102 protein-coding genes and 3 tRNA genes (1 of these 105 only partly in view) are annotated in these 115343 nt (G+C 71.2%); 45 read left to right on the top strand and 60 right to left on the bottom strand.

Annotation, left to right across the window (positions count from 1 at the left end; all coding sequences use genetic code 11):
• Positions 1 to 227, top strand: the 3' portion of a protein-coding gene (locus AMK29_RS11705) for a bestrophin-like domain (RefSeq protein WP_073811473.1). Its footprint begins 523 nt before the window's first position; the window shows 227 of its 750 coding nt (coding positions 524-750); its start codon lies off the left edge, out of view; the stop codon is at positions 225 to 227.
• A gap of 32 nt (positions 228 to 259) precedes the next feature.
• On the top strand, positions 260 to 754 hold the full coding sequence (locus tag AMK29_RS11710; RefSeq protein ID WP_073811476.1) for an LURP-one-related/scramblase family protein: 495 nt from the start codon (positions 260 to 262) through the stop codon (positions 752 to 754).
• An 85-nt stretch (positions 755 to 839) separates the two neighbouring features.
• Here AMK29_RS11710 and AMK29_RS11715 read toward each other — a convergent pair whose 3' ends face one another.
• A complete protein-coding gene (locus AMK29_RS11715; protein ID WP_073811479.1) occupies positions 840 to 2075 on the bottom strand; it encodes a trans-sulfuration enzyme family protein in 1236 nt (411 codons plus the stop codon).
• A gap of 64 nt (positions 2076 to 2139) precedes the next feature.
• On the opposite strand from AMK29_RS11715, the gene yczR reads away from it, so the two are divergent.
• Together yczR and AMK29_RS11725 are read left to right on the top strand one after the other, a co-directional pair.
• The gene (gene yczR / locus AMK29_RS11720) at positions 2140 to 3600 is read left to right on the top strand and encodes an aminotransferase-like domain-containing protein (RefSeq protein WP_073811481.1); all 1461 of its coding nucleotides are present in this window, start codon (positions 2140 to 2142) and stop codon (positions 3598 to 3600) included.
• A gap of 65 nt (positions 3601 to 3665) precedes the next feature.
• Entirely contained in the window at positions 3666 to 4274 is a 609-nt protein-coding gene (locus AMK29_RS11725) for a hypothetical protein (RefSeq protein ID WP_073811483.1), read from the top strand.
• Positions 4275 to 4369: 95 nt separating this feature from the next.
• Here AMK29_RS11725 and AMK29_RS11730 read toward each other — a convergent pair whose 3' ends face one another.
• Positions 4370 to 5167, bottom strand: a complete 798-nt coding sequence (locus tag AMK29_RS11730) for a carbon-nitrogen family hydrolase (protein WP_073811485.1) — start codon at positions 5165 to 5167, stop codon at positions 4370 to 4372.
• A gap of 155 nt (positions 5168 to 5322) precedes the next feature.
• Between AMK29_RS11730 and AMK29_RS11735 the strand changes: the two genes are divergently transcribed.
• Complete coding sequence (locus AMK29_RS11735) at positions 5323 to 6150, top strand: maleylpyruvate isomerase family mycothiol-dependent enzyme (protein ID WP_073811487.1); 828 nt, start codon at positions 5323 to 5325, stop codon at positions 6148 to 6150.
• Positions 6151 to 6174: 24 nt separating this feature from the next.
• Here the strand turns inward: AMK29_RS11735 and AMK29_RS11740 are convergent, their stop codons facing one another.
• From AMK29_RS11740 to pdhA (AMK29_RS11760), 5 genes are all read right to left on the bottom strand, one after another.
• Positions 6175 to 7497 (bottom strand): MFS transporter, encoded by a 1323-nt coding sequence (locus AMK29_RS11740; RefSeq protein ID WP_073811489.1) that lies wholly within the window; start codon positions 7495 to 7497, stop codon positions 6175 to 6177.
• Positions 7494 to 8135 (bottom strand): GntR family transcriptional regulator, encoded by a 642-nt coding sequence (locus tag AMK29_RS11745; protein ID WP_107422583.1) that lies wholly within the window; start codon positions 8133 to 8135, stop codon positions 7494 to 7496. The genes AMK29_RS11740 and AMK29_RS11745 overlap by 4 nt, the downstream gene beginning before the upstream one ends.
• A gap of 178 nt (positions 8136 to 8313) precedes the next feature.
• On the bottom strand, positions 8314 to 9744 hold the full coding sequence (locus AMK29_RS11750) for a dihydrolipoamide acetyltransferase family protein (protein WP_073812164.1): 1431 nt from the start codon (positions 9742 to 9744) through the stop codon (positions 8314 to 8316).
• 31 nt (positions 9745 to 9775) lie between these two features.
• A complete protein-coding gene (locus AMK29_RS11755; protein ID WP_073811492.1) occupies positions 9776 to 10756 on the bottom strand; it encodes an alpha-ketoacid dehydrogenase subunit beta in 981 nt (326 codons plus the stop codon).
• A gap of 2 nt (positions 10757 to 10758) precedes the next feature.
• The gene (pdhA, locus tag AMK29_RS11760; protein WP_073811494.1) at positions 10759 to 11949 is read right to left on the bottom strand and encodes a pyruvate dehydrogenase (acetyl-transferring) E1 component subunit alpha; all 1191 of its coding nucleotides are present in this window, start codon (positions 11947 to 11949) and stop codon (positions 10759 to 10761) included.
• Positions 11950 to 12288: 339 nt separating this feature from the next.
• On the opposite strand from pdhA (AMK29_RS11760), the gene AMK29_RS11765 reads away from it, so the two are divergent.
• The 3 genes from AMK29_RS11765 (at position 12289) to AMK29_RS11775 (ending at position 14566) form a co-directional block, all read left to right on the top strand.
• Positions 12289 to 12948 (top strand): response regulator, encoded by a 660-nt coding sequence (locus tag AMK29_RS11765; protein ID WP_073811496.1) that lies wholly within the window; start codon positions 12289 to 12291, stop codon positions 12946 to 12948.
• Between the two features lie 94 nt (positions 12949 to 13042).
• Positions 13043 to 13495 carry a pyridoxamine 5'-phosphate oxidase family protein gene (locus AMK29_RS11770; RefSeq protein WP_073811497.1) on the top strand — a complete coding sequence of 151 codons (453 nt, stop codon included), beginning with the start codon at positions 13043 to 13045 and terminating at the stop codon, positions 13493 to 13495.
• A gap of 15 nt (positions 13496 to 13510) precedes the next feature.
• Positions 13511 to 14566 carry a phosphotransferase gene (locus AMK29_RS11775; RefSeq protein ID WP_073811500.1) on the top strand — a complete coding sequence of 352 codons (1056 nt, stop codon included), beginning with the start codon at positions 13511 to 13513 and terminating at the stop codon, positions 14564 to 14566.
• 115 nt (positions 14567 to 14681) lie between these two features.
• On the opposite strand, the gene AMK29_RS11780 is transcribed toward AMK29_RS11775, so the two are convergent.
• Entirely contained in the window at positions 14682 to 16313 is a 1632-nt protein-coding gene (locus AMK29_RS11780; protein ID WP_073811502.1) for a protein kinase domain-containing protein, read from the bottom strand.
• Positions 16314 to 16575: 262 nt separating this feature from the next.
• On the opposite strand from AMK29_RS11780, the gene AMK29_RS11785 reads away from it, so the two are divergent.
• The 6 genes from AMK29_RS11785 to AMK29_RS11810 all read left to right on the top strand — a co-directional run bounded on the left by AMK29_RS11785 (position 16576) and on the right by AMK29_RS11810 (position 24276).
• On the top strand, positions 16576 to 18219 hold the full coding sequence (locus tag AMK29_RS11785) for a protein kinase domain-containing protein (RefSeq protein WP_073811505.1): 1644 nt from the start codon (positions 16576 to 16578) through the stop codon (positions 18217 to 18219).
• Between the two features lie 120 nt (positions 18220 to 18339).
• Positions 18340 to 19176: a hypothetical protein gene (locus AMK29_RS11790; RefSeq protein ID WP_143202892.1), complete on the top strand. Its 837-nt coding sequence runs from the start codon at positions 18340 to 18342 to the stop codon at positions 19174 to 19176.
• A 94-nt stretch (positions 19177 to 19270) separates the two neighbouring features.
• A complete protein-coding gene (locus AMK29_RS11795; RefSeq protein WP_073811510.1) occupies positions 19271 to 19930 on the top strand; it encodes a PadR family transcriptional regulator in 660 nt (219 codons plus the stop codon).
• 101 nt (positions 19931 to 20031) lie between these two features.
• A complete protein-coding gene (locus AMK29_RS11800) occupies positions 20032 to 20766 on the top strand; it encodes an ABC transporter ATP-binding protein (protein ID WP_073811513.1) in 735 nt (244 codons plus the stop codon).
• Positions 20763 to 23630, top strand: a complete 2868-nt coding sequence (locus AMK29_RS11805; protein WP_073811516.1) for an FtsX-like permease family protein — start codon at positions 20763 to 20765, stop codon at positions 23628 to 23630. The genes AMK29_RS11800 and AMK29_RS11805 overlap by 4 nt, the downstream gene beginning before the upstream one ends.
• 97 nt (positions 23631 to 23727) lie before the next feature.
• Positions 23728 to 24276, top strand: coding sequence for a bacterial proteasome activator family protein (locus AMK29_RS11810; protein ID WP_073811519.1), 549 nt, complete (start codon positions 23728 to 23730; stop codon positions 24274 to 24276).
• A gap of 61 nt (positions 24277 to 24337) precedes the next feature.
• Here the strand turns inward: AMK29_RS11810 and AMK29_RS11815 are convergent, their stop codons facing one another.
• The 7 genes from AMK29_RS11815 to pdhA (AMK29_RS11845) form a co-directional block, all read right to left on the bottom strand.
• Positions 24338 to 25324 (bottom strand): NAD(P)H-quinone oxidoreductase, encoded by a 987-nt coding sequence (locus AMK29_RS11815; protein WP_073811521.1) that lies wholly within the window; start codon positions 25322 to 25324, stop codon positions 24338 to 24340.
• Positions 25325 to 25375: 51 nt separating this feature from the next.
• Positions 25376 to 26461, bottom strand: a complete 1086-nt coding sequence (locus tag AMK29_RS11820; RefSeq protein ID WP_073811523.1) for a potassium channel family protein — start codon at positions 26459 to 26461, stop codon at positions 25376 to 25378.
• The gene (locus AMK29_RS11825) at positions 26458 to 27903 is read right to left on the bottom strand and encodes a molybdopterin molybdotransferase MoeA (protein ID WP_073811526.1); all 1446 of its coding nucleotides are present in this window, start codon (positions 27901 to 27903) and stop codon (positions 26458 to 26460) included. Before AMK29_RS11825 ends, AMK29_RS11820 begins: the two co-directional genes overlap by 4 nt.
• A complete protein-coding gene (locus AMK29_RS11830; RefSeq protein WP_079196841.1) occupies positions 27900 to 28754 on the bottom strand; it encodes an NTP transferase domain-containing protein in 855 nt (284 codons plus the stop codon). Before AMK29_RS11830 ends, AMK29_RS11825 begins: the two co-directional genes overlap by 4 nt.
• Before the next feature lie 99 nt (positions 28755 to 28853).
• Entirely contained in the window at positions 28854 to 30362 is a 1509-nt protein-coding gene (locus AMK29_RS11835; protein WP_073811531.1) for a dihydrolipoamide acetyltransferase family protein, read from the bottom strand.
• Positions 30362 to 31408: an alpha-ketoacid dehydrogenase subunit beta gene (locus tag AMK29_RS11840; RefSeq protein WP_073811534.1), complete on the bottom strand. Its 1047-nt coding sequence runs from the start codon at positions 31406 to 31408 to the stop codon at positions 30362 to 30364. The genes AMK29_RS11835 and AMK29_RS11840 overlap by 1 nt, the downstream gene beginning before the upstream one ends.
• The gene (pdhA, locus tag AMK29_RS11845; RefSeq protein ID WP_073811536.1) at positions 31408 to 32568 is read right to left on the bottom strand and encodes a pyruvate dehydrogenase (acetyl-transferring) E1 component subunit alpha; all 1161 of its coding nucleotides are present in this window, start codon (positions 32566 to 32568) and stop codon (positions 31408 to 31410) included. Before pdhA (AMK29_RS11845) ends, AMK29_RS11840 begins: the two co-directional genes overlap by 1 nt.
• A gap of 177 nt (positions 32569 to 32745) precedes the next feature.
• On the opposite strand from pdhA (AMK29_RS11845), the gene AMK29_RS11850 reads away from it, so the two are divergent.
• On the top strand, positions 32746 to 33360 hold the full coding sequence (locus AMK29_RS11850) for an Lrp/AsnC family transcriptional regulator (RefSeq protein WP_241845296.1): 615 nt from the start codon (positions 32746 to 32748) through the stop codon (positions 33358 to 33360).
• A gap of 125 nt (positions 33361 to 33485) precedes the next feature.
• Here AMK29_RS11850 and AMK29_RS11855 read toward each other — a convergent pair whose 3' ends face one another.
• A complete protein-coding gene (locus AMK29_RS11855) occupies positions 33486 to 34079 on the bottom strand; it encodes a TetR/AcrR family transcriptional regulator (RefSeq protein WP_073811539.1) in 594 nt (197 codons plus the stop codon).
• Positions 34076 to 35638 carry a 3-hydroxyacyl-CoA dehydrogenase gene (locus AMK29_RS11860; RefSeq protein ID WP_073811541.1) on the bottom strand — a complete coding sequence of 521 codons (1563 nt, stop codon included), beginning with the start codon at positions 35636 to 35638 and terminating at the stop codon, positions 34076 to 34078. The genes AMK29_RS11855 and AMK29_RS11860 overlap by 4 nt, the downstream gene beginning before the upstream one ends.
• Positions 35639 to 35762: 124 nt before the next feature.
• On the opposite strand from AMK29_RS11860, the gene paaN reads away from it, so the two are divergent.
• Positions 35763 to 37460: a phenylacetic acid degradation protein PaaN gene (gene paaN / locus AMK29_RS11865; protein WP_073811543.1), complete on the top strand. Its 1698-nt coding sequence runs from the start codon at positions 35763 to 35765 to the stop codon at positions 37458 to 37460.
• A gap of 81 nt (positions 37461 to 37541) precedes the next feature.
• Here paaN and AMK29_RS11870 read toward each other — a convergent pair whose 3' ends face one another.
• The 3 genes from AMK29_RS11870 to AMK29_RS11880 are packed head-to-tail and all read right to left on the bottom strand — an operon-like array spanning position 37542 to position 40389.
• Entirely contained in the window at positions 37542 to 38243 is a 702-nt protein-coding gene (locus tag AMK29_RS11870) for a TrmH family RNA methyltransferase (protein ID WP_073811546.1), read from the bottom strand.
• Positions 38240 to 39493, bottom strand: coding sequence for an HTTM domain-containing protein (locus AMK29_RS11875; RefSeq protein ID WP_073811548.1), 1254 nt, complete (start codon positions 39491 to 39493; stop codon positions 38240 to 38242). The genes AMK29_RS11870 and AMK29_RS11875 overlap by 4 nt, the downstream gene beginning before the upstream one ends.
• On the bottom strand, positions 39490 to 40389 hold the full coding sequence (locus AMK29_RS11880) for a DUF5819 family protein (RefSeq protein ID WP_241845298.1): 900 nt from the start codon (positions 40387 to 40389) through the stop codon (positions 39490 to 39492). Before AMK29_RS11880 ends, AMK29_RS11875 begins: the two co-directional genes overlap by 4 nt.
• A 112-nt stretch (positions 40390 to 40501) precedes the next feature.
• On the opposite strand from AMK29_RS11880, the gene paaA reads away from it, so the two are divergent.
• From paaA to AMK29_RS11910, 6 genes are all read left to right on the top strand, one after another.
• Positions 40502 to 41524, top strand: a complete 1023-nt coding sequence (gene paaA / locus AMK29_RS11885; protein ID WP_073811550.1) for a 1,2-phenylacetyl-CoA epoxidase subunit PaaA — start codon at positions 40502 to 40504, stop codon at positions 41522 to 41524.
• Positions 41521 to 41808: a 1,2-phenylacetyl-CoA epoxidase subunit PaaB gene (gene paaB / locus AMK29_RS11890; protein ID WP_015034815.1), complete on the top strand. Its 288-nt coding sequence runs from the start codon at positions 41521 to 41523 to the stop codon at positions 41806 to 41808. The genes paaA and paaB overlap by 4 nt, the downstream gene beginning before the upstream one ends.
• Positions 41805 to 42542, top strand: a complete 738-nt coding sequence (gene paaC, locus AMK29_RS11895; protein WP_073811552.1) for a 1,2-phenylacetyl-CoA epoxidase subunit PaaC — start codon at positions 41805 to 41807, stop codon at positions 42540 to 42542. Before paaB ends, paaC begins: the two co-directional genes overlap by 4 nt.
• Positions 42536 to 43033, top strand: a complete 498-nt coding sequence (gene paaD / locus AMK29_RS11900; RefSeq protein ID WP_073811555.1) for a 1,2-phenylacetyl-CoA epoxidase subunit PaaD — start codon at positions 42536 to 42538, stop codon at positions 43031 to 43033. The genes paaC and paaD overlap by 7 nt, the downstream gene beginning before the upstream one ends.
• Positions 43034 to 44125 (top strand): 2Fe-2S iron-sulfur cluster-binding protein, encoded by a 1092-nt coding sequence (locus tag AMK29_RS11905; RefSeq protein WP_073811558.1) that lies wholly within the window; start codon positions 43034 to 43036, stop codon positions 44123 to 44125.
• A 134-nt stretch (positions 44126 to 44259) separates the two neighbouring features.
• Positions 44260 to 45393, top strand: a complete 1134-nt coding sequence (locus AMK29_RS11910) for an acyl-CoA dehydrogenase family protein (RefSeq protein ID WP_073811562.1) — start codon at positions 44260 to 44262, stop codon at positions 45391 to 45393.
• A 25-nt stretch (positions 45394 to 45418) separates the two neighbouring features.
• Here the strand turns inward: AMK29_RS11910 and AMK29_RS11915 are convergent, their stop codons facing one another.
• From AMK29_RS11915 to AMK29_RS11930, 4 genes are all read right to left on the bottom strand, one after another.
• Positions 45419 to 45763, bottom strand: coding sequence for a rhodanese-like domain-containing protein (locus AMK29_RS11915; protein ID WP_073811565.1), 345 nt, complete (start codon positions 45761 to 45763; stop codon positions 45419 to 45421).
• Positions 45764 to 45819: 56 nt separating this feature from the next.
• On the bottom strand, positions 45820 to 46638 hold the full coding sequence (locus tag AMK29_RS11920; protein ID WP_073811568.1) for a hypothetical protein: 819 nt from the start codon (positions 46636 to 46638) through the stop codon (positions 45820 to 45822).
• A gap of 122 nt (positions 46639 to 46760) precedes the next feature.
• Positions 46761 to 48221 carry a DUF2252 domain-containing protein gene (locus tag AMK29_RS11925; RefSeq protein ID WP_073811570.1) on the bottom strand — a complete coding sequence of 487 codons (1461 nt, stop codon included), beginning with the start codon at positions 48219 to 48221 and terminating at the stop codon, positions 46761 to 46763.
• Between the two features lie 155 nt (positions 48222 to 48376).
• Entirely contained in the window at positions 48377 to 49483 is a 1107-nt protein-coding gene (locus AMK29_RS11930) for a hypothetical protein (protein WP_073811572.1), read from the bottom strand.
• A gap of 103 nt (positions 49484 to 49586) precedes the next feature.
• Between AMK29_RS11930 and AMK29_RS11935 the strand changes: the two genes are divergently transcribed.
• Positions 49587 to 50066 (top strand): MarR family winged helix-turn-helix transcriptional regulator, encoded by a 480-nt coding sequence (locus AMK29_RS11935; protein ID WP_073811575.1) that lies wholly within the window; start codon positions 49587 to 49589, stop codon positions 50064 to 50066.
• A 101-nt stretch (positions 50067 to 50167) separates the two neighbouring features.
• Here AMK29_RS11935 and AMK29_RS11940 read toward each other — a convergent pair whose 3' ends face one another.
• The 3 genes from AMK29_RS11940 to AMK29_RS11950 all read right to left on the bottom strand — a co-directional run bounded on the left by AMK29_RS11940 (position 50168) and on the right by AMK29_RS11950 (position 52902).
• Complete coding sequence (locus AMK29_RS11940) at positions 50168 to 50827, bottom strand: response regulator (RefSeq protein WP_073811577.1); 660 nt, start codon at positions 50825 to 50827, stop codon at positions 50168 to 50170.
• A 37-nt stretch (positions 50828 to 50864) separates the two neighbouring features.
• Positions 50865 to 52643, bottom strand: a complete 1779-nt coding sequence (locus AMK29_RS11945) for a sensor histidine kinase (RefSeq protein WP_073811580.1) — start codon at positions 52641 to 52643, stop codon at positions 50865 to 50867.
• A gap of 172 nt (positions 52644 to 52815) precedes the next feature.
• Positions 52816 to 52902, bottom strand: a tRNA-Leu gene (locus AMK29_RS11950).
• Positions 52903 to 53315: 413 nt separating this feature from the next.
• Between AMK29_RS11950 and AMK29_RS11955 the strand changes: the two genes are divergently transcribed.
• The 6 genes from AMK29_RS11955 to pknB all read left to right on the top strand — a co-directional run bounded on the left by AMK29_RS11955 (position 53316) and on the right by pknB (position 61529).
• On the top strand, positions 53316 to 54191 hold the full coding sequence (locus tag AMK29_RS11955) for an FhaA domain-containing protein (protein ID WP_073811583.1): 876 nt from the start codon (positions 53316 to 53318) through the stop codon (positions 54189 to 54191).
• 10 nt (positions 54192 to 54201) lie between these two features.
• Positions 54202 to 54726, top strand: coding sequence for an FHA domain-containing protein FhaB/FipA (locus tag AMK29_RS11960; protein ID WP_030549817.1), 525 nt, complete (start codon positions 54202 to 54204; stop codon positions 54724 to 54726).
• A gap of 179 nt (positions 54727 to 54905) precedes the next feature.
• Positions 54906 to 56396 (top strand): Stp1/IreP family PP2C-type Ser/Thr phosphatase, encoded by a 1491-nt coding sequence (locus AMK29_RS11965; RefSeq protein WP_073811586.1) that lies wholly within the window; start codon positions 54906 to 54908, stop codon positions 56394 to 56396.
• Positions 56397 to 56422: 26 nt separating this feature from the next.
• On the top strand, positions 56423 to 57865 hold the full coding sequence (locus AMK29_RS11970; RefSeq protein ID WP_073811588.1) for an FtsW/RodA/SpoVE family cell cycle protein: 1443 nt from the start codon (positions 56423 to 56425) through the stop codon (positions 57863 to 57865).
• Complete coding sequence (locus tag AMK29_RS11975) at positions 57862 to 59328, top strand: peptidoglycan D,D-transpeptidase FtsI family protein (RefSeq protein WP_073811590.1); 1467 nt, start codon at positions 57862 to 57864, stop codon at positions 59326 to 59328. Before AMK29_RS11970 ends, AMK29_RS11975 begins: the two co-directional genes overlap by 4 nt.
• A 155-nt stretch (positions 59329 to 59483) precedes the next feature.
• The gene (pknB, locus tag AMK29_RS11985) at positions 59484 to 61529 is read left to right on the top strand and encodes a Stk1 family PASTA domain-containing Ser/Thr kinase (protein WP_073811593.1); all 2046 of its coding nucleotides are present in this window, start codon (positions 59484 to 59486) and stop codon (positions 61527 to 61529) included.
• A gap of 101 nt (positions 61530 to 61630) precedes the next feature.
• On the opposite strand, the gene AMK29_RS11990 is transcribed toward pknB, so the two are convergent.
• The 6 genes from AMK29_RS11990 to AMK29_RS12010 all read right to left on the bottom strand — a co-directional run bounded on the left by AMK29_RS11990 (position 61631) and on the right by AMK29_RS12010 (position 66024).
• Positions 61631 to 62305 carry a class E sortase gene (locus tag AMK29_RS11990; RefSeq protein WP_073811596.1) on the bottom strand — a complete coding sequence of 225 codons (675 nt, stop codon included), beginning with the start codon at positions 62303 to 62305 and terminating at the stop codon, positions 61631 to 61633.
• A 37-nt stretch (positions 62306 to 62342) separates the two neighbouring features.
• On the bottom strand, positions 62343 to 63701 hold the full coding sequence (locus tag AMK29_RS11995; protein WP_073811598.1) for a class E sortase: 1359 nt from the start codon (positions 63699 to 63701) through the stop codon (positions 62343 to 62345).
• The gene (locus AMK29_RS12000) at positions 63698 to 64336 is read right to left on the bottom strand and encodes an aminodeoxychorismate/anthranilate synthase component II (RefSeq protein WP_073811601.1); all 639 of its coding nucleotides are present in this window, start codon (positions 64334 to 64336) and stop codon (positions 63698 to 63700) included. The genes AMK29_RS11995 and AMK29_RS12000 overlap by 4 nt, the downstream gene beginning before the upstream one ends.
• Positions 64333 to 64494: a hypothetical protein gene (locus AMK29_RS36670; RefSeq protein WP_024760376.1), complete on the bottom strand. Its 162-nt coding sequence runs from the start codon at positions 64492 to 64494 to the stop codon at positions 64333 to 64335. Before AMK29_RS36670 ends, AMK29_RS12000 begins: the two co-directional genes overlap by 4 nt.
• 64 nt (positions 64495 to 64558) lie before the next feature.
• The gene (locus tag AMK29_RS12005; RefSeq protein ID WP_073811604.1) at positions 64559 to 65224 is read right to left on the bottom strand and encodes a class E sortase; all 666 of its coding nucleotides are present in this window, start codon (positions 65222 to 65224) and stop codon (positions 64559 to 64561) included.
• A 32-nt stretch (positions 65225 to 65256) separates the two neighbouring features.
• The gene (locus AMK29_RS12010; RefSeq protein WP_073811607.1) at positions 65257 to 66024 is read right to left on the bottom strand and encodes a DUF881 domain-containing protein; all 768 of its coding nucleotides are present in this window, start codon (positions 66022 to 66024) and stop codon (positions 65257 to 65259) included.
• 140 nt (positions 66025 to 66164) lie between these two features.
• Between AMK29_RS12010 and crgA the strand changes: the two genes are divergently transcribed.
• Complete coding sequence (gene crgA / locus AMK29_RS12015) at positions 66165 to 66419, top strand: cell division protein CrgA (protein WP_030321260.1); 255 nt, start codon at positions 66165 to 66167, stop codon at positions 66417 to 66419.
• Between the two features lie 304 nt (positions 66420 to 66723).
• Here crgA and AMK29_RS12020 read toward each other — a convergent pair whose 3' ends face one another.
• A complete protein-coding gene (locus AMK29_RS12020; protein WP_073811609.1) occupies positions 66724 to 67605 on the bottom strand; it encodes a rhomboid family intramembrane serine protease in 882 nt (293 codons plus the stop codon).
• A gap of 22 nt (positions 67606 to 67627) precedes the next feature.
• Entirely contained in the window at positions 67628 to 68155 is a 528-nt protein-coding gene (locus AMK29_RS12025) for a peptidylprolyl isomerase (RefSeq protein ID WP_073811612.1), read from the bottom strand.
• A 172-nt stretch (positions 68156 to 68327) separates the two neighbouring features.
• On the opposite strand from AMK29_RS12025, the gene AMK29_RS12030 reads away from it, so the two are divergent.
• Complete coding sequence (locus AMK29_RS12030; RefSeq protein WP_073811615.1) at positions 68328 to 69038, top strand: DUF5324 family protein; 711 nt, start codon at positions 68328 to 68330, stop codon at positions 69036 to 69038.
• 381 nt (positions 69039 to 69419) lie between these two features.
• Here AMK29_RS12030 and AMK29_RS36675 read toward each other — a convergent pair whose 3' ends face one another.
• The 3 genes from AMK29_RS36675 to AMK29_RS12045 form a co-directional block, all read right to left on the bottom strand.
• Positions 69420 to 69797, bottom strand: a complete 378-nt coding sequence (locus AMK29_RS36675) for a DUF6344 domain-containing protein (protein ID WP_073811618.1) — start codon at positions 69795 to 69797, stop codon at positions 69420 to 69422.
• Positions 69798 to 69973: 176 nt separating this feature from the next.
• Positions 69974 to 71071 (bottom strand): acyltransferase family protein, encoded by a 1098-nt coding sequence (locus AMK29_RS12040; RefSeq protein WP_241845302.1) that lies wholly within the window; start codon positions 71069 to 71071, stop codon positions 69974 to 69976.
• A 204-nt stretch (positions 71072 to 71275) separates the two neighbouring features.
• Positions 71276 to 71348: transfer RNA gene (locus AMK29_RS12045), tRNA-Ala, on the bottom strand.
• A 129-nt stretch (positions 71349 to 71477) separates the two neighbouring features.
• Here AMK29_RS12045 and AMK29_RS12050 point away from each other — a divergent pair.
• Together AMK29_RS12050 and AMK29_RS12055 are read left to right on the top strand one after the other, a co-directional pair.
• Positions 71478 to 72026 (top strand): helix-turn-helix domain-containing protein, encoded by a 549-nt coding sequence (locus AMK29_RS12050; protein WP_073811621.1) that lies wholly within the window; start codon positions 71478 to 71480, stop codon positions 72024 to 72026.
• Positions 72027 to 72086: 60 nt separating this feature from the next.
• Positions 72087 to 73445 carry a serine/threonine-protein kinase gene (locus AMK29_RS12055; RefSeq protein WP_073811623.1) on the top strand — a complete coding sequence of 453 codons (1359 nt, stop codon included), beginning with the start codon at positions 72087 to 72089 and terminating at the stop codon, positions 73443 to 73445.
• Between the two features lie 36 nt (positions 73446 to 73481).
• Here AMK29_RS12055 and AMK29_RS12060 read toward each other — a convergent pair whose 3' ends face one another.
• The 11 genes from AMK29_RS12060 to dnaA form a co-directional block, all read right to left on the bottom strand.
• A complete protein-coding gene (locus AMK29_RS12060; protein WP_079196843.1) occupies positions 73482 to 74816 on the bottom strand; it encodes a hypothetical protein in 1335 nt (444 codons plus the stop codon).
• A 104-nt stretch (positions 74817 to 74920) separates the two neighbouring features.
• Positions 74921 to 75055 carry a DLW-39 family protein gene (locus AMK29_RS12065; protein ID WP_003958712.1) on the bottom strand — a complete coding sequence of 45 codons (135 nt, stop codon included), beginning with the start codon at positions 75053 to 75055 and terminating at the stop codon, positions 74921 to 74923.
• Between the two features lie 158 nt (positions 75056 to 75213).
• Positions 75214 to 75287: transfer RNA gene (locus AMK29_RS12070), tRNA-Ile, on the bottom strand.
• A gap of 98 nt (positions 75288 to 75385) precedes the next feature.
• A complete protein-coding gene (locus tag AMK29_RS12075) occupies positions 75386 to 76048 on the bottom strand; it encodes a DUF3566 domain-containing protein (protein ID WP_073811625.1) in 663 nt (220 codons plus the stop codon).
• A 4-nt stretch (positions 76049 to 76052) separates the two neighbouring features.
• Positions 76053 to 78689, bottom strand: a complete 2637-nt coding sequence (gene gyrA, locus AMK29_RS12080) for a DNA gyrase subunit A (protein WP_073811628.1) — start codon at positions 78687 to 78689, stop codon at positions 76053 to 76055.
• A gap of 41 nt (positions 78690 to 78730) precedes the next feature.
• Complete coding sequence (gyrB, locus tag AMK29_RS12085) at positions 78731 to 80758, bottom strand: DNA topoisomerase (ATP-hydrolyzing) subunit B (RefSeq protein WP_073811630.1); 2028 nt, start codon at positions 80756 to 80758, stop codon at positions 78731 to 78733.
• Between the two features lie 368 nt (positions 80759 to 81126).
• A complete protein-coding gene (locus AMK29_RS12090; protein WP_073811632.1) occupies positions 81127 to 81690 on the bottom strand; it encodes a DUF721 domain-containing protein in 564 nt (187 codons plus the stop codon).
• Positions 81687 to 82808, bottom strand: a complete 1122-nt coding sequence (gene recF, locus AMK29_RS12095) for a DNA replication/repair protein RecF (protein ID WP_073811635.1) — start codon at positions 82806 to 82808, stop codon at positions 81687 to 81689. The genes AMK29_RS12090 and recF overlap by 4 nt, the downstream gene beginning before the upstream one ends.
• A 57-nt stretch (positions 82809 to 82865) precedes the next feature.
• Positions 82866 to 83744, bottom strand: coding sequence for a phosphogluconate dehydrogenase (NAD(+)-dependent, decarboxylating) (gene gnd / locus AMK29_RS12100; protein WP_073811638.1), 879 nt, complete (start codon positions 83742 to 83744; stop codon positions 82866 to 82868).
• 184 nt (positions 83745 to 83928) lie between these two features.
• A complete protein-coding gene (gene dnaN, locus AMK29_RS12105; protein ID WP_073811641.1) occupies positions 83929 to 85059 on the bottom strand; it encodes a DNA polymerase III subunit beta in 1131 nt (376 codons plus the stop codon).
• Positions 85060 to 85972: 913 nt separating this feature from the next.
• Positions 85973 to 87733, bottom strand: a complete 1761-nt coding sequence (gene dnaA / locus AMK29_RS12115) for a chromosomal replication initiator protein DnaA (protein ID WP_073811643.1) — start codon at positions 87731 to 87733, stop codon at positions 85973 to 85975.
• A 395-nt stretch (positions 87734 to 88128) separates the two neighbouring features.
• Between dnaA and rpmH the strand changes: the two genes are divergently transcribed.
• The 9 genes from rpmH (at position 88129) to AMK29_RS12160 (ending at position 94869) form a co-directional block, all read left to right on the top strand.
• Positions 88129 to 88266 carry a 50S ribosomal protein L34 gene (gene rpmH, locus AMK29_RS12120; protein ID WP_007265229.1) on the top strand — a complete coding sequence of 46 codons (138 nt, stop codon included), beginning with the start codon at positions 88129 to 88131 and terminating at the stop codon, positions 88264 to 88266.
• Between the two features lie 21 nt (positions 88267 to 88287).
• Positions 88288 to 88659, top strand: coding sequence for a ribonuclease P protein component (gene rnpA, locus AMK29_RS12125; RefSeq protein WP_073811646.1), 372 nt, complete (start codon positions 88288 to 88290; stop codon positions 88657 to 88659).
• Positions 88656 to 88982 (top strand): membrane protein insertion efficiency factor YidD, encoded by a 327-nt coding sequence (gene yidD, locus AMK29_RS12130; RefSeq protein ID WP_015034858.1) that lies wholly within the window; start codon positions 88656 to 88658, stop codon positions 88980 to 88982. Before rnpA ends, yidD begins: the two co-directional genes overlap by 4 nt.
• A gap of 3 nt (positions 88983 to 88985) precedes the next feature.
• Complete coding sequence (gene yidC, locus AMK29_RS12135) at positions 88986 to 90302, top strand: membrane protein insertase YidC (protein ID WP_073811649.1); 1317 nt, start codon at positions 88986 to 88988, stop codon at positions 90300 to 90302.
• 29 nt (positions 90303 to 90331) lie between these two features.
• Entirely contained in the window at positions 90332 to 90844 is a 513-nt protein-coding gene (locus tag AMK29_RS12140; RefSeq protein ID WP_073811652.1) for a Jag family protein, read from the top strand.
• A gap of 117 nt (positions 90845 to 90961) precedes the next feature.
• The gene (gene rsmG, locus AMK29_RS12145; RefSeq protein ID WP_073811654.1) at positions 90962 to 91678 is read left to right on the top strand and encodes a 16S rRNA (guanine(527)-N(7))-methyltransferase RsmG; all 717 of its coding nucleotides are present in this window, start codon (positions 90962 to 90964) and stop codon (positions 91676 to 91678) included.
• A gap of 236 nt (positions 91679 to 91914) precedes the next feature.
• On the top strand, positions 91915 to 92991 hold the full coding sequence (locus AMK29_RS12150) for a ParA family protein (RefSeq protein WP_073811657.1): 1077 nt from the start codon (positions 91915 to 91917) through the stop codon (positions 92989 to 92991).
• Complete coding sequence (locus AMK29_RS12155) at positions 92988 to 94088, top strand: ParB/RepB/Spo0J family partition protein (protein WP_073811660.1); 1101 nt, start codon at positions 92988 to 92990, stop codon at positions 94086 to 94088. Before AMK29_RS12150 ends, AMK29_RS12155 begins: the two co-directional genes overlap by 4 nt.
• Before the next feature lie 163 nt (positions 94089 to 94251).
• Positions 94252 to 94869 (top strand): GNAT family N-acetyltransferase, encoded by a 618-nt coding sequence (locus tag AMK29_RS12160; protein WP_073811663.1) that lies wholly within the window; start codon positions 94252 to 94254, stop codon positions 94867 to 94869.
• Positions 94870 to 94981: 112 nt separating this feature from the next.
• On the opposite strand, the gene trxA is transcribed toward AMK29_RS12160, so the two are convergent.
• From trxA to AMK29_RS12195, 7 genes are all read right to left on the bottom strand, one after another.
• Positions 94982 to 95314 (bottom strand): thioredoxin, encoded by a 333-nt coding sequence (trxA, locus tag AMK29_RS12165; RefSeq protein ID WP_107422570.1) that lies wholly within the window; start codon positions 95312 to 95314, stop codon positions 94982 to 94984.
• A 46-nt stretch (positions 95315 to 95360) separates the two neighbouring features.
• The gene (gene trxB / locus AMK29_RS12170) at positions 95361 to 96326 is read right to left on the bottom strand and encodes a thioredoxin-disulfide reductase (protein ID WP_073811665.1); all 966 of its coding nucleotides are present in this window, start codon (positions 96324 to 96326) and stop codon (positions 95361 to 95363) included.
• A 139-nt stretch (positions 96327 to 96465) separates the two neighbouring features.
• Positions 96466 to 97407 (bottom strand): zf-HC2 domain-containing protein, encoded by a 942-nt coding sequence (locus AMK29_RS12175; protein WP_073811668.1) that lies wholly within the window; start codon positions 97405 to 97407, stop codon positions 96466 to 96468.
• Entirely contained in the window at positions 97404 to 98108 is a 705-nt protein-coding gene (sigM, locus tag AMK29_RS12180) for an RNA polymerase sigma factor SigM (RefSeq protein ID WP_073811671.1), read from the bottom strand. The genes AMK29_RS12175 and sigM overlap by 4 nt, the downstream gene beginning before the upstream one ends.
• A 26-nt stretch (positions 98109 to 98134) precedes the next feature.
• Complete coding sequence (locus AMK29_RS12185; RefSeq protein WP_073811675.1) at positions 98135 to 99820, bottom strand: protein kinase family protein; 1686 nt, start codon at positions 99818 to 99820, stop codon at positions 98135 to 98137.
• A 118-nt stretch (positions 99821 to 99938) separates the two neighbouring features.
• Positions 99939 to 102176, bottom strand: coding sequence for a murein biosynthesis integral membrane protein MurJ (gene murJ / locus AMK29_RS12190; protein WP_073811678.1), 2238 nt, complete (start codon positions 102174 to 102176; stop codon positions 99939 to 99941).
• A 45-nt stretch (positions 102177 to 102221) separates the two neighbouring features.
• Entirely contained in the window at positions 102222 to 104579 is a 2358-nt protein-coding gene (locus tag AMK29_RS12195) for a DUF6049 family protein (RefSeq protein ID WP_073811681.1), read from the bottom strand.
• 225 nt (positions 104580 to 104804) lie between these two features.
• On the opposite strand from AMK29_RS12195, the gene AMK29_RS12200 reads away from it, so the two are divergent.
• Complete coding sequence (locus AMK29_RS12200; protein ID WP_073811684.1) at positions 104805 to 106271, top strand: CCA tRNA nucleotidyltransferase; 1467 nt, start codon at positions 104805 to 104807, stop codon at positions 106269 to 106271.
• Between the two features lie 88 nt (positions 106272 to 106359).
• On the opposite strand, the gene AMK29_RS12205 is transcribed toward AMK29_RS12200, so the two are convergent.
• From AMK29_RS12205 to AMK29_RS12215, 3 genes are all read right to left on the bottom strand, one after another.
• Positions 106360 to 107619 carry an MFS transporter gene (locus AMK29_RS12205; protein ID WP_073811687.1) on the bottom strand — a complete coding sequence of 420 codons (1260 nt, stop codon included), beginning with the start codon at positions 107617 to 107619 and terminating at the stop codon, positions 106360 to 106362.
• Between the two features lie 75 nt (positions 107620 to 107694).
• Positions 107695 to 108777 carry an inositol-3-phosphate synthase gene (locus tag AMK29_RS12210; RefSeq protein WP_073811690.1) on the bottom strand — a complete coding sequence of 361 codons (1083 nt, stop codon included), beginning with the start codon at positions 108775 to 108777 and terminating at the stop codon, positions 107695 to 107697.
• Between the two features lie 48 nt (positions 108778 to 108825).
• On the bottom strand, positions 108826 to 109506 hold the full coding sequence (locus tag AMK29_RS12215) for a PadR family transcriptional regulator (protein ID WP_073811693.1): 681 nt from the start codon (positions 109504 to 109506) through the stop codon (positions 108826 to 108828).
• A gap of 369 nt (positions 109507 to 109875) precedes the next feature.
• Here AMK29_RS12215 and AMK29_RS12220 point away from each other — a divergent pair, with 369 nt between their 5' ends.
• On the top strand, positions 109876 to 112647 hold the full coding sequence (locus AMK29_RS12220) for a transglycosylase domain-containing protein (protein WP_079196845.1): 2772 nt from the start codon (positions 109876 to 109878) through the stop codon (positions 112645 to 112647).
• Positions 112648 to 112761: 114 nt separating this feature from the next.
• Positions 112762 to 114276, top strand: coding sequence for a glycosyltransferase family 87 protein (locus AMK29_RS12225; protein ID WP_073811698.1), 1515 nt, complete (start codon positions 112762 to 112764; stop codon positions 114274 to 114276).
• 15 nt (positions 114277 to 114291) lie between these two features.
• Here the strand turns inward: AMK29_RS12225 and AMK29_RS12230 are convergent, their stop codons facing one another.
• Positions 114292 to 115323: an alanine racemase gene (locus AMK29_RS12230; RefSeq protein WP_073811701.1), complete on the bottom strand. Its 1032-nt coding sequence runs from the start codon at positions 115321 to 115323 to the stop codon at positions 114292 to 114294.
• Between the last annotated feature and the right edge of the window lie 20 nt (positions 115324 to 115343).

Genomic DNA, 115343 nt, shown 5'->3' on the forward strand with positions numbered 1-115343 from the left:
AGGAGCGGCTCTCCCCGGTGCTCTGGGCGGGGCTGCTCATCGGAGGCACGCTGACGCTGGCGTTCATGTTCCTGTTCGGGATCAGGAGGAGCGCCACCCATGTGGTGATGGTGATGGGCCTGGCGGGCTTCATCGCGTTCACGGTGCTGCTGATCCACCAGCTCGACTCGCCGTTCGGCGCGACGCTCGGGGCGACCCCGGACGCGTTCACCCGCTACTTCGGGTGAGAACCGCCGCTCGTACGGGCAGGCATACCGGCGTGAAATATCTCGTACGGGACAAGATCTTCGCGATCGGTGACGACTACTGGATCGAGGACGAGCAGGGCCGCCACGCCTTCCTCGTCGACGGGAAGGCGCTGCGGCTGCGGGACACGCTGGAGCTGAAGGACCCCGACGGGCAGGTCCTGATCACGCTGCGGCAGAAGATGTTCAGCCTGCGGGACGCCATGACCGTCGAGCGGGACGAGCGGCCGCTCGCGACCATCCGCCGCAAACGGCTCTCGCTGCTGCGCAACCACTTCCGGGTGACGCTCGTCGAGGGCACCGAACTGGACGTCAGCGGCCGGATCCTGGACCGGGAGTTCATCGTCGAGTACGAGGGTGAACTCCTGGCCCACATCTCCCGGCAGTGGTTCCACGTCCGCGAGACGTACGCGGTGAACGTGGTCCGTGAGGACGCGGACGCCGCCCTGCTCGTCGCCGTGGCGGTGTGCGTGATCCGGATGGCCGAGCGCGAGCGGGGGGACGACTAGACGACCCTCCCCCAAGGCGGCCATCCGATACGCGGCCTTCAGCCACGCGGCCCTCCGCCAGGCGGCCTTCCCCACGCGGCCTCCGCTACGCGGCCTTCCGCAGGGCCTGCTCCAGGTCCGTCCACAGGTCCTCGACGTGTTCGATGCCGACCGAGATCCGGACCGTGCCGGGGCCGATCCCGGCAGCCGCCAGGGCCGCCGCGTCGAGCTGGTGGTGGGAGGTGGAGGCCGGGTGCATCACCAGGGTCTTCACGTCGCCGAGGGAGACGCTGAGGGAGGCGAGGCGCACCGCCTCGACGAAGGTACGGCCCGCCTCCCGGCCGCCCGCGAGGTCGACCGAGATCACCCCGCCGCCCCCGCCCGGCAGCAGACGGGCGGCGATCTCCCGGTCCGGGTGGCTCGCGAGGGCCGGGTGGCGTACGGCCGCGACGGCCGGGTGCGCGGCGAGCCGGGCCGCGAGGTCGGCGGCGCTCGCGCACTGCCGTTCCATGCGCAGCGACAGGGTCTGCATGCCACGCAGGGTCAGCCAGGCGGCGAACGGGTCGGTGGAGGCGCCCTGTTCGACGGCGTGGTGGCGGACCCTGCCGTACAGCTCCCGGTCCTTGAAGACGGCGACGCCGCCGAGGACGTCCGCGTGCCCGGCCAGGTACTTGGTGGCCGAGTGGACGACGATGTCGGCGCCGTGGTCGAGGGGGCGGCACAGGAGCGGCGAGGCGAAGGTGTTGTCGACGGCGACCGGGACACCCGCCCCGGCCGCGACGGCGGCGAGCGCGGGCAGGTCGGAGACGCGGGTGGTCGGGTTGGCGATGGTCTCCAGGTAGAGGAGCCGGGTCCGGGGGCGCAGGGCCGCCCGCACCTCCTCGGGGTCGGTCCCGGAGACGTACGTGACGTCGACGCCCCAGCGGGTGGCGAGGTCGGTGAGGACCGCGTACGTGCCGCCGTACAGGCAGCTCTGGGCGATGACGTGGTCGCCGCTGGACAGCAGGCCGAGCAGGACGGCGTTGACGGCGCCCATGCCGGAGGCGAAGGAGAGGCCGGCGGCTCCGCCTTCGAGGCGGGCGACGGCGTCCTCCAGGGTGCGGACGGTGGGGTTGCCGAGGCGGCTGTAGAGGAAGGCGTCCGCCGAGGTGAAGGCGGTGGCGAGGGCGTCGGCCGAGTCGAAGGCGAAGACGTGGCCCTGGTGCAGGGGGACGCCGAGGGGCCTGCTGCCCGTGATCTCCACGTGCGGCGGATGGACGGCGAGGGTCTCGGGGCGGACCGTGTCGGCGCCGGGCGGTACGGGGCGGAGGGGCGTGGCGGCGGAGTCGTCGGCGTGGCTCATGCGATCCAGTCTGTGGACCCGCCGCTTGCCTTCCCAGGGCCAATCCCGGCAGATTGGTCCGGCGATGGAGCCAATCGACGTCTCGCTGGACCTGGACCGTCTCGTCGCCCGCCTCGGCCGCTGGTCGGCCGGGCGCGGGCCGCTGTACCTGCTGCTCGCGGCCCGGCTGCGCCGGCTGATCGACGAGGCCGCGCTGCCGCCGGGCGCGCTCCTGCCGCCGGACCGGCGGCTCGCGAAGGCCCTGGCCGTGGGCCGTACGACGGTGGTCGCGGCCTACGACACGCTGCGGCAGGAGGGGCGGCTCGTGCGGCGGCAGGGCAGCGGGACCCGCGTCGCGCGCCCGGCGCTCGCCCCGGAGGCGCCCCGGGTCACCGAGACGTCGAACCCGCTCTTCCTGCACCTCCTGGAGGCGCCGGACGACGTGATCCTGCTGAGCTGCGCGGCCCCCTCGCAGCCGCCGCCCGAGCTGGCGGAGGCGTACCGCTCGCTCGTCCTGCCCGACGGTGACATCGGCTACCACCCGGCCGGTCTCGCGGCGCTGCGGACGGCGGTCGCCGGGCGGTACGCGGCGCGCGGGGTGCCGACGGACCCGGGGCAGATCCTGGTCACGACCGGGGCGCAGCAGGCGCTGTCGCTGCTGACCCGGCTGCTGCTCGCGCCGGGGGACGAGGTGCTGGTGGAGGCGCCGACGTATCCGGGGGCGCTCGACCTGTTCCGGGAGGCGGCCGCCGTACCGCTCCCGGTGGCGGTCGGGCCGGACGGGGTGGACGTGGCGGAGGCGGTCCGGCTGATGGAGCGTCACCGTCCGTCCCTGGCCTATGTGGTGGCACGGTTCCAGAACCCCACGGGCGCGGTGCTGCCGCCGCTCGCCGGACGCAGGCTGGTGGAGGCGGCGAACGCGCTGGGCGTGCCGCTCGTGGACGACGAGGTGCTGACGGACCTGGCGTTCGACACCGCGTCGCCGCCGGGGCCTCCGCTGTCCTCGTACGGCGAGGTGATCGCGGTCGGTTCGCTGAGCAAGGTGGTGTGGGGCGGGCTGCGCATCGGCTGGCTGCGCGGTCCGGCGCCGCTGGTCGCCCGCCTCGCCCGGCTCAAGGCCCTCCACGACCTCGGCAGCGACCTGCCGTCCCAACTCGCCGCGGTCCGCCTCCTCGACGGCTTCGGCCCGGTCCTCGCGGCCCGGCTGGCGTCGGTGCGCGCGGGCCACGACCACCTCAGGGCCGAGCTGGGCCGCCTCCTGCCCTCCTGGTCCTGCGCGCCGGCCACGGGCGGTCAGACGCTGTGGGTACGGCTCCCCCACGGCGACGGCGTCACGTTCGCCCAACTCGCCCTGCGCCACGGGGTGGCCGTCCTGCCGGGCGCGACGACCGACGCGCTCGGCGGCAGCCTCCGCCACCTCCGGCTCCACCACCTCGCGCCGCCCGGGATCCTGACGGAGGCGGTACGGAGACTGGCGGCGGCGTGGGCGGAGTACACCCCGGGCCCGGCGCCGGAACGGGCGTCCTTGCGGGGCATCACGCTCTGAGCGCCTCACCTGACCGTCGTACCGCGCCGTCGTACCCGCCGTCGTACCGAGAAGGAGTCCCCGGCATGCACACCGACGTCACCCCGTTCGCCCTCCAGGCGTGGAAGGAAGGGAACAGGCACCACTACAGCGCGGGCTGGAAGGGGGTCTCGCCGGAGTTCGGCGAGATCGTCCTGACCTGCCCCCTGCCCCGGACCACGCCCGAGTCGATCGTCTCGGAGCTGCGCGGCGGGCTGCTCCCGACCACCTCGTTCGAGGCGCGCGGGATACACGCGGAGGGGCTCACGCTGCCGACCCTCAACCGCTCCACGCTGCGGGTCGGCGACCGGATGGTGTACCTGGACCGGAACCGTTTCGGCGCCACCCTCGCGCAGCGGGCCGTGGCCATGCGGTACGCGGGCGACCGCTACCGGCTCGCGGCCCTCGACAAGCACGGGTACGTGCTGACCCGCGAGGCCGACGACGAGGACCCCGGGGTCACGATCACCGTCCGCGAGTCCGGGCGCGGCAGGAACCGCAGGCTCTCCGTGCAGGCCGCCGGGCGCGCCGAGGGCGGGGACCTGGCCCTCGGGCTGATCTTCGCGGGCGTCGACCGGTCCGCCCTGACGCGGATCGGCGCCGTGAGGGCGGGCATCTCCCGCGTGACCCACTTCTGGACCGAGTCCCAGTACTGACCCCCGCGGCCGCGGGTGCGGGCCTCAGTCCCGGTACCGACGCCCGGGGCCGCACCCCGCGGACCGAGTCCCGCCGCGACCGCGGGGTGCGGGCCTCAGTCCCGCCGCGGCGTGGCGAGCCCGAGCACCCGGTCCTTGAGGGCCGGGAACTGTTCGCGGGTCGTGGCGACCTTCGCCGGGTCGAGGTCGACCCGCAGGATCTCCTCGTCCGGGCCCGCCTCCGCGAGGACCTCGCCCCAGGGGTCGACGACGATCGAGTGGCCGGCCTGCTCGACGCCCGCGTGGGTGCCCGCCGTGCCGCAGGCCAGGACGTACGCCTGGTTCTCGACGGCACGGGCCTGGGCGAGGAGGGTCCAGTGGGCGCGGCGGCGGGCCGGCCAGCCGGCCGGGACGACGAAGGCCTGGGCCCCGGCGTCGACGAGCCCGCGGAAGAGCTCGGGGAAGCGCAGGTCGTAGCAGGTGCCGATGCCGACGGTGAGGTGCGGCAGGTCGACGGTGACGAGGTCCTCCCCCGCGGCCATCATCACCGCCTCGCCCTTGTCGAAGCCGAAGCGGTGGATCTTCCGGTAGGAGGCCGCGAGTTCGCCGTCGGGGGAGAGGACGAGCGAGGTGTTGTAGAGGGCGCCGCCCTCCGCCTCGACGAAGGACCCGGCGTGCAGCCAGACCCCGGCGTCGCGCGCGGCGGCCGCCATCGCCCGGTGCGTGGGGCCGTTCAGCGGCTCGGACTCGGCGGCGAACGACTCGTAGGCGAAGGCGCCCATGGGCCACAGTTCCGGCAGGACGACGAGGTCGGCGTGGCCGGATTCCTCGCGTACGAGACGGGCCACGCGGGCCCGCCTGGCGTCGACCGGTTCGTCCGGGTCTACCGCGATCTGGATCAGCGAGGCGCGCACACTACCACCGTCCTGGCATTCGAGCCGTCAACACCGGCCTACGATCGTCACACGAAAGCACTGCCGGGGTGCCTTCGGGCAGCGTAACTTAGCGTCCGAGCCTCCCACCCAGTCGTGTTTTCAGCCCGCGCACCGAAGAACCGCCGAGGGGTCCCGTGACCGTCCATCCCAGCCTCCAGAACTACGCCGACGCCTGGACCCATTCCATCGAGGCGATAGCCGAGCTGGTTCAGCCGCTCGTGGAGGGCGAGTGGAACCGGCCGACACCGTGCCCGGGCTGGTCGGTCCGGGACATCGTGTCCCATGTGATCGGCATGGAGACGGAGATGCTCGGCGACCCGCGGCCGATCCACTCCCTGCCCCGCGATCTCTACCACGTACGCAGCGACTTCGCGCGCTACATGGAGGTCCAGGTCGATGTGCGGCGCCACCACACGGCGCCGGAGATGACCTCGGAGCTGGAGTACATCCTCATCCGCCGGGCCCGGCAGCTCCGCAACGAGAACCGCTCCCCCGAGCACCTGATCCGCGCGCCCCTCGGCGCGGAGCAGTCCCTGGAACTGGCGTACCGCATGCGTGCCTTCGACGTGTGGGTGCACGAGCAGGACCTGCGGACGGCGCTCGGGGTGCCGGGCAACCTGGACTCGGCGGGCGCGCACGTGACGCGTGACGTGCTCCTGGAGGCGCTGCCGAAGGTGGTCGCCAAGGACGCGGGGGCGCCGGCGTCGTCGGCGGTGGTCGTGGACGTGAGCGGGCCGGTCGAGTTCCTGCGGACGGTCCGGGTCGACGCGGACGGCCGGGGATCGATCGACGGGGCGCCGTCGCTGGGTCCCGCGGTGACGCTCGCGACGGACTGGGAGACGTACGTACGCCTCGCCTGCGGCCGGGTCCGGCCCGCCGACGTGGCCGGCCGGGTCAAGGTGGAGGGCGACAAGGAGCTGGCTCGGGCGATCCTCGACAACTTCGCGGTGACGCCCCGGTAGCTCCCGCCGGCCGCCCGGTCCCCGTCAGACGGGGACGTGGACGGCCTCCACGCGGCTGGCGACCAGCCGTTCGCGTTCCCTGCGGTGGGTGCGGGCCTTGAGCCGCAGGATCTGGACGACCCCGAGGGCTTCGAGGACGAAGACGGACGAGAACGCGATCCGGTAGTTGTCGCCGGTCGCGTCGAGCAGCACGCCCACGGCGAGCAGGGTCGTCATCGAGGCCACGAAACCGCCCATGTTGACGATGCCGGACGCGGTGCCCTGGCGCTCGGGCGGGTTCGCCGGGCGGGCGAAGTCGAAGCCGATCATGGAGGCCGGCCCGCAGGCGCCGAGGACCAGGCAGAGGGTGACGAGCAGCCACATCGGCGCGTGGTCACCGGGGTACGCGAGGGTGGCGCCCCACATCAGGGCGGTGGCGGCGACCGTGCCGAGGGCGAGCGGGGCGCGGGCCGCGTGGTGACGGGCGATGATCTGCCCGTACGCGAGTCCGACGACCATGTTCGACAGGACGACGAGGGTGAGCAGCCCGCCGGCGGCCGACCGGGAGAGGCCCTGCGCCTCGACGAGGTAGGGCAGGCCCCAGAGGAGCAGGAAGACCATCGCGGGGAACTGGGTGGTGAAGTGCACCCACATGCCGAGGCGGGTGCCGGGCTCCCGCCAGGACGCGGCGATCTGGCGTCGGACGAAGGCGGCGCCCGCGTGGGGGGAAGGCTGGGGTTCGTACCCCTCGGGGTGGTCCTTGAGGAAGAGCAGCAGCAGGACGAGGACGAGGACACCCGCGAGGGAGCTGCCGACGAAGGTGGTCGTCCAGCCGAGGCCGTGCAGGGCGCGGGCGATGAAGACGGTGGAGACGAGGTTCCCGGCCATGCCGAAGAGGGCGGCGACCTGGCCGATGAGCGGGCCCCGGCGGGCGGGGAACCAGCGGGAGCCGAGCCGCAGGACGCTGATGAAGGTCATGGCGTCGCCGCAGCCCAGGAGGGCGCGGGAGGCGAGGGCGGTGCCGTACGAGGGGGAGAGCGCGAAGCCCAGCTGGCCGAGGGTGAACAGGACGACGCCGAGGACGAGGACCTTCTTGGTGCCGAGCCGGTCGACCATGAGGCCGACGGGTATCTGCATGCCCGCGTAGACGAGCAGCTGGAGTATGGAGAAGGTGGAGAGCTCGGAGGCGTTGACGCCGAAGCGGTCGGCGGCGTCGAGGCCGGCCACCCCGAGGGACGTGCGGAAGATGACGGCGACGAAGTAGACGGCGACACCGACGCCCCAGACGAGTGCGGCGCGGCGGCCGCCGGGCGGGTCTCCGGGGAGGGTGACGGAGGAGCCGTACCGGTTCTGGCCGTGGCGGCTCACCGGTCCTCACCCCGGACCAGGACCTTGACCCAGCTGAGGTGCTGACGGACGCAGAACGCGGCGCCCTCCACGTCGCCGGCCTTGATCCGGTCGAGGATCTCGGCGTGCTCGGTGATGTTCTTGGCGACGCGGTCGGGCTGGGACTGCATCACGGCGACGCCCATGCGCAACTGGCGGTCGCGGAGCTGGTCGTAGAGGCGGGACAGTATCTGGTTGCCGGCGTGGCGGACGATCTCGGCGTGGAAGCAGCGGTCGGTGACGGCGACCTCGGCGAGGTCCCCGGCCTCGGCACGCTGCTTCTGCTCCTCCAGGAGCTCTTCGAGCCGCTCGACGAGCGAGGCGGGCGCGGGCACGGCCCGGCGGACGGCGAACTCCTCGACGAGCAGACGGGTTTCCACGACGTCGGCGATCTCCTGGGCGGAGACGGCGAGGACGAGGGCGCCCTTCTTCGGATAGAGCTTGAGCAGCCCTTCCATCTCCAGCTTGAGGAGCGCCTCGCGGACCGGCGTACGGGACACCCCCACGGCGAGGGCGAGTTCCCCTTCGGTGAGTAGCGTGCCCCCCTCGTAGCGCCGGTCGAGTACGGCCTGCTTGACGTGCATGTAGACGCGGTCGGCTGCGGGGGGTGCGGATGCCATGAACACAGCATAGATACAACAGAGGTGCAACAGGCGGCCGCGTCCGAGATGTGGACGCGGTGGGGGCGCTCGACGGTGGGCGGGAGCGTCCGGCGGTGGACGGGGGCGGATGCGAAGACGTCCGGCGGTGGCCGAGGCCACCGCCGGACGTTTCACGTGAAACAGACGAACCCGATTACTACGCCCAGGTGATCAGACGCTTCGGCTGCTCCAGGATCGCGGCGACGTCCGCCAGGAACTTGGAGCCGAGCTCGCCGTCGACCAGCCGGTGGTCGAAGGAGAGGGCCAGCGTGGTGACCTGACGCGGCTTCACCTTGCCCTTGTGGACCCACGGCTGGAGCTTGATCGCACCGAACGCGAGGATCGCGGACTCGCCGGGGTTGAGGATCGGCGTACCGGTGTCGACGCCGAAGACGCCGACGTTGGTGATGGTGAAGGTGCCGCCCTGCATGGCCCCGGGGGTCGTCTTCCCGTCGCGTGCGGTGGAGACCAGTTCGCTCAGGGACGCCGAGAGCTGGGGCAGCGTCTGCGCGTGCGCGTCCTTGATGTTCGGCACGAGCAGACCGCGCGGGGTGGCCGCGGCGATGCCCAGGTTCACGTAGTGCTTGAGGACGATCTCCTGCGCCGCCTCGTCCCAGGCCGCGTTGATCTCCGGGTTGCGCTTGATCGCGACCAGGACGGCCCTGGCGACGAGGAGCAGCGGGTTGACCCTCAGGCCCGCCATGTCCTTGTCGGACTTGAGCTCCTCGACCAGCTTCATCGTGCGCGTGATGTCGAAGGTCACGAACTCGGTGACGTGCGGGGCGGTGAAGGCCGAACCGACCATCGCCGCCGCCGTGGCCTTCCGCACGCCCTTCACGGGCACGCGGGTCTCGCGGGCGTCGGTGGAGACGAGCGGAGCGGGCGCCTCGGCCGGGGCCGGGGCCGCGATCGGTGCCGGGGCCGGAGCCGCGACGGCCGGCGCGGGCGCCGGAGCGGCCGCCGCGTGCACGTCCTCACGGGTGATGACGCCGTCCGGGCCGGTCGGCGTGACCGTCGCGAGGTCGACGCCGAGGTCCTTCGCGAGCTTCCGGACCGGCGGCTTGGCCAGCGGCCGGGCGCCGGCCGGACCGTGCCCGTTGAGCTGCTCCGGTACGGAGACGGCGACGGGCGCCGCCTGGGCCGGTGCGACCGGAGCGGTACCGGCCGGGGCCTGGGCCGGGGCGACCGGAGCGGAACCGGCCGGGGCCTTGCGCGCCCGGCGCTTGGTGGAGCTGGCGGCCACGCCGTAGCCGACGAGGACGGGCTGACGGCCCTTGGGCTCCTCTTCCCCGGCCTCCGGGGCGGCGGGGGCCACCACCGCGGGAGCGGCCTCGGCCACCGGGGCCTCGGGCGCGGGCGCGGCCCCGCCGCCGACGTTCACCGAGATGATGACCTGGCCGACGTCGACCGTCGTCCCCTCGGGGAAGCACAGCTCGTGGACCGTGCCGTCGAAGGGGATCGGCAGCTCGACCGCGGCCTTGGCCGTCTCGACCTCGCACACGACCTGCCCGTCGGTGACGGTGTCACCGGGCTGGACGTACCACTTGAGGATCTCGGCCTCGGTCAGGCCCTCGCCCACGTCGGGCATCTTGAATTCGCGGATCGTCACGGTGCTCTCCTCAGTACGCCAGCGAGCGGTCGACGGCGTCGAGCACGCGATCGAGACCCGGCAGGTACTCCTCCTCCAGGCGCGCCGGCGGGTACGGCGCGTGGTAGCCGCCGACCCGCAGGACGGGGGCCTCCAGGTGGTAGAAGCAGCGCTCGGTGATCCGGGCGGCGATCTCCGCGCCGGAGCCGAAGAACACCGGCGCCTCGTGGACGACGACCAGGCGGCCGGTCTTCTCGACCGAGGCCTGGATCGTGTCGAAGTCGAGCGGGGAGATCGAGCGCAGGTCCACGACCTCGACCGACTTGCCCTCCTCGGCGGCGGCCTCGGCCGCCTCCAGGCAGGTCTTCACCATCGGGCCGTAGGCCAGCAGGGTGAGGTCCGTGCCCTGGCGGGCGACCCGGGCCTTGTGCAGCTCGCCGGGGATGGCCTCGGTGTCGACCTCGCCCTTGTCCCAGTAGCGGCGCTTGGGCTCGAAGAAGATGACCGGGTCGTCGCTCTGGATCGCCTGCTGGAGCATCCAGTAGGCGTCGTTGGAGTTCGCCGGGGTGACGACCTTGAGGCCCGCGACGTGCGCGAAGAGCGACTCGGGGGACTCGGAGTGGTGCTCGACCGCGCCGATGCCGCCGCCGTAGGGGATGCGGATGACGATCGGCATCTTCACCGTGCCGAGCGAACGGGCCCGCATCTTCGCCAGCTGGGACACGATCTGGTCGTACGCCGGGAAGACGAAGCCGTCGAACTGGATCTCCACGACCGGGCGGTAGCCGCGCAGGGCGAGACCGATCGCGGTGCCGACGATGCCGGACTCGGCGAGCGGGGTGTCGATGACCCGGTCCTCGCCGAAGTCCTTCTGCAGCCCGTCGGTGATCCGGAAGACGCCGCCGAGCTTGCCGACGTCCAGACCCATGATCAGGACCTTGGGGTCGGTCTCCAGGGCCTTGCGCAGTGACTCGTTGAGCGCCTTCGCGAGGGGAAGCTTCTGAACAGCCATGGTTACTCGGCCTCTCCGCCCTCGAAGGACGCCTGGTAGGCGGCGAACTGGGCCCGCTCCTCGTCGACGAGCGCGTGCCCGTCCGCGTACACGTTGTCGAAGATCGCCATGTGCTCCGGGACGGGCATGGCGCGGACGACCTCGCGGACGTGCTTGCCGAGCGCCTCGCTCTCGGCCTCCAGCTCCTCGAAGAAGGCCGCGTCGGCGTGGCCCTCGTTCTCCATGTACGTCTTGAGGCGCTGGATCGGGTCCTTGGCCTCCCACTCCTCGCGCTCCGCGTCCCGGCGGTAGCGGGTCGGGTCGTCGGAGGTGGTGTGGGCGGCCATGCGGTAGGTGTACGCCTCGATGAGCGTCGGGCCCTCGCCGCGGCGGGCGCGCTCCAGCGCCGAGCGGGTCACCGCCAGGCATGCGAGGACGTCGTTGCCGTCGACGCGGACACCGGGGAAGCCGAAGCCGGCGGCGCGCTGATAGAGCGGGACGCGCGTCTGCTTCTCGATGGGCTCGGAAATGGCCCACTGGTTGTTCTGGCAGAAGAACACGACCGGGGCGTTGTAGACCGCGGAGAAGACGAACGACTCGTTCACGTCGCCCTGGCTGGAGGCGCCGTCACCGAAGTACGCGATCACGGCGGAATCCGCGCCATCCTTGGTGATACCCATGGCATAGCCGGTGGCGTGCAGGGTCTGCGAGCCGAGAACGATCGTGTACAGGTGGAAATTGTTGGTGCTGGGATCCCAGCCACCGTTGTTCACACCGCGGAACATGCCGAGCAGGTTGGTGGGGTCGACCCCGCGGCACCAGGCGACGGCGTGCTCACGGTAGGTGGGGAAGACGTAGTCGTCGTCCCGCAGGGCCCGGCCGGAACCGATCTGGGCCGCCTCCTGGCCGAGCAGCGAGGCCCACAGGCCCAGCTCGCCCTGGCGCTGCAGCGAGGTGGCCTCGGCGTCGAAGCGACGGCTGAGCACCATGTCGCGGTAGAGACCGCGCAGCTCCTCGGCGCTCAGGTCGATGTCGTAATCGGGGTGCTGGACGCGCTCTCCCTCGGGCGTCAGCAGCTGTACGAGCTCGGGCTCCGTCGCTCCCGCGGCGCGCGCGCTCGTCTTCTTGGTGGTGCTCGTGCTCGCGCTTGCGGTGCGCTTGGTGCCGCTGCTGCGTCGCGTCGTCTTGCGCGCGGCAGTGCTCTCCACGGTCACGTGCGTGCTCCTCCGTCGGTCCGGCCTCCGGGTTCGCCGGGTGGGCCAGTGCGGCTCCGCCTTGTCCGTACCTTCGCACGGGGTGGGTGCGACGCGGTCGGGGTCAGGCGTGACAGGTGCCCCGACGAACGCCGTCATAGGCACGTTACCCACAGTGCGGCATTCCCGCGAAACCCCACCTGACCTGCGATTTTGCTTGGATTTCCAAGTAAATCGTGAAAAGCGGGGACTCCGCCCTGGTCAGGGCGTGGACAACGGCCCGACTCCCTCGTCGGAACAACCGGCACGTTATCCCGCGCACCCCGGGCGCGGGAAGAGCCAATATGTGAGACTGACTGCGTGCGCGAAGAAGGAAAAATCCGGGTATTTCTGCTGGACGACCACGAAGTGGTCCGGCGCGGCGTCCACGAATTGCTGTCCGTGGAGGACGACATCGAGGTCGTCGGAGAGGCCGGTACCGCGGCGGACGCCCTGGTCAGGATCCTGGCGACCCGCCCCGACGTGGCCGTGCTCGACGTGCGGCTGCCCGACGGCAGCGGGGTGGAGGTGTGCCGCGAGATCCGGTCGCGGGACGAGGGCATCAAGTGCCTGATGCTGACCTCCTACGCGGACGACGAGGCCCTCTTCGACGCGATCATGGCCGGAGCCTCGGGATACGTCCTGAAGGCCATCCGGGGGAACGAGCTGCTGAACGCGGTACGGGACGTCGCGGCCGGCAAGTCGCTGCTCGACCCGGTGGCGACCGCCCGCGTCCTGGAGCGGCTCCGCGACGGCAACAACCCGAAGAGGGACGACAAGCTCGCCCACCTGACGGAGCAGGAGCGCAAGATCCTGGACCTGATCGGCGAGGGCCTCACCAACCGGGTCATCGGCGAGCGGCTCCACCTCGCGGAGAAGACCATCAAGAACTACGTCTCCAGCCTGCTGTCGAAGCTGGGGATGGAACGGCGCTCGCAGGCCGCGGCCTACGTGGCGCGGCTCCAGGCGGAGCGCCACTGAGCCCCGGGGACCCGCGCCTCGGGACTTACGGCCCCTGAAGGGGGGCCAGGGGGCCCCTTCTCCGACACGGCGCCGGTGACGGAGAGTGGAGACCATGTCCACCGACGAGATCCGCGCCATCGAGATGCTCAACCGCGTGTCGTACGGCCGGGTGGCGACGAGCATGCGGGCGATGCCGTTCGTCGCCCCCGCCCGGCACCTCGTGGTCGACGGCCGCGTCCTGATCCGGATGCACCGGGCACTGGGCTATCACCGCGCCTGCAACGGCAGTGTCGTCGCGTACGGCGCGGACAACCTGAACTCCGGCTCCGAGAAGCTCTGGTCGGTGCAGTTCACCGGTACCGCGGAGATCGTCGAGCCGACCGCGGAGGAGCTCGCGGCCTTCGGCGCCGACCCCGAGCAGGTGGACGGGGAGACCTTCGACCCGGTCTACATGCGGATCGAACCGCAGTTCGTGACGGTGCACGCGCTCGACTACGCGAGCGAGACCCCGACGGCCCGTCCGGCCCCCGGCTCCGTACGGCGACACCTGCACCACGTAGCGTGATCTAACATCTGGCGGGTGCCGCGCTCATCTGAAACCCTCCCCTCGCCGGCCGCCCCGCCCGTCGGGGCCCTGCTGCGCCGCCACCGGCATGCCGGCGAACCCCTGTCCTGCGTGCCGGTCGCCGAGGGGCTCCTCAACCGGGGCTTCCGTCTTTCCACCACCCGCGGCACCTACTTCCTCAAGCAGCACCTGGACGCCCCCACCGCCGACCGCGCCACCATCGCCCGCCAGCACCGCGCCACCCAGCGGCTGCACGCCCTCGGCCTGCCCGTCGCCCCACCCCTGCCCGACGCCACCGGCCGCACGGTCGCCGTCATCGGCGGCCACTGCTACGCCCTGCACCCCTGGATCGACGGACGCCACCGCGACGGCACGCAGCTCACCGCCGGCTGCTCCCGGCGCCTCGGCACCCTCCTCGGGCAGGTCCACACCGCCCTCGACCGGGTGATGGAGCCCCCGGCCGGCGGACCGGCCGGGGCGCCCGGGGCCGCGGGCGACGGGTGCGCGAGCGCCGACCTCCAGGACACCTTCCGCGCCATCGACGAACTGATCCGCCTCGCCCGCGCGCACCGCCCCCGCGACAGCTTCGACGCGCTCGCCGAGCACCGGCTCAGGGAGCGGCGCCGGCTCCTCGCCCAGCACGCCCACCACCGCCCGCCGCCCGCCGAGGCCGCCGGCTGGGTGCACGGCGACTTCCACCCGCTGAACCTGCTCTACCGGGGCGCGGAGCCCGCCGCGATCGTCGACTGGGACCGGCTCGCGGTCCGGCCCAGGGCCGAGGAGGCGGTCAGGGCCGCCGCCATCTTCTTCGTACGGCCGGGCGGAGAGCTGGCCCTGGAGAAGGTGCGGGCGTACGCGCGCGCGTACCGCCGGGCGGCGGGCGCCGACCGGGCCGAGCTGGCGGCCGCGGCGCACCGGGTGTGGTGGGAGCGGCTCAACGACTTCTGGACCCTGCGCTGGCGCTACCAGCTGCACGACCGAAGGGCCGACCCGCAGTTTCCCGCGGTGTCGGCCCTGGCGGTCTGGTGGACGCGTGAGTACGCGGCGGTCCGGGACGCCTTCACGGCGTGACCGGACGCGCCGTCCTCGACCCCCGCTGACGCCGGTCGGCGTCGGTCAGGTGGTGCCGGTCGGTCAGCCGGTGCCGGTCAGCCGAGGCCACGTGGCGTCGGTCACGCGGCGTCGGTCAGCCGGCGTCCGGGTCCGCGCCCGGCGGGGTCGTGCCCGGGTTCCCGTTGTTGCCCCCGGTGGGCTCGCCGCCACCCGTCGTCTCGCCGCCGGTCGGCTCCCCGCCGCCGGTCGTCTCGCCGCCCGTCGGTTCGTCCGTCGGCGTCGGCGCGCCCGTGGTCGTGGTGGGCGGGGTGGTCGTCGGCTCCGTCGGCTCGTGCGACGGCGGCGTGGTCGTGGGGTCCGGCGGGTTGTACGTCGTCTCCGGCGGCCACGGGGCCTGCGTCTGGCCACCGTCCGACGTGCCCGGGTCCTGCGACTGCTGCTCGCTGGTCTCCTGCGAAGGAGTGGGTTCCTCGGAGACGGTCGACGGCGCCGTGCTGACGGTCGGCGTGATGACGCCCTTCTCGCCGCCCTTCTCGCCCGTCTTGTCGAGGGCGAAGACGACCCCGGCGACGACCGCGATCACCGCGAGCGCCGCGAACAGCCACATCTTGCCGCGGCCGCCGTTGCCGTGCTGGCCGTAGGACCCGTCCTGGCCGTAGCCGCCGGTGCCGCCCGTACCGCCGTCGTAACCGCCGTACCCGCCGTCCTCCGGGTTGACCGGCGGCAGGATCGCGCCCTGCGCGGTCTCGCCGTGCACCGGGTGCCCGAGGGCGGCCGTCGCGGCCATGCCGCCGACCGGGGTGTGCCCGCCGTCGTGCATCTCGACCGGTCCGGTGTTCCACGTGCCGGTGTGGCCGCCCTGCTGCTGGAGCATCTGCAGGCCGTACTGGATGAGGCCGCGCATCTCCTCGGCACTCTGGAACCGGTCGTCCGGCTCCTTCGCGAGCGAGCGCATCACCAGGCCGTCGAGCTCCGGCGGCGCGCCCTGGGCCACGTCGGACGGCGGGATCGGCGCGTCCTGGACGTGCTGGTACACCACGGACAGCGGGGTCTCGCCGGTGAAGGGGGGCCGCGCCGCGAGGAGTTCGTAGAGGAGGCAGCCCGTCGCGTACAGGTCGGAGCGGTGGTCGACGGCCTTGCCGAGGGCCTGCTCGGGCGACAGGTACTGCGGGGTGCCCATGACCATGCCGGTCTGGGTCATCGTCGACTGCGCGCCGTGCAGGGCGCGGGCGATGCCGAAGTCCATGACCTTGACGGCGCCGCCGTGGGTGATGATCACGTTCGCCGGCTTGATGTCGCGGTGCACGATGCCGTGCTGGTGCGAGTACGCCAGCGCCTCCAGCACTCCGGAGACGATGATGAGGGCCTGCTCGGGCCCGGGGGCCTCGGCGCTGAGCAGGAGGTCGCGGATGGTGCGGCCCTCGACCAGCTCCATCACGATGTACGGCACGGGCCGGCCGGCCACCAGGTCCTCGCCGGAGTCGTACACGGCGACGATCGCGTGGTGGTTGAGCCCGGCGACGGACTGCGCCTCGCGCGTGAAGCGGGCCTTGGAGACCGGGTCCTCGGCGAGGTCGGCGCGGAGGAGCTTCACCGCGACGGTGCGGCCGAGCCGCACGTCCTCGGCGGCGAACACCTCGGCCATGCCGCCGCGGCCCAGTCGGTGGGTCAGGCGGTAGCGCCCGTCGCCGACGACTCCGCCGACGCCCCAGGACTCCGCCGACGCGTCCGGCACACCGCCACCTGATCCGGATTCGGGTGCCATCAGTCCTCGCCGTCGTCTGTCGTGCCGTGTCCAGTCGTCACGCTACAGGCTCCGTACGACATCACGGTCCGAGATGGACCGGCCATCCAACCCCGTGGACGTACACCTGTGCAAATTCGGCGCTTTCCTCCGCCGCTTCGGAAACGGTTCCTGTGCGGAGGGTCACGGAACGGGCACCCGGCTTGACGTGTCACTGCCCTCGGGCAGACTTGGCCAGGAAAATCCGGATCGACGCCGCACGCGCGCGTAGGGGGAAGCACAGATGAGCCAGGACGGCGGACAGGGCCGCTATGCGGGCGGTTCGGTCGCGGGCGGCCGGTACCAGCTGCGCGACCTTCTCGGCGAGGGCGGCATGGCGTCGGTGTACCTGGCCTACGACAGCGCGCTCGACCGGCAGGTCGCCATCAAGACGCTGCACACCGAGCTGGGCCGGGAGCAGTCCTTCCGGGAGCGGTTCCGGCGCGAGGCGCAGGCGGTCGCGAAGCTGTCGCACACCAACATCGTCTCGGTCTTCGACACCGGCGAGGACACCCTCGACGGCGCCGTCATGCCGTACATCGTCATGGAGTACGTGGAGGGGCAGCCGCTCGGCTCGGTCCTCGCCTCGGACATCCGGCAGTACGGCGCGATGCCGGCCGACAAGGCGCTGCAGGTCACGGCCGACGTGCTCGCGGCCCTCGAGGTCAGCCACGAGATGGGCCTGGTCCACCGCGACATCAAGCCCGGCAACGTGATGACGACCAAGCGCGGCGTGGTCAAGGTCATGGACTTCGGCATCGCGCGGGCCATGCAGTCCGGCGTCACGTCGATGACGCAGACCGGCATGGTCGTCGGCACCCCGCAGTACCTCTCCCCCGAGCAGGCCCTCGGCCGCGCGGTGGACGCCCGCTCCGACCTCTACTCGGTCGGCATCATGCTCTTCCAGCTCCTCACCGGCCGTCTTCCCTTCGACGCCGACTCCCCGCTGGCCATCGCGTACGCGCACGTGCAGGAGGAGCCGGTCGCCCCGTCCACCGTCAACCGGGCGGTGACGCCGGCGATGGACGCGCTCGTCGCCCGCGCGCTGCGAAAGAACCCGAACGAGCGGTTCCCGAGCGCGGCGGCGATGCGCGACGAGTGCCTCCGGGTGCTCGGAGCCGGTCAGACCGGTGCCCCGGTGATCGTCCAGGGCGGCGGCCCGGTCAGCAGCGGCGCGGGCGTCGGCTCGGCGGTCTTCCCGCCCGTCGGCCAGACCCCGCCGCCGACCCCGCACGGCGTGCAGCAGCCCTACCAGCCCGGCCCGTACGGCCCGGCGACCCCCGCGCCCGCCCCTTCGTACGGCTACCCGCAGCAGGCGCCGACGCCCGCGCCGATGCAGTACCGGACCCCGTCCCCGGGCCCGGCGTCGTACCAGCCCTCCGGCCCCGCGACGTACGCCCCGCCGCACACGCCCGCGCCCTCGCGCGGCGGCTCCCGGCGGAGCACGCCGGTGCTCGTGGGCGCGGTCGTCGCGGCCCTGCTCGCGGTGGGCGGCCTGGTCGTGGCGTTCAACCAGAAGGACAAGGACCCGGGCACGGAGGCGGGCGGCACCGGCGGCACGGAGACGCAGCAGGGCCAGACCGTGGCCCCGGGCCACAAGGGTCCCGACCTGACCAAGACGATCGACCCGAAGAAGTGCTCCCAGCCGACGGAGTCGAACGACGACCCGGAGAAGTTCGAGGTCCCGAACTTCACCTACAAGAACATCCAGTCGGTGAAGGCCTGCGTCCAGGCGGCCGGGTGGAAGATCATGACCCAGACCCCGGTGGACGAGTCGACGTACGGCCAGGGCACGGTCCTGGAGCAGTACCCGCCGGCCGGTGAGGACATCACCGCAGGGGACGCCGAGTTCACCCTCAAGATCTCGACGGGCAACCCTCCGCAGTAGTCCCGCCGGCCGCCCGACCCCCCGTTACACCCACTGACCCCGTCCCGGATGCCGGAAACGTCCCGTCATGTGACGCTGAGTCGACGATCTCGGCTGCTCGGTACGGGAGGGGGTCACCCGGTGACTCCAGCACTCCGCAGGGCACGCGCGCGGGCTCTCGGCCCCGCGCTCACCTGCGTGTTCACCTGCGCGTGCATCCTGTACGCCGCGCCCCTCGGGTACGGACAGGGCCTGGCGTACCGGGTGGAGGCGCCCGGCGCGCCCGTGGGCACCACGGCTCCGCCGCCCGCGACCGGCACCAGTCCCGCACCGTCGGCGACCTCGGCCTCCCCTCCGGCCTCGGCGTCGAGCTCCTCCGCCGCCGCGCCGTCCACGACCGCCACACCCACCCGCCCCTCCGGCGGGACCGGGTCCGCCACGGGACCCGGCTGGGGCTCCGGTCCCGGTCCGGGTTCGGGTCCCCGCCCCGGCTCCGGGTCGGGCTCCGCCTCCGTCGCGCCCGGGCGGCCCGGGAGCGCCGGTACGCCTCCGCCCCCCGCGCCCGCGCCGACCGGCACCGGGGCGCCCCGCCCGTCCGCGTCCAGCGCCGAGCCCAGCGACGCCCCCGCCCCCAGCGGCTCCGCCTCCCTGGCGGGCCGGCCCGCCGGCGAGGGGCGGCCCCGGCCCGGGCGCTCCGTGCCGCCCAGCACCCCGGAGCCGGACGACTCCCGTACCGAAACGGCAACAGACCCGGACGCCGCCGAGGCCGAGGAGGGGGAGGCCGAAGCGGTACGTGAGGAGGACCCCCTCCTGACGGAGGTGGCGCCCGCGAGCCGGCCCGCCGCCGCGCCGCGCGGGGCCTCCGAAGCCGCCCCCGCCCTCGTCGACCAGCGGATTCCCGTCCTCACGCTGGGCGTCGGGCTGGCCCTGATGGGGCTCGGCATCGGCTTTCTCGGGGTGCGGATGCGCCGCCGCTGAGCCTCCCCGACGGCCCCGTCCCCCTTGAGGCGGACCGACCGCTTCCATCTCAGGTCGGTTGTCCGCGACGGCATACCCGGTATACATACTGAGTATGTCGATCCGTCACGGGCTTCTCGCCCTCCTCGAACGCGGCCCTCGGTACGGCTCCCAGCTCCGTACGGAGTTCGAGTCGCGCACCGGCTCCACCTGGCCGCTCAACGTCGGCCAGGTCTACACGACCCTCAGCCGGCTGGAGCGCGACGGCATGGTCGCCCAGGGCGGCGAGGACGCGGCCGGACACACGCTCTACACGATCACCGACAGCGGCCGCGCCGAGCTCAGGACCTGGTTCGAGAACCCGGTGGACCGCACCAGCCCCGCCCGGGACGAGCTGGCCATCAAGCTCGCCATGGCCGTGGGCGCCCCCGGCGTCGACATCCGCGACGTCATCCAGTCCCAGCGCCGGCACACCGTGAAGGCGATGCAGGACTACACCCGCCTCAAGGCCCAGGCCCTCGCCGCCGTCGAGAGCAGCGCCGCCCGCGAGCGGGACGACGTGGCCTGGCTGCTCGTCCTGGAGCAGCTGATCTTCCAGACCGAGGCCGAGGCGCGCTGGCTGGACCACTGCGAGTCCCGGCTGATCCGTCTGTCGGCGACGGCCGCGAACGCTCCTGCCGCACCCGCCGCCCGGCCGGGCACCGAAGAAGCCGCACCCGCCGCCCGGCCGGCCGCGCCCGCTCCGGACGCGCCGCCCGTGGCCGGGGCGCGCTGACCGGAGACCCGCGCCCCACCCCGTAGCACCGACGCACGACCTTTCCACCGCTCGTTCCCGTACCCCGCCGATCGCCGGGTACGTCCAAGGGGGGACCCCTCATGTCCGCACAGCAGCCCGTGCTGCAACTCCAGAACCTGACCCGCGTCCATGGCGCGGGCGCCACCGAGGTGCATGCCCTGCGCGGCATCGACCTCGCCGTGTACCCCGGCGAACTCGTCGCCGTCATGGGCCCGTCCGGCTCCGGCAAGTCCACGCTCCTGACCATCGCGGGCGGCCTCGACACCGCCACCTCGGGCCGCGTGATCGTCGAGGACACCGACATCACCACCGCCGGCGTCAAGGAACTGGCGGCCCTGCGCCGCCGCAGCATCGGCTACGTCTTCCAGGACTACAACCTCATCCCGGCGCTCACCGCCGCCGAGAACGTGGCCCTGCCCCGCGAGTTGGACGGGACCTCCGCCCGCAAGGCGCGCGTCGAGGCCCTCAGCGCGCTGGAGGAGATGGGGCTCGGTCACCTCGCCGACCGCTTCCCCGACGAGATGTCCGGCGGCCAGCAGCAGCGTGTCGCCATCGCCCGCGCCCTCGTCGGCGACCGCCGGCTCGTCCTCGCCGACGAGCCGACCGGTGCCCTCGACTCCGAGACCGGCGAGTCCGTGCTCGCCCTCCTCCGCAGCCGCTGCGACGCGGGAGCCGCCGGCGTCCTCGTCACCCACGAGCCGCGGTTCGCCGCCTGGGCCGACCGCGTCGTGTTCCTCCGGGACGGCGCCATCGTCGACCAGACCGTGCGCAGCGAGGCCGACTCCCTGCTGTCGGGACAGGTGGCCGAGGCGTGAAGACCTGGTTCCACTCCTGGCGGGCCGCGATCCGCATCGCCCGTCGCGACGCCTGGCGTTCCAAGGGCCGCAGCGCCCTCGTCCTGGCCATGATCGCCCTGCCGATCCTGGGCGTCAGCGCCCTCGATCTGACCTACCGCAGTTCCGAACTGTCCCCCGCCGAACAGGCCTCGCGGTCGATGGGCACGGCCGACGCGATATTCCGGGACGCCCAGGTCGAGGGGGTCCCGATCTACCAGGACCCGACCGGCGAGATGCACACGCCGGTCAAGGAGTACAAGGACCAGCCGTGGCCGAACGGTCCGACCGATGTCACCAAGACCTTCCCGGCGGGTTCCACGGTCCTCACGGACAGCTCCGGCTCGGCCAAGCTGACCACGTCGCACGGTCTGCTCACGGCCGACGTGCGTGAGCTGAAGGCGTCCGATCCGATGGCCCGGGGCATCACGACCCTCCTGTCGGGGCGCTTCCCGGAGAAGAGCGACGAGGTCATGGCGACCTCGCACTTCCTGGAGAGCAGCGGTCTGTCGGTCGGCTCGACCCTTTCCGCCCGCAACTTCGACCGTCCGTATCGGATCGTCGGCTCCTACGAACTTCCGGACACGCTCGCCGCGGACCAGGTCACCGCGCTGCCCGGGGCCTTCCTCGCCCCGTACGGCAAGGCGGTCGAGAAGGCCGGACTGAGCGCCCCCGAGCTCGTCACCACCTATCTGGTGGGCAAGCCCGGTGGTTTCACGTGGAACATGGTCAAGGAGATCAACGCCAAGGGCGTGGCCGTCACCTCGCGCGCCGTCCTCCTCGCCCCGCCCGCCCGTGCCGACGTGCCGCTCTACCAGAAGGACAGCTGGGGCCCGTACGAGTCGAGCCCGGCGGCCGACGCCGCCGAACTCGCCGCCATCGGCACCGTCGTCGGCCTGGCGATGCTGGAGATCTGCCTGCTCGCGGGACCGGCCTTCGCGGTCGGCGCACGCCGCTCCCGCCGCCAGCTCGGTCTCGTCGGGGCGAACGGCGGTGCCCGCAGCCACATCCGGGCCATCGTCCTCAGCGGCGGCCTGGTCATCGGTGTCGCCGCGGCCGTCGTCGGCACCGTCCTCGCCGTGATCCTCACCCTCGCGCTCCAGCCGGTCCTCGAAGACACCATGAACCAGCGGTTCGGCGCCTTCGACATCCGGCCGCTCGAACTCCTCGGTATCGCGCTGCTCGCCGTTCTGACCGGTCTGCTCGCAGCGATCGTGCCGGCCGTCACCGCTTCCCGGCAGACCGTCCTCGCCTCGCTCACCGGCCGTCGCGGCGTCCGCCGCAGCAGCCGGGTGCTGCCGGTGATCGGCCTCGTGGCCGTCCTGCTCGGCGGCGCGATCGCCCTGTTCGGCTCCATGGTCTCCGAGCAGTTCATCGTCGTGGCGGCCGGCTCGGCGCTCGCCGAGCTGGGTGTCGTCGCCCTGACCCCGGCCCTGGTGGGCCTGTTCGGGCGGACCGGGCGGTGGCTGCCGCTGTCGCCGCGGCTCGCGCTGCGGGACGCCGTCCGCAACCGGGGGCGCACGGCTCCCGCCGTCGCCGCCGTCCTCGCCGCCGTCGCGGGCACGGTCGCCGTCTCCACCTTCATGGCCAGCACCGAGGCCCAGAAGAGGGCCGGCTACGAGGCCCGGCTGCCGCACGGCGCGGTCTCCGCCTTCGTCCTGGAAGAAGGCGGCCGGGACGTCCCGGCGGTCCGCGAGGCCGTCCAGCGCTACCTGCCGGTGGACGTCCGGGCCGACGTCGAGCGGGTCTCGGTCGGCAAGCCCGGCTGTTCCCCCTGGGGCGGCGGAGCGGGCTGCGGCCGCTACGAGGTCGTGATCCCCCCGGCGAACGAGTGCCCGCTGTACGCCGCGCTCCCCGACGGCAGCGACCCCAGCGAGAAGTACACCCCCGATCAGCGCCGCAAGATGATCACCGAGGACTGGCGGTGCGGCACCTACGACGGCGGCGGCTGGGTCTCGGTGGACGGCGGGCTCCTCGTCGGTGACGCCAAGGTCCTCCAGGTCCTCGGTGTCGACGACCCGGGCGCCGTGAAGGCCCTCGCCGACGGCAAGATCGTCAGCTTCTCCCGTACGGAGATCGACAGGAACGGCACCATCGGGATCAAGCAGATCACCGACCTCGCCGCCGCCGACAGGGCCTCCGAGCAGGGCCGTCCCGCGCCCGGGAAGATCAGCTCCGTCCCCGCCTACCTGGTGCCGAAGGGCCAGAAGTCCTACGGCGTCCACGCGCTGATGACCCCGGCCACCGCCAAGGCCGCCGGACTCACCACCCTGCCCGCGGGCTCGTACTTCAGCACCGAGCGGATGCCGGACAGCGAGCAGCGCCAGAAGCTCGACGCCGAACTCGCCAAGCTCGGCAGCGACGTCGACCTGCACGTGGAGGAAGGTTTCGTCAACAACGACAGCCTCTTCCTGCTCGCCCTGGCGATCTTCGCCGGCCTCGTCACCATCGGTGCCGCCGGCATCGCCACCGGCCTCGCCCAGGCCGACGCCGAGGCCGACCTGAAGACGCTCGCCGCCGTCGGCGCCCCGCCCCGGGTCCGCCGCACGCTCAGCGGCTTCCAGTGCGGAGTCGTCGCCGCGATGGGTGTGATCCTCGGATCGGCCGCCGGACTCCTCCCGGCGCTGGGCCTCCGCCTCACCGAGGAACGCGAACAGCTCCGCTACTACGAGGAAGCGCTCCGCCAGGGCTGGGACAACGGCATGGCGGGCCCGCCGTCCGTGCCGATCGTCATCCCCTGGGAGACCCTCGCCGGCCTGCTCGTCGCCGTACCCCTGGGTGCCGCGCTGCTCGCCGCCCTGGTGACCCGCTCGCGCGGCGCACTGGCCCGGCGCGAGGCGACCTGACGGTCTTCGTCACCGTCCTGTGCCCCTGTACGAGGGTGGATCACCCTCGTACAGGGGCACACCTCGTGGTGACGCATGTGTACGAGAGAATGGCGGCATGGAGATGCCGAGGAATGACAGGTCGCAGGAGAGCCCCCAGGTCCTCATCGTGGGACAGGACGGGATGGCGCTCGGCGGCACTCAGGGCGACGACGAACCCCGCGAGGTCCCGGTGACGGAAATGGTCGAGCAGCCTGCGAAGGTCATGCGGATCGGCAGCATGATCAAGCAGCTCCTGGAGGAAGTACGCGCGGCACCTCTCGACGAGGCCAGCCGGGTGAGGCTCAAGGACATCCACGCCAGCTCCGTGAAGGAGCTGGAGGACGGACTCGCGCCGGAGCTGGTCGAGGAACTGGAGCGCCTCTCCCTGCCGTTCACGGACGAGGCGATCCCCTCCGAGGCGGAGCTGCGCATCGCGCAGGCCCAGCTCGTGGGCTGGCTGGAGGGCCTCTTCCACGGCATCCAGACCGCGCTGTTCGCCCAGCAGATGGCGGCCCGCGCGCAGCTGGAGCAGATGCGCAGGGCGCTGCCCCCGGGCGCCTCGCACGACGAGGACGACGACGACCGTGGCCCCGGCCACGCGGTCCGCTCGGGGCCGTACCTGTAGGACGTCCGGCACGACGGGAGGGCCCGGCACACGGCGTGCCGGGCCCTCCCGCGTGCGCGTGTCAGGACCGGGGCGCGAGGAGCAGCACCTTGCCGACGTGACCGCCGGACTCCAGCGCCCGGTGCCCCTCGGCGGCGTCCGTCAGCGGCACCGTACGGTCGACGACCGGCCGGACCGTACCGGCGCCGATCAGCGGCCAGACGTGCTCACGCACGGCGGCGACGATCGCCGCCTTCTCCTGCACCGGACGGGAACGCAGCGTCGTCGCCATCACGGCGGCGCGCTTCGCGAGCAGCGCCCCGAGGTTCAGCTCGCCCTTCACCCCGCCCTGGAGCCCGATGACGACGAGACGGCCGTTCACCGCCAGCGCCTTCACGTTCCGCTCCAGGTACTTGGCGCCGACGATGTCCAGGATGACGTCCGCGCCCGCTCCGTCGGTGGCCTTGTGCAGTTCCTCGACGAAGTCCTGCTCGCGGTAGTCGATCAGGATGTCCGCGCCCAGCTCGGCGCAGCGTGCCAGCTTCTCGGGTCCTCCCGCGGTGACCGCGACCCGCGCCCCGACCGCCTTGGCCAGCTGGACGGCCATCGTGCCGATCCCGCTCGCGCCACCGTGCACGAGCAGCGTCTCGCCCGGCCGAAGGTGGGCGATCATGAAGATGTTGGACCAGACGGTGCAGGCGACCTCCGGGAGCGCGGCGGCCGTGGTCAGGTCGACGCCCTCGGGGACGGGGAGCAGCTGCCCGGCCGGGACGACGACCTTCTCCGCGTAACCTCCGCCGGCGAGCAGCGCGCACACCTCGTCCCCGACCGCCCAGCCGGACACCCCCGGTCCGAGGGCGGCGATCCGGCCCGAGCACTCCAGACCGGGATACGGGGAGCTGTCCGGCGGCGGGTCGTAGAAGCCCTGGCGCTGGAGCAGATCGGCGCGGTTGACGGCGCTCGCCACCACCTCGACGAGCACCTCGCCCTCGCCGGGTACGGGATCGGGCACCTCGGCCCAGACGAGGGCCTCGGGGCCGCCGGGTTCCGGAATCGTGATCGCATACATGGCGGCGAGGCTACTCCCGCCACCGTGTCGGGGGCGGGGGTTGCTCCTGGCTCAGTCGTGCGGCGGTGTGCTGAGCGGGGTGACCGGTACGGCGCGCACGATGGTGATCAACCGGTCGGTGAGCTGGAGCGGGTTGGCGGCGGGGTCGTCGTAACCGAGCAGCCGGTGGCCGCGGAGCACGCTCACCACCAGGTCGCCGGTCTCCCGCGGGCTCTTGCCGGCCTCGCTCTTGGTCACCGGGCGTTCCACCAGGTCGAGGCCCGAGCCCTGCTGGATCAGGTCCTCCATCACCGTGCCCGCGCTGGGGCTCAGCACGGACAGGCCGAGCAGACGCCCGGCGGCGCTGGCGCTGGTGATGACCGCGTCCGCGCCGGACTGGCGCAGCAGCGGCGCGTTCTCCTCCTCGCGGACCGCGGCGACGATCTTCGCGCCCCGGTTGAGCTGGCGGGCCGTGAGGGTGACCAGGACGGCCGTGTCGTCGCGCTGGGTGGCGATGACGATCTGCCGGGCCCGCTGCACCTCGGCACGGAGCAGCACGTCGCTACGGGTCGCGTCACCGATGACGCCGACGAACCCGTCCGCGTTCGCCGTCTCGATCACCTTGCTGGAAGGGTCGACGATGACGATCTGTTCCTTGCTCAGACCGGTCGCGCAGAGGGTCTGGATCGCGGACCGCCCCTTCGTACCGAAGCCGACGATGACGGTGTGGTCGCGCAAGGTGGACCTCCAGCGGTTCAGCCGGAACTCCTCGCGGGTCCGCTCGGTGAGGACCTCGAGAGTGGTGCCGACCAGGATGATCAGGAACAGCACGCGCAGGGGCGTGACCAGCAGGATGTTGGCGAGGCGGGCCGCGTCGCTGTACGGGACGATGTCGCCGTAGCCGGTGGTGGAGAGCGTCACGGTCGCGTAGTAGACGCAGTCGAGGAAGTCGAGCGTCTCGTTGGCGTTGTCGTGGTAGCCCTCACGGTCGACGTAGACGATGAGGACCGTCAGGGCCAGCACGCCGAGCGCCATGAGCAGCCGCTTGCCGACCTGCCGCAGCGGCCGCTCGACCTCGCGGCGGGGCAGGGTGACCCGCGGGCCGGAGAGTTTCTCCTCCGCCTGGCGGGCCATCACGTCACGACTGGGAAGTTTCACGTGAAACACGCTCCTTGGGCCGGCACGGCCCCCGCGTCGGTCGGCCAGGGAAGATCGAGGATGTCCAGCTCCTGGCCGGACCGCGCGCCGCCGGGTGGCACCACGGCCAGGCCGTCCGCGGCGGCGATGCCCCGGAGCATGGCCGGTCCGTTGTAGCGCAGGGGTACGGCCCGCCCGCCACGGCGGACGACCGGGACGAGCCGCGTGTCGTACGGGTGCCCCTGCACCTCGTCCTGGACGGCGGCGCGGGGCGGCGACGACGCAGCGGGGTCCGTTCCCCCTGCGGGAGCCGCGAGCGCCGTGAGCAGCGGCTCGGCGAGGGTGAGGAGTCCGGAGACGGCCGCCAGCGGATTGCCGGGGAGGCCGACGAGGTGGCGGACGGGCCGGCCGGGCGCGGATGCGGCGTCCAGGCGGGCCAGCAGCATCGGATGGCCCGGCCGGACCTTCACCCCGTCGACCAGAAGGGTGGCGCCCGCCTTGTCGAGCACCCCGTGGACGTGGTCCACGGGCCCGGCGGCGGTCCCGCCGGTGGTGACGACCAGATCGGCGGGGGAGCCGGTCACGGCGGCGTACAGCTCCTCGGCGTCGTCCCCGATACGGCGGGTGGCGAGCACGTCGGCACCGAGCGCCGTCAGCCAGGGGCCGAGCATCGGGCCGAGGGCGTCACGGATCAGCCCCTCGTGGGGGAGGCCCGCCGTGAGCAGCTCGTCGCCGAGGACCAGGATCTCCACCCGGGGGCGGGACGGCACGGGCAGCTCGTCGTAGCCGGCGGCGGCGGCGAGGCCCAGCACGGCGGGGGTCACGGTGGTGCCCGCGGGGAGCAGTTCGTCGCCCGAGCGGCACTCCTGGCCCCGGGGCCGGATGTCCTGCCCCGGCACCACGTCGCGCAGCGCGTGCAGCAGGACGTGGGCGGCGCCGGCCCGGGGGCGTCCGGTACCGGCCGCCTCTTCGGCTCCGGCCTCTTCGGTTCTGTCACGGGCGTCTTCGGCGCGGGCGCCCTCGGTGCGGGCGTCCTCGGTGCGGGCGTCCTCGGTGCGCGAGTGTTCGGTACGGAGGACGGCGGTGGTGCCGGTCGGGACGCGGGCGCCGGTGGCGATCCGTACGGCCTCACCGGCGGCCGACAGGTTCGCGGACACCTGACCGGCGAGCACGGCGCCGTCCTCGCGCACGGTCCAGGGGCCGGGGCCCGCGACCGCCCAGCCGTCCATGGCCGAGGTGTCGAAGGGCGGCAGATCGGTGAGGGCCAGGAGCGGTTCGGCCAGGACCTGGCCGAGGGCCCGCGCGAGCGGGACGCCCAGCGGTGCCCGGCCGGCCCGTGCGGAGGCCCCGGCGCGTACGGCGGCGGCACGCGCCTCGGGCCAGGCGGTGGCCCGGTGCGGCTGCCCGGCCGGGGCGTCGGTGGCGGCGCCCGGGGTCACCGGGGCGGGCTCTCTCGGACTCACTCGGCCTCGTCCTGCTCGGCGGCCCAGCGCTGAGCCAGCGCGGCGGCCTTGCGGGCGGCCTCAGCGACCGCCTCAGGACCACCCTCGGCACCCGCGCGCGCCGCCGCGTAGCCGACCAGGAAGGTGGTCAGCGGCGCGGCGGGGCGGGCCACTCCATGGGCGGCGTCGCGGGCCAGGTCGAGCAGCAGGCCGGTGTCGACGTCCAGCTCGATACCCAGTTCGTCCTTGACTGCGGTGATCCATTCATCCAGCACGGTCCCATGCTCCCTGATGCGGGCCCGGGCCGTGGCGATGTCCTCCCAGGTGTCGCAGTCGAAGGAGGCGAGGGGGCCCGCGGTGACCCGGGCGGTACGGAGGGCCCCGGTGAGCGCGCGCAGCGGACCGCCGGCGAGAGTGCCGCGCTCCGCGGCGATCCGTGCCAGTTCCCGCCGGAGCGGAACGCTGCGGTACACGGCGACGAGCGGCTGGTCCCGCCCGTCGGGGTCGGTGAGGAGCACGGCGTCGGCGTCGAGGGTGTCGGTGAGCGCCCCGAGCAGTCGCCGCACGGTGTCCTCGTCGAGGAAGGGCAGGTCCGCGGAGAGGACGAGCAGGACGTCGGCCCGGGTCTGCCTCACCCCCGCGTCGAGGGCGGCGAGCGGCCCTCCGCCGGGCGGGTCCTCCCTGGTCCAGCGGACGGGACGGGTGGTCGGGCGGGGGTCCCCGACGACCACGGTCAGGTCCGCGCCACGGCATGCGGTGAGGACACGGTCGAGGAGCGCCCGGCCTCCGATCCGTACGCCGGGCTTGTCGGCGCCGCCGAGACGCTCGGCGGCGCCTCCGGCGAGCACGACGGCGTCATGTGCGGTGGTCACCCCAGCAGTATGGGCTGCCACCGGCCGCCGCCGTCGGGCGCGTCTCCCTTCGTGAGACGGACCTGACGGCGGCGACCGCGCGAGGGACCCCGGCCGGGGTCAGAGCGTGCGGAGCAGGACCGCGGGCTGTTCGACGCAGTCCGCCACGTACCGCAGGAAACCGCCCGCCGTGCCGCCGTCGCAGACGCGGTGGTCGAAGGTGAGCGAGAGCTGCACCACCTGACGCACGGCCAGTTCGCCCTGGTACACCCATGGCTTGGGGATGATCCGGCCGACGCCGAGCATGGCGGCCTCGGGGTGGTTGATGATCGGCGTGGATCCGTCGACCCCGAACACCCCGTAGTTGTTCAGGGTGAACGTGCCGCCCGTCAGATCGGCCGGGGTGAGCGCGGACTGCCGGGCGACCTCCGTCAGCCGGGCGAACTCGGCCGTCAGCGACTCGGCCGTCCGGGACCCCGCGTCCTTGACCACGGGGACGACGAGGCCGCGCGGGGTCTGGGCGGCGAAGCCGAGATGCACGGCCGGCAGCCGCACGATCTCCCTGGCCGCGGTGTCGACGGTGGAGTTGAGCTCGGGGAACCGGGACAGGGCGTGGACGCAGATCCGGGCGAGGAGCGCGAGCAGCGAGATCTTCGGGCCTCCCGCGGCGTTCATCGCCGTCCGTGCGGCCATCAGCTCGGTGGCGTCGGCGTCGACCCAGCAGGTCGCGTCCGGGATCTCCGTCCGGCTGCGCGACAGCTTGTCCGCCACGGCGCCACGGACTCCGCGCAGCGGAACCCGCTCACCGGCCGACGCGACGACGGCCGGGGTGGCGGCAGCCGGAGCGACGGCGGCCGGGGTGGCGGCGACGGCGGGCGCGGGCGCCTGCGCGGTGCCCGCGCGGTCCAGGGCGGCGAGGGCCAGCTCCACATCGGCGCGCAGGATCAACCCCTCGGGCCCGGATCCGCGCACCTCCCGCAGGTCGAGCCCCCGGTCCCTGGCGAGCTTCCGTACGAGCGGCGAGATGACCGGCACCGGACCCTCATGGCCCTGGACACCCCCGACGACCGGCGCCGCGGCCTGGACGACGGGCGCGGGAGCCGAAACGGCGGGAGCCGAGGCCTGAGCGGCAGGCACCGCAGCGGGAGCCGAGACCTGAGCGGCGGCCGCCGTGGCCGGGCCGGTGGCGGGCTCGGCCGTCCGCGCCACGGCCGGGCTCTCGTGCCGGACGCGACGGCGCCGCGCGGCGGGCTCCGCGGTGCCGTACCCGACGAGCACGTTGCCCGAGTACTCGGACGAGACGGCGGAGGCGGCGTGCTCCTCCGAGGAGGCGGAGGCCGTGGGGGCGGAGGCGTCGGAGGCACCGGCCGCGTCCGCACCGGTACCGCCCACCGCGACCGTCAGGAGCGGGGCGCCGACGGGCAGTTCGGTGCCCTCCTCGCCGAACCGGGCGGTGACCACACCGCCGTACGGGCAGGGCACCTCGACCATGGCCTTGGCCGTCTCGACCTCGACGACCGGCTGGTCGATGGCGACGACGTCTCCGACGCCGACCAGCCAGCGGACGATCTCGGCCTCGGTGAGGCCCTCACCGAGGTCGGGCAGCTTGAACTCGAGCACCTGGGCCATCAGCTTCCCGCCTCCCACTGCAGCCGCGCCACCGCGTCGAGAACCCGGTCCACGCCGGGCAGATGGTGCCGCTCCAACATGGGCGGCGGGTAGGGGATGTCGAAGCCCGCGACCCGCAGCACCGGCGCCTCCAGGTGGTGGAAGCAGCGCTCGGTCACCCGCGCGGCGATCTCCGCGCCGGGTCCGCCGAATCCGGTGGACTCGTGGACCACGACCGCGCGGCCGGTGCGCCGCACGGAGGCGCAGACGGTCTCGTCGTCGAAGGGCACGAGCGAGCGGAGGTCGACGACCTCCAGGTCCCAGCCCTCGGCCTGGGCGGCCTCGGCGGCCTCCAGGCAGACCGGCACCGAAGGGCCGTAGGTGATCAGGGTGGCCCCGGTGCCCCGCCGCCGTACGACGGCCTTGCCGATCGGCTCCACGGGCGCGGGGGCCTCGGGGGACCAGTCCGACTTGGACCAGTAGAGCCGCTTGGGCTCCAGGAAGACCACGGGGTCGTCGGAGGCGATGGCCGCGCGCAGCAGCCCGTAGGCGTCCTCGACGGTGGCCGGGGCGACGACGTGGAGGCCGGGGGTGGCGGTGTAGTAGGCCTCGGAGGAGTCGCTGTGGTGCTCGACGCCGCCGATCCCGCCGCCGTAGGGCACGCGGATGACGATCGGCATCGGCATCGCGCCGCGGGTGCGGTTCCGCATCCGCGCCACATGGGAGATCAGCTGCTCGAACGCCGGGTAGGCGAACGCGTCGAACTGCATCTCGACGACGGGCCGCAGGCCGTACATGGCCATGCCGACGGCCGCGCCGAGGATGCCGGCCTCCGCGAGCGGGGTGTCCGTGCAGCGGTCCTCGCCGAACTCCTTGGCGAGCCCGTCGGTGACCCGGAAGACACCGCCGAGCGTGCCGACGTCCTCACCCATCACATGGACGGTCGGGTCCTCGGCCATCGCGTCGCGCATGGCGCGCTGGAGCGCCTGCGCCATCGTGGCCGGCTTGGGCTTCCCGGCGTTTCCGGCGGTCCTGCCCGCCGTGGGTCCGGTCGTCGCCGTCGTCATCACGCCTCACCCTCGGCTTCGAGCTCGGCGCGCAGCTGCGCCGCCTGTTCGCGCAGCTGTGTGGTCTGCTCCGCGTAGACATGGGCGAAGAGGTCCATCGGGTCGAGCACCGGGTCGGCGTTCATCCGTTCGCGCAGCTCCGCGGCCATCGTCTCGGCGGCCTCGGCCGCCGCGCGCCTGCCGTCCTCGTCGAGCAGGCCTCGCTCCGTCAGTTCCCGTTCGAGGATGAGGATCGGGTCGTGCGCCCGCCAGGTCTCGACCTCGCCGGCCGCGCGGTAGCGGGTGGCGTCGTCGGCGTTGGTGTGGGCGTCGATCCGGTAGGTGACGGCCTCGACGAGGGTGGGGCCGCCACCGCGCCGCGCGCGGGCCACGGCCTCGGTGAGCACCTGGTGGACGGCGACCGCGTCGTTGCCGTCGACGAGCCGGCCGGGCATCCCGTATCCGACGGCCTTGTGGGCGAGGGAGGGGGCGGCGGTCTGCTTGGCGAGCGGTACGGAGATCGCGAAGCCGTTGTTCTGCACGAAGAAGACCACGGGGGCCTGCCAGACGGCGGCGAAGTTCAGCGCCTCGTGGAAGTCGCCCTCGCTGGTGCCGCCGTCGCCGACCATGGCGAGCGCGACCACGTCGTCGCCCTTGAGCCGGGCCGCGTGGGCCAGGCCGACCGCGTGCGGGAGCTGGGTGGCGAGCGGGGTGCAGAGCGGTGCGATGCGGTGCTCGTGCGGGTCGTAGCCGGTGTGCCAGTCGCCGCGCAGCAGGGTCAGGGCCTGCACGGGGTCGAGGCCCCGGGCGACGGCCGCGAGGGTGTCGCGGTACGAGGGGAAGAGCCAGTCCCGGTCCTCGAGGGCGAGGGCGGCGGCGATCTCGCACGCCTCCTGGCCGGTGGTGGACGGGTACACGGCGAGGCGGCCCTGCTTGGTGAGGGCGGTGGCCTGCGTGTTGTACCGGCGGCCGCGGACCAGCTCCGCGTAGAGCCGGAGCAGCAGCGCGGGGTCGGCATCGGCCACGGCGTCCGTGCCGAGCACGCGCAGCGGCTCGGTGTCGGGCAGCAGCGGGGCGGGGTCGGTGCGCGGCTGCCACGCCGGCGGCGGCGTGGGCCGGTAGGCGGAGACGGCGGCGGGCGGCTCTTGGACTGTCGAACTGCGCTGTTGCAACGAGTCCACCTCCTCGTGGGAGCGGGCATAAGACCCGAAGGCGGGTGGCGCGAGTGTGGCGCGCCTCACCTACCGATTGTTCGGTCGTGGAGGCATTTTGGCTACAGGCACCACCAGCCTGTGGACAAACGGTTCTCCACAGCCTGGGATAAGAGCAGGTCGTCCATCGGAGAGAGGCGGGGGCACATGGCGGATGAACAAATGGCCGTGGACCGGAGCGGCGCTCCGGGCGACAGCACGGGCAGGGACCTGGGCGACGACGCGGCCGGTGCTCTCGGCGGGGCCGATGCGGAGGTGCCCGGCGAGGTCCTGAGCGCCCCGATCGGCACGCCGACGGGCGCGCCGCCGGCCCGCCCGCTGGACGCGATCGACCGGGACATCCTGCGGTTGCTGCAGACGGACGGTCGCGCCTCGGTACGGTCCGTCGCCGAGCGGGTCCACGTCTCCCGCGCCAACGCCTACGCGCGCATCAACCGGCTCATCGACGACGGGGTCATCCGGGGCTTCAGCGCCCGCGTCAACCACGAGCGGGCCGGGCACGGCGCCTCCGCCTACATCACGCTCAAGATCGTCCAGAACTCCTGGCGCACGGTCCGCGAGCAGCTCAAGACCCTGCCGGGCGCCACGCACATCGCGCTGGTCAGCGGCGATTTCGACGTGCTGCTCCTGGTGCACACGCCGGACAACCGGACCCTGCGCGAGCTGGTGCTCACCCGGCTCCAGGCGATCCCCGAGGTGCTGTCCACACGCACCCTGCTGGTCTTCGAGGAGACGGACCTCAACACCGACCCGCGCGCCTGAGCCGACGGGAACCGGGCTCTCAGCCGGCTGTCCTCGCCCAGCCCCCGGGCCCCCAGCCCGGCCGCCCCCGCCCTTGCCCCCGGGTCCTCCCGGAGGCCCGGCCCGCCCGGGCCCTCCGCCGTCCCTCAGCGGGCCGTCCGCAGCCCGTCGAAGGCCAGGCGGGCGACGGTCTCCGCGAGCTGCTCCCGCTCCGCCGTCGCGTCCGGATGCGGCCGGTACCACTCCACCAGCGAGTTGATCATGCCGAACAGGAGCCGGGTCGCGAGCCGGATGTCCACGTCGGCCCTGAGGTCGCCCTCCTCGGCGGCGGCCTTGAGCAGGTCGGCCACCCGGTGGTCGAACTCGCGCCGCCGCTCCATGGCCCACCGCTCGGTGCCCGTGTTGCCGCGCACCCGCAGGAGCAGCGTCACGTACGGCAGCTCCGCGATCAGCACCTCGACCGTCCGCCGCGTGACGTACTCGACCCGCTCGACGGCCCGGCCGCGCCCGGCGCCCGGCTCGTCGAGGATCGCGAAGAGCCCGTCGAGCGCCCGGCTGACCGCCCGCCGCAGCAGCTCCTCCTTGCCGGACACGTGGTGGTAGATCGAGGACTTGGAGATCCCGGCCGCCTTGGACAGGTGCTCCATGGAGGTGCCGTCGTAGCCGCGCTCGTTGAAGATCCGGACGGCCACCGAGAGCAGCGTCTCGGGTGTGTAGGTGTCGCGCTTCACGGTGGTCATCGGGAGTCCTTCGCGTACTCGGCGTACCCCCGGCGTACGAGGCCGAGGCTCGGCGCGTACCGCCCCGTCGGGTACCGCTCGTGCAGCTCTCCCAGGAGGCCCGACAGCCGCTGGTGTCCCACCTTCGCGGCCCACTCCAGCGGGCCGGCCGGGTAGTTGACCCCGAGCCGCATCGCCGTGTCCACGTCCTCTGCGGTCGCGACGCCCCGGTCGACCGCGTCGGCCGCGAGGTCGGCCAGCATGGCGACCGTACGGGCCACGATCATGCCGGGCACGTCGCCGATCACGGAGACCTGCTTGCCGAGGGCCTGGAAGAGGCCCACTGCCTCGCCCAGGGTCTCGGGCGCCGTGCCCTCCCTGGTGGAGAGGACGATCCGGCTCGCGCGCGCGTAGTCCAGCGCGAGGTCGAAGTAGACGATCTCCTCACGGTGGTACTCGAAGGAGGTCTCCCCGTCCGCGAGCATGAGCTCGCCCCGGCCGGGCAGCTGGATGAACCCGGCGCCCCTCTTGCGCCGGACCTCGATCCCCGCCTCCTCGAAGAGCCCCACCAGCGGCTCCGCGGGTCCCAGGTCACCCCGGACGACGATCTTCGCCGGGGCCTTCGCCGGCGCCGCCGTGTGCGGTTCGGGCCGCTCCGCCCCGTCCGCGTACGAGAACCAGCCCTGGCCCGTCTTGCGGCCGAGCCGCCCCGACTCCACGAGCCGCCGCTGCGCGAGCGACGGCGTGAACTTCGGGTCCTGGTGGAAGGACTCCCACACCGACCGGGTGACGGCCTCGTTCACGTCCTGGCCGATCAGGTCGGTCAGCTCGAAAGGGCCCATCCGGAAGCCGCCGCAGTCACGCAGGGCCGCGTCGATCGTCGCCGGGTCGGCCACGCCCTCCTCGTAGAGCCGCAGCGCCTCCGCGTAGAAGGGGCGCGCGACCCGGTTCACGATGAAGCCGGGGGTGTCCGCGCAGCGCACCGGCGTCTTGCCCCAGCCCTTCACCGTCGCGTACGCGCGCGTGGCGACGTCCGCGTCGGTCGCGAAGCCGCTGACGACCTCGACGAGCGGGAGCAGCGGCGCCGGGTTGAAGAAGTGCAGTCCGACGAACCGGCCGGGCAGCCGCAGGCCCCCGGCGATGGCGGTGACGGAGAGGGAGGAGGTGTTGGTGGCGAGCACGGTGTCGTCGCCGACGACCTTCTCCAGGTCGGCGAAGAGCTGCTGCTTGACGGGGAGCAGCTCGACGATCGCCTCGATGACCAGGGCCGCGTCCGCGAGCTCGTCGAGCTCCTCGGCCGCGTGCAGCCGCCCGACGGCCGCCTCGCGCGCGGTGGCGTCCAGGCGGCCCTTCTCGACGAGCCGGTCCAGGCGGGCGGTGAGGGCGGCGACGGCCTCCACGGCACGGCCCCGGGCGCTGTCGTAGAGGCGTACGGGATGGCCGGCGACCAGGGCGACCTGGGCGATCCCCTGGCCCATGGTCCCCGTGCCGACGACGGCGACGGTGCGGTCATGCGCGAGGGCGGTGGGCTCGTTGGCGGTCACGTCGTCGCTCCCCCTGACGGTCACGTTGGCGCTCATAGGGGTGATCCTCCCCGATGGGTTCTCCACAGGATCGACGGACCCCCTTGTCCCGACCGATCGTTCGGTTACTCTAACTCCGTACGCGTCTCCCTGCCCAGCTCGACGAGGAGTTGGTCCATCCATGGCCACCGCTCAGCTGACCACCGACCGTCTGGCCGAGAAGCACCGGTCCACGCTCGACCAGGCGCTCGCCACCATCCGGACCCGTGCCTACTGGTCGCCGTACCCCGAGCACCCGAAGGCGTACGGGGCGGACGGCTCCCTGGACGCGGCGGCGGGCCTCGCCGCCCACCAGGCCCTGCTGAACACCCGCTTCGAGCTCGACCAGCCCGGCACGGACGGCTGGACCGGCGGCGAGACCTCGCCGTACGGCCCGTCCCTCGGCATCGAGTACCCGCACGCCGACATCGACGTCCTGCTGCCCGCGATGCGCGCGGGGACGGGCGCCTGGCGCGACGCCGGCGCCGAGACCCGCGCCCTGGTCTGCCTGGAGATCCTCGCCCGGATCTCGGCCCGCACCCATGAGTTCGCCCACGCCGTGATGCACACCAGCGGGCAGGCGTTCATGATGGCGTTCCAGGCCGGCGGCCCGCACGCGCAGGACCGTGGCCTCGAAGCCGTGGCGTACGCGTTCGCGGAGCAGACGCGCACCCCCGCGGGGCGGGCCGAGTGGTCCAAGCCCCAGGGCAAGCGCGACCCCCTGGAGCTGAGCAAGGAGTTCACCCCGGTCGGCCGCGGTGTCGCCCTGGTGATCGGCTGCAACACGTTCCCCACGTGGAACGGCTACCCGGGCCTGTTCGCCTCCCTCGCCACCGGCAACCCGGTCCTGGTCAAGCCGCACCCGCGCGCGGTCCTGCCGCTCGCGCTCACCGTCCGCGTCGCCCGTGAGGTGCTCGCCGAGGCCGGTTTCGACCCGAACCTGATCGCGCTCGCCGTCGAGCGGCCGGGCGAGGGCATCGCCAAGACCCTGGCCGTGCGCCCCGAGATCCGGATCATCGACTACACGGGCTCCACCGAGTTCGGCGACTGGCTGGAGGCCAACGCCCGCCAGGCGCAGGTCTACACCGAGAAGGCCGGCGTCAACACGGTGGTGGTCGACTCCACCGACGACTACAAGGGCATGCTCGCCAACCTGGCGTTCTCCCTGTCCCTGTACAGCGGCCAGATGTGCACCACCCCGCAGAACCTCCTGATCCCCCGCGACGGCATCGCCACCGACCAGGGCCCCAAGTCGTACGACGAGGTCGTCGCCGACCTCGCGGCGTCCGTCGACGGTCTCCTCGGCGACGACGCCCGGGCGAACGGTCTCCTCGGCGCCCTGGTCAACCCGGACGTGAAGGCGCGCCTGGAGGCCGCCTCGGGCCTGGGCGAGGTGGCGCTCGCCTCCCGTGAGGTGGCCAACCCGGAGTACCCGGACGCCGTGGTCCGTACGCCGGTCATCGTGAAGCTGGACGGCTCCAAGCCGGACGCCCAGGCCGCGTACTTCTCGGAGTGCTTCGGCCCGGTCTCCTTCGCCGTCTCGGTGGACTCCACCGACGACGCCCTGGAGCTGCTGCGGCGCACGGTCCGGGAGAAGGGCGCCATGACGGTCGGCGCCTACACGACCTCGGCGGAGACCGAGCGCGCGGTCGAGGAGGTCTGCCTGGAGGAGTCGGCCCAGCTCTCGCTGAACCTCACGGGCGGGGTGTACGTCAACCAGACCGCGGCGTTCTCCGACTTCCACGGCTCCGGCGGCAACCCGGCGGCGAACGCGGCCCTGTGCGACGGCGCCTTCGTCTCCAACCGCTTCCGGGTGGTGGAGGTCCGCCGCCAGGCCTGAGGCACGCGCGCGTGGAGGCTTCTCCGGAGGCCTCCGCGTCCGTCGGCGCGCGCCTCGCCGCCCTACCGGCGGGACGGCGCCCTACGGGCTCTCGATCTCCGCGTAGCGCTGCACCCACGCGTGCATGGCGATGGCGGCGGCGGCCCCGGCGTTGATCGAGCGGGTCGAGCCGAACTGGGCGATCGAGCAGACCATCTCGACATGGGCGCGGGCCTCCTCGGTGAGCCCCGGGCCCTCCTGTCCGAAGAGCAGCACGCAGCGGCGCGGCAGCACCGTCCGCTCCAGCGGTACGGCGCCCGGCAGGTTGTCGATGCCGATGACCGGGATGCCCTCGGCCGCCGCCCAGGAGGTCAGCGACGCGGTGTCCGGGTGGTGCCGGACGTGCTGGTAGCGGTCGGTGACCATGGCACCCCGGCGGTTCCAGCGCCGGCGGCCCACGATGTGGACCTCCTTCGCCAGGAAGGCGTTGGCCGTCCGTACCACCGAACCGATGTTGAAGTCGTGGCCCCAGTTCTCCACGGCCACGTGGAAGTCGTGGCGCCGGGTGTCCAGGTCGGCGACGACCGCCTCCCGCGTCCAGTACCGGTAGCGGTCCACGACGTTGCGCCGGTCGCCGTCGGCGAGCAGCTCGGGGTCGTACCGCTCGCCCTCGGGCCAGGGCCGCGGGTGCGGCCCGACGCCGACCTCGGAGCCGAAGCCCTCGTCGTACTGGACCGGCTCGACGGCCTCGGAGGCGCGCGCGACGGCGGTCTCGGCTGCGGGCTTCTCTTCGGTGGTGCTCACCCGACGAGGGTACGGGGACCGTGTCCCTCACCCGCACGGAGCTGCTCGGGCGGCGCCCCGGCGGGCGACCCCCGCAGCAGCCGGTCCCTGCCGCGTACGACCCACGCGCCGAGCGCCATCAGGAAGGGCGTCGGCAGGAACACGGCGTCGGCGGAGATCATCGCGAGGGAGAAGACCGGCAGCCCGAGGAGCACCGCGATCCCCGCGTGCTCCAGCATCATCGCGACCAGCAGGACGTTCTTGACCCTGCGGTGGAAGAGCGTGAAGGGGAAGGCGACCTGGATGATCACCGTGCCGTAGGTCAGCAGCATCACCATGATCCCACTGGTCCCGAGCAGCTCGGAGAGGGCCGGCCAGGGCGTGAAGTAGTCGAGGTTGAGCGGGTAGAACAGCGCGGTGCCGTCCTGCCAGCGCGAGCCCTGGACCTTGTACCACCCGGCCGTGGCGTAGATGAGACAGACCTCCGCCATGATCACGAAGAGGGCGGCGTTGTGCGCGAGGTGGGCGAGGGCGTCGAGCAGGGCGCGCGGTTCCTCCGGCGCGTACCGGCTGACCAGCCACCACAGGCCGTTCCCGAGCCACAGGACCCACAGCAGCACGGGCAGCCACCACTCGCCGGTGACGTCGCTGAACCAGGTCGTGGCGAGGAGGAAGCCGCCGAGGACCGTCCACAGCAGCGGGCCGACGCGATCGGGGCGCGGTGGCACGCCCAATTCGGCGGCGCGGGCGTCCCGGGCCGCCCGGCGGGCGTCGAGGGACCACACCTGGGCGCAGCGGGTCAGCACGAGGTAGATCGCGGCGAGGTGGAGGACGTTGTCGCCGCCGTCACCCACGAAGACGGAGCGGTTCTGCAGCGAGAGCACCCCGACCATGAAGACCACCGAGACGGCCCGGGTGCGCCAGCCGACCAGGAGGAGCACGCCGGAGAGCACGGCGAGCCCGTAGACGACCTCGAACCAGATCCGGCCGTCCGACCACATGAGCACGGTGAACGACCGGTTGTCGGCGATCAGGCGGCGGGCCATCTCCCACGACCAGGGGCCGTCGGGGCCGTACAGCTCGTGCCGGTGCGGCAGCTCGCGCAGCAGGAAGAACAGCCAGGTCAGCGAGAAGCCGATCCGCACGACGGCGGTCTGGTAGCGGCCGAGGGAGCGGCCCGTGACGGTCTGGACGGCGCGGGCGAGCCGGCGGTCGAGAGGCTCCCGGGTACGCGCGCGCGTGGAAGGGAGCGTCGGGGTCGGCGTGCTCATCGGCTCGCCTCCGTGCGGCTTCGATCGGCGTCCGTGCGGCTCCGGTCGGCGTCCGTGCGGCTCCGGTCGGCGTCCGCGCGGCTCCGGTCGGCGTCCGCGCGGCTCCGGTCGGCTCCGGCGAGGAGGTCGGCCCCGGCGGGCAGGTCGGCGGCGGTGACGGGCCACCACGGGAGGTCGCGGTAGGAGGGGGCCGTGTCGGTCTTCTCCGTGCTCCACCGGGGGGCTTCGACGGCCCGGGTGACGACCCGGAGCTGGACGCGCCGCACGTCACCGGCGACCGGCCGCCCGTCGGGGCCCGCGAGGGCGGGGAGGGCGTCGAGACGGAGCATCGCGATCCGGCGCATGTACTCCTCCGAGAGCCGGCCGCGCGAGCCGTGGGGGCGGTCGTCGTCGGAGTGCGCGTTCAGGTAGAAGTCCACGGCCCGGCGGAGCTCGTTCTGCTGGGTGTGGCTCGGCATCGGGTTGTGGCGGATCGCCTCGGCGTCCTGGGCGGTGAGGTCGATCCAGTCGGTGGTGCGCAGGGCGTCGTCGGCGGCGAGCTCGGCGCGGACCTCGACGGAGATGTTCTGCTGGAGCGGGTTGGGCGCGAAGAGCTTCCAGTTCTGTTCGAACTCCGGATAGACCCAGTCGTCGACCGCCTGGCCGTGCCGTTTGGTCAGCGTGTTGGACGGCGCCACGTGCAGGAACACCATCGCGAGGTGGACGCAGGCGAACACCCCGGCGACGGCCAGCGCCACGGCGAGCACGACCTGGTAGGGCAGGGAGAGCGCCATGATCCCGGTGGTCGCCCGGTCCGCCGCGGGAGTGGTGTCCGGGGCGCCGTCGAGGGGGTCCGCGGGGGCCGTGGGACGGTCGTCGTGCACGTCAGCCGCGTCCCTCTCGACGTCCGCGTCCATTCCGCCCCGATCCCGATCGGCCCACCCCGGTTATCCACAGGGTTGACACCATACGGGCCGTCGACTCACCATTGAAGTCATTCAACCGAACGATCGGTCGGTAGGGGGTCCGATGACCGCAGTGACGGCAGGGACGGCAGGGACCACGGGCGTGCCCGGCGTGTCGGACACGGCCGTGGCGGCGGAGCAGGCCGCTTACGAGGCCGTGTTCGACGCCGCCGTGGCCGCCGACGAGAGGATCGAGCCGCGCGACTGGATGCCCGAGGCCTACCGGGCCTCGCTCGTCCGGCAGATCGCGCAGCACGCCCACTCCGAGATCATCGGCATGCAGCCGGAGGCCAACTGGATCACCCGCGCGCCCTCGCTACGGCGCAAGGCGATCCTCATGGCCAAGGTCCAGGACGAGGCCGGCCACGGCCTGTACCTGTACAGCGCGGCCGAGACCCTCGGCACCAGCCGCGACGAGCTGCTCGACAAGCTCCACTCGGGCCGCCAGAAGTACTCCTCGATCTTCAACTACCCCACGCTGACCTGGGCCGACGTCGGCGCGATCGGCTGGCTGGTGGACGGGGCCGCGATCACCAACCAGGTCCCGCTCTGCCGCTGCTCGTACGGGCCGTACGCCCGCGCGATGGTCCGCGTCTGCAAGGAGGAGTCCTTCCACCAGCGCCAGGGGTACGAGGCCCTGCTCGCCCTCTCCCGGGGCACCGAGGCCCAGCACGCCATGGCGCAGGACGCGGTGGACCGCTGGTGGTGGCCCTCCCTGATGATGTTCGGCCCCCCGGACGACGAGTCGGCGCACTCCGCCCAGTCGATGGCCTGGAAGATCAAGCGCCACTCCAACGACGAGCTGCGGCAGCGCTTCGTCGACATCGCCGTCCCGCAGGCCGAGGCCCTCGGACTCACCCTCCCCGACCCCGACCTCCGGTGGAACGAGGAGCGCGGGCACTACGACTTCGGCCCGATCGACTGGGCCGAGTTCCGGGACGTCCTCAAGGGCAACGGCCCCTGCAACGACCAGCGGCTGAGCAAGCGGCGCCAGGCCCACGAGGACGGCGCCTGGGTCAGGGCAGCGGCCGCCGCCCACGCGGAGAAGCACAAGCACACCGGCAAGGACGGGGAGGCACAGGCATGACGAGCGACGGTTGGCCGCTGTGGGAGGTGTTCGTGCGCTCCCGCCGCGGACTGTCCCACACCCACGCGGGCAGTCTCCACGCGCCCGACGCGGAGATGGCCCTGCGCAACGCCCGCGACCTGTACACCCGCAGGAGCGAAGGCGTGTCGATCTGGGTCGTCCCCTCCACGGAGATCACCGCCTCCTCGCCCGACGAGAAGGACCCCTTCTTCGAGCCGGCCGCGGACAAGCCCTACCGCCACCCGACGTTCTACGAGATCCCGGAGGGGGTGAAGCACCTGTGAGCACCCCCGACACGCGCGAGGCCACCGCGATCACCGCAGCGGCCCTCGCCCTCGGCGACGACGCCCTCGTCCTCTCGCACCGCCTGGGGGAGTGGGCGGGCTCCGCCCCCGTCCTGGAGGAGGAGGTCGCCCTGGCGAACATCGCGCTCGACCTCCTCGGCCAGGCCCGGATCCTGCTCTCCCTCGTCGGCGACGAGGACGAACTGGCCTACCTCCGCGAGGAGCGTTCCTTCCGGAACGTCCAGCTGGTCGAACAGCCGAACGGCGACTTCGCCCACACCATCGCCCGACAGCTCTACTTCTCCACCTACCAGCACCTCCTCTACGGGCAGCTGGCGGCCGGCGACGGGCCCCTCGCCGGCCTCGCGGCCAAAGCCGTCAAGGAGGTCGCCTACCACCGGGACCACGCCGAGCAGTGGACCCTGCGGCTCGGCGACGGCACCCCCGAGAGCCACGAGCGGATGCACCAGGCCTGCGAAGCCCTCTGGCGGTACACCGGCGAGCTGTTCCAGCCCGTCGAAGGCCTCGACGTGGACCACGCGGCGATGGAGAGCGCCTGGCTGGAATCGGTGACCGACGTCCTCGGCCGAGCCACGCTCACCGTCCCCTCCGGCCCGCGCACCGGAGCCTGGCGCGCCGGAGCCGGCCGGCAGGGACTCCACACCGAGCCCTTCGGCCGGATGCTCGCCGAGATGCAGCACCTCCACCGCAGCCACCCGGGGGCGACATGGTGACCATGACCGCCCTGGAAGAGGAACTCAGCCGCGTCGCCGGCGCCGTCCTCGACCCCGAGCTGCCCGTCCTCACCCTGGCGGAGCTCGGAGTCCTGCGCGGCGTCCACGTCACCGGCCCCGGCCGCGTCGAGGTCGCCCTCACCCCGACGTACACGGGCTGCCCCGCCGTCGAGACCATGTCCTCGGACATCGAGCGCGCCCTCCACGAGCACGGAGTGCCCGAGGTCTCCGTCGTCACGGTCCTCGCCCCCGCCTGGTCCACCGACGACATCAGCGAGGAAGGACGCCGCAAGCTCGCCGAGTTCGGCGTCGCCCCACCCCGCCCCCAGGGCCCGGCCGGAGGACCCGTGCCACTGACCCTGGCGATCCGCTGCCCCCACTGCGGCTCCACCGACACCGAGCTCCTGAGCCGCTTCTCCTCGACCGCGTGCAAGGCACTGCGCCGCTGCACCGCCTGCCGCGAACCGTTCGACCACTTCAAGGAGCTGTAGATGGCGACCTCAGGCGCCGCCGGCCGGGCCGGGTTCCATCCGCTCCGGGTGAGCGAGGTCGAGCGGCTCACGGACGACTCCGTGGCCGTCACCTTCGCGGTCCCGCCCGAGCTCCACGAGGCGTACCGGCACCTCCCCGGCCAGCACCTCGCCCTCCGCCGCACCGGCGAAGGAGGAGAGGAGATCCGCCGCACCTACTCGATCAGCGCACCCGCCTCCCCGCCCGGCGAACCCCCCGTCCTGCGCGTCGGCATCCGACTCGTCGACGGCGGCTCGTTCTCGACGTACGCGCTCAAGGAACTGATGGTCGGTGACCTCGTCGAGGTCATGGAGCCCATGGGCCGCTTCTCGCTCACCCCCCGCCCCGGCCACTTCGCCGCCGTCGTCGGCGGCAGCGGCATCACCCCGGTCCTGTCGATCGCGGCCACCCTGCTCGCCCGCGAGCCGGAAGCCCGGTTCTGTCTGGTCCGGAGCGACCACACCGCCGCCTCCACGATGTTCCTCGACGAGGTCGCCGACCTGAAGGACCGCCACCCCGAGCGCTTCCAACTGGTCACCGTGCTCTCCCGGGAGGAACAGCAGGCGGGACTCCCCTCCGGCCGTCTCGACCGCGAGCGGCTCGCCCAGCTGCTCCCGGCACTGCTGCCGGTCGACTCGATCGACGGCTGGTTCCTCTGCGGTCCCTTCGGGCTGGTGCAAGGCGCCGAGCAGGCACTGCGCGGCCTCGGCGTCGACCGCGGACGGATCCACCAGGAGATCTTCCACGTCGACGACGGCTCCGCGCCCGCCACGGCCACCGTCGCCGACGCCCCCGCGCACGCGAACCTCACCGCGACCCTGCACGGCCGTTCCGGCACCTGGCCCGTGGATCGCGGCGAGACCCTCCTCGACACGGTCCTCCGCGCCCGCGCGGACGCCCCGTACGCCTGCAAGGGCGGGGTGTGCGGCACCTGCCGCGCCTTCCTCGTCGGCGGAGAGGTGCGCATGGACCGCAACTTCGCACTCGAACCGGAGGAGACCGACGCCGGATACGTCCTGGCCTGTCAGTCCCACCCGGTCACCCCCGAAGTGGAGCTGGACTTCGACCGCTGACGAACCCCGGCGCCGCTCCGGCCCCGCGCCGGACCCCGGACACCACCACCGCCACAGCCATTCCCTTCCACTAGAACCTGTTCTATCTTGACGGCCCGTCAGTAGAACAGGGGCAGCAACGGGAGGGCAGGGCAGTGGACTTCACCTTCACCGAAGAGCAGCAAGCGGCCGTCGAGGCGGCCAAGGCGGTCTTCTCGGGCGTCACCCCCGACGCGGTACCGAGCCCCGCCCTCACCCCCGGAGCCGTCTCCGAGGACCTGGACCGACCACTCTGGGCCCGCCTCGCCACCGCCGACCTGCTCGGCCTGACGGTGTCCCCGCGGCACGGCGGCGCCGGGCTCGACCCCGTCGCCCTCTGCCTCGTCCTGCGCGAGTCGGCACGCGTCCTCGCCCGCGTCCCCCTCCTGGAGACCAGCGCCGTCGCCACGACCGTCGAGCGATACGCCCCCGAGGCCACCGCCGCCGAACTGCTCCCCCGCGTCTGCCGCGGCGAACTCGTCCTCACCGCCGCCTCCCAGGGACGCACCGGCCACGACCCCGCCGAACGCGCCGTCACCGCCCGCCGCGACGGCACCACCTGGATCCTCGACGGCCTCCAGACCGCCGTCCCCTGGGCCCACGGCGCCGACCTCATCGCCGTCCCCGCGCACACCGCCGACGGACACACCGTGCTCGCCCTGCTACCCCGCACCCACGCCGGCCTCGACCTCGGCGCCCAGTACTCCACCCACGGCGAACTCCTCGCCGAACTGCGCCTCGACTCCGTACGCCTCGACGACACCCACGTCATCACCGCCGAAGGAGCCTGGGAACAGCTCCGCGCGACCCTCACCACCGGCACCTGCGCGCTCGCCCTCGGTCTCGGCGAAGCCGTGCTCACCATGACGAGCCAGTACACCGGGAAACGGGAGCAGTTCGGCCACCCCGTGGCCACGTTCCAGGCCGTCGCCGTCCAGGCCGCCGACCGCTACATCGACCTGCGCGCCATGGAAGCCACCCTCTGGCAGGCCGCCTGGCGCCTCTCCAGCACGTCCCCGGGAGCGCTGCCCGCCGACGGGGACGTCGCCGTCGCGAAGATCTGGGCCTCCGAAGGGGTACGGCGCGTGGTGCAGACCGCTCAGCACCTGCACGGCGGCTTCGGCGCGGACACCGACTACCCCCTGCACCGCTACCACGCCTGGGCCAAGCACCTGGAACTGTCCCTCGGCCCCGCCGCGGCCCACGAGGAGGCCCTGGGCGACCTGCTGGCCGCCCACCCCCTCGGCTAAGCGGCCGCAGCCCATCGGACGAGCGTCAGAGGACGAAGGCCGGGCTGCCGTTCCCCGTCACCATCGGACGCCCGGCACCGTCCCAGGCGAGCATCCCGCCGTCGACGTTCACCGCGTCGAAGCCCTGCTGCACCAGATACTGCGTGACCTGCGCCGACCGGCCACCGACCCGGCACATCACATACGCGCGCCCACGCTCGGCCACGGCCTCCGTCACCTCACCGAAGCGAGCCACGAAGTCACTCATCGGCACGTGCAGCGCACCCTCGACGTGACCGGCCGCCCACTCGTCGTCCTCCCTGACGTCCAGCACCAGGGCATCCGCCGGCACGGAAGCCGCGTCCACCGAGGGCAACGGGGAGAAATTCATGGGACCGGCCTTCTCTCGTCAGTACCGCCCGAAGGGACTCGGGCGCACGGAAAAACCTACTGCACCAGCTCGGACAGCTCGGTCTCCCGCTCGGAGACCTGTGCGAGCAGCTGCTCCGCGATCTCCTCCAGGAGCCGGTCCGGGTCGTCGGGCGCCATCCGCAGCATCGCGCCGATCGCGCTCTCCTCCAGCTCGCGCGCCAGCGCCGACAGCATGTCCTTGCGCTGCGCCAGCCACTCCAGACGCGCGTACAGCTCCTCGCTCTCGCTGAGCCGCTCCTCGGCCGGTACGGGACCGGCCTCCCACTCCGCGGAGAGCTCACGGAGGAGGGCCTCGTCGCCGCGGGCGTAGGCGGCGTTCACCCGCGTGATGAACTCCTCGCGCCGCTTCCGCTCGTCCTCCTCGCGGGCCAGGTCGGGGTGGGCCTTACGAGCCAGCTCCCGGTAGAGCCTGCGGATCTCCTCGCTCGGGCGGACCCGCTTCGGCGGCTGCACCGGTCGGTCGGTGAGCATGGCCTCGGCCTCGGGGGAGAGGCCGTCGGAGTCGATCCAGTCGTGGAACAGCTCGTCCACCCCGGGCATCGGCATGACCGCGGCCCGCGCCTCCTGCGCCTTCCGCAGGTCCTCCGGGTCGCCGGTGCGCGCCGCCCGTGCCTCCGCGATCCGGGCGTCGAGCTCATCGAGCCGCGCGTACATCGGGCCGAGCTTCTGGTGGTGCAGCCGCGAGAAGTTGTCCACCTCGACCCGGAAGGTCTCGACGGCGATCTCGAACTCGATCAGGGCCTGCTCGGCCACCCGCACGGCCCGCTCGAGCCGCGCCTCGGGCCGCTCGTCCCCGGGCCCCTCGTTGACACCCTGGTCCACGCTCACGTCCACGCCCGCCCAGTCCTCGTTCCGCCTCGTCCCCCCAGCCTACGGGCCTCGGGGGGGCCTCCCCCCTCCCTCCCCTTCCCCCTCTCCTGCCCCCGCCCCGGCGCCCCTCGCTCTCGCGACGCGCGTCAGACGCCCAGTTCCGCCGCTATGCGGCCCGCGCGGACGGCCGAGAGCAGGTCGGCGTGGTCGGCGGTGGTGCGGTCCGCGTACGAGACGGCGAAGGAGGCGACGGCCTCGTCGAACTCCTCGTTCTTGCCGCAGTACCCGGCTATCAGACGCGGGTCGGCGCTGTGGGCGTGGGCGCGGGCGAGCAGCGCCCCGGTCATCCGGCCGTAGTCGTCGACCTGCTCGACGGTGAGCGCGGCGGGGTCGACGCTGCCCTTACGGTTGCGGAACTGGCGCACCTGGAAGGGGCGCCCTTCGACCGTGGTCCAGCCGAGCAGGCTGTCGCTGACGACCTGCATCCGCTTCTGTCCGAGCACCACCCGGCGCCCCTCGTGGCCGGGCTCCGGCACGGTGAAGCCCGCGGTCGGCAGGTGCGGCAGCAGCGCGGACGGCCGGGCCTCCTTCACCTGGAGCACCAGCGCCTCGCCCCGGTGGTCGAGGAGCAGGACGACATAGGAGCGGGTGCCGACGCTGCCGGTGCCGACCACCCGGAAGGCCACGTCGTGGACGGCGTACCGGGCGAGCAGCGGCAGCCGGTCCTCGGACACCGTCTCCAGGTACGGGCCGAGGGAGACGGCGACCGCGGCGGCCTCGGCGTCCGGGACCCTGCGCAGCACCGGGGCGGCGTCCACGAACCTGCGACCGCCACCGTCCACGTCGCTCACGGTCTCGGTCGACCGGGCGGCGAACCGGGCGCTCGTGTTGTTGCGGGCCTTGGCGGAGACCCGCTCCAGGGTGCCGAGGAGATCGCGGGCGTCGGTGTGGGAGACGAGCTCCTCGTCGGCAATCGCGTTCCAGGCGTCGAGCGCGGAGAGCCGGGAGAGGAGGCGCATGGTGCGCCGGTACGCGCCGACGGTGTCGAAGGCGGCGGCCCGGCACATCTCCTCGCTCGCGCCCACCTCTCGGCCCGCGAGGACCAGGGATGTGGCGAGCCGCTTGAGGTCCCACTCCCAGGGGCCGACGATGGTCTCGTCGAAGTCGTTGAGGTCCATGACGAGCCGGCCGCGGGCGTCGCCGTACAGACCGAAGTTGGCGGCGTGGGCGTCACCGCACAGCTGGGCGGCTATCCCGGTGACGGGGGTGCCGGCGAGGTCGTGGGCCATCAGCCCGGCGGATCCGCGGAGGAAGGCGAAGGGGCTCGCGGCCATCCTGCCGATCCTTATCGGCGTGAGCTCGGGGACGCGGTCGCGGCTCGACTCCTCGACGGCCCGGACCGCGTCCGGCCGGTCGTCGGCGAGCGCCGGCTGACGGTGCGCGGAGCGCGGGACCACGTCCCTGAGTTTCTTGCCCTGCTCCTTGTGGAGGGTCTTGCCGCCGAGGGCGGCGCGCCGCGCGAACCCAGGTACGTCCGGAACGCGCCCGCCATCCGGCTGCGGGTCCGAATCGCGCTGTTCCTGTACTCCGGCCTGGATCTCGTCCATGGCACGCTCCCCCGATGCGAAGGTCCAACATCATCCGAGGCTGACGGTACCGCCGTACCCGAGCGGGCGTCTTCCCCTGTGGACAACGCTTGCGCGCACCCTGTGGACAAGCCGTGTGGGCAGGGCGCCCGCGGCGGACGGGCCCGGCGGCGGCCTCAGACCGCCACCGCCTCCTCCATCTCCTCCTCGGCCGTCGCCCGCTCGGCCGTCGCCTCGGCGGCCCTCTCCTTCTCCGCCGCCCCTTCCCCAGCCCTGGTCTCGACGTCAGAGCCCTGCCCCCGCCCGGCCGCGCGGTGACGCCGCGCCTCCGTGACCGCGGCGGTGGCGACGAGGACGGCTCCGGCGAGGAACCAGAGGGCGAGGACGAGGACGTGTCCGCCGAGCGCGTGCCCGTCGAAGTACACGTGGCCGCGGACGCCCTCGACGAAGCCGGCGCCGTTCCAGAAGGCGTGCAGCGCGCCGAAGAAGCCGGGCTGGAGTTCGGGCCGGTAGATGCCGCCGGAGCTGGTGAAGTTGAGCATCACGAAGAGCACCATCACGCCGAGCGTGGTCCAGCGGCGCAGGAACGTGTGGAGGCCGACGCCGACGAGCAGGATGCCCGCCGCGTACAGCCAGGAGAGCGCCCACACCCCGCCGAGCCCTTGGTCGACCAGGTGGAAGACCGGTCCGGCGAAGAGCGTCCCGATGAGGCTGACGACGAGGGACATCCCCGCGGCGAGGAGGACCCGGACGCGCATGGGCAGGACGGCGCCGGCTCCGCCGATGACCGCGACCGAGGCGTACGCCCCGATGCTGAGGGCGACGAGCAGGAAGAAGACGCCCTGCCCGGTGGGGTCGCCGGGGGCGACGGGCGCCACGTCGGTGACCTTGAGCGGGGCGTCCTGCCTGGCGGCGACCTTGGTGAACACCTTCTCGACGGCCATGGCGGTGGTGTCGGAGGAGGCCGAGGCGACGAGCAGCTCGGGCTTCTCGCCGGGGAGGTAGGCGCCGAAGCTGTCCTGCTCGCGCAGGGCGGTGACGGCGGTGTCCCGGTCGGCGACGGTACGGACGTCGAGGGCACCGGCGCCCTTGTCCTGCAGGGTCTGGGCGAGGATCTGGGCGGTCGGCCCCGAGCCGACGACGTCGACGCGCAGGTCGTGGGGTGCGGGTGCGTGGAAGGCGCCGAGGTAGGCGAGTCCCATGCCGACGCACATCAGCAGCGGGGTGAGCAGATGTCCGAGGACGTGCCGCAACGCCCCCGTGGTGTTCGGTCCTGCGGACACCGAGACCTCCATGGTTGGCTTTTACAACTAAAGAACCGTTGTACTATACAACTGGAAGGCGATGGTGGGCGAACGAAGCCCGCCGCATGACGAGGGAGCCCCCATGACCAGCGCCCCAGTGCCCCCACGCGAGGCATCCCTGGACGTCATCCAGCGGGAGCTGACGGCCTTCGCCCGTCGGGCCAGCGCCGCCGCCGCCCGGGTCCACCCCGAGCTCCCGCTCGTCTCGTACACGCTCCTCGCCCACATCGAGGAACGGAGCGGCTGCCGCGCGACCGATCTCGCGGCCCACTACCTGCTGGACAAGTCGACGGTCAGCCGCCAGATCGCGGGCCTGGAGAAGCTCGGCTTCGTCGAGCGCCGCCCCGCGCCGGAGGACCACCGCGTGCACGTCCTGCATCCCACCGAGGCGGGCACCAAGGTGCTGGCCTCGGCCCGGACGAGCCGGCGCGCGGCCTACCAGGAGCGCCTCGAGGACTGGCAGGCCGAGGACCTCGCCCGCTTCGCCACCTACCTGCTCCGCTACAACGCCGCCGGCCCCAGCGGCCTCCCGACCGACCTCCCCGACAGCCCACCCCGCTGACCCGGACCCCCGCCCCCGGAAACCCGACCCGGGCCCAGGCCCTACACCCCCCGGACCCCGACCCCGGGCCCCCAGGGGCCTACAAGCCCGCCCCCCAGCCCCTACAACCCCGCGTCCCGGGCCAGCAGCGCCGCCTGGACCCGGTTCTCGCAGTCCAGTTTGGCGAGGATCCGGCTCACGTACGTCTTCACCGTGGCCTCGCTCATGTGCAGCCGCCTCCCCGCGTCCGCGTTGGAGAGACCCTCCCCGAGCAGCGACAGCACGTCCCGCTCCTTCTCGCTCAGCCCGGCGACCCGCCCCCGCGCCTGCTCCGCGCGGACCGCCTCCCGGCCGGTGGCGAGCCGCTCCACCACATGACGGGTCGCCGTCGGCGACAGATACGCGTCGCCCGCCGCGGCCGCCCGAACGGCCCGGATCAGCTCGGCGGGCGCGGTGTCCTTGAGCAGGAACCCGGCTCCGCCGTGCTCGAGCGCCCGGAGGACGTTCTCCCGCTCGCCGAAGGTCGTCAGGACGATCACCCGGGCCCTCGGCGCCGCCCGGCGCAGCTCCGGCAGGGCCGAGAGGCCGTCGAGCACCGGCATCTGGATGTCGAGGAGCACCACGTCGGCGGCGTGCGTGCGGGCCGCCTCGACGGCCGCCCGACCGTCGGCGGCCTCGCCCACGACCTCGATCTCCGGGTCCGAGGTGAGGATCATGCGGATCCCGGCCCGGATCAGAGGCTCGTCATCGGCGATCACGACCCGGATCGACTGCCCTGCCACTGCTGTTCCCCCACGCCTTCGGTACGGGCGGACAGCGCTACCGCGCCTCGACCTCGTACGACTTCTTCTCGATCAGCTTGCCGTCCTTGAAACAGAACCGGAAGACGGGCTCCGTCTCGAAGGTCTCACTCATCTCCGAGGACATCAGCACCAGACAGTCGGCGCCCTCCGGTCTGGCGGGCCCCTTGCCGCTGAGACCCGCGGTGGCGATCGTGTCGCCCGAAGGGAGCTGGTCACGGACCTCCTTCTCGGACGTCCCCACCTTCACCGCGTCGTACTGCGCGGGTTCGATCATGCCCTCCTTCAGCGACCCCATCAGGAAGTAGAGGCCGAATCCCGCCGCCACCAGTAGCAGTACGAGCGCCGCGAACGCGATCCCGCAGCCCAGTGCGATCGAACCGCCCGTGCTTCTGCCCCTGCCCCCACGCATCGCCATCGCGAGCTCCCGCTCCGTGAACGTCCAGTCGGCCGGTCCGACCGCGACCGGACGACCATCGCCCACCAGCGGCTTCGTGGTCTGCTGCCGGAAGTCGTCGGCCACATCGACCAAAGGCGCCGGCTCCGCGACGGGCGCCGCCCCGTACGGCAGCATCCCGGCCACCCGGAACCCCCCGCCGTCGGCCGGACCCGCGTGGCACATGCCGCCCACCAGACGGGCCCGCTCGGCCAGTCCGTCCAGTCCCTGCCCGCCGCTGACCACGTCCTTCGAGGGCCCGTCCGTCGGACGCTCGTTGAGGACCTCCACCACGAAGGTGTCGGGCTCGTAGCGCAGTTCGACGCCGATCGGCGCGCCCGGAGCGTACTTGTAGGCGTTGGTCAGCGCCTCCTGCACGATCCGGTACGCGGCGTGGTCGGCGGCCGGTGCCAGCGTCCGCTCGTCCCCCGACCGTCTCAGCCCCACCGAGGTGCCGGACGCCCGCGCCGCCTCCACGAGCCCCTCGATGCCCGCGATGCCCCGCGCGGCCCTCCCCGTCTCGTCCCCGGCCCGCCCGGGTGCCAGGGGTGTCCCGTCGACGGCCTCGACGCCGTCGCGGAGTATCCCGACGACCTCCCGCAGCTCGTGCATGGCGGTCACCGACGCGTTCCGCAGGACCCCGACCACCTCGCGCTGCCGCTCGCTCAGCTCCCGGTCCACCTCCAGGGCGCCCGTGTGCACGGCGATGAGGGCCAGTTGGTGCCCGAGACTGTCGTGCATGTCCTGGGCGATGCGCTGCCGCTCCCGCAGCCGCGCCTGCCAGGCCACCATCGTGCGCTCCCGCAGCAGCTGCGCGTTGCGCTCCTGGAGCGCGTGCAGGAGGGTCCTTCGCTGCGTCCAGTAGCGGTGGGCGAGGCCCGGGGCCAGGGTGGTGCCCAGGTAGTAGAGGGTCGCCGTGAGGGCGATGGCGAGCAGCCGCTGGCGGTCCCAGGGCCCGACGAGGCTCCCCCCGACGTTCAGGACGAAGGCGGCGATGTACGCGGCGAGCGCCTGCCCGGCGCCCGCGATGTACCGCCCGGACGACCAGCCGACGACGAGCAGCAGGGGCCCGAAGCCGGGCACGAAGGGCGTCAGCCCGGCGGTCAGGACGAGCACGCTCGCCGGAAGTCTGCGCCGCACCAACGACAGCACGGCGGAACCGGCGGCCACCGCGGCCAGCCTCCAGCCCTCACCGCCCAGCAGGTCCTCGGTGCCGGCGCCGAGCAGCGCGACGACGGCGGCGAGCGCCAGCTCGCCGGTGGTCCTGCGCCCCGACCACTGCCCCGGTACCGCGAACCAGGCCCACCCGGCGGCGAGCAGGGCCCCCGGCCCGTACGAACTCCGGGCCCCCGACTTCGACATATCGTCCACGCTCGCACCGTAGGCCGGGGCCCGGTCGCCGGGCGTCTCTCTTTCGTCTCGTCCGCCGACGACCAAAGTCGCGGCCGGCCGCCCCGCCCTCACGTGGGAAGGCTCACACGGACGCCGGACAACGCGGAAGCCCCGTAGGTCGATGACCTACGGGGCTTCCGTCTGGTGCGCGAGGGGGGAGTTGAACCCCCACGCCCTTTCGGGCACTGGAACCTGAATCCAGCGCGTCTGCCTATTCCGCCACCCGCGCATTGGGTGTGCTCCGGGCTCTCTCACTTTTCGGTGCGAGCGCCTGGCGACATCAGAAGATTAGCACGTCGCAGACCGTGGATTCACATCCGTTGTTTCGGCTCCGCTCGGGGAGACCAAGGTGAGGAAGGGACAGGAGCACGGAAGCGGGGAGGAGGTGAGAGGGGAGCAGAGGGGTAGGAGAGGGGAAGGAGAGGGAGGAAGGGGACGGACCGCCCCCGGACCCCGGACCGAGCCCCCCTTCGCACAGCCGGGTGCGGGACACTGTCCACAGGCCGCCTCTACGATCCGTGGGGAAAGCTTGTGAGAGGTGACACTCGTCCACAGGGCAGAGAAGGGGAACCAGCCGATTTCCCGACGCGTGGATACGATCAGTAAGCAGTACCAGGACGACAACGACGGAGGAGGTGCCCCATGGGAGTCCTGAAGCGTTTCGAGCAGCGTCTCGAAGGTCTGGTCAACGGCACCTTCGCCAAGGTCTTCAAGTCCGAGGTCCAGCCGGTCGAGATCGCCGGCGCGCTCCAGCGCGAGTGCGACAACAACGCGCAGATCTGGAACCGCGAGCGGACCGTCGTCCCCAACGACTTCATCGTGGAGCTGAGCGCCCCGGACTACGAGCGCCTCAGCCCCTACTCGGGTCAGCTCGGCGACGAGCTCGCCGGCCTGGTCAGGGACTACGCGAAGCAGCAGCGGTACACCTTCATGGGCCCGATCAAGGTCCACCTGGAGAAGGCCGAGGACCTCGACACCGGCCTGTACCGCGTCCGCAGCCGCACGCTGGCGTCGAGTACGTCACAGTCGCAGGCGCCCGCGGGCGGACAGCCCCACCATCAGCAGAGCCCGGCCCAGGGCGGCCGCGGCGGCTACGGGTACCCCCCGGCCGGCGCCCCGCCCATGCCCGCCGCTCCGCCTCCGGGCGCCCCCGGCCAGCGGCCGGGCGCCGCCGCGGGACGCCCCGCGGCCGGACCCGGTGCCATGCCGGGCCCCGGCACCCACGGCGGAGCGGGCACCCCGCGCCGCTGGATCGAGATCAACGGCACCCGCCATCAGATCTCCCGCCCGACCCTGGTCCTCGGCCGCAGCACCGACGCGGACGTGAGGATCGACGATCCCGGCGTCTCCCGCCGGCACTGCGAGATCCGGACCGGAACGCCCTCGACGATCCAGGATCTGGGATCCACCAACGGCATCGTGGTGGACGGGCAGCACACCACCCGCGCTACGCTCCGCGACGGCTCGCGGATCGTCGTGGGCAGCACCACCATCGTTTACCGGCAAGCCGAAGGGTGAAGCGGGGGCAATGTCAGAGCTGACCCTTACGGTCATGCGGTTGGGTTTCCTGGCCGTTCTGTGGCTGTTCGTCATCGTGGCCGTCCAGGTCATCCGTAGCGACCTCTTCGGTACGCGGGTGACCCAGCGCGGTTCACGGCGCCAGGAGGCGCGACCTCAGCAGCAGCAGGCGCGGCAGGCCGCCGCGCCACCGCAGCAGCGCGGCCAGCAGAGCGCGGGCGGTGGGCGGCAGCGCCGTGGCGCCCCGACCAAGCTGGTCGTCTCCGAGGGCACCCTCACCGGCACGACCGTCGCCCTCCAGGGCCAGACGATCACGCTGGGCCGGGCGCACGATTCGACGATCGTGCTGGACGACGACTACGCGTCCAGCCGGCACGCCAGGATCTACCCGGACCGGGACGGCCAGTGGATCGTCGAGGATCTCGGGTCCACGAACGGCACGTATCTCGACCGGACCCGCCTCACCACCGCCACACCGATTCCGCTGGGCGCGCCGATCCGCATCGGCAAGACCGTCATCGAGCTGCGGAAGTAGTGCGACATCATGAATAGGCGCGAGCGGAGCGAGCACGTCGGGACGGTCCCCGCCACAGGCCGTGCCGCGCTCCCGACCGGAGCGAGCGAGGCGACCGGCGTGACCGGAGCGACCGGAGGGTGGGCAGTGTGGGTCGAGACCGGCTGTACCCCGATGCAGCGGCGACAGGGCAGGTGCGCATGACTCTGTCCCTGCGATTCGCCGCGGGCTCGCACAAGGGCATGATCCGCGAGGGCAACGAGGACTCGGGCTACGCCGGTCCCCGGCTGCTCGCCATCGCCGACGGCATGGGCGGCCAGGCCGCCGGCGAGGTCGCCTCCTCGGAGGTGATCTCCACCCTCGTCACGCTCGACGACGACGTCCCTGGCTCCGACATCCTCACCTCGCTCGGTACGGCGGTGCAGCGCGCCAACGACCAGCTCCGGATGATGGTCGAGGAGGACCCGCAGCTGGAGGGCATGGGCACCACGCTCACCGCCCTCCTGTGGACCGGCCAGCGGCTCGGTCTCGTGCACGTCGGTGACTCGCGTGCCTACCTGCTCCGCGACGGCGTCCTCACCCAGATCACCCAGGACCACACCTGGGTCCAGCGCCTCGTCGACGAGGGCCGGATCACCGAGGAAGAGGCCACCACGCACCCGCAGCGTTCGCTGCTGATGCGCGCGCTCGGCAGCGGTGACCACGTCGAGCCCGATCTCTCCATCCGTGAGGTCCGGGCCGGCGACCGCTACCTGATCTGCTCCGACGGCCTGTCCGGCGTGGTCTCGCACCAGACGCTCGAGGACACCCTCGCCAGCTACCAGGGTCCGCAGGAGACCGTGCAGGAGCTGATCCAGCTCGCGCTGCGCGGCGGCGGCCCCGACAACATCACGGTGATCGTCGCCGACGTCCTCGACGTCGACGGCGGCGACACCCTCGCCGGTCACCTCAGCGACACCCCGGTCATCGTGGGCGCGGTCGCGGAGAACCAGGCCCAGCTGAACGACGGCGGGGCGATGCAGACCCCGGCCGGCCGGGCCTCCGGTCTCGGTCGCGCGGCCTCGCACCAGCAGCCGCCCGCCGGCGGTTTCGGTCCGCCCGGCAGCGGCGACGGCCAGGGCTACGGCGGCATGCCGCCGCAGGGCTCGTTCGAGTCGTACACGGAAGACGACTTCGTGAAGCCGCGCACCGGCCGGAAGTGGCTCAAGCGTTCGTTCCTGCTCGTCCTCGCCCTTGCGGTCGTCGGCGGCGGGCTCTACGGCGGCTGGCGCTGGACGCAGACGCAGTACTTCGTCGGTTCCAAGGACCAGCACGTGGCGCTGTACCAGGGCATCAGCCAGGACCTGGCGTGGGTGTCACTGTCGAAGGTCGAGAAGGACCACCCCGAGATCGAACTCAAGTACCTCCCCGCCTACCAGCGGAAGCAGGTCGAGGACACGATCGCGGGCGGCAGCCTCGGCAAGGCCCGGACGAAGATCGCCGAGCTGGCGGCGCAGGCCTCGGCCTGCAAGAAGTCCGAGCAGCGCCGCGAGGCCGCCGAGAAGGCGGCCGACCAGGCGAGCAAGCCGCCGACCGAGAAGCCCGGCGACACCGCCACACCTGACCCCAAGCCCACCACAGCCGCTCCGTCCCCGGGTCCCACCCTCACCGCGGAGGAGCAGAAGCTGGCCTCGAACTGCGGCAAGCAGTAAGCACCCGTAGGGGGCCTTTCACCACCATGAGCGTTGTCACCAACACGACCACCATCGGCGCGATCGAGGCGCCGAGCCGCCGCAACACCGAGCTGGCGCTGCTCGCGTTCGCCGTCGCCATCCCGGTGTTCGCGTACCTCAACGTGGGCCTGGCCATCGACGGCAAGGTCCCGGCCGGCATGCTCGGCTACGGGCTCGGGCTCGCCCTGCTCGCGGGCGTCGCCCACCTCGTGGTGCGGAAGTGGGCCCCGTACTCGGATCCGCTGCTGCTGCCCCTGGCGACCCTGCTCAACGGCATGGGCCTGGTGCTGATCTGGCGTCTCGACCAGTCCCCGCGTCTGATCGCGACGTCGATGCGGCTGTACAAGTCCTTCAGCCCCGACGCCCCCAGCCAGATGATGTACTCGGCGATCGGCATCGCCATGTTCGTGGGCGTCCTGCTGCTGCTGAAGGACCACCGCGTCCTCCAGCGCTACACGTACATCTCGATGGTGCTGTCCCTGATCCTGCTGCTGCTGCCGCTCGTCCCGGGCCTGGGCACGGACAGCTTCGGCGCCAAGATCTGGATCCGCGTCGGCGGTTTCTCGATCCAGCCCGGTGAGTTCGCCAAGCTGGTCCTGGCGGTCTTCTTCTCCGGCTACCTGATGGTGAAGCGGGACGCCCTGGCTCTGGCCAGCCGCCGCTTCATGGGGCTCTACCTGCCCCGTGGCCGCGACCTCGGCCCGATCCTGACGATCTGGGCGGTCAGCCTTCTCATCCTGGTCTTCGAGAACGACCTCGGCACCTCGCTGCTGTTCTTCGGCATGTTCGTGATCATGCTGTACGTGGCGACCGAGCGGACCAGCTGGATCGTCATGGGTCTGCTGATGGCCGCCGTCGGAGCGGTGGCCGTGAGCTCCTTCGCCAGCCACGTCCAGTCCCGTGTGGCGGCCTGGCTCGACCCGTTCGAGTGCCTGAAGACGGCGCCCCCGAACAGCAACATGGCGTACGCGTGTGACCAGATGACCGAAGTCCTGATGTCCTTCGGTTCCGGTGGCATCCTCGGCACGGGCCTCGGTCAGGGCAACTCCGACCTGATCAGCTTCGCGGCCAACTCGGACTTCATCTTCGCCACCGTCGGCGAGGAGCTCGGCCTCGCCGGTGTGATGGTCTTCCTGCTCCTCTACGGGCTGATCATCGAGCGCGGTGTCCGCACCGCCCTCGCCGCCCGTGACCCCTTCGGCAAGCTGCTCGCGATGGGGCTCTCCGGCGCCTTCGCGCTGCAGATCTTCGTCGTCGCCGGCGGCGTGATGGGCCTCATCCCGCTCACCGGTATGACCATGCCGTTCCTCGCGTACGGCGGATCCTCCGTGATCGCCAACTGGGCTCTGATCGGCATCCTGATCCGGATCAGCGACACCGCGCGCCGTCCCGCGCCCGCGCCCGCCCCGTCCCCCGATGCCGAGATGACCCAGGTGGTCCGTCCGTGAACAAGCCGCTGCGCCGGGTCGCGATCTTCTGCGGCCTGCTCATCCTCGCCCTGCTCCTGCGGGACAACTGGCTCCAGTTCGTTCGCGCCGACGAGTTGAACGCCCACCCCGACAACACCCGCGTCCGGATCGAGCGGTACGCGAACCAGCGGGGCAACATCATCGTCGACGGCAAGCCGATCACCGGCTCCGTCGACTCCAAGGACCCGTACTACAAGTACAAGCGGACCTACACCGACGGCCCCATGTGGGCCCCGGTCACCGGCTACGCCTCGCAGGCCTACGACGCCAACCAGATCGAGAAGATCGAGGACGGCATCCTCACCGGCAACGACGACCGGCTGTTCTTCGACCGGACCCTCGCCATGTTCACCGGCGAGAAGAAGAAGGGCGGCGACGTCGTCACCACCCTCAGCGGTGCCGCCCAGAAGGCCGCCTTCGAGGGACTCGGCGACAAGACCGGTGCCGTCGTCGCCATCGAGCCGAAGACCGGCAAGATCCTGGCGATGGCCTCCACCCCCTCGTACGACCCCTCCTCCTTCGCCGGCTACTCCGGCAAGGACGAGAAGGCCTGGGTGGCGCTGGAGAAGGACAAGAACAAGCCGAAGCAGAACCGCGCGCTCCGCGAGATCTACCCGCCCGGTTCCGTCTTCAAGGTCGTCACCGCCGCCGCGGCGCTGGAGAACGGCAAGGTCACCGACATCAACGCGGCGACCGACACCCCCGACGGCTGGAAGATCCCGCTCTCCACCAAGGAGATGGTCAACCACGCCAGCGGCTGCGCCAACGCCAGCCTGAAGCGTGCCCTCGACATCTCCTGCAACTCGGTCTTCGCGAAGCTCGGCGACGACGTCGGCCGGGACAAGATGGTGGAGATGGCCGAGAAGTTCGGCTTCAACGCCGAGCAGTTCACCCCGGTCCGCTCCTCCGCCTCCGTCTACGACAAGAAGGCCGACCGCGGCGGCAACGCGCTCTCGTCCATCGGCCAGTTCAACACCGCGACCACCCCGCTCCAGATGGCGATGGTCACGGCGGCGATCGCCAACGACGGCAAGCTGATGAAGCCGTACATGATCGACCAGCTGCGCGCCCCGAACGTCGACATCATCAAGCAGAACGAGCCGGAGGAGATGAGCCAGCCGGTCTCCCCGAAGAACGCCCAGCTCCTCCAGCAGATGATGGAGAGCGTCGTCGCCAACGGCACCGGCGGCAAGGCCGACCTCAACATGGAGGGCGTGAAGGTCGGCGGCAAGACGGGTACGGCGCAGCACGGCGACAAGAACGCCAAGCGCCCGTACGCCTGGTTCATCTCCTACGCGAAGACCGCCGAGGGCTCCCCGGTCGCGGTCGCCGTCATCGTCGAGGACTCGGCGGGCACCGACCGCGAGGACATCAGCGGTGGCGGTCTCGCCGCCCCGATCGCGAAGGCCGTCATGAAGGCGGTCATGAAGAGCCGCGGCTGACGTCTCGGCCCCGTACGAGCCAGGTACCGGTCAGGTATCAGCTACCGGCCCCGGGCGGAAGGTCCTCCCGGGGCCGGTAGCGTATGCGCGAACAGCACACACCGCCGGACCACCCATGGGTGCGGTCGGGACAGACGGAGAGGGCTGGATTAGCTATGGAAGAGCCGCGTCGCCTCGGCGGCCGGTACGAGCTGGGCTCGGTGCTCGGCCGTGGTGGCATGGCCGAGGTGTACATCGCCCAGGACACCCGGCTCGGCCGCACCGTCGCCGTGAAGACGCTGCGGGCCGACCTGGCCCGCGACCCGTCCTTCCAGGCCCGGTTCCGCCGCGAGGCACAGTCCGCCGCCTCGCTGAACCACCCGGCGATCGTCGCGGTCTACGACACCGGCGAGGACTACGTCGACGGGGTGTCCATCCCGTACATCGTGATGGAGTACGTCGACGGTTCGACCCTGCGTGAGCTGCTGCACTCGGGGCGCAAGCTGCTGCCCGAGCGCACCCTCGAGATGACGGTCGGCATCCTCCAGGCACTGGAGTACTCGCACCGCGCCGGCATCGTGCACCGTGACATCAAGCCGGCGAACGTCATGCTGACGCGTACCGGCCAGGTCAAGGTCATGGACTTCGGCATCGCGCGCGCCATGGGCGACGCGGGCATGACCATGACGCAGACCGCCGCGGTGATCGGCACGGCCCAGTACCTCTCCCCCGAGCAGGCCAAGGGCGAGCAGGTCGACGCCCGCTCCGACCTGTACTCCACCGGCTGCCTGCTGTACGAGCTCCTCACCGTGCGGCCCCCCTTCATCGGTGACTCGCCGGTGGCGGTCGCGTACCAACACGTCCGCGAGGAGCCGCAGGCGCCAAGCAACTTCGACGCCGAGATCACGCCCGAGATGGACGCCATCGTCCTGAAGGCGCTGGTCAAGGACCCCGACTACCGCTACCAGTCCGCCGACGAGATGCGCGCGGACATCGAGGCGTGCCTCGACGGCCAGCCGGTCGCCGCCGCCGCGGCGATGGGCATGGGGATGGGCATGGCGGGCGCCCCGGCGTACGGCGGGGGCTACGGCTATCCGCCGGAGGACCAGCCGACGACGGCGCTGCGCCAGGCCGACCCGGCCGGCCAGACGTCGATGATGCCCCCGGTCAACCACGACGACGGCGGCTACGGCTACGACGACCGCCCCGACCGCCGTCGCGGCGGTCAGAAGAAGTCGAACACCTCGACGATCCTGCTGGTCCTCGCGGGCATCCTGGTGCTCGTCGGCGCGATCTTCATCGGCGTCTCCCTCTTCGACAAGAAGGAGGGCACCCGGCAGGTCTCCGTGCCGCAGCTGGTCGGTCAGACGGTGGACGCGGCGACCGGTCTCGCGGCCAACGCCAGCGTGAAGATGCAGCAGGCCGGCACCGAGCGCTGTGACCAGCCCAAGGGCTCCATCTGCCGCCAGACCCCGGCCGCCGACGGCTCCACGAAGATGGAGACCGGCGGCACGATCCAGGTGTACGTCTCCGAGGGCGCCCCGCTCACCGAGGTCCCGGACGTCGTCGAGCAGTCCCAGGAGCGCGCCGAGGAGTCACTGAAGGACAAGGGCTTCAAGGTCAAGGTCGAGCAGGAGGAGTCCGACGAGGACCCCGGCACGGTCCTGCGCCAGAACCCGCAGGGCGGGACGAAGGCGGAGAAGAACTCCGAGATCACGATCACCGTCGCGAAGCAGAAGCTGAAGACGGTTCCCCCGGTCGTCGGCAACCAGTTCGCCCAGGCCGAGCAGCAGCTGAAGGCGCTCGGGTTCGTCGTGGTCACCGAGTACGTGGACTCCGACAAGCCCAAGGACGAGGTCCTGGAGCAGACCCCGAACGGCAACGCGTCCGCGGCGGAGGGCGCCGAGGTCAAGCTGCGCATCTCGAAGGGCCCGCAGCAGCCGGCCCAGGTGCAGATCCCGGCCGACATCGCCACCAAGCCGTTCAAGGACGTCAAGGCGCAGCTGGAGGCCCTGGGCCTGGTGGTCCAGCAGCAGGGGTCCGACAAGGAGGACGCCATGGTGGTCGGCTCGAACCCGCAGGCGGGTTCGATGATCAACGCCGGCGAGACCGTCACCGTCTACACGGTCGGCGGCGGGGGCAACCCCGGCAACTCCGGTGACAACGGAAACAACGGGGACAACGACGGGAACTCCGACGGCGTCGGCGGCATCTTCGGCTGAGCCCCGCACGGTTGAGCCCGCTCGGCCGATCCCGCACCCATGGGAAGAGCCCCGGTATCCAGTGGATGCCGGGGCTCTTCCCATGGCCGGACGAGAAGCGCTCAGCCGAGTTCCGCCGGAGGCGTCCGGGCGCGGTCGACCTTCTCGGTGCGCTCCAGCTCGCCCCAGACGATGTACCGGTAGTCGGAGGTGTACATCGGGGTGCAGGTGGTCAGGGTGATGAAGCGGCCGGGCTTGGTCCGGCCGGATTCCTTCGGCACGGGCTGGAGGACGTCCACGTTGTACTTCGTGGTCTGCGGCAGGGACTTGTAGACCTTGTAGACGTACCAGGTGTCCTTCGACTCGAAGACGATCGCGTCCCCGGTCTTCAGCTTGTGGATGTTGTGGAACTTGGCCCCGTGCCCGTCCCGGTGCGCGGCGAGCGTGAAGTTGCCCTGCTTGTCCTGCGGGAGCGCGGACTTGATCGGGTCGGTGTAGTAGCCGGCGACACCGTTGTTGAGGATGGCGCTGGTGGTGCCCTGCTTGACGAGGATCTCGTCGTCGCCCATGGCGGGGACGTGCAGGAAGCCGATGCCGTCCTTGGTGTCGAGCGCTCCGGGGCCGTCGGCCCAGCGGTCGCGGACCTGGGCGCCGTCCTGGTCGGCGGCGCGGTCGGCGAGGACGTTCGTCCACCACAGGGAGTAGACGACGAAGAGGCCGAGGACCACGCCCGCCGTGATGAGGAGTTCACCGAAGAGGCTGATGATCCCGGCGATCCGATTACGCACGCGTGCCACTAGGTCGTCCCGTCGTCCCGTCCGGAGGTGTGGGGTCTCAGCCTACGAGCGCCGCCGGCTTTCCCTTGCTGCGCGGTCGTTCCTCGACCAGCCTGCCCCAGACGATCATCCGGTACGTGCTGGTGAACTCGGGCGTGCAGGTGGTCAGCGTGATGTACCGGCCGGGCTCGGTGAAGCCCGATCCCTTCGGCACGGGGTCGATCACGGAGACGTTCGAGGGCGTCGTCTGCGGCAGGATGCTCGCCATCTCGTAGGTGTAGTACGCGTTCTGGGTCTCGACGACGATCGGGTCGCCGGGCTTCAGGCGGTTGATGTACCGGAACGGTTCGCCGTGGGTGTTGCGGTGGCCGGCGACCGCGAAGTTGCCCTGCTTGTCGGACGGCATGGCCGTCTTGAGCTTGCCCTCGGCGTAGTGGCCGGCCATGCCCTTGTCGAGGACCTTGGTCTTGTCGATGCCCTCGGCGACGGGGACGACGACGTCGAGCTTGGGGATGTACATGATGGCGAAACCCTCGCCCGGCTCGAAGGCTTCCGGCTTGGTCTCGCCCTTGGCCCAGGTGTCCTCGATCTGTTCCTTCGCCTGGTCGGTCTCCTGGCCTGCCAGGACGTTCGTCCACCACAGCTGGTAGGTGACGAAGAGCAGCATGACGACGCCGAAGGTGATGAAGAGTTCGCCGACGGCCCGGCTGGCGATGACGCCGAAGCTGTCCTTGGCGGCGCGCGCGGCGCGGCGGGCCTCGACGCGGGAGAGCGGAGCGGGGGCCGGGGCGGCGGGAGAGGGGCCGGGCGGGCCGCCACGGCCCTTGCCGCGGCCGCCCTTGGCGGCGCGGCGCCGTGCGGCCCTGCCGGGGCCGGGAAGGGGCTCCACGGCCTGTAGGGGCCTCGTCTCGTCCGCGGAGCTCTCCGGGGCCTTCTCGGTCTCCTGCGGCTCGTACGAGGGCGCGTAGGGGTCTTCGTAGGGGGTCGGGGGGTCGGGGCGGGGGCGGGCCTGCTCGGGCGCCGCCGCATGCCCGTGACCGGGGGACTGCTGGTACGCGGTGGGGGCCTGCTCGTAGGCCGGGTCCTGTCCGTAGGCGGAACTCTCGCCGTACGCGGGGCCGCCCTGCCCGTAGGCGGGGCCCTGCCCGTAGGCGGTGGGGGTCTGCTCGTACGCGGGGCCCTGCCCGTAGGCGGTGGGGGGCTGGCCGTACGCCGGGCCCTGGCCGTAGGCGGTCGGGCCCTGTCCGTCCGCGGCGTTCGCCCCGTACGCGGGCGCCTCCCCGTACTGCTGCGTGGCTTCCTGCCGTGCGGCCGGTTCACCGTACGGGGGCGGCGACGGAACCCCGTACGGGTCAGCGGGTATCGGCTCGGGTCCCGGCTCGTCCGTCTCCCGGAACCACGGAGAGCCCGCCGTCACGCGACGGCCTTGCCCACCACCGGCGCGAGCCCCGCCGACCGTCCGACCGCCCCCCTGTCGCCGCACTGCTCCAGCCAGTTGGCGAGCATCAGGTGGCCGTGCTCGGTGAGGACCGACTCGGGGTGGAACTGGACGCCCTCGACGGGCAGTTCCCGGTGGCGCAGGCCCATGATGATGCCGTCCTCGGTCCGCGCGGTGACCTCCAGCTCGGCCGGCAGGGCGGCGGGCTCGGCGGCCAGCGAGTGGTAGCGGGTGGCGGTGAACGGCGACGGCAGACCGGCGAAGACGCCCTTGCCCTCGTGCGTGACGGGGGAGGTCTTGCCGTGCAGCAGCTCGGGGGCCCGGTCGACCACGCCGCCGTACGCGACCGCCATCGACTGCATGCCGAGGCAGACGCCGAAGACGGGCACGCCCGTGTCCGCGCAGTGCCGGACCATGTCGATGCAGACGCCGGCCTGCTCGGGCGTCCCGGGTCCAGGTGAGAGCAGGACGCCGTCGAAGCCGTCCTGGGCGTGGCTCAGCTCGACCTCGTCGTTGCGGAGGACTTCGCACTCGGCGCCGAGCTGGTAGAGGTACTGAACGAGGTTGAAGACGAAGCTGTCGTAGTTGTCGACGACGAGAATTCGCGCGCTCACTGGCCGTCCACCGTCACATCGTTGAACGGAAGCAGAGGCTCCGCCCAGGGGAACACGTACTGGAAGAGGGCGTAGACGACCGCGAGGACCAGCACGATCGAGATCAGCGCCCGCACCCACGCGTTGCCCGGCAGATGCCGCCAGATCCAGCCGTACATGACGTCGACCGCCCCTTCCGTTCGTTACGGGGACCAGAGTACGGGTCGAGGGGGCCGTGGGGGGTCAGCCGGCCAAAGCCTGTGGATAACCGTCGGCGACCGGTGAGGTGGCGTCGAGGTGCGCCCAGACGACGAGTCGGTGGCTGCTGCCCCACTCGGGTTCGCAGGTGGTGAGGGTGAGATAGCGGCCCGGGCCGTCGAAGCCCGATTTCACCGGCGTCGGGTCGACGACCCCGACGTCCGTCGGCACGGTCCGGTAGGGGCCGCGGGCGATGCGGTACGTGAACCAGGTCGTCCCGTCGGTCAGGACGACCGCGTCGCCGGCGCGCAGCCTCGGGAAGTCCCGGAAGGGGTCCCCGTGGGTGCGGCGGTGGCCGGCGACGGCGAAGTTGCCGGTGCCGCCGAGGCGGGCGGTGGCCGCGTAGTGCCCGAGGCCCTTCTTCAGGACGTCCGCGCCGGTGCCTTCGAGGACCGGCCATGCCCAGTCCCTGCCGAGCCGGGGGACGTACATGACGGCGATCCCCCTGCCCGGGGCGTACGGCAGGGCCCCGGGGGCGGGGGTGGCCGCGACCGGGGTGTTCGTCCACTGCCGCTGGAGGGCGTCGATCTGGCCGGCGCTCGCGCTCGTGGCCTGGACACCGGTCCAGTACAGGACGTACACGACGAAGAGGACGATCAGGGCGCCGACGGTGAGGCAGAGTTCGCTGAGGGTCCTCACGACGAGACGCAAGCGCCCCTCCCGCGGTCGACGATCCGAGGCCGTCAGCTCACCGGCTTCGCCTGGCGGAGGTCCACTGTGCCCGAGTACCCGGGCAGAGTCACCGCCTTGTGCTCGTCGACTTTCCAGCCGAGCCCGTACGCCTTCACGTACAGCTGGTAGTTCTGGATCGCCGGGGAGCCCGCGAGCGCCCTGCTCAGCTTCCCCCGGTCACCGACGGCCGTGATCTTGTACGGGGGCGAGTAGACGCGGCCCTGGAGGATCAGGGTGTTGCCGACGCAGCGCACGGCGCTGGTCGAGATGAGCCGCTGGTCCATGACCCGGATGCCCTCGGCGCCGCCCTGCCACAGGGCGTTGACGACGGCCTGGAGGTCCTGCTGGTGGATGACGAGGTCGTTGGCCTGCGGCTCGGGGTAGCCGGGGGCGGGCTGGGCGTTCGGCGGGGCGTCGTCGAGGGTGACGGTGAGGCCGGAGCCGGAGACCTCGGTGGTGCCGGCCGCCGCCTCGAGCGCGTCGAGTCTCGCGTCCTCCGCTCGGGTGGATCCGTCGTCCCGTGCCGCGAGAGAATCGACCTGGGAGCGGAGGGCGGCGGTGGACTCGTCGAGGCCGGCGTTCTTGTGGCTGCGCTCCTCGATCAGGTCGGAAAGCCGCAGCAGGGAGGCGTCCGTGCGGATATTGGTGCCCTTGGCGGTGTTGAAGCTGGTGACGAAGATCAGTCCGGCGAGGGCGAAAACGGCAAGGGTGAGGACCCGGACGGGGCGCCACCTCGCGGTGCGGCCCGCTCCTTCGGGAGTCCCGGCGGAATTGCTCAACGTACCCTGATCCCCTTCGGTGCCGCGGAACCACTACGCTAACGGACGCCTGGGGGACGCAGTCGTCCTCCTTCGTCACATCCCGGCGCCAGCCACAGTTCCCTGCGCGGTCACGCAGCGCATCGACAGGAGAGTCCCTCGTGCCGAAGTCACGGATCCGCAAGAAGGCCGACTTCACGCCTCCGCCCGCCAAGCAGGCCACCAGTATCAAGCTGACCAACCGCAGCTGGGTGGCGCCTGTGATGCTGGCACTGTTCGCCATCGGTCTGGTGTGGATCGTGGTCTTCTACGTCACCGACGGCTCGATGCCGATCGAGTCGATCCGGAACTGGAACATCGTGGTGGGCTTCGGCTTCATCGCGGCCGGATTCGGTGTCTCGACGCAGTGGAAGTAGCGGCGGTCGCGCCTCACCGGAGGCCGCTCGTCAAGCTCTGCCCTGAACTTATCCACAGCGTTGTGCACAGCACTGGATAACTTACGAAGATCTGTGGATAACTCACGCGAGGTTGACGCTGGTATGACCGGAATCACCCTCGCGCGAGTCCCGTACGCCCCTCGTCTCCCTGGAGAAACACCAGGTCAGAGACGGGGGGCGCGGTCTTTCCCCACAGAGCGACCCCACTTCGCCACGCACTGTGGATAACTCTGGGGAAAGCTCACAGAAAAGCAGAGGTGAGCTCTTCCACAGCCCTGTGCGCTCAGGTGAGCGCCGCCGAGCGGGCCAGCACGATCCCCAGGTCGAGCAGGAGCACCAGACCACAGGCGCCGTACTGCACCAGGTCCCGCCGGGCCCGGGGAGCGTGCACCAGCGCGTACGTCACCAGGGCTCCCGCGACGAGACCACCGACGTGGGCCTCCCAGGAGATCCCCGGACGGGTGAACGTCATGAGCAGCGACAGGGCCACGAAGAGGACCACCGGCCGCATGTCGTGGCGGCGCCGGCGGGCGAGCACCACCCAGGCGCCGATCAGTCCGTAGACGACACCGGAGGCACCCAGCGACGGCTGGTTCGGCGCGGCGACGAGATAGGCCAGCACGGAGCCGGAGAGACCGGAGAGCAGGCAGAGTGCCGCGTACCGGATCCGGCCCAGCTCGGGTTCGACGATCCCGCCGATCACCCACAGGCCCAGCACGTTGAAGAGGATGTGCCAGATCTCCTGGTGGAGGACGGTCGACGTCACCAGCCGGTACCACTCGCCGTCCGCGACGCCGACGACCTCGCCGAGCCCCGGGCTGAAGGCGTAGCCGATGAGCACGAGCTCGTCGACGAACCGGTCCCCGGCGGCCAGGACCGCGAGGAAGACCGCGAGGTTGATCCCGATGAGGATCTTGGTGACGAGTCGGTCGTCGGACGCCACCTTGCCGCCCGCGAGGGTCCTCGGCTGGTTGGCGTCGGCGGCGTGGCCGGTCCCCGAGCCGTCGCGAACGCAGTCGGGGCACTGGAAGCCGACGGAGGCGGAGATCATGCACCGCGTGCAGATCGGCTTGTCGCAGCGGGTGCAGCGGATGCCGGTCTCGGCCTCCGGGTGGCGGTAGCAGCGGGGCGGACCGGAGGGGTCCGAGGAGGGTCGCGGGTCCATGGAGGTTCCGTCCCTTCCCTTCTCAGCGCTTCTCGATCACCACGGACTCGATGACCACGTCCTGCAGCGGTCGCTCGGTGTGCGGGTCGGTCGCGGTGGTCGCGATGGCGTCCACGACCTTCCTGCTCTCCTTGTCCACGACCTCGCCGAAGATCGTGTGCTTGCGGTTCAGCCAGGTCGCGGGGCCGACGGTGACGAAGAACTGCGAGCCGTTGGTCCCCGGCCCCGCGTTGGCCATGGCCAGCAGGTAGGGGCGGTCGAAGAAGAGCTCCGGGTGGAACTCGTCGGCGAACTCGTAGCCCGGGCCGCCCGTACCGTTCCCCAGCGGATCGCCGCCCTGGATCATGAAGCCCTTGATGACCCGGTGGAAGACCGTGCCGTCGTAGAGCGGGTCCGAGGAGACCGTGCCGGTCGCGGGGTGCGTCCACTCGCGCTCGCCGCCGGCGAGTTCGACGAAGTTGCGGACGGTCTTCGGGGCGTGGAACGGCATCAGCCGCACCTCGATGTCACCCAGGCTGGTCTTGAGGATCGCGTACAGCTGCTCGGCCACGGTCGCCTTCCGTCCACGTCGTGTCGCGTCATGCCACGTCTGTCCCTGGCGCTCCGATCCTCGCATGCCCCCGTATGCCCGTCCCACATGCCGGACCTGATCCTGAGGGGCATGATTCGGAAAAGGATGGAAAGGTGAAAAAACGACACCGCCACCGAGGAGGAGGAATCCTGTGACCCGCATGGACAGCGTGCGCGCCGCGACAGATTCGGCGAAGGAGAGCGTCTTGCACGCCGCGGAAGTGGTGGCGCCGTACGCCGAGACGGCCAAGGACCAGTGCTCGCAGTACGCGCACGAGGCACGCGTGCTGCTCGCGCCGAAGGTCTCGAAGGCCGCGCACCAGGCCCGAGCGCAGGCTCGTGCGCAGTACGACGTGTACGTCGCACCGCGTGTTCCGCCGCGGGTCGACGCGGCCGCACACCGTGCGGCGGTCAAGACCCGCAGGGCCGCCCGTCAGGCGGCCGACTACACCGTCCCGCGTGTCGAGAACGCGGTCGCCGCGACCGGTCCCGTCCTTGAGGAGGCCGGGTCGCGTTCCACTGCCGCCTGGGCCGCGCTGCGCGGTCAGGTCACGCCGAGGGAAATCCAGAAGATCGTGAAGAAGCACGAGCGTCGGGCCAGGGCCGGACGCCTCGCCAAGGGCCTCGTGGTCCTGGGCGTTCTCGCCGGCGGCGCGTTCGCCGCCTGGAAGTGGTGGGACAAGCAGGCCAATCCCGACTGGCTGGTCGAACCGCCCGCTCCCACCGAGGTGGACGAGGATCCCGTACTGGCGTCGGTCGACGACAGCGAGGCTCCGCTCGACCCTGAGGTGGAGGCCAAGGAGACCGAGGCCGAAGCCGCGGCCGCAGCCGAGAAGGCCGCCGAACGCGACAAGCGCCGCTGATCGACCGGCTCACAACTGGGTCCTGCCGGGGTCTGTCGGGGTTTCCGTCAGGGCCCTCTGCCAGGTTCCGACGGGTTCCTGCCGGAGTCGTCGGTCCGGGTTCCGCCGGACCGTCGTGGTCCAGTCGGGTCCTGCCGGGGTCGTGCTGGGGTTCTGCCGGGGTCCTGCTGGGGTTCTGCCGGGGTCCTGCTGGTCAGCGGGGCCCTTCCGGGTCCTGCCGGACGCCGGGTGCCGCTGGGTCCTGCGAGGAGGTGCCGGGCTCTGCCGAATCCTGCGAAGAGGTGCGGGCTCTGCCGGGTCCTCCGGAGAGGAACGGGGCTCTGGCGAGTCCCGCGAAGAGGTGCGGCGGCGGGGAGTACGCGTTCGTCGTCTCCCCGCGCCCTACGCCGCCGAGGCGAGCGCCAGCTCCGTCAGCGCGGCCGGCTCGTCCGACTCGGCCGTGGCGGCCGAGGAGCGGTGCCGGGAGGACGGGGACGATCCGTGCGCCTCGGCGGCGATGCGCTGCTTGATCGTGGGCGGCAGGGAGCGGTCCCCGGCGACGGGCCACCGGTGGGCGCGCTGTGCCGGTACGGAGGCGAGCGCGGCTCGCTCCTTCACGACGGGCGCGGTGGCGGAGACGGGGGTGGCCGGCTCCTCGGGCTGCTGGACGGCGGGCTGCTGCGTCGCGGCGGCGGGGCCCGCGAGGCCGACGGAGGCGAGCAGGGCGAAGAGGACGGAGATGAAGGCGGTCCAGAACTGCTTGACCTTGGCGGTGGCCATGGCCCCTCACTTTCGTGACGTTCCCGGATGGATCATTTCGGTTTGCGCGCTTTACGTACTTTCCTCATGATGTGGATGCGCGCCCGAAATCCGCGGAACGTCGCCGTTGCCGCGCAGTTCTTCCGATGAACACCACCCGTCCGGACCAGTGCGGCCCGGACGGAGTCCGTGACGGGCTAGGCGAGACGCCGCTTGAGATACCGGCTGAGCGGCTTCTCGACCATCTTGTGCACCAGGTACGAGAGCACCAGCATTCCGGCGATCAGCGAGCCGAGGAGCACCCACGGGTCGACGCCACGCGGTGCGAAGTAGCTGATGAACTCCCAGCCGATGACCTGGTGCAGGAGGTACAGCGGGTACGTCAGTGCGCCCGCGATCGGCAGCCACCGCCACTGGATGCCCGAGAGCTTCCCGGTCGCGATCAGCGCCATGATTCCGAAGAATCCGCCGAGCAGCACGATCACGGGCCAGGCGGCCCGGTCACCGAGGAAGGTGAGGCGCTTGAACTCCTCGATGGTGGGCGCGAGGGAAGCGCAGAAGGAGATGCCGACGATGCCGAAGAGCAGCAGGTTCGGGCGGAAGCGGTACATCAGGTAGAACGCCATGCCGACGATGAAGAACCAGCTGTACTCGGGGATCAGCAGCAGCCGCAGCGGTCCCGGAGGGGCCTTCGCGACGAGGAGCGTCGCCGCGCCCCAGACGCAGCAGAACGCGATCACGCGCTGGTAGGTGAGTCCGAACCAGGCCAGCGCCGCGAAGAGGAGATAGAAGCGGAGCTCCGTGAAGAGCGTCCAGTAGACGGGGTCGACGTGCTCGACCCGGAGCGGCTGCTGGAGCATCGTCAGGTTGGTGAGGATGTCGTTCCACGCGAGGTGGCGCCGCCCGCCGGGGATCACCATGACGGTGACCGTGGTCGCGATCACCGCGAACCAGTACGCCGGGTAGAGCCGCACGACGCGGGAGACGAAGAAGGCCTTCACCGGCCGGCCCCAGGCGCTCATGCAGATGACGAAGCCGCTGATCACGAAGAACAGCTGGACGCCGAGGTAGCCGTACGCCGATATTCGGAAGACGTCGGGGAATATCTCCCTGACCGGGGTGGGCCAGCCGCCGCCACGGGCCGTGAAGTGGTACACGACCACCATGAGCGCGGCTGCCAGACGAAGGCCGTCGAGCGCGTACAGACGGCCGGGGCGCCTGACCCCGAGGTTCGGCGCGACCACGGTCTCTGGCCGTATTCGCGGCGCGGGCAGCGCGGATTGCAGCTGGTTCAACACTCGGAGATCCCCACCTAGGTCTGCGGCCGGAGAGCGACCCTGGGTCGTACGGGGCGTCAGCTCGGCGCAGTGAGCATAGGTGGCTCACAGATTCCGTACAACATTTGATATGCGTGATATGCCACTCAGCGCGTCGGGCCCGCGACGCACGACAGCCCCCCGTTCCCGCGTTTCCGCGGTTCAGGGGGGCTGCGCGAGGAGTGGAGCCTAGGGGAGTCGAACCCCTGACATCTGCCATGCAAAGACAGCGCTCTACCAACTGAGCTAAGGCCCCGGAACGAGAACAGCGTACCGGGTCACCCCCCATGTCCGGCAAAAGGATTGGGACTCCCGGTCCGCGACCACTCTCCGTAAGATGCTGACCGAGGTTCGCAGTGGCGAACCGCAGGGATGGGGAGAAGTCATGGACGCAGCGCAGCAGGAAGCCACGGCCAGAGCCAGAGAGCTTCAGCGCAGTTGGTACGGGGAGCCGTTGGGGGCGCTCTTCCGTCGGCTGATCGACGATCTCGGGCTCAACCAGGCCAGGCTCGCGGCGGTGCTCGGGCTCTCCGCGCCCATGCTCTCCCAGCTGATGAGCGGCCAGCGCGCCAAGATCGGCAACCCGGCCGTCGTCCAGCGCGTCCAGGCGCTCCAGGAGCTCGCCGTGCAGGTCGCCGACGGCAGCGTCAGCGCCGCCGAGGCCACCGACCGCATGGACGAGGTCAAGAAGTCGCAGGGCGGCTCCGTCCTCACCAGCACCGGTCAGACCACCACCGGCCCCGGCGCTCCGACCGTGCGCCGCGTGGTGCGCGAGATCCAGTCGCTGCTGCGCTCCGTCGCGGCGGCGGGCGACATCATCGACGCGGCGGACTCCCTCGCCCCGGCCCATCCGGAACTGGCAGAGTTCCTCAGGGTGTACGGCGCCGGGCGCACCGCGGACGCGGTCGCCCACTACGAGGCCCACCAGAACTGACGCGGGCGGCAGCCGGCGGGCACCGCCGAGGGACGAGGCAACGGGGAGCGGAGCGGCACGATGGGTGAGGTCTTCGCCGGCCGGTACGAGCTGGTCGACCCGATCGGGCGGGGCGGTGCGGGCGCGGTGTGGCGCGCCTGGGACCACCGTCGGCGCCGCTATGTGGCGGCCAAGGTGCTGCTGCAGAGCGACGCGCACACCCTGCTCCGCTTCGTCCGCGAGCAGGCGCTGCGGATCGATCACCCGCATGTCCTCGCCCCGGCCAGCTGGGCCGCCGACGACGACAAGGTCCTGTTCACCATGGACCTGGTCGCCGGCGGCTCCCTGGCCCACGTCATCGGCGACTACGGCCCGCTGCCTCCCCGGTTCGTCTGCGTCCTGCTCGACCAGCTGCTGTCGGGCCTGGCCACGGTGCACGCCGAGGGGGTCGTGCACCGGGACATCAAGCCCGCCAACATCCTCATGGACGTCACCGGCACCGGCCGGCCGCATCTGCGGCTCTCCGACTTCGGCATCTCCATGCGCAAGGGCGAACCTCGCCTCACCGAGACCGACTACGTCGTGGGCACGCCCGGCTACTTCGCGCCCGAGCAGCTCCTCGGCGCCGATCCGGACTTCACCGCCGACCTCTTCGCCGTCGGCCTGGTCGCCCTCTATCTGCTCCAGGGCCGCAGGCCGGACTCCCGGGCCCTGGTCGAGCATTTCCTCACGCACGGCACCCCCAGCGCCCCCGAGGGCATCCCCGAGCCCCTGTGGCAGGTGCTCGCCGGGCTGCTCCAGCCCGATCCGCAGGCTCGCTTCCGGACGGCCACGGGCGCGCGCAAGGCGCTGTCCGCCGCCGTGGAGATGCTTCCCGAGCCGCCCGCCGACGAGCAGCCGGTCGAGATCTTCGACCAGCTCGGCCCCCTGCCGTCCGGATTCGGCCCGCAGGGCCCCACGGGCCCCTCCGCCGCGTCCGCGGCCTCGCAGGCCCCCCAGGGCCCGGCCGGGGCCGCCGCGCCCGGTGCCGTGCCGGCGGGGCCCGCCCTCACGCCCGTACCGCCCCAGCAGCCCCCACAGCCGCAGTACCAGCCCCGGCACCCGGCCGCTCCCCACGCCGCCCCGGTCGTCGGGGCCGCGCCGCTGCCCGGTCCCTCCGAGACGGGCAGCTTCCATCTGCCCCCACCGGTCACGCACCCGACCCCCTCCTTCGAACGGACACCCACCGCGGCGGTGCCGTACGGACAAGCCCCTACTCATCCATACACCGCTCGCCCCGATCAGGTTCCCGCCCAGCACACGCCGCCCGCGCAGCACACCCTGTCCGTGCCGCCTGCCCCCGTACGCCGACCGGGACCGCCCCCGAAGGTGACGATCCCGGTCCTGCTGCTCGCGCTCGTGTGCTTCGCGGTCGGCTTCTGGGCCCTCACCCAGACCTGAGCGGCATGCTCCCGGCGCCCACCGGGAGCACAGGCCTCACGCCGCCCGCCGCCGCGCCACCAGCGTCCATGCGCCGAGACCGAGCAGCAGCGCCGTGCCGCTGCCGATGCCGGCCACCGCGACGACCTGCATGGAGCCGTTCGGCTCGGCCGCCCGCGCCGCGCTGGCGCCGTTCGCGGCGGCCTCCTTGTCGTCGGCGGTCACCGTGAACGGCCCCGGGTCACCGTCGTACCCCGGCCCCGGCTTCGCGTCGCCCCGCACGGAGACCCGCAGGGTCAGCGGCACCGGCTTGTCCCCGTACTCCTCGGCGACCGCCGGGTTGAGCGTGGCCGACAGGTAGTACCAGCCGGCGAACCGCATGCCGCTGGTGGCGTCCTGGTACGAGGTGCGGTTCTCGTGGGCCACCGGCCGCAGCGCGTCCAGCGCCAGGGTCGAGGGCTTCCCGTTGTAGCTGGCGGTGTTCTCGTCGACGTGTCCGAGCGCCGGGTTCTCCAGGGAGAGGATCAGGGCGCTGCCGATGTACTCGTCACCGCTGGCGCTGCTGCCGAGTTCGGCGCTGGCGAAGAGCTGCTGCCCCCAGTCGACCGGCACCCGGTAGAAGAGCGTCTGTCCCGGCCGGATGTCGGACCGCCACTCGCCCTGGGTCAGCGAGGTGGCGTCGTGGATCCCGGAGCCGCCCTGCCGCGGCGTGGGGCCGCCCGTGGGCGGCGCGGGGGTGCCGGAGGCCCACACCTCGGGGAGCTTGGCCGGCCCCGCCTTCTTCAGGCCCGGCTCGGTCACGTACCGGATCTCGAGTTCCCAGTCGTCGGGGCTCGAGGTCGCCTTCGACTCGCGCTCGACGAGGACGTAGTAGGCGCCCGCGTCCTGACAGCTGGAGCTGTCCGCGTTCACGGTGCGGCGGGCGTAGGCGGCGAGCGGTCGCGTGTACTCGGCGGAGGTGAAGTTCACCTGCTGGTAGCCGCACTCGGTGCCGGAGGTGTCCTGCATGCTGACCTTGAAGCCGTCGCCGTACTCGACCTTGCCGCCGGTCTTCGGGACGGCGACCACGGAGACGTACGCGTTCCGCTTGTCGTCGAGGTCGACCCGGTAGTAGACCTTGCCGTCCTTCTTGAGCGTGTCGCGGTAGGTCTGCCCGGTCCGCAGCCGGGCGGCGTCCGCGCTCGAAGCGGCCCCCCGGACCGGCTGTGCCGCGCTGTCGAAGGCGTACGGCGGAAGCCCGCCTCCGTCGGCCGCCGCCCGGCCGGGGACCGCCACCGGCGACTGCCCCGGGGCCGCCGCCGCCTGACCGGGCAGGGTCGCCACCGCTCCCATCGCCGCGGCCGCGGTGATCAGGGCCCCCGCCCTCCGGCCGAAGCCGGCCTGCGTCCTCACCCGTGTCTCCTCTTCACTCCAGCAAGTCGACGGTTAGCTCAGGCAAAGCAAAGCCCCGGCCCGCTCACGCGCGGCCGGGGCTTCACCCACAGACGGTCTTCGTCTCAGACACCCGAACCTGCGGGCACGGAGTCGGTCGCCTCCGTCCACAGATCCTGCTCGGCGCGATCCGCCTGGATCTGGCGGTACACGAGGAGCCCGCCGATGGCGGCCAGTGCGACCAGGAGCAGCTTCTTCACCGCGCGACCTCGTCTTTCGTTGACGTAGGAGACTTCTGACGCCCACTCTACACATCGACCGATACCAATCGGTGATCTGTACGAGCTTCAAACCTCCCGTGGTCCCCGGAGAAACAGATCGACCCGGACGGAGTAACCGTCCGGGTCGATCGATGCTGTGGGGCTAACAGGATTTGAACCTGTGGCCTCATCCTTATCAGGGATGCGCTCTAACCAACTGAGCTATAGCCCCGCCGCGCTCTGCGGTGTGTGTCCCGCGCGCTGACTCCTGAAGATTAGCGCACGTGGGGGCCAGTCCCAAAATCCGTTCCCGGACCGGCCCCGCGCGTCCTACTCGTCCTCGGCGAGCGTCAGCTCCACACCGCCGACGAAGCCGGCCGACAGGTTGTAGATGAACGCGCCCAGGGTCGCCAGGGCGGTCATCAGGACCACGTCGATCACGGCGATCACCGAGGTGAACATCAGCACCCGCGGCAGCGACAGGAACGACTGCAGGTCGAAGCCGTTGGACTCGTTCGAGCCCGTGGCCTCGCTGATCGTGCCGCCGACCGTCGAGAAGACGCCCATGGCGTCCATGACCATCCACAGCACCGCCGCCGCGACGACCGTGCAGATGCCCAGTGCGATGGAGAGCAGGAAGCTCACCTTCATCACCGACCACGGATCGGCCTTGGCCACCCGCAGCCGCGCCTTGCGCGTCCGGGGCGTCGTACGCGCCCCCGTACGCGGCCGGCGCACGGCCCCGGTGCCCGCCTGGCCGCCCGGCGCCGGAGCGCCGTACGCCTGCGGCGGGTGGTAGGGCCCGCCCGGCTGCTGCGCTCCCGCGCGCTCGCCGGGCAGCGGCCCGTTGTAGCTCTCGTACGAGGGCTGCTGCCCCCGAGTGTCCGTCACCGCAACCCCCTGGGAGTCCGTGGCGGAGCCACGGGCGCCGTTCGCTCCAGCACCAGCAGAAGCTCCGGCGGCCGCCGATCCGGCGCCCGTGGCTCCACTCACGCTCTTACTCCTCGTGCTCCCCGGCCGAGGGCTCCGTGCCCTCGGCTGCCTCGGTCTCGACCACCACGGTCTCGACCACCGCGGCCTCCGACGCCTCCACGGCGCCCTCGGCGTCGATGGCTTCGTCGGCGTCCTCGACGTCTTCGTCGCTGCCGGCCTCGGCGTTACGTGCGATGCCGACGACGGCATCGCGCTTGCCCAGGTTGATCAGCTGGACGCCCATGGTGTCACGGCCGGTCTCCCTGACTTCGTTGACTCGCGTACGAATCACACCGCCGGACAGCGTGATGGCGAGGATCTCGTCCGTCTCCTCGACCACCAGCGCGCCCACGAGCGAACCACGGTCCTCCACGATCTTGGCGGCCTTGATACCGAGGCCGCCGCGGCCCTGGACGCGGTACTCGTCGACGGGGGTGCGCTTCGCGTACCCGCCGTCGGTCGCGGTGAAGACGAACGTACCGGGCCGGACGACATTCATCGAGAGCAGCTCGTCGTCCGCGCGGAAACTCATCCCCTTGACGCCCGAGGTGGCGCGTCCCATCGGACGCAGCGCCTCGTCCGTGGCGGTGAAGCGGATCGACTGCGCCTTCTTGCTGATGAGCAGCAGATCGTCCTCGGCCGAGACCAGTTCGGCCCCGATCAGCTCGTCGTCGCCGCCGTCCTCCGTCTCCCGGAGGTTGATCGCGATGACACCGCCCGAGCGCGGCGAGTCGTAGTCCTTCAGCGCGGTCTTCTTGACCAGACCGGCCTTGGTGGCGAGCACCAGGTACGGCGCGGCCTCGTAGTCGCGGATCGCCAGGATCTGGGCGATCTGCTCGTCCGGCTGGAAGGCGAGCAGGTTGGCCACGTGCTGGCCGCGCGCGTCCCGGCCGGCGTCCGGCAGCTCGTACGCCTTGACCCGGTAGACACGGCCCTTGTTGGTGAAGAAGAGCAGCCAGTGGTGGGTCGTGGAGACGAAGAAGTGGTCGACGATGTCGTCCTGCTTCAGCTTCGTGCCGCGCACGCCCTTGCCGCCGCGCTTCTGCGAGCGGTAGTCCTCGGTCTTCGTCCGCTTCACGTAGCCACCGCGCGAGATGGTGACGACGATGTCCTCCTCGGCGATCAGGTCCTCGATGGACATGTCACCGTCGAAGGGCACCAGCTTGGAGCGGCGGTCGTCGCCGAACTTCTCGACGAGCGCGGCCAGTTCCTCGCTGACGATCGCGCGCTGGCGCTCCGGGGAGGCCAGGATCGCGTTGTACTCGTTGATCTTCGCCTGGAGTTCGTCGTGCTCGGCGACGATCTTCTGGCGCTCCAGGGCGGCGAGCCGGCGGAGCTGCATCTCCAGGATCGCGTTGGCCTGGATCTCGTCGATCTGGAGCAGGTCCATCAGGCCGCCGCGCGCGACCTCGACGGTGTCGCTGCGCCGGATGAGCGCGATGACCTCGTCGATGGCGTCGAGGGCCTTGAGCAGACCGCGCAGGATGTGGGCGCGCTCCTCGGCCTTGCGCAGCCGGAACTTCGTCCGGCGGACGATGACCTCGATCTGGTGCGTCACCCAGTGGCGGATGAACGCGTCGAGCGAGAGGGTGCGCGGCACGCCGTCGACGAGCGCCAGCATGTTGGCGCCGAAGTTCGTCTGGAGGTCGGTGTGCTTGTACAGGTTGTTGAGGACGACCTTGGCGACGGCGTCGCGCTTGAGCACGATGACCAGGCGCTGGCCGGTCCGGGACGAGGTCTCGTCACGGACGTCGGCGATGCCGCCGATCTTGCCGTCCTTCACCAGGTCGGCGATCTTCTGCGCGAGGTTGTCGGGGTTGGTCTGGTACGGCAGCTCCGTGACCACCAGGCACTGGCGGTTCTGGATCTCCTCGACCTCGACGACCGCGCGCATCGTGATCGAGCCACGGCCGGTGCGGTACGCCTCCTCGATGCCCTTGCGGCCGACGACGAGCGCGCCGGTGGGGAAGTCCGGTCCCTTGATGCGCTCGATCAGCGCGTCGAGGAGCTCCTCGTGGGTGGCGTCGGGGTGTTCGAGCGCCCACTGGGCACCGGCCGCGACCTCGCGCAGGTTGTGCGGCGGGATGTTGGTCGCCATGCCGACCGCGATGCCGGCGCTGCCGTTGATCAGCAGGTTCGGGAAGCGGGACGGCAGGACCGTCGGCTCCTGGTTGCGGCCGTCGTAGTTGTCCTGGAAGTCGACGGTCTCCTCGTCGATGTCCCGGAGCATCTCCATCGACAGCGTCATGAGCTTGCACTCGGTGTACCGCATGGCGGCGGCCGGGTCGTTGCCCGGGGAGCCGAAGTTGCCGTTCGAGTCGACGAGCGGCATGCGCATCGACCAGGGCTGGGCGAGGCGGACGAGCGCGTCGTAGATCGAGGAGTCGCCGTGCGGGTGGTACGTACCCATGACGTCGCCGACGACGCGGGCGCACTTGTAGAAGCCCTTCTCGGGCCGGTAGCCGCCGTCGTACATCGCGTACAGCACGCGCCGGTGGACGGGCTTGAGGCCGTCCCGTACGTCGGGCAGCGCGCGGGACACGATGACGGACATCGCGTAGTCGAGGTACGAGCGCTGCATCTCGGTCTCGAGCCCGACGGGCTCGATCCGCAGCACGGGCTCCTGCTCTTCGGTGGTGCCGGGAGTGTTTTCGTCGGCCATTGCTGGTCGTCAGTCCTTTCGTACGGTCAGCTGAGACCGACTCAGATGTCGAGGAAGCGAACGTCCTTGGCGTTGCGCTGGATGAACGAGCGGCGTGCCTCGACGTCCTCGCCCATCAGCACCGAGAACAGGTCGTCGGCCTGCGCGGCGTCGTCCAGGGTGACCTGGCCGAGCACGCGGTGCTCGACGTCCATGGTGGTGACGCGCAGCTCCTCGGCGTTCATCTCGCCGAGGCCCTTGAAGCGCTGGATCGAGTCTTCCCTGATCCGCTTGCCGCTCTGCTTGCCCAGCTCGACGAGCGCGTCCCGCTCCCGGTCCGAGTACGCGTACTCGAAGTCGTCCCGGCCCCACTTGATCTTGTAGAGCGGCGGACGGGAGAGGTAGACGTGACCGGCCTCGACCAGCGGCCGCATGAAGCGGAAGAGGAAGGTCAGCAGCAGGGTGTTGATGTGCTGGCCGTCGACGTCGGCGTCCGCCATAAGAATGATCTTGTGATAGCGGAGCTTCTCGATGTCGAAGTCCTCGTGGACCCCGGTGCCGAAGGCCGAGATCAGCGCCTGGACCTCGGTGTTCTGCAGGATCTTGTCGATCCTGGCCTTCTCGACGTTCAGGATCTTGCCGCGGATCGGCAGGATGGCCTGGTACATCGGGTTGCGGCCGGACTTGGCCGAGCCGCCGGCGGAGTCACCCTCGACGATGAAGATCTCGCACTTGGAGGGGTCGTTCGACTGGCAGTCGGAGAGCTTGCCCGGCAGCGACGCCGACTCCAGGAGGCCCTTGCGACGGGTCAGGTCGCGCGCCTTGCGGGCGGCCACACGCGCGGTGGCGGCCTGGATCGACTTGCGGACGATGTCCGCGGCCTCGATCGGGTTGCGGTCCAGCCAGTCGTTGAGGTGCTCGTAGACCGCCCTCTGGACGAAGGTCTTCACCTCGGTGTTGCCCAGCTTGGTCTTGGTCTGGCCCTCGAACTGCGGCTCGCTCAGCTTGACCGAGATGATCGCGGTCAGACCCTCGCGGATGTCGTCACCCGTGAGGTTGTCGTCCTTCTCGCGGAGGTGCTTCTTGTCGCGCGCGTACTTGTTGATCAGCGAGGTCAGCGCCGCCCGGAAGCCCTCCTCGTGCGTGCCGCCCTCGTGGGTGTGGATGATGTTGGCGAAGGAGTACACGCCCTCGGTGTAGCCGCTGTTCCACTGCATCGCGACCTCGAGGGACAGGCTCTTCTCCTTGTCCTCCGCCTCCAGGTCGATCACGGTGGGGTGGATCAGCTCGCCCTTGCGCGAGTTGAGGTACTTCACGAAGTCGACGATGCCGCCCTCGTAGTGGTACTTCACCGTGCGCGCGGTGGGCTCGGCGGCCTCGGCCTCCGGGTCGTCGGCGCCGACCGTGGCCTTGGCCGACTCGCGCTCGTCCGTGAGCGTCAGGGTGAGGCCCTTGTTGAGGAAGGCCATCTCCTGGAAGCGGCGCGCGAGCGTCTCGAAGGAGTACTCGGTGGTCTCGAAGATGTCCGGGTCGGCCCAGAAGGTGACCGAGGTGCCGGTCTCGTCGGTCGCCTCGTGCTGGGCGAGCGGGGCGGTCGGGACGCCCATCTTGTAGTCCTGCGTCCAGCGGTGACCGTCCGTCTTGATCTCGACGGAGATCTTGGTGGACAGGGCGTTCACGACGGACACACCGACACCGTGCAGACCGCCGGAGACGGCGTAGCCGCCGCCGCCGAACTTGCCGCCCGCGTGCAGGACGGTCAGGACGACCTCGACGGCGGGCTTGCCCTCGGAGGCGACGATGCCCACCGGGATGCCGCGGCCGTTGTCGATGACGCGTACGCCGCCGTCGGGCAGGATCGTCACGTCGATGGTGTCGGCGTGGCCGGCCAGGGCTTCGTCGACCGAGTTGTCGACGACCTCCTGCACCATGTGGTGCAGACCGCGCTCTCCGGTCGAGCCGATGTACATGCCAGGGCGCTTGCGCACGGCATCCAGGCCTTCGAGGACCTGGATATTGCTGGCGGTGTACTGGTTGTTCTCGTTGGGGTTGCCGGAATCGGCCACGAAGCGCCCTTTCTGGCACAGCACAAGCCGTTCTCCGGGCATACGGGAGCGGCTGCGTCGTTCGACATGTTCCGCAGGGTGGCGGGATTGTCTCCCAGTCTACCGGTAGCGCTGACACTCATGGGGGTTTGCCGGTCCCTGAGTCCGCATGTGCCGCCCTGAGCGGGAGCGAGACGACTCCCCATATCCGGACAGGGGCTCCAGAGCCCCCTGACGGCCACCCAGCGCTTCGGGTCGTAGCGCGTAGTGGGCGTCGGGTCCGCCCGCGTCACGACCGCCGGGTGCACCGCCTCGCGGGCACGCGTTCCGCCGGGGCGGAACGGGCGGGCACGACGGCGTCGCGCGGCGTCCTCGGCTCGGACCCGCGGCCTCGGGGACCCGCCCCGCGGAAGTTACCCGTACGTATCCCCAGGTCCCACGGACCCGGGCGCCCGCAGCGGCCCGTAGCCCCGACGCGGAGCCCCCGGACCCAGCACCTTGATCACCCGCACCGTGCCGTGACCGAGGTCCTCGTTGAGCCGGGCCACGAGCCGGGGCGCGAGGAGGCGCAGCTGCGTCGCCCAGGCCGTCGAGTCGCACTGCACGGTGAGCACACGCGCGTCAGGCTCGTCGTCGTACTTCAGCGGTACGCAGTGCTTCGCCAGGTCCTCGCCGACGATCTGCGGCCAGCGGCCCATCACTCCACCGACGGCCGCCGGCGTCTCCCAGCCCCGCTCGGTGATCAGCCGGTTGATCGCCGCGCCGAGCGCCATGGGGTCGCGTCCGTCGGCGCGCGCGCCGGAGCGCAGGCCGCCGCCGCGCCGGGCCTGCTTCTTCTGCTGGGCCGCCGCGCCCTTGGCCTTCGCCTGTTCCTTGGCCGCGCGCAGCGCGACCCGCGCGAGATCGACGCCGGAGGCCTCGGGGACGGCGGGAGCCGAAGGCGTGTCCACAGGCTGTGGAAGCTTTTCGTCGCTCATGCCCGCTCCACCGTCCCGTCGGCCACCGTGTACCGCGTCCCCGCGAGGACCCCCGGCACGTCGTCGTCCACGGCCGCCGTCACGAGGACCTGCTCGCCGCCCGCCACCAGCTCCGCGAGCCGCTCGCGGCGGCGCGCGTCCAGCTCGGCGAAGACGTCGTCGAGGACGAGGACCGGCTCGTTGCCCTCGGAGCGCAGCAGGTCGTACGAGGCGAGCCGCAGCGCCAGCGCGTACGACCAGGACTCGCCATGGCTGGCGTACCCCTTCGCGGGCAGCTCGCCGAGCTTGAGGAGCAGTTCGTCCCGGTGCGGCCCGACCAGGGTGACGCCCCGCTCGATCTCCTGCTTGCGCACCTCGGCGAGCGCGGCGATCAGTTGTTCGTAGAGTTCCTCGCGCGTGTGTCCCGCGCCGGGCGCCGAGGGCCGGTACTCCAGCAGAATCGGTCCGCCGCCGGGCGCCAGCTGGTCGTACGCCTTGTCCGCGAGCGGCTGCAGGACGGCGATCAGATCGAGCCGCTGCGCGAGCAGCTCCGCGCCGGCCCGCGCCAGGTGCTGGTCCCAGACGTCCAGGGTGGACAGGTCCATGCCGCGTCCGCCGTGCCGCCGGGCCATCGCCGCGGACTTCAGGAGCGTGTTGCGCTGCTTGAGCACGCGGTCGTAGTCGGAGCGCACGCCGGCCATGCGGGGCGTGCGCGCCGTGATCAGCTCGTCGAGGAAGCGCCGGCGCTCGCCGGGGTCGCCCTTCACCAGGGAGAGGTCCTCCGGCGCGAACAGCACGGTCCGTACGATGCCGAGCACGTCACGCGGCCTGACCTGCGAGGACCTGTTGATACGGGCACGGTTGGCCCGGCCGGGGTTGAGTTCCAGCTCGATCAGCTGGGAGCGCTCGCCCTGGGTGACGGCGGCACGGATCACCGCGCGCTCCGCGCCCATCCGGACGAGCGGGGCGTCGGTGGAGACGCGATGGCTGGAGAGGGTCGCGAGATAGCCGACGGCCTCGACCAGATTGGTCTTGCCCTGGCCGTTGGCGCCCACGAAAGCGGTGACGCCCGGGTCGAGCGGGACCTCGACCCGGGCGTAGGAGCGAAAGTCGGCCAGCGACAGATGCGTGACGTGCATGGTGGTGCGCCGACCTTCCCCCGGCTGCTGTGCACCGCCGGGTGCACAGCCTGTGGATTACTTCTTGGACTCGACCGCGTGGCCACCGAACTGGTTGCGCAGCGCGGCGATCATCTTCATCTGCGGGGAGTCGTCCTGCCGCGAGGCGAACCGCGCGAACAGCGACGCGGTGATCGCCGGCAGCGGTACGGCGTTGTCGATGGCGGCCTCGACGGTCCACCGGCCCTCGCCGGAGTCCTGGGCGAAGCCGCGGAGCTGCTCCAGGTGCTCGTCCTCGTCCAGCGCGTTCACCGCGAGGTCGAGCAGCCAGGAACGGATGACCGTGCCCTCCTGCCAGGAGCGGAAGACCTCGCGCACGTCGGTGACGGAGTCGACCTTCTCCAGGAGCTCCCAGCCCTCGGCGTAGGCCTGCATCATCGCGTACTCGATGCCGTTGTGGACCATCTTCGCGAAGTGGCCGGCGCCGACCTTGCCCGCGTGGACGGAGCCGAACTCGCCCTCGGGCTTGAGCGCGTCGAAGATCGGCTGGACCCGCGCCACGTTCTCGGCGTCGCCGCCGTACATCAGCGCGTAGCCGTTCTCCAGGCCCCAGACGCCGCCGGAGACGCCGCAGTCGACGAAGCCGATGCCCTTGGCCGCCAGCTCCTCGGCGTGCTTCTCGTCGTCCGTCCAGCGCGAGTTCCCGCCGTCCACGACGATGTCGCCGGGGGAGAGCAGGGCACCGAGCTCGTCGATGGTGGACTGGGTCGCGGCACCGGCCGGGACCATGACCCACACGACGCGGGGCCCCTTGAGCTTGCCCACAAGCTCTTCGAGGCTGTGGACATCGGCGAGGTCCGGGTTGCGGTCGTATCCGATGACGGTGTGGCCTGCGCGGCGGATGCGCTCACGCATGTTGCCGCCCATCTTGCCGAGACCGACGAGACCGAGCTCCATCAGAGATTCCTTAAGCGTCGTGTGCGGTTTACCCGGGTCCGAGCCTACGCCGGGACCCGGGTGCACACCTGTGGGGTCAGCCGCTCAGTCGACGGCCGCCCCGAAGGCTCATCCGGGGAGCCGGACCGGCATCCTGTGCCCTCCCGGAGGACGACCCCCGGACCCCCGGCAGGAACCGCGGGCGTCAGCCGCTCAGCCGCACCGGCATGATCAGGTACTTGTAGGCCTCGTCCGCCTCGGCGTCCACGCCCGGCTTGCCGCTCAGCAGCGCCGGCTTCGTGGAGGTCGTGAAGGAGAGCTGGGCGACCGGGGAGTCGATCGCGCTCAGGCCGTCCAGGAGGAAGGTCGGGTTGAAGGCGATCGAGATGTCGTCGCCCTCCAGCTGCGCGTCGACCCGCTCCACAGCCTGTGCGTCGTCGCTGGAGCCCGCCTCCAGGATCAGCACGCCCTGCTCGAAGCTCAGCCGGACCGGGGTGTTGCGCTCGGCCACCAGGGCCACGCGCTTGACGGCCTCGACGAACGGAGCGGTCTCGATCACCGCGACCGAGTTGAACTCGGTGGGGAAGAGCGTCCGGTACTTCGGCAGGTCGCCTTCGAGCAGCCGGGTGGTGGTGCGGCGGCCCGCGCCCTCGAAGCCGATGAGGCCCTCGCCCTTGCCGGAGCCCGAGAGCGCCAGGGTGACGGTGTCGCCGCTGGTGAGCGCCTTGGCGGTGTCCAGGAGCGTCTTCGCGGGCACCAGGGCGACCGCGGAGGCGTCCGGGGACTCCGGCTTCCACAGGAACTCGCGGACCGCGAAGCGGTAGCGGTCGGTGGAGGCCAGGGTGACCGTGTCGCCCTCGATCTCGATGCGCACACCGGTGAGGACGGGCAGCGTGTCGTCACGGCCGGCGGCGATCGCCACCTGCGCGGCGGCGGAGGCGAAGACCTCACCGGGGACGGTGCCGGTCGCGGTGGGCATCTCCGGCAGCGCCGGGTACTCCTCCACCGGCAGGGTGTGGAGGGTGAAGCGGGAGGAGCCGCAGACCACGGTCGCCCGTACACCGTCTGTGGAGATCTCCACGGGACGGTTGGGGAGGGCGCGGCAGATGTCGGCGAGCAGGCGGCCGGAGACCAGGACGGTGCCGTCCTCCTCGACCTCCGCCTCGACGGAGACGCGGGCCGAGACCTCGTAGTCGAAGCTCGAGAAGCTCAGGGCGCCGTCCTCGGCCTTCAGCAGAAGGCCCGCGAGCACGGGCGCCGGCGGACGGGCCGGAAGGCTGCGGGCCACCCAGGCCACCGCCTCCGCGAGTACATCGCGCTCCACCCGGATCTTCACCGGAACCGCCTCCTGCTGTTGCTGGCTCTTCGTCGACTGCGGGAACCAGTCTGACGTACGCCGCCGACACTCGTCGCTGCTCGGGGTCAAGTCGCGACGAGAGGGCGTCGGAGCTCCGGCGCCGAGTTGTGCACAGGTCCCACTTCGAAGCGGATTCCGGGCTAACTCTATGTGGGAGTAGTAGTAGGGCCTGTGGAAACGGTGGATAACGCCATCTGCGCAGGTCAGACCCGTTTTTTTGTCCACCGCGCCTGTGGGTGGAGCCGGTGGACAACTGGGGTTCTCTGTGGACACCCGAAAGTTCTGCACACCCGGTACACAGGCCATGGGGAGTTCTCCCCAGCGCTGTCCCCAGCTTTACCCACGTTCCCCACAGCCCAACCGTCCTCCTTGGTGTGACCGCTTTCACTCGACGCGGTGAGAGGGGGTGATTCGTTGCCGAACAGTGGACAGGGGTGTGGAGAAGCTGTGGGCAACGGACCCGGCCCTGTGGGCAGCCAGTGGACAACCGTCGGCGCCTCCTGTGGACGAAACTTTCATCCACAGCCTGTGGAGATCTTTTACCAACAATTCCACAAGTGCCTGACCTGGGGTGATGATCTGTCACCAAGCCTGCCTGTGGACACGATCCGGATAACTCGACAGTCCCCACCCTGTGGACGGGAGATCATCCCCCAATCTGTGGAGAACCCGCCACCGGAACGGAGTAATCGAACAGCCCGGCTGCCGCGCCGACCCCGTACACAGCTGTGCACAGTCCCGCGGGAGGGCTCCGGAGACGCCGAAGGGGCGCTCCGGGAGGTGTCCCGGAGCGCCCTTCGGAGGCCGCTGAGGCCGTGCGTCAGCCGTGCGCCGACCGTTCGCCGGCTGTGCGTCGGTCGCTGGTTGCCGGCCGTGGCTCGTCGCTGTGGGGTCAGCCGTTCTTGATGCGGTTGGTGAGTTCGGTGACCTGGTTGTAGATGGAGCGCCGCTCGGCCATCAGCGCGCGGATCTTCCGGTCCGCGTGCATCACCGTCGTATGGTCACGGCCGCCGAACTGCGCGCCGATCTTCGGCAGCGACAGGTCCGTGAGCTCGCGGCACAGGTACATGGCGATCTGCCGGGCCGTCACCAGGACTCGGCTGCGCGAGGATCCGCAGAGGTCCTCCACCGTGAGGCCGAAGTAGTCCGCCGTGGCCGCCATGATCGCCGGGGCCGTGATCTCCGGTGACGAGTCCTCGCCGCCCGGGATGAGGTCCTTGAGGACGATCTCGGTGAGTCCCAGGTCCACCGGCTGCCGGTTGAGGCTGGCGAAGGCCGTCACCCGGATCAGCGCGCCCTCCAGCTCACGGATGTTCCGCGAGATCCGGGAGGCGATGAACTCCAGCACCTCCGGCGGGGCGTTGAGCTGCTCCTGCACCGCCTTCTTGCGGAGGATCGCGATGCGCGTCTCCAGCTCGGGCGGCTGCACATCGGTGGTGAGGCCCCACTCGAAGCGGTTGCGCAGGCGGTCCTCCAGGGTCACCAGCTGCTTGGGCGGCCGGTCCGAGGAGAGCACGATCTGCTTGTTCGCGTTGTGCAGGGTGTTGAAGGTGTGGAAGAACTCCTCCTGCGTCGACTCCTTGCTCGCGAGGAACTGGATGTCGTCGACGAGAAGGATGTCCACATCGCGGTAGCGCTTGCGGAAGGCGTCGCCCTTGCCGTCGCGGATCGAGTTGATGAACTCGTTCGTGAACTCCTCGGAACTCACGTACCGCACGCGCGTGCCGGGGTAGAGGCTCCGCGCGTAGTGTCCGATCGCGTGCAGCAGGTGGGTCTTGCCGAGACCCGACTCGCCGTAGATGAAGAGCGGGTTGTACGCCTTCGCCGGCGCCTCGGCGACCGCGACGGCGGCCGCGTGCGCGAAGCGGTTCGAGGAACCGATGACGAAGGTGTCGAAGAGGTACTTGGGGTTCAGCCGCGCGTGCTGCTCGCCGGGAGCGCCGGAGCCCTGCGCGGAGGACGGGGAACCGTGGCCGCCGCCCGGCACACCCCCGGGGCCGCCGGGGCGGGGACCGGGACGGCCCCCGTGGTTCTGCGGCTCGGGCAGCTCGCCGCGCTCGGGCCGCTGCGACTCGTAACCCCGGGGCGGCTCGTCGTAACGCGACTGCCGGGGCTGCTCGGGACCGGTGTACGGAGCCCGCTCCTGGTAGCCGCCCATCCGGGGCTGCTGCCAGGACAGGTCCTCCTGGGTACGCGGCCAGGCGCCGGGGTCGGGCCGCTGCTGCGTGTAGTCGGGGTACGCGGGGCGCGCGGTGGGCAGTCCGTCGTCGGGCATCGGCCGGTGGCCGTACCCCTCGTACTTCTCGTACGGCTCGGGCTGCGCGCGCTCGTCGTACCGGGACTGCTGCTGGACGGGGGGCGCCGGCGGCGTCGGCTCGCCGACGGAGTCGTCCACGGTGATCGCGATCCGGATCGGACGGCCGCACTCACGGCTCAGCGTCTCGCTGATCAACGGAGCGAGCCGGCCTTCGAGGACGCGCTTGCCCCACTCGTTGGGCACGGCGAGCAGCGCGGTGTCCGCGACCAGGGCCAGGGGCTGGCAGCGCTCGATCCACTGCTTGTCCTTCGGCTCGATCCCCTGCTGACCCTCGGCGAGGAGGTGCTCGAGGACGCGTGGCCAGACTGCGGCAAGATCGGCAGGAACGTCAGCCACAGGGCACGCTTTCTCGCAGGTCCCACGATGGTGTGGTTCTCGGGGGACGGTGGGTCGGTGTCCGTGAGGACGGGTCCAGGAGGACAGGTGGGACAGAACGGAAAAGAATGTGGAGTCCGTCCACGGTAGTCGCGGCGGCTGACGTGGTTCAAGTTGTTGTCCACAGCCTGTGCACAATGGGGGGCGGCGACAGGTCGGTTTGACCGGATGGCGTAGCCGCGCGTACCGTAACCAGGTCGAGTTGTCGATGGCTGCTGCCGCCTGCCTCCGATGGGCAAAGATCACGGTCTGTGATCGTGAAGCGGTGCACTCGGGCGTATTGCGAGCTACTCGTGGGCGCACGGTGACAGCCAGGCGATGTCCCGCCATCTACGAATCATTTCTGGAGCCCCCGAGTGAGCAAGCGCACCTTCCAGCCGAACAACCGTCGTCGCGCCAAGACCCACGGCTTCCGCCTGCGGATGCGGACGCGTGCCGGTCGCGCCATCCTTGCGAACCGCCGTTCCAAGGGTCGCTCGGCGCTGTCCGCCTGATCCGCTTAAACAGGTCATGACGTGCTGCCTACCGAGAATCGGCTGAGGCGGCGCGAGGACTTCGCAACCGCGGTACGCCGAGGTCGCCGGGCCGGTCGCCCGCTCCTCGTCGTCCACCTACGCAGCGGTGCAACGAACCCGCACGCGCCTGGGGAGAGCGCTTCCCCGGCACGTGCGGGTTTCGTCGTGAGCAAGGCCGTGGGCGGCGCGGTCGTGCGCAACCAGGTCAAGCGTCGCCTCCGCCATCTCGTCCGCGACCGGCTCTCCGAGCTGCCCCCCGGTAGCCTGGTGGTCGTACGGGCGTTGCCCGGAGCCGGCGACGCCGACCACGCACAGCTGGCCCGAGACCTGGACGCCGCTCTCCAGCGGCTGCTGGGAGGGGGCACGCGATGAAGTACCCGCTGCTGGCTCTCATCAAGCTGTACCAGTGGACGATCAGCCCACTCCTGGGCCCCGTCTGCCGGTACTACCCGTCGTGTTCCCACTACGGATTCACGGCCATCGACCGGCATGGCGCGATCAAGGGCACGGCCCTGACCGCCTGGCGCATCCTGCGGTGCAATCCGTGGTCGCCCGGTGGTGTGGACCACGTCCCCCCGCGTAAGCGCCCCCGCTGGCACGAAATGCTGAGGAACGCGCTGCGCGGCGACAAGGGCGGGTCCACCGCCGAGACGAGCCCGGCCGCAGAGACCTCGCCCAATGCTCAAGGAGCCTGATTAGTGGACACGATTGCCAGTCTGTTCAGCTTCATCACCACACCTGTCTCATGGGTGATCGTCCAGTTCCATAAACTGTTCGGGGCGATCTTCGGTCCTGACACGGGCTGGGCCTGGGGCCTGTCGATCATGTGCCTGGTGGTGCTGATCCGTATCTGTCTGATTCCGCTGTTCGTCAAGCAGATCAAGTCGACGCGGAACATGCAGGCGCTCCAGCCGAAGATGAAGGCGATCCAGGAGCGCTACAAGAGCGACAAGCAGCGTCAGTCCGAAGAGATGATGAAGCTGTACAAGGAGACGGGTACCAACCCGCTCTCCTCGTGCCTGCCCATCCTTGCGCAGTCGCCCTTCTTCTTCGCGCTGTACCACGTGCTCTCCAACATCGCCGAGGGCGACACCGTCGGTGTCATCAACCAGTCGCTGCTCGACAGCGCGCGGCAGGCGCACATCTTCGGCGCCCCGCTGGCCTCGAAGTTCACGGACAGCGCCGCCGATGTCGCCGCTCTCGACGCTTCGATCACCTCGGTCCGCATCGTCACCGCGATCATGATCATCATGATGTCGGCCTCGCAGTTCTTCACCCAGCGCCAGCTGATGATGAAGAACGTCGACCTCTCGGTGAAGACCCCGTACATGCAGCAGCAGAAGATGCTCATGTACATCTTCCCGGTGATCTTCGCCGTCATGGGCATCAACTTCCCCGTCGGTGTCCTCGTCTACTGGCTGACCACCAACGTGTGGACCATGGGCCAGCAGATGTACGTGATCAACCAGAACCCGACGCCGGGCAGCAAGGCGCAGGACTCCTACCTCCAGCGCCTGCTGAAGAGCATCACCACCCACGGCGAGGTCCGCGGTCGTCGCCGCAAGGCCATCGTCAAGGTGATCGTCGCCAAGGGCAGCGACCGCAACGAGAACGAGCGCCGCTTCTTCACGGGTCTCGCCAAGGCGGGCTTCGCCCCCCAGGCCGACGGCACCGTGATCAAGAGCGACACCATCGCCGCCGAGGCCGAGGGCGGAGCCGCCGCCAGGCGTCAGCAGCCCAAGCGCCAGACCAAGGCCCAGCGTCAGGCCGCCGCGGCCCAGGCCGCGGTCAAGGACACCGAGGAAATCTCCGAGCCGGCCGCCGTCGAGGCGACCACCTCGCTCGAGAAGAAGCCCCAGGGTCCGGCCAAGACCGCCGCGAAGGGCGAGCCGAAGGACGAGGCGGGAGACAAGCCCGCGCGTCCGAGCCGTGCCAACTCCGGAGGCTCCCGTCAGGGCAAGTCCGGTCAGCGCAAGGGCCAGCAGCGGCCCAAGCACCCGTCCTCCAAGAAGTAAGCCTCGCCGAAGCAAGAAGGAGTCCATCCGTGACGGAAGGCACCACCTCCGCCGCCGCCGAGGGTGGCGACACCCTGACCCGCCTTGAGCAGGAGGGTGAGATCGCGGCCGACTACCTCGAGGGTCTGCTCGACATCGCCGACCTCGACGGCGACATCGACATGGACGTCGAGGCGGACCGGGCCGCGGTCTCGATCATCAGCGACTCCAGCAGCCGTGAGCTGCAGAAGCTCGTGGGCCGCGACGGCGAGGTCCTGGAGGCCCTCCAGGAGCTGACGCGCCTGGCCGTGCACCGGGAGACCGGTGACCGCAGCCGTCTGATGCTCGACATCGCCGGTTTCCGTGCCCAGAAGCGCACCGAGCTCGCCGAGCTGGGCGCCAAGGCCGCGATCGAGGTGAAGTCCACCGGCCAGCCGGTCAAGCTGGACCCGATGACGCCGTTCGAGCGCAAGGTCGTCCACGACGCGATCGCCGCCGCCGGTCTGCGCAGCGAGTCCGAGGGCGAGGAGCCGCAGCGCTTCGTCGTCGTGCTCCCGGCCTGAACCCTCACGTAGTGTCGGCCCCGTCTGTTCGCAGGCGGGGCCGATCTTTGTCAGCCTGATAGTCAGCCACCACAGTGCGCTCGCACGCGAAGCGTGCGGTACGGAAGGACGGTTCCCGTGACGGAGGCAGCGGAGCTCCCCGAGGCTCCGGAGCAGGCGCGGACAGTCTTCGGTGAGTACTTCCCGGAGGCCGTGCGGTATGCCGAGCTCCTCGCTGACGCGGGTGTGAAGCGGGGTCTGATCGGCCCCCGCGAGGTCCCGCGGCTCTGGGAGCGCCACCTGCTGAACTGTGCTGTCCTCTCGGAGGTCGTCCCCGAGGGCGTCACCGTCTGCGACGTGGGCTCGGGCGCCGGCCTTCCTGGTATCCCCCTGGCACTGGTCCGGCCCGACCTGAAGATCACGCTCCTGGAGCCGCTTCTCCGTCGGACGAACTTCCTCCAGGAGGTCGTCGAGCTGCTCGGACTCCATCATGTGACCGTGGTCCGGGGACGTGCGGAGGAGATGCTCGGCAAGATCACGCCCGTGCACGTGGTGACCGCTCGCGCGGTGGCGCCGCTGGACCGGCTGGCCGGCTGGGGCGTCCCCCTGCTGCGTCCGTACGGGGAGATGCTGGCGCTCAAGGGCGATACCGCGGAGGAGGAGATCGTGGGTGCTCGTGCCGCGCTCTCCCGCCTCGGTGTGGTGGAGACCTCGGTGCTTCACGTGGGTGAGGGGATCGTCGATCCGCTGTCCACCGTCGTCCGGGTAGAGGTCGGCGAGAGCCCGGGTGGTGTGCGGTTCGCGGCGAAGCGGGCCAAGGCCGCCCGGACGAGCAAGACCCGCCGACGCCGCTGACTGTCGCATACGTACCATTTCGGAGTGTCGAACGGCCCCGGGCGGGCAGCAGGGGCATGGTGTTTCACGTGAAACGTCGCTCACTGCTGCAGGGGATCATCAGCCGCGGTCGCGCGGCCGCCACGCCCCGGGACCGTCGACCCCGTGTGAAGCCACCCGCGCGGGTTACGGAGATGTCCACAGAGGTGGATTCACCCACAGAACCACCGGCCTCGCTGGTTCGCGACCCCGAAAGCATGGCAGGCTCTCCCCATCGCGAGCCTGAAGCCGAGGAGAGTGAATCCTTGCGGTCCGACGCCAACATCGCGGGACCGATGACCGATCCGGTCCCCGGTCCCCGAACCGAATCGGTGGGGGAGGATGTTTCACGTGAAACACCGCCCCCGATGGACGACACCCCCATTGGTCGTGCTGCCCAGCTGGCAGTAGAAGCCTTGGGTCGTGCCGGTGAGGGACTTCCCCGCCCGGCGCAGACTCGCGTGATGGTGGTCGCCAATCAGAAGGGCGGCGTGGGCAAGACGACCACGACGGTCAACCTTGCCGCGTCCCTGGCCCTCCACGGTGCCCGGGTCCTGGTCATCGACCTGGACCCGCAGGGCAACGCCTCCACGGCACTGGGTATCGACCACCACGCCGAGGTCCCCTCGATCTACGACGTCCTCGTCGACAGCAAACCGCTCTCCGATGTGGTGCAGCCGGTCATGGACGTCGAGGGCCTCTTCTGTGCCCCCGCCACCATCGACCTCGCTGGCGCGGAGATCGAGCTGGTGTCGCTGGTGGCGCGAGAGAGCCGGCTGCAGCGGGCGATCCAGGCCTACGAGCAGCCGCTGGACTACATCCTGATCGACTGCCCGCCGTCGCTCGGTCTGCTCACGGTCAACGCCATGGTGGCCGGAGCCGAGGTACTGATCCCGATCCAGTGCGAGTACTACGCGCTGGAGGGGCTCGGACAGCTCCTGAGGAACGTCGACCTGGTCCGGGGGCACCTCAACCCGGCGCTCCATGTGTCGACGATCCTGCTCACCATGTACGACGGCCGGACGAGGCTCGCCTCCCAGGTCGCCGACGAGGTCCGCACCCACTTCGCCGAGGAGGTGCTGCGGACCAGCATTCCGAGGTCCGTCCGTATCTCGGAGGCCCCGAGCTATGGGCAGACGGTGCTCACCTACGACCCGGGCTCCAGCGGTGCCCTGTCGTATCTCGAAGCGGCTCGTGAGATCGCCCTGCGGGGGGCCGCCGTGCACTACGACCCGCAGCACGCCCATGTAGGGCACCAGAACAACCAGCGCAGCATGTCGGAGGGGATCCAGTGAGTGAGCGACGTAGGGGATTGGGGCGTGGGCTCGGTGCGCTGATTCCCGCTGCTCCCCAGGAACGACAGACGCCGACCGCCGGCGTCGGAGCGGGTGTGGCCTCCCCCGGCGTGGCCCCCGCCCCGCCCTCGGGCCGAGGGGTCGCGGCGGCGAAGCTGGCGACGCTGCCGCAGAGCGCGCAGTCGCCGGAGTCCACGCCCTCGTGGAACGCAGTCGAGGCGGTGTCGCGGCCGGAACCTCCGGCCGGTGCCTACTTCACTGAGCTTCCGCTCGACGCCATCGTTCCCAACCGGCACCAGCCGCGTGAGGTCTTCGACGAGGACGCTCTGGCGGAGCTCGTCATCTCCGTCAAGGAGGTGGGCCTGCTCCAGCCGGTGGTCGTGCGCAAGGTGGAGGACGAGCGCTACGAGCTCGTCATGGGTGAGCGTCGCCTGCGGGCGTCGAAGGCGGCCGGTCTTGAGCGGATCCCCGCGATCGTCCGGGACACCGACGACGAGAAGATGCTCCTGGACGCACTGCTGGAGAACCTTCACCGTGCCCAGCTGAACGCGATCGAAGAGGCGCACGCCTACGAGCAGTTGCTCAAGGACTTCGGCTGCACTCATGACCAGCTCGCGGAGCGGATCGGGCGGTCGCGCCCGCAGATCTCCAACACGCTGCGTCTTCTGCGGCTCTCGCCGCCGGTGCAGCGGAGGGTCGCCGCGGGAGTGCTGTCCGCCGGGCACGCGCGCGCCCTGCTCGGTGTGGAGGACCCGGAATCCCAGGACAAGCTGGCGTACCGGATCGTCTCCGAGGGCCTGTCGGTGCGGTCCGTCGAGGAGATCGTGAGTCTCATGGGCTCCGAGGAGCCCGTCGGTACGGTCAAGCCGAAGGGTCCGCGCGCCGGCGGCCGTGTCTCGCCCGCGCTGACGGAACTGGCCTCCCGGCTCTCGGACCGGTTCGAGACCCGGGTGAAGGTCGACCTGGGGCAGAAGAAGGGCAAGATCGTCGTCGAGTTCGCCTCGATGGAGGACCTGGAGCGGATCCTCTCGACGCTGGCTCCCGGCGAGGGCCGGGTCATGGACCAGAAGAACGCCGAACAGAGCACGGAGGGCTGAGCCTTCCCGCTGTAGGTGAGGCCGCCCAGGGGCGGGTCCTGCTCCGGTCTTCACCGGAACGCGGCCCGCCCTTTGCCTGTGAGCGCTGTCCCCCCGATCGCCTGATCGATACGATTCCAAGAGGCGTATCCGTACTCGATGGCGAGGGAAGTGAGGAGCGGCTGTGGGGCGTCGGCTCGTACCGCTCACGCTGGACAACCTTCCGGACCTGCCCCAACGGTGTCGCTCCTGCGTCTTCTGGGAGCTGGACCCGGTCAGCGGAGAGGCCGCGGTGAAGGCCGGGCGGCCGGAGCTGGAGAAGGAAGCCTGGATCTCCGGCGTTCTGCTGGAATGGGGATCCTGCGGCAGGGTCGTCTATGTCGACGACGTTCCGGTCGGCTATGTGCTCTACGCTCCCCCGGCCTATGTGCCGCGCTCGACGGCCTTTCCGACGAGTCCCGTGGCCGCCGATGCCGCTCAGCTGATGACCGCCTGGATCATGCCCGGCTACCAGGGTCAGGGGCTGGGCCGGGTCATGGTGCAGACGGTGGCGAAGGATCTGCTGCGACGGGGGTTCAAGGCCATCGAGGCGTTCGGAGACGCTCGGTGGAAGGAACCCGCCTGTGTGCTGCCGGTCGATCATCTGCTGGCGGTGGGCTTCAAGACGGTGCGGCCGCATCCGGCCTTTCCCCGACTGAGGTTGGAGCTGCGGACGACGCTCTCCTGGAAGGAGGACGTCGAGATGGCCCTGGACCGACTTCTCGGCGCCGTACAGAAGGAGCCTGTCCTGCGACCGCTCTAACCTGAGGAGACGAGAACGGCCCGCCCCCGGAAGGGGCGGGCCGTCTGGGTTCCAGCTCTGTGTGTTTCACGTGAAACAGCAGCTGTGTTTCACGTGAAACGGCGAGCGAGCGTCAGGCCTTGGTCGGCTCGACGAAGCCCTCAAGGTCGCGCAGGATGGCGGCCTTGGGCTTGGCGCCGACGATCGTCTTCACGACCTCGCCGCCCTGGTACACGTTCAGCGTCGGGATGGACATGACGCCGTACTTGGCGGCCGTGGCCGGGTTCTCGTCGATGTTGAGCTTCACGATCTCGATCTCGCCGTGCTCGGCGGCGATGGCCTCCAGCGACGGGGCGATCTGACGGCAGGGGCCGCACCAGGCCGCCCAGAAGTCCACCAGGACGGGCTTGTCGCTCTTGAGGACGTCGTCTTCGAAGGAAGCGTCGGTCACAGTCTTCAGGGCCACAGCGGCCTCCTTGATCTCGCGGGGTGTGGGTGGGGAGAGACGGGGGTCAGACCGCGGGGGTCTCGGCCAGCTTCTCGCTGTCGGCGAGGGCGGCCAGGAAACGCTCGGCGTCGAGCGCGGCGGAGCAGCCGGTGCCGGCGGCCGTGATGGCCTGGCGGTAGGTGTGGTCGACGACATCGCCGGCGCCGAAGACACCGGTGAGGTTCGTCCGCGTCGACGGGGCGGCCACCTTGAGGTAGCCCTCCTCGTCGAGCTCCAGCTGGCCCTTGAAGAGCTCGGTCCGCGGGTCGTGGCCCACAGCGATGAAGAGGCCCGTGACGGGAAGCTGGCGGGTCTCGCCGGTCTTCGTGTCACGCAGGGTCAGTCCGCTGAGCTTCTGCTCGCCGTGGATCTCGGTGACCTCGCTGTCCCAGGCGAACGAGATCTTCGGGTCGGCGAAGGCACGCTGCTGCATGGCCTTCGAGGCACGGAGGGTGTCGCGGCGGTGGACGATGGTGACGGACTTGGCGAAGCGGGAGAGGAAGGTGGCCTCCTCGATCGCGGTGTCGCCGCCGCCGACGACGGCGATGTCCTGGTCCTTGAAGAAGAACCCGTCGCAGGTGGCGCACCAGGAGACACCGCGGCCGGAGAGCGTGTCCTCGTTCGGGAGGCCGAGCTTGCGGTGCTGGGAGCCCGTGGTGACGATGACGGCCTTGGCGCGGTGCACGGTGCCGGCGGTGTCGGTGACGGTCTTGATCTCGCCGGTGAGGTCCACGGCGATGACATCGTCCGGGACCAGCTCGGCGCCGAAGCGCTCGGCCTGGGCCCGCATGTTGTCCATCAGGTCCGGGCCCATGATGCCGTCACGGAAGCCGGGGAAGTTCTCGACCTCGGTCGTGTTCATCAGTGCGCCACCCGCGGTGACGGCACCTTCGAAGACCAGAGGGTTCAGCGACGCTCGGGCGGTGTAGAGCGCTGCGGTGTAACCCGCGGGCCCCGAGCCGATAATGATCACGTTACGGACGTCGCTCACGGGTTTCTTCCTCGTCTCTGCAGACTGCCACTGCCTACGGGGGCGGTTGTCTCGGTCGCTCTCACCCCACCCAACGGATCCTAAGGGGCGTACATTCCCGGGACGGCCGCACGGCACCGCAGTAGGACGACGAGCGAGGTCAGGAGCGGGGATACGTCCGGCTGAACAGGAGATCGGCGGCTGGACTTCCGCCGGCCGTGGCCCGGTCGGCGCAGGAGGCGTCGAGCACATAGGCCTGGACCCGGGTGCTGTCCGCGGGATCGGGCAGCACGACCAGATACGCCGACTGCCCCTGGTACACGCCTCGCTCATGGCCGAGCACCGTGTCGGTGCGCCCCGTGCCGGCCAGGACACAGCCGGGGACGCCGCTGTCCCTGTTCCGCTGGGGGGTGGTGGTCTTCGTTTCGGCGGACATCGACTCGGGTCCGATTCCCTGGGGTGTCCTCAGGGTCCTGTCCTCGGCCAGGAGCGCGTGGACACGGTCCTCGACCGGAGCACCGGAGAAGGGGGTCAGCGTGGCTCCGGCGACCGTGTCGGCCTTCCGGGTGTCCGCGGCGTCGCCTCCGGCGGTCATGTTCCCTGCCTGGCTGAGGTAGAGGCTCGTTCCGAGCACGACGGCACCGAAAGCGGCGCCGAGCGTAGAGAGCAGCGCGATCCGGCGGCGGGGTCGCCTGGTCCGGGCGGGACCGGTGGAGGCGCCGGGACGTCCGGCGGGGCGGTCCGCGACGGGGGGCCGCGAGGGGGCGGCGGCCTTCTCGGACCGGGTGCGCGATGTTTCACGTGAAACGGGGGCGTCGCTCTCGCTCTCCGGCGTCGTGGCGTCGAGGAGGGCCTCGGCGGCGAGGGCGGCGTCGATGCGGCCGGCGATCTCAGCGGGCATGCGGGGCGGCCCGGGCAGGGTGCCCAGAAGGCCCCGGATCTCGTCCAGGGAGGTGCGTACATCGGCGCAGAGGGGGCAGGCGTCCAGATGGCGGCGCACGGCGGCGGAGCGGCTCGGGGAGAGCAGCCCCTCGGTCAGGTCGGAGATCTCCGAGACGTCCGGGTGCTGTGTCGTGTCGGCCTTGCCGGTCGTGGAAGTCACGCGCGCCCACCTCCGCCCTTCACAGCAGCTGGATCAGTCGGTCCGGAATCCGTAGGCCCCGGCACCGGTGGGACGGATGTCCCCGGCGTCCGGTTCCTTCCCCCCTCGGAGGCATCGTTACCCACGGTGTCGGCGCGCAGATGAGTGACCATCGGGAGCAGCCGTGCCCGCCCGCGCGCGCAGCGGCTCTTCACGGTGCCGGTGGGAACGCCGAGGATACGGGCCGCCTCCGCCACCGGGTATCCCTGCATGTCGACCAGGACGAGGGCGGCACGCTGGTCGGCGGGGATAGCTGCGAGTGCTGCGAGGACCTCCCGGTGGACATCCTGTCGTTCCACGGGTGCCTCGGCCGATTCGTGGGGTTCGAGGAGCTGCTCGAACCGGTCGGAGTCGTCGACGGGTGAGGTTCTGCGGGAGGCCGTCTTGCGGGCGCGGTCGAGACAGGCGTTCACCGTGATGCGGTGGAGCCAGGTGGTGACGGCCGACTGGCCGCGGAAGGTGTGGGCGGCCCGGAAGGCGGAGATCAGGGCGTCCTGGACGGCATCAGCGGCTTCCTCGCGGTCCCCCAGGGTCCGCAGGGCGACCGCCCACAGCCGGTCCCGATGGCGCCGCACGAGCTCACCGAAGGCGTCCGGATGCCCGGCGACGTGGAGCGCCAAGAGCTCCTGGTCGCCTGTGGCCCTGTCTATCGGATCGTCCAACGGTGAGCTCCCTCCCCGTGCGGTGGTCAGCCCATGATCTTGATCTCGGTCAGCTTGCCTCGGAAACCGCCGTCGCTGTCGGGCAGCTTCGTCAGCCAGACCAGAAGGTATCGGCTCGTGACGGGCTTGGTGGGTGTGAGCGTGACGTCGGTGCCGTCTCCGGACGCCTGCGTCGTGAACGCGTCGACCGATGAGGGCGTCTCCGATGCGTCGGAGGGCGCGGTGCGCAGCTCCACCGAGGTGTGCCCCACGAACGACAGCTCGACGGAGCTGATGTCCTGGGCCTTGCCCAGGTCGAGCATGATGCCCACACCGGATTTCAGATTGCCGAACTCGGCGCTGGCGTAGCTCACGGTGTGCCAGGACGTACTGGGGTCGCCGTCGTAGGCGTTCTCTATGACCTGGCCGTTCTCCGCGCCGTTGCCCAGCGGGTCGAAGTCCGCGGCGGACTCGATGGCGATCGGCTTGGGCGGCGGCGGCTTCTCGTCGGCCGTCGGCGTCGTCACCGGAGTCTTGGGGGTGGCCTCCTCGGCGAGGAGGCGGTCCGCGATCTGCCAGCTGCCCAGGCCGAGGGCGGCGATGAGAAGGGCGGAGACGGCCCACTTCAGTGCCGTGCCGGTGCGGCTCTGGAGCGGGGGCGGCGGCACGATCACCGGCTGGGTGATCGCCGGACGCTGCTGGGGGCGACCGTAGGTGCCCTGCTGGTACGTCGTGCGCTGGTACTCGGGGGGTGTGGCGAACTCCGGCTCCGGCGGCTTCACCCGAGGCATCGCGGCCACGGCCTTGGCCAACTCGTCCGGAGTGGTGCAGGGCGGTTCCTGGCGCGAGGCGGTGGCCCCGTCGTTGGCCAGGGCGCGCATGGCGATCTCGGAGAGGCCCCGGTGGACGCCGGCGCGGACCTGGTCGGGCGGGAGCAGGCCGACGCCCTTGGGCAGGCCGGAAAGCCCGTAGGCGTCGCTGTCGTACGGCCAGCGCTTGGTGAGGGCGGCGTACAGGAGTGCGCCGATCGCCTCGGTGTCGGTGCGCTGGGGACGCTCGGCGGTGATGCCGCGCAGGGCGGCGTTCACGGCCAGGCCGCGGATCCGGTACTGGCCGGTGGAACTGCGCAGGACGGCGCTCGGTGTGAGCCGGAGGTGCGCGAGGCCTTCGCGGTGGGCGGCGGCCATGGCCTGGGAGACCTGGCTGACGAGCTGGTAGGCGTCGTGGGCCTCCAGCGGGCCGAGCGCGAGCAGCGCGGTCAGCTCGGTGGAGTCCGGGAGCCACTCGTGCACGACGTACACGAGGTCGTTCTCCTCGACGGCGTCGAGGACCTGGACGAAGCGAGGGTCGCCGAGGAGGGCCGAGGAGCGGGCCGCGGCCAGGACCGAGCGGGCTCGGGGATGGTCCGCGGGCAGCAGATGGACCCCGACGGCACGCCGGAGTTTCTCGTCGACGGCACGCCAGCTGCTGAAGCCGTCCAGACGGGTGACGCACTCCTCCAGCCGGTAGCGCTTGGCCAACTTGTGGCCGCTGTGCAGTTCGGGAGCCGTGGGGGAGGGCTGTTCGCCGCTCTGTCGTTCGACCGCCTTCTTCTCCGTGGCCTCGGCGGTCTGCTCCGCCGCCTTCTGCTCTTCCGCCACCCCGTCGGTCGCGGCCGTGTCCGCCTTGGCGGTCAGCGGGTCGTCTCCGCTGTTGTCGGCCACGTCGACGGCAGCCGTGCTACGTTCCGCCACCGTCGTTCCTGCCTCCCCATCCGTTGCGCCACATCCAACAGCCAAGCCAATTGTGCCCACAGTCGGACGCTATGCACGACACGCGGTTCCCCCCGATGGTTGTGCGGGAACCGCCGGTTCAGCGTCCGAGGCGTCCGCGCACCATACCGACCAGGGTGTTCAGCTCCGCGATCCGCATCCGCTTTGCGGCGACGAAGAAGACTCCGAGGAGCACCGCTCCGCCGACGAGCAGGGCGACGAGCGAGCCCAACGCGCCTTCGCCGAGGAGCTTCAGGAGGCCGAAACCGACGGCGCCGGAGACGACGGCCGCGGGCACGGAGGCCATGCACAGGCGGGCGTAGGTCCGCATCACCTGGGTGCCGTCCAGGTCGCCTCCCAGCCGCTTGCGGAGGCGGCGCCACGCGATGCCGACACCGACGGCGTAGGCCAGTCCGTACGAGGCGGCCATACCGACGACGGCCCATCGGGCGGGCAGCACGACGTAACAGATCGCGGAGGCCGCCGCGTTGACCGCGGCGACGATGACCGTGTTGTAGAAGGGCGTCCGGGTGTCCTCGTAGGCGTAGAAGCCGCGGAGCACGACGTACTGGACCGAGTAGGGGATCAGGCCGAGGCCGAAGGCCATCAGGATGAAGCCCATGCCCTGGGCGGCCTCGATGCCGCTGGAGGCGTACAGCAGGGTGCACATCGGGACGCCGAGGGCCAGGAAGGCGAAGGAGACCGGGACGATCGCGACGGCCGAGTTGCGCAGGCCCTGCGAGATGTCGTCCCGGACGGCGCCGGGGTCGTCGTCATGGGCGGCGCGGGAGATCCGCGGCAGCAGGGCGGCCATGACGGAGACCGTGATGATGGCCTGCGGCATGCCCCAGATCAGCTGGGCGTTCGAGTACGCGAGGAAGCCGGCGCCGTTCTTCCCGGACTCCTCACCCGCGGCCGTGGCCAGCTGGGTGACGACCAGGACGCCCGCCTGGTTGGCGAGGACGAAGAGGACGGTCCACTTGGCCAGCTTGACCGTCTTGCCGAGCCCGTGGCCCTTCCAGTCGAAGCGGGGCCGGAAGCGGAAGCCCGTCTCGCGGAGGTACGGGATCATCGCCAGGGCCTGGACGACGAGGCCGAGCAGGGTGCCGATGCCGAGCAGGCGGATGCCGTCGTCCGGGATGGTCTGGACACCCATGTGGGACTCGGCGGAGGTGCCGTAGACCCAGATGAACAGGCCGAAGGTGACGATCATGACGATGTTGTTGAGGACCGGGGTCCACATCATCGCGCCGAACTTGCCGCGGGCGTTGAGGATCTGACCCATCACCACGTGCACACCCATGAAGAAGATCGTGGGCAGGCAGTAGCGGGCGAAGGTCACGGCCACGCTGTTGGCCGCGGCGTCGTCGGCGATGGTGTTCGACATCAGCCGGATGAGCAGGGGAGCTGCGAAGACGGCGAGGACCACGATGGCGCCGAGCGCCACCATGACCAGGGTGAGCAGGCGGTTGGCGTAGGCCTCGCCGCCGTCCTCGTCGTTCTTCATCGAGCGGACGAGCTGCGGGACGAAGACCGAGTTGAGGCCGCCGCCGACGGTGAGGATGTAGATCATCGTCGGCAGGGTGTAGGCGATGGTGAAGGTGTCACCGAGGAGGGCCGCGCCGAGCGCGCCGGTGATCACCAGGCTGCGGACGAAGCCGGTGAGCCGGGAGACCAGGGTGCCGGCCGCCATCAGCGCACTGGACTTCAGCAGTCCGGAGGCACGGCCGGACTTCTTGGGGGCGGGGGCGGGCATGGGGTCCGGCTCCGGGGCGGGCGGGGGCACCTGGCCGGGGGTCTGCTGGTCCCGGTAGAGGTGCGCGAAGGCGTCCGGCTCGGGCTGGTCCTCGCCGGCCCGGGTGACCAGGTCGTCGACGCCGGTGAACTGGACCGTGCGCGCGTCGTCGCCGTACGGGAGGTGGCGCGAGGGCCCTTCGGGCTCCGGCGCGGGGGTCTGTGCCCACACCCGGGGGTCGGGGGCGTGCTGGGGCGCGGCCGGCTGCTGGTACAGCGGCTGCGGCTCCTGGTAGGTCCCGGGCGGGGGCGGGGGGTGCGCGGCGCGGTCGTAGAGCGCCTCGGTCACCGGGTCCTGCGCCGAGAGGTCCCGCGCCCGGTAGGGGTCGTGGGTGTACGCGTCCTGGACGTAGGGGTCCTGGGCGTACGGGTTCTGCGGGTGGGCGCCCTGCGCGTAGGGGTCCTGGCCCTGTGGGCCGGGGTCTCTCCGGTGCGGGGGCGGCACCGGCGGGTGGCCGGGGCCGGGAGGCGGCGTGGGCGTCCCACCGGACGGCTCGGTGCCGCCCGGGCCCTGGCCGCGGTCACCGTCGTACGGCGCGTTCATGGTTACCCCACCTCATCGTCCCCGGCCGACCGGCCACGACATCGCTCAACGGTCCACTTTCTCACCCGTGCCGGACGGGTCGGCGCTTTCGGGCCCGGTGTCCGGTGTCGGGTCACTCGGCTGCTCGGGTTCCTCCCCGGCGGCGTCCGTGGGCCGCGCCTCCGTCTCCGGCTCCGTCCGTGCCTCCTCCGGCTCCATGTCCGGCTCCGCCTCCTCGGCCTCGGCGATCCGCGCGGCGAGGCGCTTGCGCTGGCTGTACATCCGTACGCCCGCCAGGACGAGGAGGAGCACTCCGCCGGCGATCACGAGCATCACCGTGGCGGTGATCTCGGAGACCTTCACGTTGAAGGTCATCGGCTGGCCGTACGGGGTGCCGTCGTCGGTGTAGAGCTGGGCCGTCATCGCGACCTGGCCGTTGACGTTCGCCGAGACGGGGAACTTCACCGACTGGCTGTGCCCGCCGTTGATCTTCACGGGCAGTTCGGCGAGCCGGTCGCCGCCGTCGAGCTTCAGGCGGTTCTTGTTGGCGGAGGTGAGCCGCAGCACCAGGTGCACGTCCTGCAGCAACTGGTTCTGGACGGTCACGGGGATCGTCGCGCTGCGGCCGGACAGGGTGAGATCCGACTTGTCCACCAGCTGGACGCCCTTGGTGAGCGTCTGCAGGTAGTCCAGGACGTTGCTGCGGTAGATCGCGGCCGATCGTGCCTGGCCGCGCCACGAGGTCGACATCTCGCGGTTGATCGCGTTGCCGAAGGGGGTCACGACGCGGTACGGGAGGGTCAGGACGACCTTGAAGTCGTTCAGCTCGTCGCGGGTCGTCTTCATGTCCCGGAAGGCCTGTACGGGCAGCTCACGGTCGCGGAGCTTCTTCGGGTACCGGGAGCTGCCGGGCACCGCGGTGGAGGCGTCCGGGTCGGGCTTGGCCGCCGCGGCCGCCAGGAGGTCGACCGGCTCGCTCCAGCGGCGGGCGGAGAGGCCGTGGAGGGCGGTCGCCATGGCCTGCGCCTGGGAGACGGTGGGCACCCGCTGCGGGGCGACCACGATGCTGCGCCGCTTCTCGGGCTGTTCCAGCGTGATCGCGAGGGACTGGGCGAGGAACTCCTGGACCGCGAGCGTGGACTTCTCCGCCCGGACCATGTCCCCCTCGAAGGCGGTGGACAGGAGCGCGTCGCTGACCACGGCCGTCGTGCTGCCGCTGCCGAGGGGGCGGGCGGCGGTGGGGGTGTACGAGAGGTCGTCGCGGACGCTGTCGCTGCGGGCGATCACCTTGTCGGCGCCGGCCGAGGTCGCCACCGCCACGATCGAGGGGTCGACGGCCCCGTCGGCGGGCCAGGCGAAGTCGGTGGAGGGCTGGACGTGGAGGATGGTCTCCACCGTCCCCCGGGCGAGGGCGGTCGCCGACTGGAGGTGGCCCAGCGAGCCGGGGACGTCCTTGCCGCGGTGGGCGAGGGAGGCGAGGTCGGGGTCCGCGAAGGGCAGCGCGACGACCTTGCGGCCCTGCACCGCCTTCTCCAGCTCGTTCAGCCAGCGCTCGGCGACGGCCTGGTTCTTGCCGGGGACGTGCAGGGCGCCGTCCTTGACGCGGTAGCCGTTCGCCATGGAGTCGACGGAGGCCAGCAGGTCCGGATCCAGCACCCAGGTGACCGGGAGGTCCTTGCCGAGCGAGACGAGCTGGTCGAGCCGTCCGCCCGGCTTCAGCTCGGTCGCCAGGGCGTCGTCCTCGAAGACCGGGGTCTGCTGGTCGTCCGTCGCGGTCTCCGCCGAGACATGAGCCGAGGAGATCAGCGGCCACAGATAGGTGAGCTGGGTCTTCTTCTCGGCGGCCTCGGGCTGGTACGGCACGAAGGTCCGCTCGATGCCGAGCACCCGGTCGTAGCGCTGGTCCGAGGTCTGCCCGGTGAGGGAGACGCCCAGCTGGTAGACGCCCGCCTCGTCGAGCCCGAGCTCGGAGACCGGCACCGAGAGCGAGAAGTCCGCGCTCAGGCCGGCGCCCAACCGGGGGATGGCGACGGTGGGTGCGTCTTCGACGGGATCCGGGTCGCTGTCGCGCCGGTAGCCGGTGCGTCCCGTCACCTGCTCGATCTCGCTGCGGCTCGTCATCCGCGGCCCCACGCGCAGGTCCACGGTCGCGTCGGTGACGGTCTTCTTGCTCCGGTTGGTGACCGTTCCGGTGACCGTGACGGTGTCGCCCTCGACGGGGGCGCTGGGCGCCAGCGTGTCGAGGGACACATCGACGGTCTTCGAGCCGGTGGCCTCCTCGGCGGCGGATGCCGGAGAGGTCGCCGCCGGAGCCTGGAGCAGTCCGGCGAGGAGCGGCGCCCCGACGGCGATGGTGATCGTGCGCCGCAGCCATCGGCGGGCAGGTGAGGGACCGGTTCCCTGGATGTCTGCCGCCTCGGCCACGCGCTCGCCCGTCCTCGTCGTTGTCTGTGGTGCCTGTGGTGTAGGTGGTTCCCGGTTGCTGTGTCCAGGCATGGTAACGAGGCACGCTGGGAGCAAGTGCCGGGGACTGCTCCAGCCGATCTTCTTCCGAGCTCCGGTCGGGGCGTCGGCCGGGGCCTCGGGGCGCCCGGAGCTCGGGAAAAACAGGGACGTCGCCGCGAGCCGGGGCACGTACCCTTTTCTGTTGTGCCGAACGCCAACGAAGACACCCCGACTGCACTGAGCCAGGTGCAACGCCGCGCGGTCAGTGAACTGCTGCGTGTGTCCCCTGCCGCCGACGACCTCGCCCGCCGTTTCCAGGAGGCCGGGTTCAGCCTCGCGCTGGTCGGCGGCTCGGTACGGGACGCCTTGCTCGGCCGGCTCGGCAACGACCTGGACTTCACCACGGACGCCCGCCCCGAGGACGTTCTGAAGATCGTCCGTCCCTGGGCCGACGCCGTATGGGAGGTCGGTATCGCCTTCGGGACGGTCGGTTGTCAGAAGGACGCCCGCGTCGGAGACACGGTTCAGCGTTTTGAGATCGAGGTCACCACGTACCGCTCGGAGGCGTACGACCGGACGTCCCGCAAGCCCGAGGTCTCCTACGGCGACTCCATCGAGGACGATCTCGTCCGGCGTGACTTCACCGTCAACGCCATGGCCGTGGCCCTTCCCGAGAAGGAGTTCATCGACCCGTACGGCGGCCTTGAGGATCTCGCCGCCCGGGTGCTGCGCACACCGGGTACGCCGGAGGAGTCGTTCTCGGACGACCCGCTGCGCATGATGCGGGCCGCGCGCTTCGCCGCTCAGCTGGACTTCGAGGTCGCCCCCGAGGTCGTCACGGCGATGACGGAGATGTCCGGCAGGATCGAGATCGTCTCCGCCGAACGCGTCCGTGACGAGCTCAACAAGCTGCTGCTCTCGGCCCACCCCCGGAAGGGCCTCGGGCTCCTCGTGGACACCGGGCTCGCCGACCACGTGCTCCCGGAGCTGCCCGCGCTGCGCCTGGAGAGCGACGAGCACCATCGCCACAAGGACGTCTACGAGCACTCCCTGACCGTGCTCGACCAGGCGATCGACCTGGAGGAGGACGGCCCGGACCTGGTGCTGCGCCTCGCGGCCCTGCTCCATGACATCGGCAAGCCGCGCACCCGTCGCTTCGAGAAGGACGGCCGGGTCTCCTTCCACCACCACGAGGTGGTCGGCGCGAAGATGACCAAGAAGCGCATGACCGCGCTCAAGTACTCCAACGAGATGATCAAGGACGTCTCGCGCCTCGTGGAGTTGCACCTTCGCTTCCACGGCTACGGGACCGGTGAGTGGACCGACTCGGCCGTCCGCCGCTACGTCCGTGACGCCGGACCGATGCTCTCGCGTCTGCACAAGCTGACCCGCTCGGACTGCACCACCCGCAACAAGCGGAAGGCGGGCGCGCTCTCCCGTGCCTACGACGGCCTGGAGGACCGCATCGCCCAGCTCCAGGAGCAGGAGGAGCTGGACGCGATCCGCCCCGACCTCGACGGCAACCAGATCCAGGAGATCCTGGGCATCGGCCCCGGCCCCGCGATCGGCCAGGCGTACAAGTTCCTGCTGGAGCTCCGTCTGGAGAACGGGCCGATGGAGCACGAGCGGGCGGTCGCCGCGCTCAAGGAGTGGTGGGACGCGCGGGGCTGAGCCGAGCCGCGCCCGGGTGTGGCGATGTTTCACGTGAAACGTCGTCGCCCCGGTGGCACTCGCGAGGGGTGGTGTTTCACGTGAAACATCACCCCTCGCGGCGTTCCCGTCGCAGCACGAGCGCGATCACCGCATAGATCACGGCCACCAGCACGACCAGCAGAGGCGAGCGGCCGTCGGGCGGCAGCATCAGCGCCGCGACCCCCGCCGCAGCCACGAAGGCGACGTTGAAGAGCACGTCGTACAGCGCGAAGACCCGGCCCCGGTACGAGTCGTCCACGGAGGTCTGCACGACCGTGTCCGTCGCGATCTTGGACCCCTGGGTGATGAGCCCGAGGACGAAGGCGGCGACGAGGAACGGGCCCGGGGCGAAGGTCAGCGCCAGCACCGGTTCGAGCACGGCGGCCGTCGCCGCACAGACCGTCATCCAGCCGAAGGGCCCGAGCCGTCCCACCGCCCACGGCGAGAGAACGGCGGCCGCGAAGAAACCCGCGCCCGAGATGCCCACGGCGAGACCGAGCAGCCCGAGCCCTTCGGACTCCGTGGCACTCCACGCGTAACGGCAGAGCATGAGCACGCTGACCAGCAGGGCGCCGTAACAGAAGCGCATGAGGCCCACCGCGGTGAGCGCGCGGGCGGCCGGCCGTCGCTCGGCGAGGTGACGCAATCCCTCGGTCAGGCCCCTGGCCGTCGAGGCCAGTTCTGCGGTGAACCGCTGCTGCACGAGGACCGGGTCGGGCCCGAGGAGCTCACGGGACATCCGCAAGGAGGCGAGGGCGGCGCAGAGGTAGAGGGCGGCGCCGAAGGCCACCACGACAGCGTCGGACCGGGAGGCGATCAGCTGGATGCCGAACGCGAGTCCGCCGCCCACGGTGGCGGCGAGGGTGCCCGCGGTGGGAGAGAGCGAGTTCGCCACCACCAGCCGTTCGGCGTCGACCACGCGCGGGAGCGAGGCCGAGAGGCCGGCGAGGACGAACCGGTTGACGGCCGTGACGCAGAGCGCGGAGGCGTAGAAGAGCCAGTCGGGGACGGAGGCGAGGATGAGAACAGCGGTCCCGCTGGCGAGCAGGGCGCGCAGAAGGTTGCCGTAGAGGAAGACCTGGCGCCGCTGCCAGCGGTCGAGGAGCACGCCGGCGAAGGGCCCGACGAGCGAGTACGGGAGCAGCAGGATCGCCATCGCGGAGGCGATCGCCGTCGGGGAGGTCTGTTTCTCGGGGGAGAAGACGACGTAGGTGGCCAGGGCCACCTGGAAGACGCCGTCGGCGCACTGCGAGAGCAGCCGGACGCTGAGCAGCCGGCGGAAGTTCGTCAGGCGCAGGAGTACGCGCAGATCACGTACGACGGACATGGCAGCAAGACTCACATACGAAGAGGGTCCCCGGGGCTGCGCCTCGGGGACCCTCGATCGTCAAGCGGGCGGAGCTTAGCGCTCGACCTCACCCTTGATGAACTTCTCGACGTTGGCGAAGGCCTCGTCGTCGAAGTACTGCACCGGCGGGGACTTCATGAAGTACGACGACGCGGAGAGGATCGGGCCGCCGATGCCGCGGTCCTTGGCGATCTTCGCGGCGCGCAGGGCGTCGATGATGACACCCGCCGAGTTCGGGGAGTCCCACACCTCGAGCTTGTACTCCAGGTTCAGCGGGACGTCACCGAAGGCGCGGCCCTCGAGGCGGACGTACGCCCACTTGCGGTCGTCCAGCCACGCCACGTAGTCCGACGGACCGATGTGGACGTTCTTCTCGCCCAGCTCGCGGTCGGGGATCTGCGAGGTGACGGCCTGGGTCTTGGAGATCTTCTTGGACTCCAGGCGGTCGCGCTCCAGCATGTTCTTGAAGTCCATGTTGCCGCCGACATTGAGCTGCATCGTGCGCTCAAGACGGACACCACGGTCCTCGAACAGCTTCGCCATCACGCGGTGCGTGATGGTCGCGCCGACCTGCGACTTGATGTCGTCGCCGACGATCGGGACGCCCGCCTCGGTGAACTTGTCAGCCCACTCCTTGGTGCCGGCGATGAAGACCGGAAGGGCGTTGACGAAGGCGACCTTGGCGTCGATGGCGCACTGGGCGTAGAACTTCGCGGCCTCCTCGGAACCCACCGGCAGGTAGCAGACGAGAACGTCGACCTGGCGGTCCTTGAGGATCTGGACGACGTCGACCGGCGCCTCGTCGGACTCCTCGATGGTCAGGCGGTAGTACTTGCCGAGACCGTCGAGCGTGTGACCGCGCTGGACCGTGACGCCCCTGTTCGGGACGTCGCAGATCTTGATGGTGTTGTTCTCGCTGGCGCCGATGGCGTCCGAGAGGTCGAGGCCGACCTTCTTCGCGTCGACGTCGAAGGCGGCGACGAACTCGACGTCACCGACGTGGTAGTCGCCGAACTGGACGTGCATGAGGCCGGGCACCTTGGCCGCCGGGTCGGCGTCCTTGTAGTACTCGACGCCCTGAACCAGCGAGGCGGCGCAGTTGCCTACGCCGACGATGGCTACGCGAACCGAACCCATTCCGGTTGCTCCCTGTGTGATCGTGGAAGCCCTGCTGTGCGCAGGGTTTCACTTGGTGGTGTCGTCGGACGGATCCGGCCGGGTACTGCCCCCGTGCCGGGGCAGGCCGCCCGTTTCTCCAGAATCGTTGTCGTGCAGAGCGGGGGCGTCGGAGCCGGATCGCTGATCCCGCCCTGCCCGCTCGCTCTCGATGAGCTCGTTCAGCCAGCGCACTTCGCGCTCCACGGACTCCATACCGTGGCGCTGCAGCTCAAGTGTGTAGTCGTCGAGGCGCTCGCGGGTCCGGGCCAGAGAGGCGCGCATCTTCTCCAGGCGCTCCTCCAGCCGGCTGCGGCGCCCTTCGAGGACGCGCATCCGCACCTCGCGCTCGGTCTGCCCGAAGAAGGCGAAGCGTGCGGCGAAATGCTCGTCCTCCCAGGCGTCCGGGCCCGTGTGGGAGAGGAGCTCCTCGAAGTGCTCCTTGCCCTCGGGTGTCAGCCGGTAGACGATCTTCGCTCGGCGTCCCGCGAGTGAAGCGGCGAGGGCCTCCTCGGGGGCGCTGCCCGGTTCCTCGATCAACCAGCCGCTGGCGACCAGCGTCTTGAGGCACGGGTACAGCGTCCCGTAGCTGAAGGCCCGGAAGACGCCCAGCGAGGTGTTGAGGCGCTTCCGCAGCTCGTACCCGTGCATAGGGGCCTCGCGCAGCAGGCCGAGGACGGCGAACTCGAGGATGCCGGAGCGTCTGCTCATTCGTCGCCTCCTCTTCCGCCTGCGGGCCTTATGCCGTGCTGATGTATCGACTCGATACATCAGCACGATAGAACGGCCTCTGTGTCTCGACAAGCGGGACCGCCGTGACCGGCGTCACATCATCAATTCACAGCGATCGACTTGTCTGATTTGGGGTGAAGTCCGGTCCTAGGCGGGTTTTGGCCGTGCGTAGTCTGTGCGGCATGCAGAACACCGGGAACCGAGCACGGGCGTGGGGCGTCAGTGCTCCGGGTGACCGGCTGCGGTACGGGGGGACCTCCGATGGGGTCCGGCCGTGCGCATTTCGGGGGGACCGGAACTCAACTGCCGCTTCCAGGCGTATGCGCCTGCCCGAGGAGTAGTCGTTCGATGAGCGAGCATCGTCGCAAAATGCCGCCGCAGCAGCCGCCGACGGGCGGTCGCGCGGCGGCACGGCGCGCTGCCCAGCAGCCGGTGGGCCGCAGGTCGGCCCCGGTCCAGGATTTCGGTACGGGGGCCCCTTCGGCCTCGTACGGGCCTCCCTCCTCCCATGGTGAGGAGCAGCGCCCCTACGGAGGTCGGGCGGAGGCCCGCAGGGCCGCCCAGCGCGGCAGCCGCCGCAAGGGGGCCGACACCGGCCCCGGGGGCCCGGGTGGCCCTGGCGGCGGACGGCGCGGTGGAGGCGGTGGCGGCGGTGGCGGCCGCGGCAGCGGTCCGGGGCGGGGCGCCGGCGGTACGCCGCCGGGCAAGAAGCGGATCATCGACTACCCCCGCTACGGAAAGTACGGATGGCGTCGCTGGATGCCGTCGTGGAAGCTCGTGACGGGCACGTTCCTGTTCTTCATGGCGAGCCTGATGGGCGCGGCCGCCTTCGCGTACTCGTCGGTCGAGGTTCCCGACGAGGCCCTGACCGCGACCTCGCAGAACAACATCTACTACTGGGCCGACAAGACCCGCATGGTCGCCACGGGCAGCGGCACGAACCGCCAGATGGTCCCGTTCGAGAAGATCCCGAAGTCCATGCAGAACGCGGTGATCTCGGCGGAGAACAAGACCTTCTGGACGGACTCCGGTGTCGACCCCATGGGCATCGGCCGCGCCGTGTGGAACATGGCCAAGGGCGGCGAGACCCAGGGTGGTTCGACCATCACCCAGCAGTACGTGAAGAACAACCGGCTCGACGACCAGTCGCAGACCCTCAGCCGGAAGGTGAAGGAACTCTTCATCTCCATGAAGGTCGGTGACACGGTCGACAAGCCCGAGATCATGGCCGGCTACCTGAACACCGCGTACTACGGACGCGGCGCGTACGGCGTCCAGGCGGCGGCCCGTGCCTACTTCAACACGGACGCCGAGAAGCTCAACCCCAGCCAGTCGGCCCTGCTCGCCGCCGTGCTGAAGGGCGCGACGTACTACGACCCCGCGGGCTACCCCGAGATCGACTCCGAGGCCACCGCCCTGAAGAACACCGAGCGGGCAACCAAGCGGTGGAAGTGGATCCTCGACGAGATGGAGAAGGACGGGCACCTCCCCGCCGCGGAGCGTGCCAAGTACCAGACCTTCCCCAAGGTGGAGAAGCCGAAGAAGAGCGCCAACCTGAGCGGTCAGATCGGATACCTGGTCACGACCGCCAAGGCCAACATCAAGGCCCAGTTCGGTATCACCGAGCAGGACCTGGAGCGCGGCGGCTACGAGATCTACACCACCTTCGACAAGAAGAAGGTGACCGCGCTCGAGGCGTCGGTGTCGAAGATCCTGAAGGAGTACATCGACCCGAAGAAGCGCCCCACGACGGACACCAACGTCCAGTTCGGCGGCGCGTCCGTCGACACGGCCACCGGGAAGATCGTCGCGATCTACGGCGGCGTCGACGCCACCAAGCACTTCAACAGCAACGCCGACAACACCGGCGCCCAGGTCGGATCGACGTTCAAGCCCTTCGTGCTCGCCGCCGCGATGAAGGACGGTGTCCGGGACCGGGAGCTGGGTCCCGTCCAGGACGAGTCCACGCGCACCATCGTCGACCCGGACAAGAGCCGCTACTCCGGCAAGAACGGCCTGACGGTCCGGAAGTACAACGGCGAGATCTGGCACGACGAAAAGGGCAAGGAGTGGCGCCAGACCAATGACGACGACGCGAGCTACGGCAACATGACCCTGCGCGAGGCCATGATCCGTTCGGCGAACTCGCCGTACGTGCAGCTCGGCATGGACGTCGGCATCGACAAGGTCCGCGACGCGGCCGTGAAGGCGGGCCTGCGCCCCGAATCGCTGGTCCAGGGCGAGGTGCCCTCCTTCTCCCTCGGCATCTCCAGCCCGAGCGCCATCCGCATGGCCGGCGCCTACGCGACCTTCGCCAACCAGGGGGAGCAGAACGACCCCTACTCGGTGGAGACCGTGAAGAAGGACGGCCTCGTCATCAAGCAGCACGAGGCGAAGACCAAGACGGCCTTCAGCCCCGCGATCGCCAGCAACGTCACCGATGTCCTCCGGGACGTCGTGGAGGACCCGAAGGGCACCGGCCGCAAGGCCGCCATCCCGGGCCGTGACGTGGCCGGCAAGACGGGTACGACCGACGGCAACAAGTCGGCCTGGTTCGTCGGGTACACCGCGCAGCTGTCGACCGCGATCGACATGTACCGCTTCAGCGACGACGAGACGAAGAAGAAGCGCGAGTTCGAGGAGATGTACGGCACGGGTGACCAGCCGCAGATCCACGGTTCGTCCTTCCCCTCGCGGATCTGGAACGACTACATGACCGAGGCCGTCGCGAGCGACCCGAAGGTCGAGTTCCCCAAGCCGGAGAAGCTGGAGAACGCCGAGCCCGTCTTCGGCGGTGGGGCCACCAGCCCGACGCCGACCCCGACGGCCACGCCGACGCCGACCGAGACGACGCCGACGCCGACGACGACTCCCCCGACCACGCCGTCGACGACTCCCCCGCCGACCACCAGGACGCCGAAGCCGGGCAAGACGACCTGTGACATCTGGGGCTGGAACTGCGACGACAACACGCAGGAGCCGGGCGACCCGGGCGGCAACACCGGGCAGCCGACCACCACGCCACCCGCGACCGGCACACCCACGCCGACCGACTCGCCGTCGGACGACGGCAACGGCAACGGCAACGGCAAACCCGAGGACGGGACCTGGATCCCCTGATCCCTCCCGCCGGGGCACTCCCTGAGGGCCGCCGCGGCCGCTCCGTACCTTCCGTACGGGCCGGCCGCGGCGGCCCTCGCCGTTTTCCCGGAGACGTACGGCAGGATGTCCCCCATGCCGAGCCTCCAGAAGACGAGCGCGCCGCAGGACCGGTCGCAGGGCCGCGCGCAGACGGTCATCCCCACCCACCGGGACAAGGTGGCCGCCGCGGGCAGCGAACTGATCGGCGGCCCCTACGGCCGGCGGGCGGCCATCGGCACCGGACAGCTGACGCCGGTGCGGGTGATCGCCCTCGTGGCCATCGGCATGTTCGCGCTCGGCATGGTGCAGAAGCTGCCCTGCTACAACTGGGCCTGGTTCCGGGGCACGACCTCCCAGTACACCCACGCCTGCTACTCGGACATCCCGCACCTCTACTCGGGGCGGGGCTTCGCGGACGGTCTGGTCCCGTACTTCGACCGGCTGGGCGGCGACATACCGTTCCTGGAGTACCCGGTCCTGACGGGTCTGTTCATGGAGGTCGCGGCCTGGCTGACGCCGGGCGGAGGCGACACGACGCAGCAGGAGCAGGCGTACTGGCTGGCCAACGCCGGTCTGCTGATGGTCTGCGCGACCGTCCTCGCGGTCTGTGTGGCCCGCACGCACCGGCTGCGCCCCTGGGACGGTCTCCTTGTCGCCCTGGCGCCCTCGATCGCGCTCACGGCCACGATCAACTGGGACATACTGGCCGTCGCGCTGACCGCGGCCGCGGTCCTGATGTGGTCGCGCGGGCGGCCGCTGGCCTTCGGCGTCCTCCTGGGCCTGGCCACCGCGTCCAAGCTCTACCCGGTCCTGCTGCTCGTCCCGCTGCTGCTGCTCTGCTGGAGGGCCGGGAAGTGGCGTGAGTACGGGGCGGCGGTGCTCGGCGCGAGCGGCGCGTGGCTGGTGGTGAACCTGCCGGTGATGCTGCCGGCGCCCGAGGGCTGGAAGCAGTTCTACGTCTTCAGCCGGCAGCGGAACGTCGACTTCGGTTCGGTCTGGCTGCTGGTCAGCCAGCGGACGGGCGTCTCGATCCCGCCGGACCGGGCGAACCTGTACGCGCTGCTGCTGATGCTGGTGGCCGTGGCCGGTCTCACCTACCTGGCGTTCACGGCGCCGCGCAGGCCCCGCTTCGTCCAGCTGGCGTTCCTGATCGTCGCCGCGTTCGTGCTCACCAACAAGGTCTACTCGCCGCAGTACGTCCTGTGGCTGGTCCCGCTCGCCGTCCTCGCCCGGCCGCGCTGGCGCGACTTCCTGATCTGGCAGGCGTGCGAGGTCATGTACTTCGCGGCCGTCTGGATGTACCTGGCGTTCACGACCAGCGGCAACAAGCAGGGACTGCCGGTGGACGGCTACCAGTTCGCGATCGTCCTGCACCTGCTCGGCACGCTCTACCTGTGCGTGATGGTCGTACGCGACATCCTGAGGCCCGAGAAGGACCCCGTACGGCAGGACGGCGCCGACGACCCCTCAGGGGGCGTCCTGGACGGCGCGGAGGACGTCGTCGTGGCGGGCAGGGCCGCGCATCCGGCCCGGCACGCGGCCCAGCCCATGGAGGTCGGGCCGCGGGTGGAGTGGGGCACCCCCGGGGAGCAGGCCTCCCGGGGGTGAGCGGGACCGGTCGGCTCAGCGCTCGACGATCCGGTCGAACTGCGTCGTGGTGTGGCGCAGATGCGCCACGAGCTCGTCGCCGACCCGGGGCTCCTGGGCGTCGGCGGGCACGAACAGGATCGACACCTGCATGTGCGGCGGCTCGGCGAACCAGCGCTGCTTCCCGGCCCAGACGAAGGGCGACAGGTTCCGGTTGACGGTGGCGAGACCGGCCCGGGCGACGCCCTTGGCGCGCGGCATGACGCCGTGCATCGCCTTGGGGGCCTCCAGACCCACGCCGTGCGAGGTGCCGCCGGCGACGACGACCAGCCAGCCGTCCGACGCGGCCTTCTGCTGGCGGTAGCCGAAGCGGTCACCCTTGGCGACCCGGGTCACGTCGAGGACCGCGCCCCGGTACTCCGTGGCCTCGTGGTCGCCCAGCCACAGCCGGGTGCCGATCCGGGCGCGGAACCGGGTCTGGGGGAACTGCTGCTGCAGCCGGGCCTGCTCCTCGGCCCGCAGGTGGCTGACGAACATGGTGTGCAGCGGCAGCCGCGCGGCCCGCAGCCGGTCCATCCAGCCGATGACCTCCTCCACGGCGTCCGTGCCGTCCGGGCGGTCCAGGGGGAGGTGGAGCGCGAAGCCCTCCAGGCGGACGTCCTCGATGGCGGCGTGGAGCTGCTGGAGCTCCTCCTCGCGGACGCCGTGCCGCTTCATCGAGCTCATGCACTCGATGACGACACGGGCCCCCACCAGGGCGTGGACGCCGTCCACGGACGAGACGGAGCGGATGACCCGGTCCGGCAGCGGAACCGGTTCCTCACCCCGGCGGAAGGGGGTGAGGACCAGCAGGTCGCCGCTGAACCAGTCCTTGATCCTCGCGGCCTCGTACGTGGTGCCCACGGCGAGCATGTCGGCCCCGAACCGGGCCGCCTCGTCGGCGAGTCGCTCGTGCCCGAACCCGTATCCGTTGCCCTTGCAGACCGGGATCACACCGGGGAACTGGTCGATGACGTTCTTCTGGTGCGCGCGCCAGCGAGCGGTGTCGACGTAGAGGGAGAGCGCCATGGCCGGCCCGGAACCTTTCT

It is taken from the genome of Streptomyces sp. CB02261, from assembly GCF_001905665.1.
In the GTDB taxonomy this organism is placed as follows: domain Bacteria; phylum Actinomycetota; class Actinomycetes; order Streptomycetales; family Streptomycetaceae; genus Streptomyces.

Bases quoted from the DNA above. Each gene is read 5' to 3' on its own strand.
- AMK29_RS11715 (WP_073811479.1), bottom strand. From the start codon at position 2,075: ATGAGCCACGCCGACGACTCCGCCGCCACGCCCCTCCGCCCCGTACCG.
- yczR (WP_073811481.1), top strand. From the start codon at position 2,140: ATGGAGCCAATCGACGTCTCGCTGGACCTGGACCGTCTCGTCGCCCGC.
- AMK29_RS11725 (WP_073811483.1), top strand. From the start codon at position 3,666: ATGCACACCGACGTCACCCCGTTCGCCCTCCAGGCGTGGAAGGAAGGG.
- AMK29_RS11745 (WP_107422583.1), bottom strand. From the start codon at position 8,135: ATGGCATCCGCACCCCCCGCAGCCGACCGCGTCTACATGCACGTCAAG.
- AMK29_RS11750 (WP_073812164.1), bottom strand. From the start codon at position 9,744: ATGCCCGACGTGGGCGAGGGCCTGACCGAGGCCGAGATCCTCAAGTGG.
- AMK29_RS11755 (WP_073811492.1), bottom strand. From the start codon at position 10,756: ATGGCTGTTCAGAAGCTTCCCCTCGCGAAGGCGCTCAACGAGTCACTG.
- AMK29_RS11770 (WP_073811497.1), top strand. From the start codon at position 13,043: ATGTCCACCGACGAGATCCGCGCCATCGAGATGCTCAACCGCGTGTCG.
- AMK29_RS11780 (WP_073811502.1), bottom strand. From the start codon at position 16,313: ATGGCACCCGAATCCGGATCAGGTGGCGGTGTGCCGGACGCGTCGGCG.
- AMK29_RS11785 (WP_073811505.1), top strand. From the start codon at position 16,576: ATGAGCCAGGACGGCGGACAGGGCCGCTATGCGGGCGGTTCGGTCGCG.
- AMK29_RS11795 (WP_073811510.1), top strand. From the start codon at position 19,271: ATGTCGATCCGTCACGGGCTTCTCGCCCTCCTCGAACGCGGCCCTCGG.
- AMK29_RS11800 (WP_073811513.1), top strand. From the start codon at position 20,032: ATGTCCGCACAGCAGCCCGTGCTGCAACTCCAGAACCTGACCCGCGTC.
- AMK29_RS11810 (WP_073811519.1), top strand. From the start codon at position 23,728: ATGGAGATGCCGAGGAATGACAGGTCGCAGGAGAGCCCCCAGGTCCTC.
- AMK29_RS11815 (WP_073811521.1), bottom strand. From the start codon at position 25,324: ATGTATGCGATCACGATTCCGGAACCCGGCGGCCCCGAGGCCCTCGTC.
- AMK29_RS11835 (WP_073811531.1), bottom strand. From the start codon at position 30,362: ATGGCCCAGGTGCTCGAGTTCAAGCTGCCCGACCTCGGTGAGGGCCTC.
- AMK29_RS11840 (WP_073811534.1), bottom strand. From the start codon at position 31,408: ATGACGACGGCGACGACCGGACCCACGGCGGGCAGGACCGCCGGAAAC.
- AMK29_RS11850 (WP_241845296.1), top strand. From the start codon at position 32,746: ATGGCGGATGAACAAATGGCCGTGGACCGGAGCGGCGCTCCGGGCGAC.
- AMK29_RS11855 (WP_073811539.1), bottom strand. From the start codon at position 34,079: ATGACCACCGTGAAGCGCGACACCTACACACCCGAGACGCTGCTCTCG.
- AMK29_RS11860 (WP_073811541.1), bottom strand. From the start codon at position 35,638: ATGAGCGCCAACGTGACCGTCAGGGGGAGCGACGACGTGACCGCCAAC.
- paaN (WP_073811543.1), top strand. From the start codon at position 35,763: ATGGCCACCGCTCAGCTGACCACCGACCGTCTGGCCGAGAAGCACCGG.
- AMK29_RS11875 (WP_073811548.1), bottom strand. From the start codon at position 39,493: ATGAGCACGCCGACCCCGACGCTCCCTTCCACGCGCGCGCGTACCCGG.
- AMK29_RS11880 (WP_241845298.1), bottom strand. From the start codon at position 40,389: ATGGACGCGGACGTCGAGAGGGACGCGGCTGACGTGCACGACGACCGT.
- paaA (WP_073811550.1), top strand. From the start codon at position 40,502: ATGACCGCAGTGACGGCAGGGACGGCAGGGACCACGGGCGTGCCCGGC.
- paaB (WP_015034815.1), top strand. From the start codon at position 41,521: ATGACGAGCGACGGTTGGCCGCTGTGGGAGGTGTTCGTGCGCTCCCGC.
- paaD (WP_073811555.1), top strand. From the start codon at position 42,536: ATGGTGACCATGACCGCCCTGGAAGAGGAACTCAGCCGCGTCGCCGGC.
- AMK29_RS11905 (WP_073811558.1), top strand. From the start codon at position 43,034: ATGGCGACCTCAGGCGCCGCCGGCCGGGCCGGGTTCCATCCGCTCCGG.
- AMK29_RS11915 (WP_073811565.1), bottom strand. From the start codon at position 45,763: ATGAATTTCTCCCCGTTGCCCTCGGTGGACGCGGCTTCCGTGCCGGCG.
- AMK29_RS11925 (WP_073811570.1), bottom strand. From the start codon at position 48,221: ATGGACGAGATCCAGGCCGGAGTACAGGAACAGCGCGATTCGGACCCG.
- AMK29_RS11935 (WP_073811575.1), top strand. From the start codon at position 49,587: ATGACCAGCGCCCCAGTGCCCCCACGCGAGGCATCCCTGGACGTCATC.
- AMK29_RS11945 (WP_073811580.1), bottom strand. From the start codon at position 52,643: ATGTCGAAGTCGGGGGCCCGGAGTTCGTACGGGCCGGGGGCCCTGCTC.
- AMK29_RS11955 (WP_073811583.1), top strand. From the start codon at position 53,316: ATGGGAGTCCTGAAGCGTTTCGAGCAGCGTCTCGAAGGTCTGGTCAAC.
- AMK29_RS11960 (WP_030549817.1), top strand. From the start codon at position 54,202: ATGTCAGAGCTGACCCTTACGGTCATGCGGTTGGGTTTCCTGGCCGTT.
- AMK29_RS11965 (WP_073811586.1), top strand. From the start codon at position 54,906: ATGACTCTGTCCCTGCGATTCGCCGCGGGCTCGCACAAGGGCATGATC.
- AMK29_RS11970 (WP_073811588.1), top strand. From the start codon at position 56,423: ATGAGCGTTGTCACCAACACGACCACCATCGGCGCGATCGAGGCGCCG.
- pknB (WP_073811593.1), top strand. From the start codon at position 59,484: ATGGAAGAGCCGCGTCGCCTCGGCGGCCGGTACGAGCTGGGCTCGGTG.
- AMK29_RS36670 (WP_024760376.1), bottom strand. From the start codon at position 64,494: ATGTACGGCTGGATCTGGCGGCATCTGCCGGGCAACGCGTGGGTGCGG.
- AMK29_RS12020 (WP_073811609.1), bottom strand. From the start codon at position 67,605: ATGGACCCGCGACCCTCCTCGGACCCCTCCGGTCCGCCCCGCTGCTAC.
- AMK29_RS36675 (WP_073811618.1), bottom strand. From the start codon at position 69,797: ATGGCCACCGCCAAGGTCAAGCAGTTCTGGACCGCCTTCATCTCCGTC.
- AMK29_RS12050 (WP_073811621.1), top strand. From the start codon at position 71,478: ATGGACGCAGCGCAGCAGGAAGCCACGGCCAGAGCCAGAGAGCTTCAG.
- AMK29_RS12055 (WP_073811623.1), top strand. From the start codon at position 72,087: ATGGGTGAGGTCTTCGCCGGCCGGTACGAGCTGGTCGACCCGATCGGG.
- gyrA (WP_073811628.1), bottom strand. From the start codon at position 78,689: ATGGCCGACGAAAACACTCCCGGCACCACCGAAGAGCAGGAGCCCGTG.
- AMK29_RS12090 (WP_073811632.1), bottom strand. From the start codon at position 81,690: ATGAGCGACGAAAAGCTTCCACAGCCTGTGGACACGCCTTCGGCTCCC.
- recF (WP_073811635.1), bottom strand. From the start codon at position 82,808: ATGCACGTCACGCATCTGTCGCTGGCCGACTTTCGCTCCTACGCCCGG.
- gnd (WP_073811638.1), bottom strand. From the start codon at position 83,744: ATGGAGCTCGGTCTCGTCGGTCTCGGCAAGATGGGCGGCAACATGCGT.
- yidD (WP_015034858.1), top strand. From the start codon at position 88,656: ATGAAGTACCCGCTGCTGGCTCTCATCAAGCTGTACCAGTGGACGATC.
- AMK29_RS12150 (WP_073811657.1), top strand. From the start codon at position 91,915: ATGGCAGGCTCTCCCCATCGCGAGCCTGAAGCCGAGGAGAGTGAATCC.
- murJ (WP_073811678.1), bottom strand. From the start codon at position 102,176: ATGAACGCGCCGTACGACGGTGACCGCGGCCAGGGCCCGGGCGGCACC.
- AMK29_RS12205 (WP_073811687.1), bottom strand. From the start codon at position 107,619: ATGTCCGTCGTACGTGATCTGCGCGTACTCCTGCGCCTGACGAACTTC.
- AMK29_RS12210 (WP_073811690.1), bottom strand. From the start codon at position 108,777: ATGGGTTCGGTTCGCGTAGCCATCGTCGGCGTAGGCAACTGCGCCGCC.
- AMK29_RS12215 (WP_073811693.1), bottom strand. From the start codon at position 109,506: ATGAGCAGACGCTCCGGCATCCTCGAGTTCGCCGTCCTCGGCCTGCTG.
- AMK29_RS12220 (WP_079196845.1), top strand. From the start codon at position 109,876: ATGAGCGAGCATCGTCGCAAAATGCCGCCGCAGCAGCCGCCGACGGGC.
- AMK29_RS12225 (WP_073811698.1), top strand. From the start codon at position 112,762: ATGCCGAGCCTCCAGAAGACGAGCGCGCCGCAGGACCGGTCGCAGGGC.
- AMK29_RS12230 (WP_073811701.1), bottom strand. From the start codon at position 115,323: ATGGCGCTCTCCCTCTACGTCGACACCGCTCGCTGGCGCGCGCACCAG.